113 protein-coding genes and 1 pseudogene (1 of these 114 cut by a window edge) are annotated in these 110,038 nt (G+C 72.4%); 55 read left to right on the top strand and 59 right to left on the bottom strand.

The window, feature by feature from the left end; genetic code table 11:
* On the top strand, positions 1 to 874 hold the 3' portion of the coding sequence (locus tag V6D49_RS00570) for a Gfo/Idh/MocA family protein (protein ID WP_340563576.1). 32 nt of this gene lie to the left of the window's left edge; only the last 874 of its 906 coding nucleotides appear in the window; its start codon lies off the left edge, out of view; the stop codon is at positions 872 to 874.
* Here the strand turns inward: V6D49_RS00570 and lnt are convergent.
* The 3 genes from lnt to V6D49_RS00555 all read right to left on the bottom strand — a co-directional run bounded on the left by lnt (position 846) and on the right by V6D49_RS00555 (position 4,208).
* Positions 846 to 2,378, bottom strand: coding sequence for an apolipoprotein N-acyltransferase (lnt, locus tag V6D49_RS00565; RefSeq protein ID WP_340556101.1), 1,533 nt, complete (start codon positions 2,376 to 2,378; stop codon positions 846 to 848). The genes V6D49_RS00570 and lnt overlap by 29 nt on opposite strands.
* Before the next feature lie 64 nt (positions 2,379 to 2,442).
* Positions 2,443 to 3,336: an undecaprenyl-diphosphate phosphatase gene (locus tag V6D49_RS00560; RefSeq protein WP_340556099.1), complete on the bottom strand. Its 894-nt coding sequence runs from the start codon at positions 3,334 to 3,336 to the stop codon at positions 2,443 to 2,445.
* Between the two features lie 110 nt (positions 3,337 to 3,446).
* Positions 3,447 to 4,208, bottom strand: coding sequence for a TVP38/TMEM64 family protein (locus V6D49_RS00555; RefSeq protein ID WP_340556097.1), 762 nt, complete (start codon positions 4,206 to 4,208; stop codon positions 3,447 to 3,449).
* 151 nt (positions 4,209 to 4,359) lie between these two features.
* Here V6D49_RS00555 and V6D49_RS00550 point away from each other — a divergent pair, with 151 nt between their 5' ends.
* A complete protein-coding gene (locus tag V6D49_RS00550; protein ID WP_340556094.1) occupies positions 4,360 to 5,202 on the top strand; it encodes a spermidine synthase in 843 nt (280 codons plus the stop codon).
* On the opposite strand, the gene V6D49_RS00545 is transcribed toward V6D49_RS00550, so the two are convergent.
* Both V6D49_RS00545 and V6D49_RS00540 read right to left on the bottom strand, forming a co-directional pair.
* Positions 5,142 to 6,482, bottom strand: coding sequence for an MFS transporter (locus V6D49_RS00545; RefSeq protein WP_340556092.1), 1,341 nt, complete (start codon positions 6,480 to 6,482; stop codon positions 5,142 to 5,144). The genes V6D49_RS00550 and V6D49_RS00545 overlap by 61 nt on opposite strands.
* 8 nt (positions 6,483 to 6,490) lie before the next feature.
* Positions 6,491 to 7,543: a hypothetical protein gene (locus V6D49_RS00540; RefSeq protein ID WP_340556091.1), complete on the bottom strand. Its 1,053-nt coding sequence runs from the start codon at positions 7,541 to 7,543 to the stop codon at positions 6,491 to 6,493.
* A gap of 130 nt (positions 7,544 to 7,673) precedes the next feature.
* On the opposite strand from V6D49_RS00540, the gene V6D49_RS00535 reads away from it, so the two are divergent.
* From V6D49_RS00535 to V6D49_RS00525, 3 genes are all read left to right on the top strand, one after another.
* On the top strand, positions 7,674 to 8,126 hold the full coding sequence (locus tag V6D49_RS00535) for a DUF4442 domain-containing protein (protein WP_340556089.1): 453 nt from the start codon (positions 7,674 to 7,676) through the stop codon (positions 8,124 to 8,126).
* Positions 8,127 to 8,204: 78 nt separating this feature from the next.
* Complete coding sequence (locus V6D49_RS00530) at positions 8,205 to 8,744, top strand: gamma carbonic anhydrase family protein (RefSeq protein ID WP_340556087.1); 540 nt, start codon at positions 8,205 to 8,207, stop codon at positions 8,742 to 8,744.
* A gap of 1 nt (position 8,745) precedes the next feature.
* The gene (locus tag V6D49_RS00525) at positions 8,746 to 9,516 is read left to right on the top strand and encodes an acyltransferase (RefSeq protein ID WP_340556085.1); all 771 of its coding nucleotides are present in this window, start codon (positions 8,746 to 8,748) and stop codon (positions 9,514 to 9,516) included.
* 144 nt (positions 9,517 to 9,660) lie between these two features.
* Here V6D49_RS00525 and V6D49_RS00520 read toward each other — a convergent pair whose 3' ends face one another.
* Entirely contained in the window at positions 9,661 to 10,527 is an 867-nt protein-coding gene (locus tag V6D49_RS00520) for an EamA family transporter (protein ID WP_340556083.1), read from the bottom strand.
* A gap of 108 nt (positions 10,528 to 10,635) precedes the next feature.
* Here V6D49_RS00520 and V6D49_RS00515 point away from each other — a divergent pair, with 108 nt between their 5' ends.
* Positions 10,636 to 11,208, top strand: coding sequence for a helix-turn-helix domain-containing protein (locus V6D49_RS00515; RefSeq protein WP_340556081.1), 573 nt, complete (start codon positions 10,636 to 10,638; stop codon positions 11,206 to 11,208).
* Between the two features lie 24 nt (positions 11,209 to 11,232).
* Here the strand turns inward: V6D49_RS00515 and V6D49_RS00510 are convergent, their stop codons facing one another.
* Entirely contained in the window at positions 11,233 to 11,649 is a 417-nt protein-coding gene (locus tag V6D49_RS00510; protein ID WP_340556080.1) for a CoA-binding protein, read from the bottom strand.
* 68 nt (positions 11,650 to 11,717) lie between these two features.
* Between V6D49_RS00510 and V6D49_RS00505 the strand changes: the two genes are divergently transcribed.
* From V6D49_RS00505 to V6D49_RS00495, 3 genes are all read left to right on the top strand, one after another.
* Positions 11,718 to 12,341: a YigZ family protein gene (locus V6D49_RS00505; RefSeq protein ID WP_340556079.1), complete on the top strand. Its 624-nt coding sequence runs from the start codon at positions 11,718 to 11,720 to the stop codon at positions 12,339 to 12,341.
* Between the two features lie 112 nt (positions 12,342 to 12,453).
* Positions 12,454 to 13,626 (top strand): exonuclease SbcCD subunit D, encoded by a 1,173-nt coding sequence (locus V6D49_RS00500; protein WP_340556077.1) that lies wholly within the window; start codon positions 12,454 to 12,456, stop codon positions 13,624 to 13,626.
* The gene (locus V6D49_RS00495; protein WP_340556075.1) at positions 13,623 to 16,649 is read left to right on the top strand and encodes an SMC family ATPase; all 3,027 of its coding nucleotides are present in this window, start codon (positions 13,623 to 13,625) and stop codon (positions 16,647 to 16,649) included. Before V6D49_RS00500 ends, V6D49_RS00495 begins: the two co-directional genes overlap by 4 nt.
* 44 nt (positions 16,650 to 16,693) lie before the next feature.
* On the opposite strand, the gene V6D49_RS00490 is transcribed toward V6D49_RS00495, so the two are convergent.
* Together V6D49_RS00490 and V6D49_RS00485 are read right to left on the bottom strand one after the other, a co-directional pair.
* Complete coding sequence (locus V6D49_RS00490; RefSeq protein WP_340556073.1) at positions 16,694 to 18,388, bottom strand: DUF885 domain-containing protein; 1,695 nt, start codon at positions 18,386 to 18,388, stop codon at positions 16,694 to 16,696.
* Between the two features lie 78 nt (positions 18,389 to 18,466).
* Complete coding sequence (locus V6D49_RS00485; RefSeq protein ID WP_340556072.1) at positions 18,467 to 18,964, bottom strand: Lrp/AsnC family transcriptional regulator; 498 nt, start codon at positions 18,962 to 18,964, stop codon at positions 18,467 to 18,469.
* Between the two features lie 59 nt (positions 18,965 to 19,023).
* On the opposite strand from V6D49_RS00485, the gene V6D49_RS00480 reads away from it, so the two are divergent.
* Complete coding sequence (locus V6D49_RS00480; protein WP_340556070.1) at positions 19,024 to 20,238, top strand: trans-sulfuration enzyme family protein; 1,215 nt, start codon at positions 19,024 to 19,026, stop codon at positions 20,236 to 20,238.
* On the opposite strand, the gene V6D49_RS00475 is transcribed toward V6D49_RS00480, so the two are convergent.
* Positions 20,186 to 21,436 (bottom strand): GNAT family N-acetyltransferase, encoded by a 1,251-nt coding sequence (locus V6D49_RS00475; RefSeq protein ID WP_340556068.1) that lies wholly within the window; start codon positions 21,434 to 21,436, stop codon positions 20,186 to 20,188. The two genes, V6D49_RS00480 and V6D49_RS00475, sit on opposite strands and share 53 nt — an antisense overlap.
* Positions 21,437 to 22,155: 719 nt before the next feature.
* Here V6D49_RS00475 and V6D49_RS00470 point away from each other — a divergent pair.
* A complete protein-coding gene (locus tag V6D49_RS00470) occupies positions 22,156 to 22,395 on the top strand; it encodes a chaplin (protein WP_340556066.1) in 240 nt (79 codons plus the stop codon).
* Between the two features lie 74 nt (positions 22,396 to 22,469).
* Here V6D49_RS00470 and V6D49_RS00465 read toward each other — a convergent pair whose 3' ends face one another.
* The gene (locus V6D49_RS00465; RefSeq protein WP_340556065.1) at positions 22,470 to 23,219 is read right to left on the bottom strand and encodes an SDR family oxidoreductase; all 750 of its coding nucleotides are present in this window, start codon (positions 23,217 to 23,219) and stop codon (positions 22,470 to 22,472) included.
* A 242-nt stretch (positions 23,220 to 23,461) separates the two neighbouring features.
* On the opposite strand from V6D49_RS00465, the gene V6D49_RS00460 reads away from it, so the two are divergent.
* Positions 23,462 to 24,193 (top strand): GntR family transcriptional regulator, encoded by a 732-nt coding sequence (locus V6D49_RS00460; RefSeq protein ID WP_340556064.1) that lies wholly within the window; start codon positions 23,462 to 23,464, stop codon positions 24,191 to 24,193.
* A gap of 67 nt (positions 24,194 to 24,260) precedes the next feature.
* On the opposite strand, the gene V6D49_RS00455 is transcribed toward V6D49_RS00460, so the two are convergent.
* The 9 genes from V6D49_RS00455 to bioB all read right to left on the bottom strand — a co-directional run bounded on the left by V6D49_RS00455 (position 24,261) and on the right by bioB (position 34,088).
* Positions 24,261 to 25,409, bottom strand: coding sequence for an ROK family protein (locus tag V6D49_RS00455; protein WP_340556062.1), 1,149 nt, complete (start codon positions 25,407 to 25,409; stop codon positions 24,261 to 24,263).
* A 95-nt stretch (positions 25,410 to 25,504) separates the two neighbouring features.
* Positions 25,505 to 25,795: a hypothetical protein gene (locus tag V6D49_RS00450; protein WP_340556060.1), complete on the bottom strand. Its 291-nt coding sequence runs from the start codon at positions 25,793 to 25,795 to the stop codon at positions 25,505 to 25,507.
* A 52-nt stretch (positions 25,796 to 25,847) separates the two neighbouring features.
* Positions 25,848 to 27,278, bottom strand: coding sequence for an adenylosuccinate lyase (gene purB / locus V6D49_RS00445; RefSeq protein WP_340556059.1), 1,431 nt, complete (start codon positions 27,276 to 27,278; stop codon positions 25,848 to 25,850).
* Between the two features lie 11 nt (positions 27,279 to 27,289).
* Positions 27,290 to 28,072, bottom strand: a complete 783-nt coding sequence (locus V6D49_RS00440; protein WP_340556057.1) for an SGNH/GDSL hydrolase family protein — start codon at positions 28,070 to 28,072, stop codon at positions 27,290 to 27,292.
* 83 nt (positions 28,073 to 28,155) lie between these two features.
* Complete coding sequence (locus V6D49_RS00435; protein ID WP_340556055.1) at positions 28,156 to 29,175, bottom strand: hemolysin family protein; 1,020 nt, start codon at positions 29,173 to 29,175, stop codon at positions 28,156 to 28,158.
* Complete coding sequence (locus V6D49_RS00430; protein WP_340556053.1) at positions 29,172 to 30,527, bottom strand: hemolysin family protein; 1,356 nt, start codon at positions 30,525 to 30,527, stop codon at positions 29,172 to 29,174. Before V6D49_RS00430 ends, V6D49_RS00435 begins: the two co-directional genes overlap by 4 nt.
* Positions 30,528 to 30,851: 324 nt before the next feature.
* Entirely contained in the window at positions 30,852 to 31,562 is a 711-nt protein-coding gene (bioD, locus tag V6D49_RS00425) for a dethiobiotin synthase (RefSeq protein WP_340556051.1), read from the bottom strand.
* Positions 31,559 to 32,872, bottom strand: a complete 1,314-nt coding sequence (locus tag V6D49_RS00420; protein ID WP_340556050.1) for an adenosylmethionine--8-amino-7-oxononanoate transaminase — start codon at positions 32,870 to 32,872, stop codon at positions 31,559 to 31,561. The genes bioD and V6D49_RS00420 overlap by 4 nt, the downstream gene beginning before the upstream one ends.
* Positions 32,865 to 34,088, bottom strand: coding sequence for a biotin synthase BioB (bioB, locus tag V6D49_RS00415; RefSeq protein WP_340556048.1), 1,224 nt, complete (start codon positions 34,086 to 34,088; stop codon positions 32,865 to 32,867). The genes V6D49_RS00420 and bioB overlap by 8 nt, the downstream gene beginning before the upstream one ends.
* 146 nt (positions 34,089 to 34,234) lie before the next feature.
* Here bioB and V6D49_RS00410 point away from each other — a divergent pair, with 146 nt between their 5' ends.
* On the top strand, positions 34,235 to 35,380 hold the full coding sequence (locus tag V6D49_RS00410) for an 8-amino-7-oxononanoate synthase (RefSeq protein WP_340556046.1): 1,146 nt from the start codon (positions 34,235 to 34,237) through the stop codon (positions 35,378 to 35,380).
* On the opposite strand, the gene V6D49_RS00405 is transcribed toward V6D49_RS00410, so the two are convergent.
* Both V6D49_RS00405 and V6D49_RS00400 read right to left on the bottom strand, forming a co-directional pair.
* Positions 35,368 to 35,868 carry a DUF6328 family protein gene (locus V6D49_RS00405; RefSeq protein ID WP_340563573.1) on the bottom strand — a complete coding sequence of 167 codons (501 nt, stop codon included), beginning with the start codon at positions 35,866 to 35,868 and terminating at the stop codon, positions 35,368 to 35,370. The genes V6D49_RS00410 and V6D49_RS00405 overlap by 13 nt on opposite strands.
* 142 nt (positions 35,869 to 36,010) lie before the next feature.
* Positions 36,011 to 37,030, bottom strand: coding sequence for an ABC transporter permease (locus V6D49_RS00400; RefSeq protein WP_340556044.1), 1,020 nt, complete (start codon positions 37,028 to 37,030; stop codon positions 36,011 to 36,013).
* Positions 37,031 to 37,131: 101 nt separating this feature from the next.
* On the opposite strand from V6D49_RS00400, the gene V6D49_RS00395 reads away from it, so the two are divergent.
* Positions 37,132 to 37,734, top strand: a complete 603-nt coding sequence (locus V6D49_RS00395; RefSeq protein WP_340556041.1) for a TetR/AcrR family transcriptional regulator — start codon at positions 37,132 to 37,134, stop codon at positions 37,732 to 37,734.
* A 51-nt stretch (positions 37,735 to 37,785) separates the two neighbouring features.
* Here V6D49_RS00395 and V6D49_RS00390 read toward each other — a convergent pair whose 3' ends face one another.
* The 4 genes from V6D49_RS00390 to V6D49_RS00375 form a co-directional block, all read right to left on the bottom strand.
* Complete coding sequence (locus tag V6D49_RS00390) at positions 37,786 to 37,977, bottom strand: hypothetical protein (protein WP_340556040.1); 192 nt, start codon at positions 37,975 to 37,977, stop codon at positions 37,786 to 37,788.
* A gap of 162 nt (positions 37,978 to 38,139) precedes the next feature.
* Complete coding sequence (locus V6D49_RS00385; RefSeq protein ID WP_340556038.1) at positions 38,140 to 39,102, bottom strand: cytochrome c oxidase assembly protein; 963 nt, start codon at positions 39,100 to 39,102, stop codon at positions 38,140 to 38,142.
* 99 nt (positions 39,103 to 39,201) lie between these two features.
* Positions 39,202 to 39,930 (bottom strand): type 1 glutamine amidotransferase, encoded by a 729-nt coding sequence (locus V6D49_RS00380; RefSeq protein ID WP_340556036.1) that lies wholly within the window; start codon positions 39,928 to 39,930, stop codon positions 39,202 to 39,204.
* 26 nt (positions 39,931 to 39,956) lie between these two features.
* Positions 39,957 to 41,198 (bottom strand): MurT ligase domain-containing protein, encoded by a 1,242-nt coding sequence (locus V6D49_RS00375; protein WP_340556034.1) that lies wholly within the window; start codon positions 41,196 to 41,198, stop codon positions 39,957 to 39,959.
* 108 nt (positions 41,199 to 41,306) lie between these two features.
* On the opposite strand from V6D49_RS00375, the gene def reads away from it, so the two are divergent.
* Positions 41,307 to 41,876 (top strand): peptide deformylase, encoded by a 570-nt coding sequence (gene def / locus V6D49_RS00370; protein WP_340556033.1) that lies wholly within the window; start codon positions 41,307 to 41,309, stop codon positions 41,874 to 41,876.
* 22 nt (positions 41,877 to 41,898) lie between these two features.
* On the opposite strand, the gene V6D49_RS00365 is transcribed toward def, so the two are convergent.
* Positions 41,899 to 42,546, bottom strand: a complete 648-nt coding sequence (locus V6D49_RS00365) for a TetR family transcriptional regulator (RefSeq protein ID WP_340556031.1) — start codon at positions 42,544 to 42,546, stop codon at positions 41,899 to 41,901.
* A gap of 146 nt (positions 42,547 to 42,692) precedes the next feature.
* Here V6D49_RS00365 and V6D49_RS00360 point away from each other — a divergent pair, with 146 nt between their 5' ends.
* The gene (locus tag V6D49_RS00360; RefSeq protein WP_340556029.1) at positions 42,693 to 43,919 is read left to right on the top strand and encodes an acyl-CoA dehydrogenase family protein; all 1,227 of its coding nucleotides are present in this window, start codon (positions 42,693 to 42,695) and stop codon (positions 43,917 to 43,919) included.
* 151 nt (positions 43,920 to 44,070) lie between these two features.
* Positions 44,071 to 44,658: a TIGR03086 family metal-binding protein gene (locus V6D49_RS00355; RefSeq protein ID WP_340556027.1), complete on the top strand. Its 588-nt coding sequence runs from the start codon at positions 44,071 to 44,073 to the stop codon at positions 44,656 to 44,658.
* A gap of 55 nt (positions 44,659 to 44,713) precedes the next feature.
* Here V6D49_RS00355 and V6D49_RS00350 read toward each other — a convergent pair whose 3' ends face one another.
* The 5 genes from V6D49_RS00350 to V6D49_RS00330 form a co-directional block, all read right to left on the bottom strand.
* A complete protein-coding gene (locus V6D49_RS00350) occupies positions 44,714 to 46,135 on the bottom strand; it encodes a cation:dicarboxylate symporter family transporter (protein WP_340556025.1) in 1,422 nt (473 codons plus the stop codon).
* Between the two features lie 189 nt (positions 46,136 to 46,324).
* Complete coding sequence (locus V6D49_RS00345; RefSeq protein ID WP_340556023.1) at positions 46,325 to 46,585, bottom strand: DUF4235 domain-containing protein; 261 nt, start codon at positions 46,583 to 46,585, stop codon at positions 46,325 to 46,327.
* Between the two features lie 5 nt (positions 46,586 to 46,590).
* Entirely contained in the window at positions 46,591 to 46,884 is a 294-nt protein-coding gene (locus V6D49_RS00340) for a DUF3618 domain-containing protein (protein WP_340556021.1), read from the bottom strand.
* Positions 46,881 to 47,300 carry a phage holin family protein gene (locus V6D49_RS00335; RefSeq protein ID WP_340556020.1) on the bottom strand — a complete coding sequence of 140 codons (420 nt, stop codon included), beginning with the start codon at positions 47,298 to 47,300 and terminating at the stop codon, positions 46,881 to 46,883. Before V6D49_RS00335 ends, V6D49_RS00340 begins: the two co-directional genes overlap by 4 nt.
* Positions 47,301 to 47,405: 105 nt before the next feature.
* Positions 47,406 to 48,326, bottom strand: a complete 921-nt coding sequence (locus V6D49_RS00330; protein WP_340556018.1) for a Rieske 2Fe-2S domain-containing protein — start codon at positions 48,324 to 48,326, stop codon at positions 47,406 to 47,408.
* Between the two features lie 125 nt (positions 48,327 to 48,451).
* Here V6D49_RS00330 and V6D49_RS00325 point away from each other — a divergent pair, with 125 nt between their 5' ends.
* From V6D49_RS00325 to V6D49_RS00305, 5 genes are read left to right on the top strand one after another with little or no spacing between them, the layout of a single operon-like run.
* Positions 48,452 to 49,072: a DUF4178 domain-containing protein gene (locus V6D49_RS00325; RefSeq protein WP_340556017.1), complete on the top strand. Its 621-nt coding sequence runs from the start codon at positions 48,452 to 48,454 to the stop codon at positions 49,070 to 49,072.
* The gene (locus tag V6D49_RS00320; protein ID WP_340556015.1) at positions 49,069 to 49,563 is read left to right on the top strand and encodes a DUF2617 family protein; all 495 of its coding nucleotides are present in this window, start codon (positions 49,069 to 49,071) and stop codon (positions 49,561 to 49,563) included. The genes V6D49_RS00325 and V6D49_RS00320 overlap by 4 nt, the downstream gene beginning before the upstream one ends.
* Positions 49,560 to 49,967 (top strand): DUF4247 domain-containing protein, encoded by a 408-nt coding sequence (locus V6D49_RS00315; protein ID WP_340556013.1) that lies wholly within the window; start codon positions 49,560 to 49,562, stop codon positions 49,965 to 49,967. The genes V6D49_RS00320 and V6D49_RS00315 overlap by 4 nt, the downstream gene beginning before the upstream one ends.
* Positions 49,968 to 50,013: 46 nt before the next feature.
* Positions 50,014 to 50,451 carry a DUF350 domain-containing protein gene (locus V6D49_RS00310; RefSeq protein WP_340556011.1) on the top strand — a complete coding sequence of 146 codons (438 nt, stop codon included), beginning with the start codon at positions 50,014 to 50,016 and terminating at the stop codon, positions 50,449 to 50,451.
* A gap of 7 nt (positions 50,452 to 50,458) precedes the next feature.
* A complete protein-coding gene (locus V6D49_RS00305; RefSeq protein WP_340556010.1) occupies positions 50,459 to 52,024 on the top strand; it encodes a polyamine aminopropyltransferase in 1,566 nt (521 codons plus the stop codon).
* Between the two features lie 41 nt (positions 52,025 to 52,065).
* Here V6D49_RS00305 and V6D49_RS00300 read toward each other — a convergent pair whose 3' ends face one another.
* Positions 52,066 to 53,466 (bottom strand): NADP-dependent succinic semialdehyde dehydrogenase, encoded by a 1,401-nt coding sequence (locus V6D49_RS00300; RefSeq protein ID WP_340556008.1) that lies wholly within the window; start codon positions 53,464 to 53,466, stop codon positions 52,066 to 52,068.
* Positions 53,467 to 53,783: 317 nt separating this feature from the next.
* Between V6D49_RS00300 and V6D49_RS00295 the strand changes: the two genes are divergently transcribed.
* Together V6D49_RS00295 and V6D49_RS00290 are read left to right on the top strand one after the other, a co-directional pair.
* A complete protein-coding gene (locus V6D49_RS00295) occupies positions 53,784 to 54,626 on the top strand; it encodes an endonuclease I family protein (protein WP_340556007.1) in 843 nt (280 codons plus the stop codon).
* A 206-nt stretch (positions 54,627 to 54,832) separates the two neighbouring features.
* A complete protein-coding gene (locus V6D49_RS00290) occupies positions 54,833 to 55,831 on the top strand; it encodes an iron-containing redox enzyme family protein (RefSeq protein WP_340556005.1) in 999 nt (332 codons plus the stop codon).
* Between the two features lie 13 nt (positions 55,832 to 55,844).
* Here V6D49_RS00290 and V6D49_RS00285 read toward each other — a convergent pair whose 3' ends face one another.
* On the bottom strand, positions 55,845 to 56,045 hold the full coding sequence (locus V6D49_RS00285; protein WP_445330444.1) for a CDGSH iron-sulfur domain-containing protein: 201 nt from the start codon (positions 56,043 to 56,045) through the stop codon (positions 55,845 to 55,847).
* A 46-nt stretch (positions 56,046 to 56,091) separates the two neighbouring features.
* A complete protein-coding gene (locus V6D49_RS00280) occupies positions 56,092 to 56,748 on the bottom strand; it encodes a HemK2/MTQ2 family protein methyltransferase (RefSeq protein ID WP_340556001.1) in 657 nt (218 codons plus the stop codon).
* A gap of 168 nt (positions 56,749 to 56,916) precedes the next feature.
* On the opposite strand from V6D49_RS00280, the gene V6D49_RS00275 reads away from it, so the two are divergent.
* The 3 genes from V6D49_RS00275 (at position 56,917) to V6D49_RS00265 (ending at position 59,365) form a co-directional block, all read left to right on the top strand.
* Positions 56,917 to 57,618 carry a FadR/GntR family transcriptional regulator gene (locus tag V6D49_RS00275; RefSeq protein WP_340555999.1) on the top strand — a complete coding sequence of 234 codons (702 nt, stop codon included), beginning with the start codon at positions 56,917 to 56,919 and terminating at the stop codon, positions 57,616 to 57,618.
* 239 nt (positions 57,619 to 57,857) lie between these two features.
* On the top strand, positions 57,858 to 58,466 hold the full coding sequence (locus V6D49_RS00270; protein WP_340555997.1) for a TetR/AcrR family transcriptional regulator: 609 nt from the start codon (positions 57,858 to 57,860) through the stop codon (positions 58,464 to 58,466).
* On the top strand, positions 58,463 to 59,365 hold the full coding sequence (locus tag V6D49_RS00265; protein WP_340555996.1) for an alpha/beta fold hydrolase: 903 nt from the start codon (positions 58,463 to 58,465) through the stop codon (positions 59,363 to 59,365). Before V6D49_RS00270 ends, V6D49_RS00265 begins: the two co-directional genes overlap by 4 nt.
* 40 nt (positions 59,366 to 59,405) lie before the next feature.
* On the opposite strand, the gene V6D49_RS00260 is transcribed toward V6D49_RS00265, so the two are convergent.
* Both V6D49_RS00260 and V6D49_RS00255 read right to left on the bottom strand, forming a co-directional pair.
* Positions 59,406 to 60,839: a GntP family permease gene (locus tag V6D49_RS00260; protein ID WP_340555995.1), complete on the bottom strand. Its 1,434-nt coding sequence runs from the start codon at positions 60,837 to 60,839 to the stop codon at positions 59,406 to 59,408.
* A 76-nt stretch (positions 60,840 to 60,915) separates the two neighbouring features.
* The gene (locus V6D49_RS00255) at positions 60,916 to 61,443 is read right to left on the bottom strand and encodes an NUDIX hydrolase (protein WP_340555994.1); all 528 of its coding nucleotides are present in this window, start codon (positions 61,441 to 61,443) and stop codon (positions 60,916 to 60,918) included.
* Positions 61,444 to 61,577: 134 nt separating this feature from the next.
* Between V6D49_RS00255 and V6D49_RS00250 the strand changes: the two genes are divergently transcribed.
* The gene (locus tag V6D49_RS00250; RefSeq protein WP_340555993.1) at positions 61,578 to 62,087 is read left to right on the top strand and encodes an SRPBCC family protein; all 510 of its coding nucleotides are present in this window, start codon (positions 61,578 to 61,580) and stop codon (positions 62,085 to 62,087) included.
* Here the strand turns inward: V6D49_RS00250 and V6D49_RS00245 are convergent.
* Both V6D49_RS00245 and V6D49_RS00240 read right to left on the bottom strand, forming a co-directional pair.
* A complete protein-coding gene (locus V6D49_RS00245; RefSeq protein WP_340555992.1) occupies positions 62,015 to 63,445 on the bottom strand; it encodes an NB-ARC domain-containing protein in 1,431 nt (476 codons plus the stop codon). The two genes, V6D49_RS00250 and V6D49_RS00245, sit on opposite strands and share 73 nt — an antisense overlap.
* An 18-nt stretch (positions 63,446 to 63,463) precedes the next feature.
* Positions 63,464 to 64,270 (bottom strand): AfsR/SARP family transcriptional regulator, encoded by an 807-nt coding sequence (locus V6D49_RS00240; RefSeq protein ID WP_340555991.1) that lies wholly within the window; start codon positions 64,268 to 64,270, stop codon positions 63,464 to 63,466.
* A 226-nt stretch (positions 64,271 to 64,496) separates the two neighbouring features.
* On the opposite strand from V6D49_RS00240, the gene V6D49_RS00235 reads away from it, so the two are divergent.
* Positions 64,497 to 65,558 carry a DUF3533 domain-containing protein gene (locus V6D49_RS00235; protein ID WP_340555989.1) on the top strand — a complete coding sequence of 354 codons (1,062 nt, stop codon included), beginning with the start codon at positions 64,497 to 64,499 and terminating at the stop codon, positions 65,556 to 65,558.
* A gap of 96 nt (positions 65,559 to 65,654) precedes the next feature.
* Here V6D49_RS00235 and V6D49_RS00230 read toward each other — a convergent pair whose 3' ends face one another.
* Both V6D49_RS00230 and V6D49_RS00225 read right to left on the bottom strand, forming a co-directional pair.
* Positions 65,655 to 66,215 carry a GNAT family N-acetyltransferase gene (locus V6D49_RS00230; RefSeq protein WP_340555987.1) on the bottom strand — a complete coding sequence of 187 codons (561 nt, stop codon included), beginning with the start codon at positions 66,213 to 66,215 and terminating at the stop codon, positions 65,655 to 65,657.
* Positions 66,216 to 66,369: 154 nt separating this feature from the next.
* Complete coding sequence (locus V6D49_RS00225; protein ID WP_340555985.1) at positions 66,370 to 66,720, bottom strand: MerR family transcriptional regulator; 351 nt, start codon at positions 66,718 to 66,720, stop codon at positions 66,370 to 66,372.
* Between the two features lie 133 nt (positions 66,721 to 66,853).
* Between V6D49_RS00225 and V6D49_RS00220 the strand changes: the two genes are divergently transcribed.
* The 4 genes from V6D49_RS00220 (at position 66,854) to V6D49_RS00205 (ending at position 70,232) form a co-directional block, all read left to right on the top strand.
* On the top strand, positions 66,854 to 67,657 hold the full coding sequence (locus V6D49_RS00220; protein WP_340555984.1) for an aminotransferase class IV family protein: 804 nt from the start codon (positions 66,854 to 66,856) through the stop codon (positions 67,655 to 67,657).
* A gap of 81 nt (positions 67,658 to 67,738) precedes the next feature.
* Positions 67,739 to 68,923, top strand: coding sequence for a GDSL-type esterase/lipase family protein (locus V6D49_RS00215; protein ID WP_340555983.1), 1,185 nt, complete (start codon positions 67,739 to 67,741; stop codon positions 68,921 to 68,923).
* A gap of 143 nt (positions 68,924 to 69,066) precedes the next feature.
* Complete coding sequence (locus tag V6D49_RS00210) at positions 69,067 to 69,540, top strand: carboxymuconolactone decarboxylase family protein (protein WP_340555981.1); 474 nt, start codon at positions 69,067 to 69,069, stop codon at positions 69,538 to 69,540.
* 203 nt (positions 69,541 to 69,743) lie between these two features.
* A complete protein-coding gene (locus tag V6D49_RS00205; RefSeq protein ID WP_340555979.1) occupies positions 69,744 to 70,232 on the top strand; it encodes a nitroreductase/quinone reductase family protein in 489 nt (162 codons plus the stop codon).
* Between the two features lie 288 nt (positions 70,233 to 70,520).
* Here V6D49_RS00205 and V6D49_RS00200 read toward each other — a convergent pair whose 3' ends face one another.
* Both V6D49_RS00200 and V6D49_RS00195 read right to left on the bottom strand, forming a co-directional pair.
* Positions 70,521 to 70,931 carry a VOC family protein gene (locus tag V6D49_RS00200; RefSeq protein ID WP_340555977.1) on the bottom strand — a complete coding sequence of 137 codons (411 nt, stop codon included), beginning with the start codon at positions 70,929 to 70,931 and terminating at the stop codon, positions 70,521 to 70,523.
* 76 nt (positions 70,932 to 71,007) lie between these two features.
* Positions 71,008 to 71,757 (bottom strand): hypothetical protein, encoded by a 750-nt coding sequence (locus V6D49_RS00195; RefSeq protein ID WP_340555975.1) that lies wholly within the window; start codon positions 71,755 to 71,757, stop codon positions 71,008 to 71,010.
* Positions 71,758 to 72,034: 277 nt separating this feature from the next.
* On the opposite strand from V6D49_RS00195, the gene V6D49_RS00190 reads away from it, so the two are divergent.
* From V6D49_RS00190 to V6D49_RS00175, 4 genes and pseudogenes are all read left to right on the top strand, one after another.
* Positions 72,035 to 72,787, top strand: a complete 753-nt coding sequence (locus tag V6D49_RS00190) for a DUF899 family protein (RefSeq protein ID WP_445330443.1) — start codon at positions 72,035 to 72,037, stop codon at positions 72,785 to 72,787.
* A gap of 388 nt (positions 72,788 to 73,175) precedes the next feature.
* Entirely contained in the window at positions 73,176 to 73,721 is a 546-nt protein-coding gene (locus V6D49_RS00185; protein ID WP_340555971.1) for a methyltransferase domain-containing protein, read from the top strand.
* 138 nt (positions 73,722 to 73,859) lie between these two features.
* Positions 73,860 to 74,300 (top strand): VOC family protein, encoded by a 441-nt coding sequence (locus V6D49_RS00180; protein ID WP_340555969.1) that lies wholly within the window; start codon positions 73,860 to 73,862, stop codon positions 74,298 to 74,300.
* 187 nt (positions 74,301 to 74,487) lie between these two features.
* Positions 74,488 to 74,625: pseudogene (locus V6D49_RS00175) on the top strand (SAM-dependent methyltransferase); the annotation flags it as partial.
* A 204-nt stretch (positions 74,626 to 74,829) separates the two neighbouring features.
* Here V6D49_RS00175 and ptsP read toward each other — a convergent pair.
* From ptsP to V6D49_RS00150, 5 genes are all read right to left on the bottom strand, one after another.
* Complete coding sequence (gene ptsP, locus V6D49_RS00170) at positions 74,830 to 76,524, bottom strand: phosphoenolpyruvate--protein phosphotransferase (protein ID WP_340555967.1); 1,695 nt, start codon at positions 76,522 to 76,524, stop codon at positions 74,830 to 74,832.
* Positions 76,521 to 76,799 carry an HPr family phosphocarrier protein gene (locus V6D49_RS00165; protein WP_340555965.1) on the bottom strand — a complete coding sequence of 93 codons (279 nt, stop codon included), beginning with the start codon at positions 76,797 to 76,799 and terminating at the stop codon, positions 76,521 to 76,523. Before V6D49_RS00165 ends, ptsP begins: the two co-directional genes overlap by 4 nt.
* A gap of 231 nt (positions 76,800 to 77,030) precedes the next feature.
* On the bottom strand, positions 77,031 to 79,028 hold the full coding sequence (locus V6D49_RS00160) for a PTS fructose transporter subunit IIABC (RefSeq protein WP_340555963.1): 1,998 nt from the start codon (positions 79,026 to 79,028) through the stop codon (positions 77,031 to 77,033).
* A gap of 145 nt (positions 79,029 to 79,173) precedes the next feature.
* A complete protein-coding gene (pfkB, locus tag V6D49_RS00155) occupies positions 79,174 to 80,121 on the bottom strand; it encodes a 1-phosphofructokinase (RefSeq protein WP_340555961.1) in 948 nt (315 codons plus the stop codon).
* On the bottom strand, positions 80,118 to 80,879 hold the full coding sequence (locus V6D49_RS00150) for a DeoR/GlpR family DNA-binding transcription regulator (RefSeq protein ID WP_340555959.1): 762 nt from the start codon (positions 80,877 to 80,879) through the stop codon (positions 80,118 to 80,120). The genes pfkB and V6D49_RS00150 overlap by 4 nt, the downstream gene beginning before the upstream one ends.
* A 385-nt stretch (positions 80,880 to 81,264) precedes the next feature.
* On the opposite strand from V6D49_RS00150, the gene V6D49_RS00145 reads away from it, so the two are divergent.
* Positions 81,265 to 81,795, top strand: coding sequence for an HAD domain-containing protein (locus tag V6D49_RS00145; RefSeq protein WP_340555958.1), 531 nt, complete (start codon positions 81,265 to 81,267; stop codon positions 81,793 to 81,795).
* 122 nt (positions 81,796 to 81,917) lie between these two features.
* On the opposite strand, the gene V6D49_RS00140 is transcribed toward V6D49_RS00145, so the two are convergent.
* Positions 81,918 to 82,211: a hypothetical protein gene (locus V6D49_RS00140; protein WP_340555956.1), complete on the bottom strand. Its 294-nt coding sequence runs from the start codon at positions 82,209 to 82,211 to the stop codon at positions 81,918 to 81,920.
* A complete protein-coding gene (locus tag V6D49_RS00135) occupies positions 82,151 to 83,098 on the bottom strand; it encodes a hypothetical protein (protein ID WP_340555955.1) in 948 nt (315 codons plus the stop codon). Before V6D49_RS00135 ends, V6D49_RS00140 begins: the two co-directional genes overlap by 61 nt.
* 209 nt (positions 83,099 to 83,307) lie before the next feature.
* On the opposite strand from V6D49_RS00135, the gene V6D49_RS00130 reads away from it, so the two are divergent.
* Positions 83,308 to 83,574 (top strand): hypothetical protein, encoded by a 267-nt coding sequence (locus tag V6D49_RS00130; RefSeq protein ID WP_340555953.1) that lies wholly within the window; start codon positions 83,308 to 83,310, stop codon positions 83,572 to 83,574.
* A gap of 49 nt (positions 83,575 to 83,623) precedes the next feature.
* Entirely contained in the window at positions 83,624 to 83,815 is a 192-nt protein-coding gene (locus tag V6D49_RS00125) for a hypothetical protein (RefSeq protein WP_340555951.1), read from the top strand.
* Positions 83,816 to 83,922: 107 nt separating this feature from the next.
* Here the strand turns inward: V6D49_RS00125 and V6D49_RS00120 are convergent, their stop codons facing one another.
* A complete protein-coding gene (locus V6D49_RS00120) occupies positions 83,923 to 84,732 on the bottom strand; it encodes a transposase family protein (protein ID WP_340555950.1) in 810 nt (269 codons plus the stop codon).
* A 190-nt stretch (positions 84,733 to 84,922) separates the two neighbouring features.
* Positions 84,923 to 86,530 carry an IS1182 family transposase gene (locus V6D49_RS00115; RefSeq protein WP_340555948.1) on the bottom strand — a complete coding sequence of 536 codons (1,608 nt, stop codon included), beginning with the start codon at positions 86,528 to 86,530 and terminating at the stop codon, positions 84,923 to 84,925.
* A gap of 196 nt (positions 86,531 to 86,726) precedes the next feature.
* Between V6D49_RS00115 and V6D49_RS00110 the strand changes: the two genes are divergently transcribed.
* A complete protein-coding gene (locus V6D49_RS00110; RefSeq protein ID WP_340555947.1) occupies positions 86,727 to 87,797 on the top strand; it encodes a hypothetical protein in 1,071 nt (356 codons plus the stop codon).
* Between the two features lie 165 nt (positions 87,798 to 87,962).
* Here the strand turns inward: V6D49_RS00110 and V6D49_RS00105 are convergent, their stop codons facing one another.
* From V6D49_RS00105 to V6D49_RS00095, 3 genes are read right to left on the bottom strand one after another with little or no spacing between them, the layout of a single operon-like run.
* The gene (locus V6D49_RS00105; RefSeq protein WP_340555946.1) at positions 87,963 to 88,538 is read right to left on the bottom strand and encodes a transcriptional regulator; all 576 of its coding nucleotides are present in this window, start codon (positions 88,536 to 88,538) and stop codon (positions 87,963 to 87,965) included.
* Positions 88,538 to 89,935: a helix-turn-helix domain-containing protein gene (locus V6D49_RS00100; protein WP_340555945.1), complete on the bottom strand. Its 1,398-nt coding sequence runs from the start codon at positions 89,933 to 89,935 to the stop codon at positions 88,538 to 88,540. The genes V6D49_RS00105 and V6D49_RS00100 overlap by 1 nt, the downstream gene beginning before the upstream one ends.
* Before the next feature lie 20 nt (positions 89,936 to 89,955).
* Positions 89,956 to 91,044 carry an IS630 family transposase gene (locus V6D49_RS00095; RefSeq protein ID WP_340555944.1) on the bottom strand — a complete coding sequence of 363 codons (1,089 nt, stop codon included), beginning with the start codon at positions 91,042 to 91,044 and terminating at the stop codon, positions 89,956 to 89,958.
* 182 nt (positions 91,045 to 91,226) lie between these two features.
* Between V6D49_RS00095 and V6D49_RS00090 the strand changes: the two genes are divergently transcribed.
* From V6D49_RS00090 to V6D49_RS00065, 6 genes are all read left to right on the top strand, one after another.
* Positions 91,227 to 91,667: a hypothetical protein gene (locus V6D49_RS00090; RefSeq protein WP_340555942.1), complete on the top strand. Its 441-nt coding sequence runs from the start codon at positions 91,227 to 91,229 to the stop codon at positions 91,665 to 91,667.
* Positions 91,668 to 91,905: 238 nt separating this feature from the next.
* Positions 91,906 to 92,346: a VOC family protein gene (locus V6D49_RS00085; RefSeq protein WP_340555941.1), complete on the top strand. Its 441-nt coding sequence runs from the start codon at positions 91,906 to 91,908 to the stop codon at positions 92,344 to 92,346.
* Positions 92,347 to 92,481: 135 nt separating this feature from the next.
* The gene (locus V6D49_RS00080) at positions 92,482 to 93,207 is read left to right on the top strand and encodes a class I SAM-dependent methyltransferase (protein WP_340555940.1); all 726 of its coding nucleotides are present in this window, start codon (positions 92,482 to 92,484) and stop codon (positions 93,205 to 93,207) included.
* A 186-nt stretch (positions 93,208 to 93,393) separates the two neighbouring features.
* Positions 93,394 to 93,870, top strand: a complete 477-nt coding sequence (locus tag V6D49_RS00075; RefSeq protein ID WP_340555937.1) for a DUF4265 domain-containing protein — start codon at positions 93,394 to 93,396, stop codon at positions 93,868 to 93,870.
* Positions 93,871 to 94,043: 173 nt separating this feature from the next.
* Complete coding sequence (locus V6D49_RS00070; protein WP_340555936.1) at positions 94,044 to 94,211, top strand: hypothetical protein; 168 nt, start codon at positions 94,044 to 94,046, stop codon at positions 94,209 to 94,211.
* A gap of 50 nt (positions 94,212 to 94,261) precedes the next feature.
* Entirely contained in the window at positions 94,262 to 95,515 is a 1,254-nt protein-coding gene (locus tag V6D49_RS00065; RefSeq protein ID WP_340555935.1) for an asparagine synthase-related protein, read from the top strand.
* A 30-nt stretch (positions 95,516 to 95,545) separates the two neighbouring features.
* On the opposite strand, the gene V6D49_RS00060 is transcribed toward V6D49_RS00065, so the two are convergent.
* Positions 95,546 to 96,436: a GNAT family N-acetyltransferase gene (locus V6D49_RS00060; RefSeq protein WP_340555934.1), complete on the bottom strand. Its 891-nt coding sequence runs from the start codon at positions 96,434 to 96,436 to the stop codon at positions 95,546 to 95,548.
* A 364-nt stretch (positions 96,437 to 96,800) separates the two neighbouring features.
* Here V6D49_RS00060 and V6D49_RS00055 point away from each other — a divergent pair, with 364 nt between their 5' ends.
* The 7 genes from V6D49_RS00055 to V6D49_RS00025 all read left to right on the top strand — a co-directional run bounded on the left by V6D49_RS00055 (position 96,801) and on the right by V6D49_RS00025 (position 106,565).
* Entirely contained in the window at positions 96,801 to 97,349 is a 549-nt protein-coding gene (locus V6D49_RS00055) for a DUF4262 domain-containing protein (protein WP_340555932.1), read from the top strand.
* A 614-nt stretch (positions 97,350 to 97,963) separates the two neighbouring features.
* Positions 97,964 to 99,214: an HAD family hydrolase gene (locus V6D49_RS00050; protein WP_340555930.1), complete on the top strand. Its 1,251-nt coding sequence runs from the start codon at positions 97,964 to 97,966 to the stop codon at positions 99,212 to 99,214.
* Positions 99,215 to 99,387: 173 nt separating this feature from the next.
* Positions 99,388 to 100,353: a DNA-processing protein DprA gene (locus V6D49_RS00045; protein ID WP_340555928.1), complete on the top strand. Its 966-nt coding sequence runs from the start codon at positions 99,388 to 99,390 to the stop codon at positions 100,351 to 100,353.
* A gap of 176 nt (positions 100,354 to 100,529) precedes the next feature.
* Complete coding sequence (locus V6D49_RS00040; protein WP_340555927.1) at positions 100,530 to 101,093, top strand: ComF family protein; 564 nt, start codon at positions 100,530 to 100,532, stop codon at positions 101,091 to 101,093.
* Positions 101,094 to 101,972: 879 nt separating this feature from the next.
* Positions 101,973 to 104,282 (top strand): DUF7380 domain-containing protein, encoded by a 2,310-nt coding sequence (locus V6D49_RS00035; protein ID WP_340555924.1) that lies wholly within the window; start codon positions 101,973 to 101,975, stop codon positions 104,280 to 104,282.
* Complete coding sequence (locus tag V6D49_RS00030; protein WP_340555923.1) at positions 104,275 to 104,979, top strand: DUF6308 family protein; 705 nt, start codon at positions 104,275 to 104,277, stop codon at positions 104,977 to 104,979. Before V6D49_RS00035 ends, V6D49_RS00030 begins: the two co-directional genes overlap by 8 nt.
* Before the next feature lie 341 nt (positions 104,980 to 105,320).
* Positions 105,321 to 106,565 carry an AbiJ-related protein gene (locus tag V6D49_RS00025; RefSeq protein WP_340555921.1) on the top strand — a complete coding sequence of 415 codons (1,245 nt, stop codon included), beginning with the start codon at positions 105,321 to 105,323 and terminating at the stop codon, positions 106,563 to 106,565.
* A gap of 289 nt (positions 106,566 to 106,854) precedes the next feature.
* Here V6D49_RS00025 and V6D49_RS00020 read toward each other — a convergent pair whose 3' ends face one another.
* Positions 106,855 to 107,121 (bottom strand): helicase associated domain-containing protein, encoded by a 267-nt coding sequence (locus tag V6D49_RS00020; protein ID WP_340563569.1) that lies wholly within the window; start codon positions 107,119 to 107,121, stop codon positions 106,855 to 106,857.
* On the opposite strand from V6D49_RS00020, the gene V6D49_RS00015 reads away from it, so the two are divergent.
* Positions 107,008 to 107,355, top strand: coding sequence for a hypothetical protein (locus tag V6D49_RS00015; protein WP_340564346.1), 348 nt, complete (start codon positions 107,008 to 107,010; stop codon positions 107,353 to 107,355). The two genes, V6D49_RS00020 and V6D49_RS00015, sit on opposite strands and share 114 nt — an antisense overlap.
* A 217-nt stretch (positions 107,356 to 107,572) precedes the next feature.
* On the opposite strand, the gene V6D49_RS00010 is transcribed toward V6D49_RS00015, so the two are convergent.
* Both V6D49_RS00010 and V6D49_RS00005 read right to left on the bottom strand, forming a co-directional pair.
* Entirely contained in the window at positions 107,573 to 107,878 is a 306-nt protein-coding gene (locus tag V6D49_RS00010; protein WP_340555919.1) for a helicase associated domain-containing protein, read from the bottom strand.
* Positions 107,879 to 108,265: 387 nt separating this feature from the next.
* Entirely contained in the window at positions 108,266 to 109,477 is a 1,212-nt protein-coding gene (locus tag V6D49_RS00005) for a DEAD/DEAH box helicase family protein (protein WP_340555917.1), read from the bottom strand.
* Between the last annotated feature and the right edge of the window lie 561 nt (positions 109,478 to 110,038).

Below are 110,038 nucleotides of genomic sequence, written 5' to 3'. Positions count from 1 at the left end.
CGCGCAGAAGGCCTACCTTCCCGTCATCGCCGCCCAGCCCGGGCTGGAACCGCACCTGCACACCCGGACCGCCGCCACCCTGCACCGCCTCGGCGAGACCCACCGGGTCCCCGAAGCCCACCGGCACGAGACGTTCGACGGGCTGCTCGCGGCCGGGCTGGACGCGGCGTTCGTCCACGCCCCGACCGCCGTCCACCCCGAGCTGGTCGGCAGGCTGCTCGCAGCGGACGTCCCCACCTACGTCGACAAGCCGCTGGCCTACGACCTCGCCGCGTCCGAGCACCTCGTGGACCTCGCGGAACAGCGCGGAGTCAGTCTCGCGGTCGGCTTCAACCGGCGCTTCGCCCCGGCCTACGCCCAGTGCCGCGAGCACCCGCGCGACCTGATCCTGATGCAGAAGAACCGGGTGGGCCTGCCCGAGGAACCCCGCTCCCTGGTCTACGATGACTTCATCCACGTCGTCGACACCCTGCGCTTCCTCGCCCCCGCCCCCCACGACCGGGTCGACGTCCGCGCCCGGGTCCGGGACGGGCTGCTGCACCACGTCGTCCTCCAGCTCTCCGGCGACACCTTCACCGCCGTGGGCATCATGAACCGGCTTTCCGGATCGGCGGAGGAGGTCCTGGAGGTGTCCGGCCAGGACACCAAGCGTGAGGTCCGCAACCTCGCCGAGGTCATCGACCACAAGGGCCAGCCCAGCGTCCGCCGCCGTGGTGACTGGGTACCGGTGGCCCGGCAGCGGGGCATCGAGCAGGCCGTCCTCTCCTTCCTCGACGCGGTACGGGGCGGCGTGACGCTCAGCGCCGCGGACGCCCTGCTCACCCACGAGCTGTGCGAGCGGATCATCACGGCCGTCCGGCAGCACGCCGACTGACCAGGACGACGGCGGCCGCACCGACCACGCCGAGCGACCCGAGCGCCACCCAGTCGCCCGCCCGGACGGAGAAGGTGCGGCCGGTCGCCAGCGGCACCGCGTACACGTGCGTCGCGCTGCGGTCCGACTCCAGCCGCGGTCCGACGCGTGCCCCGTCCGGGCCGTGGACCGCGGTGATGCCGGTCAGAGTCGCGTGCACCATCGGGCGCCCCGTCTCGGCCGCCCGCAGCGCGGCCAGCGACGCGTGCTGCCGGGGGGCCCAGGTCCCCTGGAAGCTGCTGGTGGCCGACTGCCCCACCAGTACCTGCGCACCCTCCCGCACCAGGTGCCGGCTCATGTCGGGGAAGGCCGTCTCGAAGCAGATCAGCGGGCCGACGCGGACGCCGCCCGCGCTCATCACCACCGGTTCCGTCCCGCGTACCCGGTCCACGTCGGCCGCACGTCCCACCTCGGTGGCCCAGCCCAGCACCGAACGCAGCGGAACGTACTCCCCGAACGGGACCAGCCGCATCTTGTCGTACCGGTCGCCGGACAGCCCTCCGGTGTCCACGAGCACGGAGCTCTTGACGATTCCCGGACCGTCCACCCGGCGGGCGTCCACGTTGACCAGGAGCGGTGCGTCGACGTCGGCGGAGACGGCGGCCAGCCGGTCCGTGAGGTCGTCGCGGGCCGACAGGTCGAAGCCCACGCTGCTCTCCGCCCACACCACGAGGTCCACGTCCCGGCCGGCCAGCGTCCGCGTCAGTTCCACCCCCCGGTCGAAGCGCGGACCCGGCTCGGAGAGTTCACCGGGCTGCACGACGGCCACCCGCACCGCACCGGTGGTCCGGGGTGGCTCCACCGCGAGCCACGCGCCGGCGATCACCAGCGCGCAGCATCCCAGCGCGGCGGCCGCGGTGCCCCGGACCGGACGCGGGGCGGTCCGGGCGAGCAGCGCGGCGATCCCGACGTTGACGGCCACGATCAGCCAACCGACCAGCCACACTCCGCCCAGCGACGCCAGCCGCAGCCCCGGCTCCCACGACCACTGGCTCGCTCCCAGCAGCCCCCACGGGCCGCCCGCGTACTCCCAGGAGCGGATCAGCTCCACCACGAGCCACGCCGACGGCAGCACCACGACGGCCGCCCCCGTCCGGCGGCGCCCGTCCGGGCCCGCGCCGCCCGCAGCAGAGCCCTCCACCCCGGTGCGGTCGGCGAGGAGCCGGTGGGCCAGCGCGCCCCAGGGCGCCCACAGCGCACCCAGCAGCGCCGCGAGGGGCAGGAGGAAGACGTGCAGATGGGGGGCCAGCCAGTGGTGCGTCGCCAGAACGAAGCCGGTGCCGCCGAGCCAGCCGAACCACGCGGCCCGCCGCCCGTCGGGCGCGGCCCGCAGGAGCAGCAGCCACGGGACGAGCGCGGCGAAGGCCAGCCACCACAGCGCGGGAGCCGGGAAGGCCAGCGCCGGCAGCGCGCCCGCGACCAGGGCCGCAGGGCTCCACCACCGTCGTGCGGGTGCACGTCGCATACCGTGCCTCCTACCGCGGCGGCCGGGGACCACTTCCAGTGTGCCCCGCCGGCCGCTCCCGCGATCAGTGGCTCGGGCCCCCGGCGTACGGATCCAGCACACCGACCCAGATGAGGACGAGCAGGACCGTGCCCAGCGCCACCCGGTAGATCACGAAGGGCAGGAAGCTACGGGTGGAGATGAACCGCATGAACCAGGCGATGACCGCGTAGCCGACCAGACCGCTGACGACGGTCGCCAGGATTGTGGGCCCCCAGGAGACGTGACCGCCCTCGGCACCGATCGCCGTCAGTTCCAGCGCGCCGGAGGCGAGTACCGCCGGTATGGCCAGGAGGAACGAGTACCGGGCCGCGGCCGCCCGGTTGTAGCCGAGGAAGAGGCCGCCCGTGATCGTCGAGCCCGACCGGGACATGCCGGGGATGAGGGCGAGGGCCTGACAGAAGCCGTACAGTATGCCGTCGCGCACCGTCAGGTGCTCCAGGTCCTTGAGCGGCTTCACGGCCCGGTGACGGCCACCGCCCCGCTCCGCCCGCTCGGCCGCCCGGGTCGCCATCCGGTCGGCGATGCCGAGCACGATCCCCAGGACGATCAGGCTGAACGCGATGAGCTGGAGGTTCCGGAACGGCCCCTCGATGTAGTCCTTGAGCGTCAGCCCCAGCACGCCGATCGGCAGACTGCCGACGATGACCAGCCAGCCGATGCGCGCGTCCAGGTCGCGCCGGGCCTCCTTGTCCACCACGGACCGCGACCACGCCCGCACGATGCGCACGATGTCCTTGCGGAAGTACACCAGCACGGCCACCTCGGTGCCGATCTGGGCGACCGCGGTGAACGCCGCGCCCGGGTCCGGCCAGCCGGCCGCGACGGCGGTCAGGCGCAGATGGGCGCTGGAGGAAATCGGCAGGAATTCCGTGAGCCCCTGGACGACCCCGAGGATGAATGATTCGAACCAGGTCATGTCGGGATGCGCTCGTCCTTGTACTCGAGGATGGATACGGGGGCGGATCTGTTCGTGGCGGAGGAGGGGACCGGGGGTGTGACCGGTCCGATGCTAGGTCGGGGCACGGCTCAGACGGCGGCACCCACCGGTTCGTACCCGCGTTCGTCCGGTCGTCCCCGGCGGAACCGGGTGAGGACGACGGCGGCGATCCCCATGACCCCCAGGAAGGCGGAGGCGGCCAGGAACTCCGGCGAGGTGGGGTCCGCGGCGCGGCTGCCCACCAGCGCGTAGGCGACGGTGCTGGGCAGGGCGCCCACGGCGGTGCCGGCCAGGATCGCCGTCCAGCTCATGCGGGAGACGGACGCCGCGTAGTTCGAGGCGGCGAAGGGCACCCCGGGCAGGAGCCGAAGGACCAGCACCGCGCGGAAGCCGTACCGGCTCAGCAGCCGGTCGCCCGCCGCCAGTCGGCGGCCCCGCAGCAGCGGGCGCAGGGCGTCCTGGCCCAGGAGCCGGCCCAGCCCGAACGCGAGTCCCGCTCCGAGGACCGTCCCCGCCAGCGCGGCGGCCGTGCCCGTCGCCGCGCCGAAGAGCACCCCGGCGGCCACGGTCAGCACCGGCCGGGGCACGAAGACCGCCGAGCCGACGCCGTGGAGCGCCACGAAGGCGGGCACGGCCAGCGCCGTCGGCAGGTGACCGGCCCACCCCGGCTCGGTGAGCAGTCGCGGGTCGAACAGGGTGGTGGCGGCGTAGAGGCCGGCGGCCAGGAGGACCGTGAGCAGGCCCAGCCGCAGCAGGCGGCCCCGGCCCGGCCGGGGGCCGTCCCGGACGACCGGCTCCGCACGCTCGGCGAGCGGCGGAGGGGGCGGGACGGAGGAAGTGGGCGCGGGCACCGGAGGAGGTTAACCGACGAAGGTGAAGCGCCGGCGGCGCAGCGGTGACGTGGGCACCAACGGCAGCCGTGTGCGAAGGCGCCGCCCCGCCTGAGACCCCGCCTCCGCGCCCCGCCTCCGGACGGCGCGGCCACCCCCGCACAATGGAGCGGTGAACGAGCCCCTCCCCGTCGTCCGGACCGTCGATCACGGCACCGCACGCCTCCTGCCCGACGTCGACCGGTCGCGGGCCTGGCTGCTCACCGTCGACGACGCCCCCCAGTCCTACGTCGACCTCGACGACACCGCGCACCTGGAGTTCGCGTACACGCGGCGCATCGCCCACGTGATCGACGCGGCCGGGCCGGCCGGGCCGCTGGACGTCCTCCACCTCGGGGGCGGTGGACTCACCCTGCCCCGCTACACCGCCTCCGCACGGCCCGGTTCGCGGCAGACGGTCGTGGAGGCGGACGAGGCCCTGCTCGCCCTCGTGCTGGAGCACCTCCCGCTGCCGCCCGGGAGCGGGACGCGGACGCGCGCGGCCGACGCCCGGCGGGCCCTGGAGGCGGCCCCGGCGGATTCCTACGACCTGATCGTCGCCGACGTCTTCGGCGGCTCGCGGATCCCCGCCCACCTGACGACCCGGGGTTGCGCCGAGGCGGCGGCGCGGGCCCTGCGCCCGCACGGTCTGCACGTGGTCAACATCGCCGACGGCGCGCCCTTCCCCTTCCTGCGCGCCCAGGCGGCGACGCTCGCCGCCGTCTTCGGCCAGGTGTGTCTGATGGCGGAGCCCGGAGTGCTACGGGGGCGCCGGTTCGGGAACGTCGTCCTGGTGGCCTCGGCCGCCGCGCTGCCGCTGGACGCGCTGAGCCGCGCGTGCGCGGGCGACCCGTTCCCGGCCCGCGTCGAGCACGGTGCGGCGCTGCGGCGGTTGGTGGGGGACGTTCGGCCGGTTCAGGACGCGGACGCCCTCCCGTCGCCGCCACCGCCACCGGGCTCCTTCAGCATCGGCTGAGCCGGGCCCGGGGTCGCCGGGGCCGGGGCCACCGAGAGGGTGGGGGCCGGTGCGCGCAGCCGCAGTCCCCGCACCTCGGGGACGCATAGGACGGCCGCCGTCAGCAGCACGACCACCGCTGAGACGCCCCACAGCGCGGTGTCCATCCCGACGGCCCCGGCGACGGGCCCCGCCAGCGCGGTGGCCACCGGAACCAGGGCGAGCGAGCCGAGCCAGTCGTAGGCCGCCACCCGGGAGAACTTCTCCTCGGGCACCTCCTGGTGCAGTGCCAGCATCCACGTGACGGAGAAGACCTCCACCGCCAGACCGCTGACGAACATCACCGCGCTCAGCGTCGGCGCGGTCACCGGCACGGCCAGCGCGGCGGACGGCAGGGCGAGCGGAAAGACGCACAGCGCCCCGGCGAGCAGCAGCCTGTGCGGCTTCCAGCGGGTCATCAGCACCGCGCCCAGCACCGTGCCCGCGCCGAACGCGGCGAGCGCCACGCCCCATGGGCCGGCACCGCCGAGACGGGCCTCGGCGATGAGCGGTCCGTACACGGCCTCGGCCGCGGCGATCATCGCGTTGACGACGGCGAACTGCAGCACGATCGCCCACAGCCAGCGCCGCCCGGTCACCTCGCGCCAGCCCTCGCGCAGGTCGTGCAGCAGGCCACCGGAGGGCGCACGCCGGGCCATGCCGCTGACGTCCAGGAACGCGCGCAGGGCACCGGCGACGGCGAAGGCCGCGGCGTCGACGGCGAGCACCCAGCCCGGCCCGACGGCGGCCACCAGGGCCCCGCCCAGCGCCGCACCCCCGATGGCCGCGCCGTTCATACCGATCCGGAAGACGGCGAAGGCCCGGCCGGCCTGCTCGCCCGTCACTGACGCGAGCACCATGCCCTCGGCCGCCGGGGCGAAGAACGCCTGCCCGGTGCCGCCGAGCGCGGCGAGTACGGCCATGTGCCAGATCCGTGCCTCGCCGCTGAGGACGAGGACGGCGAAGAGGGCCTGGGAGAGGCAGTTGAGGGTGTTCGCGGCGACCATGACCCGGTGGCGGGGGAGCCGGTCGGCCACCGCGCCGCCGATGAGGACGAAGACGACCAGCGGCACCGTGCGGGCGGCCGCCACGAGTCCCACGTCGGTCCCGGACCCGCCCGCCTGGAGCACCGCGAACGCGGCGGCGATGAGAGCCCCGGAGCCGCCGAGACCGGTGATCACGGCGGCTGCCGTGAGCAGCGTGTAGTTGCGGCCCGCCCAGGCGGGTTGTCGTCGGTGCCCCGGCCCCCGGGGCCGGGGCACCGACGAGGTCACTCCTGCTCGCCGTAGGGACGCAGGCTCGCGGTCATCTTGTCGATGGTCTCCTCGGGCACCTCGTCCTCCACACCGGTGTCGGTGATCAGGATCCACAGGCGCAGCTCACGGGAGGCGTCGAGCCACGAGACGGCGACGGCCTTTCCGTCGGCCTCGCACTTGTTGCCCTTCTTCACGCCGCTGACGGTGGCGGTGGCGATGTGGCCCTCGATGCCGTGCTCGCTCTTGAACGGCTTGGACTCGGTCCAGTCGAGCTTGTCCCGGTCCTCGCCGTGCCGGTAGTAGACGAAGTTCTGGGCGGCCGAGAGCGCGGCCTCGCTGGTGTTCTTCGCGCCCTGCGCGCCCTTGGTGCCCACGGCCGAGCGGGAGTAGGTGCCGCCGTCGGAGTCCTTGCACCACCCGTCCTTGTAGTAGGCCGGGGCGCTCATGGCCACCTCGGGGACGGGGAAGAGCGCGCCGTCCTCCTGCTCCTTCTCGCCCCAGCCGATGATGGTGGTCTTGCTGCCCAGCTCCCAGTCCTCCGGGACGTCGAAGGCGCTGTGGTGCTTGGGGTTGATGACGACCTGCCAGCCGGGCACCACCGGCTCGGGGTCCGGCTCGTCCTCACCGCTGCCGCGCGGACTGTCCGGGTCGCGCCGCGCGCCCTCCTCCTCGTCGTCGGCCTCCTCGGGCTCGTCGGAGGTCTCCTGCGAGGGGGTCGCGGTCGCGGAGGGTGTGTCACCGCCCTTCGCCGAGGCGTCCGGCTCCTCGTCCCCGCCCAGCAGCACGACACCCGCGACGACGGCGCCGGCGACGACGGCGAGGGACACCGCGATCGCGATCACGGTGTTCGCGCGCTTCTTCTTCCCGGGGTCCCCGGGCGGCGGGCCGCCGGGGACCCCGGGCGGGCTCCACTGTCCCTGACCCTGCCCCGCAGGCTGCTGGTAGGGATTCGGCTGCTGATAGCCGGGCTGCTGGTACGGGTTGGGTTGCTGATAACCCGGCTGCTGGTACGGGTTGGGTTCCTGCGGGTTCTGGCCGCCCCCGGGCTGCTGCTGTCCTGGCCACATGACGTGAACTCTACGAGTGGGCAGGGCCGCTCTCCAGGCCAGCCCCCGTTTTGATGCGGGCCCGGGACATCCGCAGCCGTTTCACGACGACCCGTACCCGGCGAAGCTACTCGCTGGTAATGTCTGGCCCATGTCTGAGAACCTGCCGTCGATCGGCGAGCTGATGGCGGCCTCCGTGCCGATGGTCCGCACCCTCAACCTGGAGTTCACCGAGGCCACGGCGGAGCGCGTGGTCGTCGGGCTGCCCGACCGGAGCGAGTACCACAACCACGTCGGCGGTCCGCACGCCGGCGCGATGTTCACGCTCGCCGAGTCCGCGAGCGGCGCCATCGTCATGGCCGCCTTCATGGACCAGCTCTCCCGCGCCGTGCCGTTGCCCGTCCGCTGCGAGACCACCTACAAGAAGCTGGCCAAGGGGCCGCTCACCGCGACCGCGAAGCTCGGCCGTCCGGTCGCCGACGTCGTCGCCGAACTGGACGCCGGACAGCGCCCGGAGTTCCCCGTGCACGTCGACATCACCCGGGAGGACGGCGCCGTCACCGGCGACATGACGATCGTGTGGACCCTGCGCCCCAACGACTGAGGCGCCCGGCCCGGCCCCCCGCGCGTCACATACGGTGCACGCAGGCGCGGCACGGAAGCGACGAGCGAGGAGTGGGCGATGACAGGAGCGTTGATCGCGGGTGTGGGCGGCAAACCGCCGAAGGTGGACCCCGGGGCCTACACGGCGCCGACGTCGGTCGTCGTCGGTGACGTCACGGTGGGCGCCGGGGCGAGCGTCTGGTACGGCGCCGTGCTGCGGGGTGACATGGGGTCGATCACCCTCGGCCCGGACAGCAACGTGCAGGACAACTGCACCGTGCACGTCGACCCGGGCTTCGACGTCACCGTCGGCGCGCGCGTGTCCGTCGGCCACAACGCGGTCCTGCACGGGTGCGCGGTCGAGGACGACGTCCTGGTCGGTATGGGTGCGACCGTGCTCAACGGCGCGGTGATCGGGGCCGGTTCGCTCGTCGCCGCGCAGGCCCTGGTGCCGCAGGGAATGCGGGTGCCGCCCCGTTCCCTGGTGGCGGGCGTCCCGGCCAGGGTGCGGCGCGAGCTGACGGACGAGGAGCTGGAGCACATCCGGCTCAACGCGGCCGCCTACCGCGACCTGGCGGAGCGGCACCGCGCCGCGGTCGGCACGGGGGAAGTGGGCTGACGTGCCGCGAGCCGTTCCCGCGCCCCTGCGCCGGGCGCTGACCCGTACGGCCTCCCGTGCGGTGCACCGTGCCTGGAGCTGGGCCCAGGAGGCCGGGGCCGTCACGCGCGAGCGGCCGGGCCCGCACGCGTTCCGGCGCATCGGCACGGGAACCCGGCTCGCGTTCCCGCAGGGCACGGTCTTCGGCGCGCCGTGGATCGAGCTCGGCGACCACTGCGTCGTGGGTGCCGAGGTGACGCTCACCGCCGGGATGATGCCCGGACTCGACCTCGGTCCCGATCCGGTGCTGACCCTCGGGGACGGCGTCGTCCTGGGCCGGGGGAGTCACGTCATCGCGCACAGTCGGGTGACGATCGGCACCGACGTGTTCTTCGGCCCCTACTGCTACGTGACCTCCACCAACCACTCCTACGACGACCCGCACGAGCCGGTCGGGAAGCAGTGGCCGCGCGCGGCGCCGGTGGAGATCGGGTCCGGCAGCTGGCTGGGCCACGGCGCCGTCGTGCTGCCCGGCGCCAGACTGGGCCGCAACGTCGTCGTGGCCGCCGCCTCGGTCGTGCGCGGCGACGTCCCGGACCACGCGGTCGTCGCCGGGGCACCGGCCCGGGTCGTCCGGCGCTGGGACGCCGACGGGGGCTGGCAGCCACCGCTGCGGACCCCGGCGCCCGTGCCCGTGCCCGAAGGAGTCACCTCCGAGCAGTTGCTGGCCCTCGCCGAGGGCGACGCCCTGGTGCCCGAGCCGGGCACGCTGGAGGAGCGCCCGGAGCGCTGACCGTGTCGAGGAGGTGCGCAGGCCCGATGGACATGCGGACGATGCGGATCGTGCTGACCGTGATCCTCGCCCTGCACGCGGTCGGGTTGCTGCTCCTGGCCCTGCGGCACCTGTGACGCCTCCCGCGCCTCCCGCCGTCGCCCGTCAGCCGGTGGCCAGCAGGAGCGTGCCCATGACGGCGAGGCCCACGCCGGCCGTCTGCACCGGGCGGAGCCGTTCGCTCAGCCAGCCGCGGGCGGCGAGCGCGGTGATGACCGGGTACAGCGAGGCGAGGACGGCCGCGATGGTGACGGGTCCGCTCTGCGCGGCGACCATGTACGTCCCGTTGGCCGCCACGTCGGCCAGGCCCACCAGTGCCAGTGCCGGCAGGGAGGCCCACAGCCCGGCCCGGCCGTCCGGCGGCAGCGCGGGGCGGCCCCGGCGCGTCTGCCGCAGCAGCGCCGCGCCGCCGACCGCGACGTTGCACAGCCGCTGGACGAACAGGGCGAGGAAGAGTCCGGTCATGGTGACGGAGGCGTGCTCGATGAGGGCCATCACCGCACCGATGCCGAGCGCGGCGAAGACGGTGAGGAGCAGCGTCCGGCGTGCCACCGGCGTGCCGCCGGTCCCCGGTCCGCAGGCCAGGACCACGCCGGTCACCGCCACGAGGATGCCGGCGGTCTGGGCGGCTCCCGGCCGTTCACCCAGGGCGAGGCCGACGCCCACGGGCACGGACACCGCGCCCAGGGCCGCGAGGGGGGAGACGACGCCCATGGGGCCCAGGGCCAGTGCCCGGTAGAACGCGAGAAGGCCGATCGGGCCGACGACACCGGCCGCGACGGCGAACCACAACTGGGAGCCGATCTCCTGCCAGCCGCTCGTGGCCACGACGATCGCCCCGAGCGCCACCGCCGCGAGGGACTGGGAGACCACGACGACGGTCAGCGCGGGCACGCGCCGCGTCAGCAGGCCGCCGCCGAAGTCGGCCAGCCCCCACATCAGGCTGGTCACCAGGGCGAACGCCACGGTCATCGCGCACCTCGCAGTACAGTGTGATGGACGTCGGAGTCCAGCACACAGTAGTGCAGTACATGCAACTGTTCAATTCAGAATAATGAACTCTCGGGAGGGGTTCCGCACGTGACCGACCTAGACCATCTCACCCAGTCGCTCGCCCGCAACCTCAAGCGCCTCCGGACCGAGCGGGGGTTCACCCTCGACGCGCTCGCCGCCCGCGCCGGCATCAGCCGGGGCATGCTCATCCAGATCGAGCAGGCCCGCACCAACCCCAGCGTCGGTACGGTCGTGAAGGTCGGCGACGCCCTCGGCGTGAGCATCACCACCCTCCTCGACTACGACCAGGCGCCGCAGGTGCGTCTCGTCCCCGCCGAACAGGCCGTGCGGCTGTGGTCGACGCCGGCGGGCAGCCACAGCACCCTCCTGGCCGGCGCCGAAGCGCCCGGTCCGCTGGAGCTGTGGAGCTGGGTGCTCATGCCGGGGGAGGGCAGCACCTCCGACCCGCATCCGGCCGGGACGACCGAACTGGTGCACGTCCGCACCGGCGTGCTCACCCTCACCGTCGACGGCACGGATCACGAGGTGCCCCCAGGCACCTCCGCCTCGTTCGAGTCCCACGTGCCGCACGGCTTCCGCAACGCCGGTGAGACGCCCGTCGAGATGACGATGGCCGTCTCCGTCCCCGCCCCGCGCTGACGCCGCCCGGGGCGCGGAGCCGGTTCACAGCCGGGGGATCTCGATGGCCGGGCACCGGTCCATGACCATCTCCACACCGGCGGCCCGGGTGCGCTCGTAGGCCGCCGGGTCGAGGACGCCCAGCTGGAACCACACCCCGCGCGCCCCGATCGCGACCGCGTCGTCCGCCACCGCTCCGGCCAGCGCGGAGTTCACGAAGACGTCCACGACGTCCACGGGGAAGGGGATGTCGGCCAGCGAGGCGTACCCGCGCTCCCCGTGCACCGTATCGGCCTTCGGGTGCACCGGCACGATCCGCTTGCCGTACCGCTGGAGCACCTCGGCGACCCCGTACGCGGCGCGGCCGGCGTTCTGCGAGAGCCCGACCACCGCCCAGGTGTCGCCCAGTTCGGTCAGCATACGGCGCACGGCACGGTCGGCCTCAGAAGGTTCCACGTTCATGACGGCGGCAACGGCGTCCGCCCCCGGCGCATTCCCGGCCCGGGGGAAGGGGCACGTAGGGTGGCCGCATGCAGGACCAGTACCTCACCGTCGCGGCCCCCGGCGTGCACGAGACGGAGGTCAACCGTTCCCGGTTCCTGTGCGCACTCGCCCCCGCCGCCACCGAGACCGAGGCGCAGGCGTTCGTCGCGGCGGTCCGCGCGGAGCACCCCACCGCCTCCCACCACTGCTGGGCCTACGTGCTCGGAGCGGACGGCGCGGCACAGCGGTCCAGCGACGACGGAGAGCCCGGCGGCACGGCGGGCGTACCGATGCTCCAGATGCTGCTCCGCCGGGAGGTCCGCTGCACGGTCGCCGTCGTCTCGCGCTGGTTCGGTGGCACCAAACTCGGTGCCGGCGGCCTCATCCGCGCCTACGGCGGCGCGGTCGGCGCGGCGCTCGACGCCGTCGGCACCGTGACGCGCAACCGGTTCCGCCTGGCCACCCTCACGGTGGGACACGACCGCGCGGGCCGACTGGAGAACGACCTGCGGGCCACCGGCCACCGCGTCCGGGACGTCCACTACGGCACGCGCGTCACCTTCGAGGTCGGGCTGCCCGCGGCGGACGTCGACGCCTTCAGCGCCTGGCTGGCCGACGCCACGGCCGGCACGGCCCGGCTGGACCTGCACGGAGACAGCTACGACACCTGACCCGGCGGCGTAGCCGGCCGGCTGACCGGCGCCGGGACGGTCGCCGTCCCCGGACTCCCGGAGACCCCGCCGGGCGCCGCGCTGTCAGAGCGGGGGCTTAGGGTCGGTGGCCATGCGACTGCTGCACACCTCCGACTGGCATCTGGGCCGCGGCCTGCACCGCGTCGGGCTCCTGGAGGCCCAGGCGGCCTTCGTCGAGCACCTGGTGACCACCGTGCGCGAGCAGCACGTCGACGCCGTCCTCGTCGCCGGTGACGTCTACGACCGCGCGGTGCCGCCGCTCGGCGCGGTGGCCCTCTTCGACGAGGCGCTCAACCGACTGGCCGCCCTCGGGGTGCCCACCGTGATGATCTCCGGCAACCACGACTCGGCGCGTCGGCTGGGCGTCGGCGCCGGGCTGCTCGCCCGCGCCGGGGTCCACCTGCGGACCGACGTCGCCGGCTGCGCCACCCCCGTCGTGCTGGACGACGCCCACGGCCCGGTGGCGTTCTACGGCCTGCCCTACCTCGAACCGGCGCTCGTGCGCGGGAGCCTGGGCGCCGAGCGCACGACCCACGCCGCCGTGCTGGACGCCGCCATGGTCAGGGTCCGTGCCGACCTCGCCGCCCGTCCCGAGGGCACCCGCTCCGTCGTGCTCGCCCACGCCTTCGTGACCGGCGGTCAGGCCTGCGACAGCGAACGGGACATCACGGTCGGGGGAGTGGCGTCCGTGCCCGCCGCCGTCTTCGAGGGCGTCGACTACGTGGCACTCGGCCACCTGCACGGCTGTCAGACCCTCACCCCCCGGCTGCGTTACTCCGGTTCCCCCCTCGCCTACTCCTTCTCCGAGGCCGACCACCGCAAGTCGATGTGGCTGATCGACCTCGACGGCGCGGGCGACGTGAGCGCCGAACGTCTCGACTGCCCCGTGCCCCGGCCGCTCGCCCGGCTGCGGGGCCACCTCGCGGACCTGCTGGCCGACGAGAGCCTGGACCGGCACACCGGTTCCTGGGTGGAGGCCACCCTCACCGACCCCGTGCGCCCCGCCGAGCCGATGGCCCGCCTGGCCGAGCGCTTCCCGCACGTCCTCAGCCTCGTGTTCGACCCGCAGGACACCGCCGAGGGGCCGGTCCGCAGCTACGCCCAGCGCCTGCGGGGCCGCAGCGACCGGGAGATCGCCGAGGACTTCGTCGCCCACGTCCGCGCCGGGCGCTGCCCCTCCGCCGAGGAGCGGGTGGTGCTGCGCGAAGCGTTCGACAGCGTCCGCGTCACCGACGCCCAGACCGAGAAGGACCTGATCCGTTGAGGCTGCACCGGCTGACCGTCACCGCCTTCGGACCCTTCGCCGGCACCCACCACGTCGACTTCGACGCGCTGTCCGGCGCCGGACTCTTCCTCCTGCACGGAGCCACCGGCGCCGGCAAGACCTCGGTTCTCGACGCCGTCTGCTACGCGCTCTACGGCGGAGTCCCCGGTGCCCGGCAGACGCAGGGCCACGGCGGGCTGCGCAGCAGCCACGCCCCGGCCGGTACGCCCACCGAGGTCACGCTGGAGTTCACGGTGGGGGAACGCCGGCTGCGCACGTCCCGCCGCCCCGAACACCGCCGCCGCAAGCACCGGGGCGAGGGGTTCACCACCGACAAGGCCCTCTCCCTCCTGCACGAGCACGACGCGGCGACCGGCCGGTGGCGCGCGCTCAGCCGCTCCCACCAGGAGATCGGCAAGGAGATCGTCGAGTTGCTCGGCATGAGCCGCGAGCAGTTCTGCCAGGTCGTGCTGCTGCCCCAGGGCGACTTCGCCCACTTCCTGCGCGCCAGGGCCGACGAGCGCGGGGCGCTGCTCGGCCGGCTCTTCGACACCGGCCGCTTCCGCGCCGTCGAGGCGCACCTCGCGGAGCGGCGGGCCACCGCCCAGCAGCGCCTGCGGGAAGCCGACGCGACGCTGCTGGCCCTCGCCCACCGCATGGCGCAGGTGGCCGAGGGGAACGGCGCCGACGAACCGCTCCCCGCCATGTCTCCGGGGGACGAAGGTCTCGCGGAGACCGTGCTCGCCTGGGCGGCCCTCGCCCGCAGCTCCGCGCGCGAGCGCCTCACCGGCACCGCGCTGGCTCTCCGGACGGCCGAGCGCCACCACCACGCGACCCACGAGCGCCTGGCCGCCGCGGAGGAGCTGGCACGCCTCCAGGAACGCCACCGGCAGGCCCGTGGCCGGGCCGAGGCACTGGCCCGGCAGGCGCCCGAGCGCGACGCCGTGCGACACCGGCTCGAACGCGCCCGCAGTGCCGAGTCCGTCCTGCCCGCGCTCGCCGCCCGCCGCGCCGCCGAGGCCGAGCACCGCCGTGCGGCGCGGGCCGAGCGGGAAGCCCGCACCCGGCTGCCGGAACAGCTCGGCCAGGCCACGGCCGAGCACCTCACCGCGACCGAACGCCGCACCCGTCAGCAGCTCGGGGCCCTGGACGCGGCCCGCCGGGCGGAGGCCCGCGCCGAGGCGCTCGGCCGCGAGCTGAGCGGCCTGGACCGGGACGCCGTCCACGACGAGGCGGTGGCCCGGGAGGCCGAGGACTGGCTGGCGGCCTGGCCCGCCCGGCACGCCGCCCACCAGCGGCGCGTCGACGACGCCCAGGCGGCGGCCACCCGCGCCGAACAGCTCGGCGCCCGGCTCGACCCCGCTCGCCGACGCCTGGACGCGGCCCGTACCCGGGAGCGGCTGGCGGGCGAGCTCACCGAGGCCACCGAGCGGGCACGGCGCGCGGCGGACGACTCGGCCGACGCCCGGCAGCGGTGGCTCGACCTCCGCGAGCGCCGGCTCGCGGGCATCGCCGCCGAACTGGCCGCCGCCCTGCGGCCCGGAGCCCCCTGCGCCGTCTGCGGCTCCGCGGAGCACCCCGCGCCCGCCGGGCCCACCGCCGACCACGTGGACGCGGCCGCCGAGGACGCGGCACTGGCGGCCCACCAGGGCGCCGAGGCCGCACGGGAGAAGGCCGCACGGGCCCGGCAGGCCGTCGAGGAAGCCCTCCGCCACGCGCGTGAGGAGTCCGGCGAGGACACGGTGGAGCACTGCGCCGCGCTCCTGGCCGGCCTGGAGGCCGACATCGGCACCGCCCGCCGCGAGGCCGCCGAGGCGCACACCCTGCGCGAACGACTCGCCCAGGCCGAGCGCGAGCACGAGCGCCGGCTCACCGAACGCCACGAGGCCGCCCGGCGCACCGCGGCCCGCACCTCCCGCCGTGAAGCCCTCCAGCACGAACTGCGCACGCAACGGGACGAGGTGCGGCAGGCACGCGGCGACGCCCCGAGCGTCGCCGACCGCGCCGCCCGCCTGGAGGGGCTCGCCGCAGCGCTCGCCGAGGCCGCCGAGGCCGCCCGCCGGGCCGAGGCCGCCGCACGTCACCTGAAGCAGGCCGACGCCGCGCTGGACGACGCCGCCTGGCGGGCCGGCTTCCCCGCGCCGCAGGCCGCGGCGGACGCCGTGCTGGAGGCGGAGGCCGCCCGCGCCCTGCAACGCAGGCTGGACGACTGGCAGACGGAGGAGGCCACCTGCGCCGCCGAACTGGCCGACCCGGCGCTCGGGGCCGCCGCGGAGGAGCCCCCCGCCGAGGTGGCCATAACCCGCCGGGCCGCCGAGGCCGCCGTCGACCGGCGCCGGGCCGCGGACGCCGCCGCCTCGGCCGCCCGCTCCCGGGTGACCGACCTCGACCGGCTCTCCGCACGGGCCGCCGAGGCCGTGCGGGCGCTCGGACCGCGCCGGGCCGAGCACGAACGCGTCACCCGCCTCGCGGGTCTGGCCGCCGGCACCTCCGCCGAGAACGAACGGCGGATGCGTCTGGAGACCTACGTCCTCGCGGCGCGGCTCGAACAGGTCGCCGCGGCCGCCAGCTCCCGGCTGCACCGCATGTCGTCCGGCCGGTACACGCTGCTGCACTCCGACGACCGCGCCGGGCGCGGCGCGCGCTCCGGGCTGGGACTGCACGTCGTCGACGCGTGGACCGGACAGGAACGGGACACGGCCAGCCTCTCCGGTGGTGAGACCTTCTTCGCCTCCCTGGCGCTGGCGCTGGGCCTCGCCGACGTCGTCGGCGACGAGGCGGGTGGCACCCGGCTGGACACGCTCTTCATCGACGAGGGCTTCGGCAGCCTCGACGAACAGACGCTGGACGAGGTGCTGGAGGTGCTGGACTCACTGCGCGAACGCGACCGCTGCGTGGGCATCGTCAGCCACGTGGCGGACCTGCGGACGCGCGTCCCCGCCCAGCTGGAGGTCGTCAAGCGCCGCTCGGGTTCGGTCCTGCGGCACCGCACGGACGGCGCCGGGCCACCGGTCGGCGGCTGACCGCAGGCCCCAGGGAGTACCCACGCACCGGGAGGGCCACCGGCTCACAGCCGGGCCAGCTCCACCGCCAGGTCGTCCAGCCCCAGGGAGCCCTGGCTCAGCGCGGCCATGTGCCAGGCCTTCGCGTCGAAGGCCGCTCCCGCACGGGCGCGCGCCGCGTCCCGGCCCGCCAGCCACACCCGCTCGCCGAGCTTGTAGCCGATCGCCTGCCCGGGCAGCCCGAGGTACCGCACCAGCTCGCTCTCGACCGACTCCTCGTGCTGCCCGGTGTGCCGGGCGAAGAACTCCTGCGCCGACGCCGGGGTCCAGACCTCGCCGGGCCGGAACGGGGAGTCGTCGGGAATGCGCATCTCCAGGTGCATGCCGATGTCGATGATCACCCGGATCGCCCGCATCATCTGGGCGTCGAGGTAGCCCAGCCGGCGCTCCGGGTCCGCCAGGAAGCCCAGTTCGTCCATGAGCCGCTCCGCGTACAGCGCCCACCCCTCCGCGTTCGCGCTCACCATGCCCACCGTCGTCTGGTAGCGGGAGAGGTGCTCGGCCCGGTGCACCCACTGCGCCAGTTGCAGGTGGTGTCCCGGTACTCCTTCGTGGTACCAGGTGCTGACGAGGTCGAACACGGGGAAGCGGTCGTGCCCCAGGGTCGGCAGCCAGGTGCGCCCGGGGCGGGTGAAGTCCAGCGAGGGCGACGTGTAGTAGGGCGCCGCGGCCCCGCCGGGAGGGGCGATCATGGACTCCACGCGCCGGACGGGCCCGGCCAGTTCGAAGTGTGTGCCGTCCAGGGCGTCGATGGCCTCGTCCATGAGGTCCTGCAGCCACCTGCGGGTCGTCTCGACGCCCTCGATCACCTGCCCGTGGGTCCGCAGGTGCCGCATGACCGCCCACGGGTCGGACGCGTCCGGGACGATCCGGACGGCCTCCTTGCGCATCTCCGCGTGCAGGCGGTGGAACTCCGACCAGCCGTAGGCGTAGGCCTCTTCCAGATCCAGGTCGGTCCCGTTCCAGTAGCGTGCCCAGCGGGCGTACCGCTCCCGTCCGACGATGTCGGGCGCGCCGACCACCGCGGGCCCGTAGTCCTCCCTGAGCCAGCCGCGCAGCTCCTCCAGCGCACCGGTGGCGGCCCGGGCCGCCGCGTCGAGCTCACCGCTCAGGGACTGCGGCCCCCTGGCCGCGAACGCCCCGAACCACCCACCGGAACCGGCCGTGCCGACCCACTCGGCCAGCTGGCCGACGACGGTGGTGACCTGACGCGGGCCGCCGGGCAGCCCGGCCGCCAGCCCGGCCGCCAAGGACTCCCGGTACCCCGCCAGGGCTGTGGGCACGGCCCGCAGCCGCTGGGCGACCGCGGCCCAGTCCTCCTCGTCCTCGGTCGGCATGATGGTGAAGGCCATGCGGGTCAGCTGCAACGGTGAGCTGAGGTTGCCGACGGCCCGCAGCGGCTCGCCCGCGTCCCGTACGGCCAGCTCGGCCGTGAGCCGTTCCCGGAGCAGTCGGGCACACCGCCGTTCCGCCGGGTCGGCGGCGTCCGGCAGGTCCGCGGCGTCGGCCAGCGAGGCGAGCGTCGCGCGCTGGAGGTCGGCGACGGCCCGCCCGCCGTCGGGGGAGAAGTCCGGGAGCCGCCCGGCGACCTCACGCACCCCCAGGTCCGTGCCGGCCACGGGGTCGAGCTGAACAAGGGCGTCGACGTAGGCGTCAGCGATCTGACGGGGGAGTGGGGCGGTACGCGTGGTCTCGGACATGCGACCCATCCTCGTACGGAACGATCCACGCCGTCACCAGGTTCACGAGCCAATCCGGCGCCCGTGTCCGGGGAACGATCAGTCCGCCGAACCGGGCCCGGGCTCCTGCGGCGGGAGCAGCGGCCCGCAGGACCAGTGCTGGAAGATCAGCCGCGTCTCGACCCGTGCCACCTCCTTGCGTGAGGTGAACTCGTCGAGCACGAGCCGCTGGAGGTCGGCCGTGCCGGTGACGGCCACGTGCACCAGGTAGTCGTCGGGCCCGGTCAGGTGGAACAGCGAACGGGACTCGGGCAGGGCACGGACGCGGTCCACGAAGGGGCCGATGAGGTCCCTGCGGTGGGGACGGACCTGCACCAGCAGGAGCGCCTCGACCGAGCGGCCGAGCTTCGCCGGGTCCAGACGCAGTTCGTGGCCCAGGATCAGCCCGCTGCGTCGCAGCCGCGTCACCCGGTCCAGACAGGTCGACGGGGCGAGTCCCACGGCGGCGGCGAGATCGCGGTACGTCGTCCGGGCATCGTTCTGAAGGAGCCGCAGAATCTCCAGATCGACCGGATCTAGTCGCACGGATTCGGTCATCGGCCGAACGTAGCACGGCACCTTTCCGCTACGGGCCGGTAGCTGTTCAGCATGCACGCATGGACACGACACCTTCCGCGTCGGGCACCCCCGACGCCCGGGCCCCGTACCGCACCACGGGGGCCCTGGCCACGCACGCCGTGCACGCCGGGCGCGAAGACCTCGCCGCCCTCGGCCTGCACGCCGCTCCGCTGGACCTGTCCACGACCTACCCCAGCTCCGACAGCCGGTCCGAGGGCCTGCGGCTGGACGAGTTCGCGGCCACGGGGGCACAGCTGGAGGGCCCGCCCGTGTACGCCCGGCTGGACAACCCCACCGTCGGCCGTTTCGAGCAGGCACTCGCCCGGCTGGAGGGCACCGAGTCGGCCGTCGCCTTCGCCAGTGGCATGGCCGCCCTCACGGCGGTCCTGCTCGCCCGTTCGGCCGCCGGGCTGCGCCACGTCGTCGCCGTCCGGCCGTTGTACGGCTGCAGCGACCACCTGCTGAGCGGCGGGCTGCTGGGCACCGAGGTCACCTGGACCGATCCGGAGGGCATCGCCGACGCCGTCCGCCCCGACACCGCGCTGGTCATGGTGGAGACACCGGCCAACCCCACGCTGGCCGAGGTGGACCTCGACGCGGTCGCACGCGCCTGCGGCCAGGTGCCGCTGCTCGTCGACAACACCTTCGCCACCCCCGTGCTCCAGCGCCCCCTGGAGCACGGGGCCCGGTTCGTGCTGCACAGCGCGACGAAGTACCTGGGAGGTCACGGGGACGTCCTCGGCGGCGTGGTCGCCTGCGACGAGGAGTTCGCCCGTGACCTGCGCCGCATCCGCTTCGCCACCGGCGGGGTGCTGCACCCGCTGGCGGGCTATCTGCTGCTGCGCGGGCTGTCCACCCTGCCCGTGCGGGTGAAGGAGCAGTCCGCGACGGCCGCGGAACTGGCCCGCCGCCTGGCCGCCGACCCCCGGGTCACCGCCGTCCACTACCCCCGGCTCGGTGGCGCGATGGTGGCCTTCGAGGTGCGCGACGATCCGCACGAGGTGATCTCCGGCGTACGTCTCATCACTCCGGCCGTCAGCCTCGGCAGTGTCGACACGCTCATCCAGCACCCCGGGTCGATCAGCCACCGCATCGTGGCAGCCGGGGACCGGGAGGCCGGTGGGATCAGCGAGAAGCTGCTGCGCATGTCCGTGGGCCTGGAGGACGTCGAGGACCTGTGGCAGGACCTCGACCTCGCGCTCAGCGGCCTTCGGCCCCGGCCGGAGCCGCGACGGGAGACAGCGGTGCGCTGATCACCATGGTGCCCTCCTCGATCTGGTAGTCGAGCGGCAGGCCGAGGCCGCGCATGGTCGCGACCATGCCGGTGTTGGCCGACCGCGTCACGGCGTAGACGCTCTCGTACCCGGCCTCGACCGCCATCCGCACCAGCCGGCCGAGCAGTTCGCCGCCGATCCCGCGGTGCTGCCAGTCGTCCTCGACGAGGAGGGCCACCTCGGCCTCGTCGCCGTCCCACAGCAGGTGCCCGAGGGCCACGAGCCGCCCGGACGCCGTCTCCACCGCGAGGGTCCGCCCGAAACGGGGTGACAGCAGGTGGGCCAGGTAGCGGTCGGCGTCACGCACCGGGCCGTGGTAGCGCAGCCGCAGCGTGTCCTCCGAGCAGCGCTCGTGCATCGCCACCGCTGCCTCCACATCGCCCGTGTCGGCCCGCCGGACGGTGATGGGGTTGCCCTCGGGGAGGGTCAGGAGGTCGCGGCGGCGCGGCACCCGCTGCCCGAGCTGCGCGTCCAGCTCCACCAGGGCCCGGGCTCGCGCGAACTCGGTCGGGGTGAACGGGAGCTGCGGTCGCTCCACCACGATGGCACCGCCCGACGGGTCGGGCAGCCGCAGCACCGTCTCCTCTAGGACCCCCTCCGGGGGGACCGGATCGCTCATCGGCTTCCCGCTCAGGGAGACGGCGGGGACCGAACGGATGGTGCAGCGGCCGAGCATCGCGCGCAGGGCCAGGGGGAGTTCGGCGGTGTCCAGCGCCGTGCGGGTGGCCACGGCCAGCACCCTGGTGGGCACGTCGACGAGTTCGTGGGTGTCCGCCCGCTCCAGCCAGGTGTCCCGCCCGCCGCCCGCCACCGCGAGGGCGACGAGGCGGTTCTTCTCCAGCGCCTCCGGGGCACGGAGCATGAACTCGTCCACGGTCGCCGATTCGCCCAACGGGTGTGTCTGCAGCGCCAGGATGTCGACCTCGGCCTCGGCGAGCGCGGCGCACAGGGCCGCGAGGGCCCCGGGGCGCTCGGGAACCGTCGTCCGCATCCGCCACAGCACCGGCGGGTGCGCGCTCGGGTGCGCGCCTCCCTCCGGCGCGGCGGCGGTGCCCGTATCCGGGGCCGCGCCGGGTGACCGTTCGGCCTGCCTTCGGCGCCGAGGCCACCACCCGGCGCGCCGGTGGTGCCCGCGCGGGGTGGCCGGGGCGGTGGGGACGTTCGACGCTTCAGACATGCGGTCATCCTCGGGCACGGGTGTTGCCTCGTCACGAACGCTCTGTGACCGGCGGGTTAAGGATGGTTCTGTCGGTTTGGCAGCCATTTCAGTCATTTCAGCCGTTCCGGTGTGGAGGCTCCGGGTGGCCGGTCGAGCCACCCGCGCGGGCCGGCGGTCCTGCCGCCTCGGCGTCTTCGTCAAACGCCCGGCGGCTCTCGTGGGTTCCCTCCGTGTCCGGCGTGGTCGGCCGTCCCGCTCCGCGGTCGAGCCGGGCCGCACGTGCGGGTGCACGCCCTGCGAACATCCGGCTCGTTGCCGAATCGTAATCCGCTCGAGGTGTGGAGGGAACAGCATCATCAGCCATGCCGTGGCCGATGATGACGCACTGTCAGTGATCGTGTACGCGCGCAGCTCGGCGCGTGCCCGGGTCGGCGCGTAGGTGTCGGGTCCGTGCGTGGCCGCAGTGCTGGTCGGCCGCGCGTCGCGGCGGCCCGGGGCCGCCGGGAGAATCACTCCCCGGGCCCATCGGCGGGTGCCCCTCAGGGGGCACGTGTGACCGCCGATCGGCGCAATCCGCCACGCTCACGGGCTCCCTGCGATATGCCGATTGCTCATTTCGAGTGAATATGCGGGCTGCTGCCTGTCCGGAACCGGACGGGGCACGAAGCAGACGTGACTCTCGGCAGTGGGCCGACGGCTCACTGCCACCTGCCTCCCCCTACCGAAGGAGAACTCTCATGCGACGCATGGCGAAGACCGCGGCACTGCTCGCGGCGGCCACCGCCGTCATCCTCACCGGCGCGGGCACCGCCTCCGCCGACGCCGGCGCCGAGGGTGCCGCCGTCGGCTCCCCGGGCGTCCTGTCCGGCAACGTCGTCCAGATCCCGGTGCACGTGCCGATCAACGTCTGCGGCAACAGCGTCGGCGTCATCGCCGCCCTCAACGGGGCGGCCGGCAATGTGTGCGTCAACGACTGAGTCGCACCGCGACCGCCGCGCCGGGGCTTCCCGTCACCGTCGGGGAGCCCCGGCGTCGCGCCCGGCCCCGTCCCTCACAGGCCGCCGGCGACCCGCAGTACGGCTCCCGTGGTGTAGGACGCCTCCGGTGACAGGAGCCACGCGACCGCTCCGGCGACCTCCTCGGGCTCCCCGGGCCGGCGCATGGGCACCCGCTCGGGATGTCGCCACGGCCGCCCGGCGTCGCCCATGGCCGCGTGGATGTCGGTCGTGATCATCCCCGGCTGCACCGCGTTGACGCGCACCCCCTCCTCGGCCAGTTCCTTCGACAGCCCCACCGTCAGGGCGTCGAGCGCGGCCTTGCTCGCCGCGTAGTGCACGTACTCGCCCGGTCCGCCCAGCGTCGCGGCCGCCGAGGAGACGTTGACGACGGCGCCGCCCCGGCCGCCGTGCCGCCGCGACATCGCCAGGGCCGCACGTCGGGCGCAGTACAGGGCGCCGAGCACGTTGACGTCGATGACGCGGCGCATGTCGGCGGTGGAGGTCTCGGTGAGGCGCCCCAGCGGTCCGGTGACGCCGGCGTTGTTGACCAGCCCCGTCACGGGCCCCAACTCCCGGGTCACCGTGCCGAACAGGACGTCGACCTGCGTCTCGTCGCTGGTGTCCACCCGCACCGCGACGGCCCGGGCGCCGGCCTCCCGGACCGCGGCCACCGTCCGCTCGGCTGCCTCGCGGTCCCGCACGTAGCCGACGCCGACATGGTGTCCGTCGGCGGCCAGCCTCCGCGCCACCGCCGCCCCGATCCCCCGGCTGCTCCCCGTGACCACGGTGACCCGCTGCGCCATGACGGCCCTTTCCCGGCCCGAGACGGGCCTCTTCCCGGGCCCGTGGGGCCCCTCCCGGCCCGAGGACCGTGCCACTCCTGACCGGCGACGCTATCCCACCCCGGCTCTCGGGCGGCGCGGAGGGCCGGGATTGGTCTTGACCAAGGCGGGGGGCGCCCGTAGTGTCACCAGGCATACGCAACAAGCTTTAATAAACAACCGCGTGAAAATCCCACGGGGACACGGCGATTGCGGAGGCCAGGGTGGGGACCACACAGGTGGACACGGTGCCGGAGCCGAAGTACTGGCACCTCAAGACAGTGCTGTCCGAAGCCCTCGACACCGAGTTCGCCGTGGGCCAGGTGCTGCCCAACGAGCGGGACCTGGCGGCCCGCTACGGAGTCGCCAGGGCGACGCTCCGGCAGGCCCTCGAACAGCTTGAGCTGGAAGGGCGGCTGCAGCGCCGGCGCGGTGTGGGCACTACCGTCGCGCCACCGCGCATGGGGGTGGACGTCGCCACCGATCCCGGTGGCTGGCCGGGTACCACCGAGGACGCCTGGCGGATCGAGGACTGCTCCTTCGCGGCACCGCCCACCGCCGTCGCCCGGCTGCTGACCGGGCATCCATCGGGACCGTGCCATGTGCTGCGACGCGTCCGCAGCGAACGCGGACAGCACGTGGCGACCGAGGTCCTCCACGTGCCGGCCGGTGTCACCGGAGAAGTGGCGGGTTCCGGCGCGGCCCGAGGCGGCGCCGTGCTGAGGGCCCTGCACCGTCTGGAACTCGACGGGCAGGACCGCTCGGTCGAGCTCGGTTCCGCGCGGGCGGACGACGCGCGCCGACTGGACCGGTTGCCCGGCTCCCCGGTGCTGGTCGTCACCACCCGCTACGTGGCCGGGGGGACGACGGTGGCCGTGGCGGTCGCCACGTACCGGGCCGACACCTGCCGACTCACCTTCGGCGACCTGCTGGGCGCCGACCTGCTGGCCGGCTGACCGCGCGTCACCCCGGGCGCGCGCCACGACCCTGCGGCCCGCGCGACCGGAAGGGCCGGGTGCGGCGTCACGCCGAAGCGGCCTCCACGGAGAACAACTGCTCCTCCACGTGGTTCAGCGCCACCCGCAACGCCCCGGTGGCCACCGCCGCCTCTCCGAGGACGGACAGCTCCACGCGCGGCGGGCGCAGGCAGTAGCGCTCCAGCTCCTTGCGCAGCGGCACCAGGACGCCGTCGAGTCCCGCCGCCCAACCGCCGATCACCACCAGCTCCGGGTCGAGGGCCAGTACGAGTGCCGCCACGTCGTGCACGAGCCGCCTGATGTACCGCTCCACGGCGAGCCGGGCCTGCTCGTCGCCGCTGCCCGCCGCGCGGAAGACCCGGGCCACGGCCGCCTCGTCCAGCGGATGAAGCGGCTCGCCGGTCGTCGACAACAGCCGTTCGGGGGAGGCCTCGCGGCCGAGGAGGTGCAGGGCGCCGATCTCCCCGGCCGCCCCTCCGAACCCCCGGTGCAGCCGCCCCCCGATCAGCGAACCGGCACCCGGACTGAGCCCGGCCAGCACCATGACCACGTCCTCGCAGCCCCGCGCGGCACCCTGCCAACGCTCGGCGAGCACCGCCGCGTTGGCGTCGTTCTCCACGATCACCGGGCAGCGGAAGGACCTCCGGAGCCGCTCGCCCAGCGGCAGTCCGGTCCACCCCGGCAGCGCCGTGCACAGCCGCAGGCTGCCGTCCCCGCTGACGATGCCCGGCGTCCCCACCCCGACGCAGCGCAGGGTGGAGCGGGCCACCTCGCTGCGGCGCAGCAGGTCGGAGACGGCGGCCCGGACACGTTCCAGCCGTTCACCGGCGGACGCCTCCTCGGTGGCGGTCCGCTCCGCCGTACCCACCGGACGTCCGGTCAGGTCGGACAGCACGGCCGAGACGCGGTGCGGCCCGATCTCGATGCCCAGCAGGTGGCCGGCCTCCGCGCGGAAGCGGAAGCGCCGGGCCGGCCTGCCCTGCCGCCGGGTGGCCGACACGCCGGCCGCCTCGGTGACCAGGCCGGCGCCGACGAGGCCGTCGACGACCCCCTCGACCGTGGGTCGGGACAGGCCCGTCGCGCCGACCAGGTCGGTCAGGGTCGGTGACTCCTGCGCACCCCGCAGGGCCCGCAGCACGACAGCGGAGTTGATCCTGCGCAGCAGGGACGGATCCCCACCGGTGAGCCTCCCCACAGTCCGCCTCCCAGCGCCGAGTCCGTGGCCCGGATGCTATCCGTTGCCGCAGCTCACGGCGACCGGGATCGGCGTGGGACCGTCCCGGCCGGCGGTCAGGGACGACGGACGAGCCGCCCGGCCACGAGATGGCCGAGGAAGAGGTAGACCACGGCGGCCAGGCCGTATCCGCAGACGACACGGGCCCATTCCGCGTCGAAGGTGAACAGGTCGTGGGACCAGCCCGCGAGCCACTGGGCCGCGTTCTGCACGAAATTGACCAGGTCGTTGGCCCGGTTGGCCTCGAGCAGGTACATCAGGATCCACAGGCCCAGCACAAAGGCGAAGAGATCTGCGACCAGTGCGATGATGCGTGCGGCGCTCAGGTACGTTCGTCGTGTGGACATGACAGCCTGCTTGCCACTCGCGGACGGCTGAAACCCGCCGGTTCCCCGGCGCTCAGAGAATGGCGCCCGGCGTGTAGGCAGCGGCCTCCGGGTGGGCCCGGGTGACCTCCTCGACGCGCGCGACGACGGCCGCGACCTGCTCGCCGGCCGCACCCGTGAACGCCAGCCGGTCCGCCATCAGCTCCGTGAGGCCCGCCCGGTCCAGCGGAATGCGCGCGTCGTCCGCGAGCCGGTCCAGCAGCTCGTTGCGCTCCCCGCCGGCTCGCAGCGCCAGAGCCGACGCCACGGCGTGCTCCTTGATCGCCTCGTGCGCCGTCTCCCGGCCCACCCCGGCCCGCACGGCCGCCATGAGCACCTTGGTCGTGGCCAGGAAGGGCAGGTACCGGTCCAGCTCCCGCGCGACGACGGCCGGAAAGGCGCCGAACTCGTCGAGCACGGTCAGGAACGTCTCCAGCATCCCGTCGAAGGCGAAGAAGGCGTCCGGCAGCGCGATCCGCCGCACGACCGAGCAGGACACGTCACCCTCGTTCCACTGGTCACCGGCCAGCTCAGCGGCCATCGACGCGTAGCCGCGCAGGACGACCGCCAGGCCGTTCACGCGCTCGCACGAGCGCGTGTTCATCTTGTGCGGCATCGCGGAGGAGCCGACCTGGCCCTCCTTGAAGCCCTCCGTCACCAGTTCCTGGCCCGCCATCAGCCGGATCGTCTTCGCCAGCGAGGACGGTGCCGAGGCGAGCTGGACCAGTGCGCTGACGACGTCGTGGTCCAGGGAACGGGGATAGACCTGCCCCACCGAGGTGAGGCTGCGCGCGAAGCCGAGGTGGGCCGCGACGCGCTCCTCCAGTTCGGACAGCTTCGCCGCGTCGCCGCCCAGCAGGTCCAGCATGTCCTGCGACGTACCGACGGGCCCCTTGACACCGCGCAGCGGGTAGCGGCCGAGCAGGTCCTCCAGTCGGGCGAAGGCGACGAGCAGTTCGTCGGCCGCCGACGCGAACCGCTTGCCGAGCGTGGTGGCCTGCGCCGCCACGTTGTGCGAACGCCCGGTCATGACCAGCGCCGCGTGCTGACCGGCGAGCGCGCCCAGCCGGGCCAGGAGCGCCACCGTGCGGTCGCGGACCAGCTCCAGCGACAACCGGATCTGGAGCTGCTCGACGTTCTCCGTGAGGTCGCGCGAGGTCATGCCCTTGTGCACCTGCTCGTGACCGGCCAGCGCGTTGAACTCCTCGATCCGCGCCTTCACGTCGTGCCGGGTCACCTGCTCGCGGCGGGCGATCGAGGCGAGGTCGACGTCCTCGAGGACCCGCTCGTAGTCCGCCGGCGCGCCGTCCGGGACGTCGATGCCCAGATCCTTCTGGGCCCGCAGCACGGCCAGCCACAGGCGGCGCTCCAAGGTCACCTTGTACTCCGGGGACCACAGGACGGCCAGCTCTGCGGAGGCGTAGCGGCCTGCGAGGACGTTCGGGATGCGCGGCTTGTCAGTCACGCTGCCGGATTCTACGGGGTGTCCTCGCAGGCCAACGGTGCCAGGTCGGGGCGCTTGGGCAGGAGACCGTCGCCGGAGGAGCGGCCGGTCAGCCGCCGCCCGATCCAGGGCGCGAGGTGCCGGCGCGCGAAGGTGAGGTCGGCCCGCCGCCGCACGAGCCATCCCGGTGGCGCCGCGTTCGGCAGGGGTGCGTCCCAGTCGTCCTCGGCCGGGTGGCCCAGCCGCTGCCAGACGGCCTCCGCCACCCGGTGGTGGCCCTCCGCCGTCAGATGCAGCCGGTCGTCCGCCCACAGCCGCGGATCGCTGAGCGTCCGCGCCCCGTACAGATCGACGACGAGTGCGCCGTGCCGGGAGCCGAGCTGGTCGACGAAGGCGAAGAGCTCCTCCATCCGGGTCCGGTAGCGCTCCAGCACGGGCCCCTGCCGCCCCGGGCTGCGCATGAGAACCAGGTGCTTGCAGGCGGGCGCGAGCCGCTCGACGGACTCCTCCAGCAGCCCGCACACCCGTCCCATGTCGCAGGACGGCCGCAGCACGTCGTTGAGCCCGCCCACCAGCGTGATGAGGTCGGCCTGCATCGCGGCGGCGAGCGGCACCTGGTCCGTGGCGATCTGCCCGATCAGCTTGCCCCGCACGGCGAGGTTGGCGTACCTGAACCCGTCGGTGCGCGCGGCCAGCCGGTCGGCGAGGCGGTCCGCCCAGCCCCGGTAGACGCCCCCGGGGCCGAGGTCCGACATGCCCTCGGTGAAGGAGTCGCCCAGGGCGACGAAGCTGCTGATCTGCGGTGCGGTCTCCATGGCGGCGCCATCGTACCCAGCGCCCGGCCCCCCTTCTGCGCGCGCCCGCCGGGCGCGGTGGCCTGGCGCGCGGATCCGGCCCCTCACCCCGCCACGTCACGCCCCATGAGCTCCCGCAGGACGTCCTCCAGCGTGATCAGTCCGACCGCCCGGCCGTCCTCGCCGATCACCGCCGCGAGGTGGGTGCCGCCGCCGCGCAGCGCACCCAGCACGTCGTCCAGCGGTGTGCCGGCCCGCACCCGGGCGATGGGCCGCAGGGCGGAGGGCGGGAAGGCGGCGTCGGGGGACGGGGCGTCCAGGGCGTCCTTCACGTGCAGGTAGCCCAGCGCCCGCCCGGAGTCGTCCACGACGGGGAAGCGTGAGTAGCCCGACGCGGCGCTCAGCCGCTCCAGTTCCTCGGCGGTGACCCCGCTCGGCGCGGTCACGACCCGGGCTTCGGGACGCACCACCTCGGCGACCGGACGGCGGCCGAGCTCCAGAGCGTCCCGCAGCCGTGCCGTCGCCCGGTCGCCCAGCAGTCCGGCCTCGCCCGAGTCGGCCACGATACGGGCGAGCTCGTCGTCGGAGAACGTCGACTCCACCTCGTTGCGCGGCTCCACGCGCAGGAGCTTCAGCAGCGTGTTGGCGAACGCGTTGATGGTGAACACCACCGGACGCAGGGCCCGCGTCAGCGCGGCCAGCGGCGGGCCCAGCACCAGCGCGGTGCGGACCGGCTCCGCCAGGGCGATGTTCTTCGGCACCATCTCGCCGAACAGCATGTGCACGTAGGTCGCCAGGGTCAGCGCGACGACGAACGAGATGGTGTGGGTCAGCGCTCCGGACAGTCCGGCGGCCTCGAAGGCCGGTTCGAGCAGGTGCTCGATCGCGGGCTCGGCGACGATGCCCAGGACCAGCGTCGTGAGCGTGATGCCCAGCTGGGCGGTGGCCATGAGCTGCGAGAGGTGTTCCAGCCCCCACAACACACTCCTGCTCCTACGGTCGCCCTCCTGGGCGCGTGGCTCGATCTGGCTGCGCCGGATGGAGATGAGGCTGAACTCGCCGCCGACGAAGAAGGCGTTGAGCAGGATCATGAGCGCTCCGACCAGGAGCTGCAGCAGCGTCATCCGCCGGCCTCCTCCGCCTCCGCGCGGCCGGGGCGGCGCGTCGTCATCCCGGCGGGGGCGTGCAGCCGGACGCGGGCGGCCCGCCGTCCCGTCGCGTCCGCCACCTCGATCCACCAGCCCGCCACCTCCACGCCGTCGTCCTCGGCCGGGATACGGCCCAGCTCCGTCGCGACGAGCCCGGCCAGCGTCTCGTAGGGCCCTTCGGGCAGGCGCAGCCCGATCTCCTCCACCTGGTCGGTGCGCGTCGCCCCGTCGGCGTCGTAGACGAGACGCCCCTCCGGGTCGGTCCCGGCCGCGGCCAGCTCCGGGGCGGCCAGCGGGTCGTGCTCGTCGCGCACCTCGCCGACGACCTCCTCCAGGATGTCCTCCAGCGTCAGGACGCCGGCCGTGCCGCCGTACTCGTCGATGACCACGGCGATGCTGCGCCGCTCCGATAGCTGGTCGAGCAGCTGGTCGGCGGGCAGCGTCTCGGGCACGAGCAGCGGTGCGGTGAGCAGCCCGTCCAGGTGCCGCTCCGTCCGCTCGGCGGGCGGCACGGCGAGGACGTCCTTGATGTGGACGACCCCCACGACGGTGTCGAGGTTCTCGCGGTAGACGGGGAAGCGGGACAGGCCGGTGGCGCGTGTGGCGGTGGCCACGTCGAGCGCCGTGGCGCGGACGTCCAGCGCGTGGACCCGCACGCGCGGCGTCATCACGTTCTCGGCGGTCAGGTCGGCGAGCCGCAGGGTGCGGACGAACAACTCCGCCGTGTCCGCCTCCAGCACTCCTTCCTTGGCCGAGTGCCGGGCCAGCGCGACCAGCTCCTGCGAGGACCGCGCCGAGGCCAGCTCCTCCGTCGGCTGCAGCCCCACCAGCCGCAGCGTCCGGTTCGCGGTGCTGTTCAGATGACGGATGAAGGGGCGGAAGGCGGCGGAGAACAGCCGCTGGAGGGGACCGACACGGCGGGCCATCGCCAGGGGCGCGGAGATCGCCCAGTTCTTCGGGACCAGTTCGCCCACGACCATCAGGACCACCGTCGACACGGCCGTGCCCAGTACCAGCGCCGTCGAGGAAGCGGCCCGCTCCGGAAGTCCCGCCGCCTCCACGGGCCCGGTGAGCAGGGCCGCGATCGACGGCTCGGCGAGCATGCCGATGAGCAGACTGGTCAGCGTGATGCCCAGCTGCGCGCCGGAGAGCTGGAAGGTCAGGGAGCGGACGGCCGCCAGCGCACCCGCCGCACCGGGCTCCCGCGCGGCGGCGGACCGTTCCAGCAGACCGCGTTCCACCGTGGTGAGGGAGAACTCGGCAGCGACGAAGACGCCGCAGGCCAGCGTCAGCAGAAAGGCCGCACCCAGAAGCAGGAGCTCGGTCATCGAGGCCTCCACGACCCCGGAACACCACGGGAGGGGCACCGTGCGCGGCCCGCTGGACCGGAAGGTTCGCCCATGGCCGGCGCTGCCCCCTTTCTCACCGTCGCGGGCAGGTTCTCCCAGCGTACGCAAGCTGTGCCGAACGGCATCCCGGGCCGTGGCGGAGGCGTCGCGGCCCGGAACGGCGTCCGCTCACAGGCGCTTGACCCCGCGGCTCCACCGCTGCTCGCGGGTGTGGCCGGCGGCGATCCAGGCCCCGTGGGCGGACGCGTCGCGGCCCCGGCCCACCGCACGCCGGTGAGGACGCCGCGCGGGGCCGCCCACGGCTCAGGGCCGCGCGTGCGGCGGCGCGAACCCCGTGCCGCCGAGCCCGGGCGCCAGCCAGCCGGGCGCGGCCGCCCGGAACCGTTCCGCGTCCAGGCCCCCCGCGCCGTGCGGTACCAGGCCCAGCAGGGGGGCGCCCGCCGACTCCGGCAGGTCCGTCAGGTTGCACAGCGCCGCCAGGTCCGGCTCGGCCGGCCAGGAGCCGACCACGACGCCGGGGAGGCACAGCCCCCGCGCGCGCAGGGCCTCGGCCGTCAGGGCCGTGGCGTTCAGTGTGCCCAGCCCGGCCGGGGCGACCGGCAGCACCGGGGCGTCCAGCAGGCGGGCCGCGTCCGCGAGCGTCCCACCCTCCTCGTCGAATCGCACGAGCAGGCCCCCGGCGCCCTCGACGAGCACCAGGTCGTGGTCGGCGGCCAGCTTCTCCGCCGCCTCGGCGACGTCCGCCGGGCGCACACCGGGCCGACCGCTCCGGCGCGCCGCCGTCTGCGGGGCCAGCGGTTCGGGGTAGCGGGCCAGCTCCAGGCCGGTCACCGACTCCCCGGCGAGCCGCCGCACCTCGGCGACGTCGCCGGGCTCCCCGGCCGCCACGCCGGTCTGGGCCGGCTTCAGCACCGCGACGCTCCGGCCGGCCGCGACCGCGCAGGCGGCCAAGGCGGCCACCGTCACCGTCTTGCCGATCTCGGTGCCCGTACCGGACACGAACAGGATGCTCATGTGCGGACCCCCGCCCGCGCCGCCGCGCACACGGCCGCACCGATGCGGGCGACGTCCTCGTCACCGGTGACGTAGGGCGGCATCGTGTAGACCATGTCGCGGAACGGCCGCAGCCAGACGCCGTGCCCGACCGCGGCCCGCGTCGCCGCCGCCACGTCCACCTCCCGGTCCAGCTGCACGACGCCGATCGCGCCCAGGACGCGCACGTCCCGCACGCCGGGCGCACCCTGGGCCGCCGCGAGTCCCTCCCGCAGCCCGGCACCGATGCGCTTCACCTCGCCGGCCCAGTCCTGGGAGAGCAGCAGGCCGATCGAGGCGTCGGCCACGGCGGCGGCCAGCGGGTTGGCCATGAAGGTCGGGCCGTGTGCCAGGACCGGCACCTCGCCCTCGGAGATGCCGCGCGCCACCTCGGTGGAGCACAGCGTCGCCGCCATCGTCAGGTAGCCGCCGGTCAGAGCCTTGCCGACACACAGCACGTCGGGGCTGATCCCGGCGTGCTCGGACGCGAAGAAGGTCCCCGTCCGGCCGAAGCCGGTGGCGATCTCGTCGAGGATCAGCAGCACGCCGTGCTCGTCGCACGCCTCGCGCAGCACGCGCAGGTACGCGGGGGAGTGGAAGCGCATCCCGCCCGCGCCCTGCACCACGGGTTCGACGATGACGGCCGCCAGCTCGTCCGCGTGCTCGGCCACCAGCGCACGCAGCCGCCCGGCGTACTCCGGGTCCGGGGCGGCGTCGAAACCGGGCGGCGGTGCCGGGGCGAAGACCTGCCGGGGCAGCACTCCCGACCACAGGTGGTGCATGCCGCCGTCCGGATCGCACACCGACATCGGCGTCCAGGTGTCCCCGTGGTAGCCGCCGCGCCAGGTCAGCAGCCGCTGCTTGGCGGGCCGCCCCACCGAGCGCCAGTACTGCAGGCACATCTTGACGGCCACCTCGACCGACACCGAGCCGGAGTCGGCCAGGAAGACATGCTCCAGCCCCTCCGGCGTGACGTCGACGAGCCGCTTCGCCAGCCGGACGGCGGGCTCGTGGGTGAGCCCGCCGAACATCACGTGACTGACCCGGTCCAACTGCCCACGGGCGGCCTCGTTGAGCACCGGGTGGTTGTATCCGTGGACGGCCGACCACCACGACGACATGCCGTCCACCAGCTCGCGGTGCCCGGCTACCGGCTCGGCCAGCCGCAGCCGCACCCCGGCCGCGGACTCGACGGCCAGCGGCGCCTCCCGGCCGGGCATCGGACCGTACGGGTGCCACACGTGCTGCCGGTCCAGTGCCAGCAGCCGGTCGGGGGTGAGCGGCTCAGGCATTGGGCGGCAGGTCGGTCCCGGCGCCCCGGCGCCGCACCGCCACCAGGTCGGTGCGCGCGTCACCGGCGACCGCCGCGGGAGTGGCCTCCGCCGCCACCGCGACCGCCTCGTCACCGGCCGCGGCGGCCCGCGCCGGCGGCTCCTCGGACGCCGGGTCGCCGCAGGGCGCGCACCCGCCGCCGGACCCGCAGCCGCCGGCCGCGAGCGCGTCGGCGCGGTGCTCGGGCAGCGTCGTGGTGCCGCTCCCCTCCACCTCGAAGCCCGCGTCCGCGATCATGTCGAGGTCGGCCTGGCCCGCCTGGCCCTCGCTGGTCAGGTAGTCGCCCAGGAAGATGGAGTTCGCCAGGTGGAGGGCGAGCGGCTGGAGCGACCGCAGGTGCACCTCACGTCCGGCGGCCAGCCGCACCTCGACGTCCGGGCACACGAACCGCACCATGGCCAGGATGCGCAGTACCCGCTGCGGCGTGAGGTGCCACTCCTTGGCCAGCGGCGTCCCCTCGAAGGGGATCAGGAAGTTCACCGGGACCGAGTCGGGGTCCAGCTCCCGCAGCGAGAAGACGACGTCCACCAGGTCGGCGTCGGTCTCGCCCATGCCCGCGATCAGCCCGGAACAGGCCGACAGGCCCGCGGCCTGCGCCTGCTGCACCGTGGAGACGCGGTCGGCGTACGTGTGGGTCGTGGTGATGTCCGCGTAGGTGGCCTCGGAGGTGTTGAGGTTGTGGTTGTAGGCGTCCGCGCCCGCCTCCCGCAGCCGGTCGGCCTGACCGTCGGAGAGCAGGCCCAGGCAGGCGCACACCTCCACGCCCTCGTGCTGCTCCTTGATGGCCGCGATCGTCTCCGACACCCGGTCCACGTCGCGGTCGGTGGGGCCGCGCCCACTGGCCACCAGGCACACCCGCTTGGCGCCCCCGGCGAGCCCCGCCCGCGCGGCGGCGGCGGCCTGGTCGGGCTTGAGCCAGGTGTACTTGAGGATCTCGGCCTTCGACCCGAGCCGCTGCGAGCAGTACGAGCAGTCCTCCGGGCACAGCCCCGACTTCAGGTTCACCAGATAGTTGAGCTTCACCCGCCGCCCGAACCAGTGGCGGCGGACCTTGCCCGCCGCGGCCACCACATCGAGCAGTTCGTCGTCTGAGGTCGCCAGCACGGCGAGCGCTTCCTCGCGCGTCGGCAGCTCGCGCCGCAGCCCCTTGTCCACCAGCGTGTTCAGCAGGTCCATGGCGCGCATCCTCGCTCACCGACAAGCCCCGGGCCAAGGCGGGATGACACAACAGCGGCCGATCGGGGTGTGTGGATTGCCACACGGTGCACCGGGCCCCGTCCGGTTAGGTTCGGGTGAACCGACGAACCGAGGAGCGCCCGACCATGGCTGAAGACCCTTTCGGCTGGCTCGACGTGGCACACGAGCGGCGCGGGAAGGCCGGTCTCGTCCGGCGGCTGCGCCCCCGCGCCGCCGACGACGCGCTGCTGGATCTGGCCGGGAACGACTATCTGGGACTCGCCCGGGACCCCCGCGTCACCACGGCCGCGGGCGAGGCGGCCCGCCGGTGGGGCGCGGGGGCCACGGGCTCCCGGCTCGTGACCGGATCGACCGGCCTGCACGCCGAGCTCGAGGCCGAACTGGCCGCCTTCTGCGGGTTCGAGTCCGCCCTCGTCCTGTCCTCGGGGTACGCGGCGAACCTCGCGGCCGTCACCGCCCTCGCGCCCCGGGAGGGGCGCGTCGTGTCCGACGCGGACAACCACGCCTCCCTCATCGACGGATGCCGGCTCGCCCGCGCCGAGACGGTCGTCGTCCCGCACGCCGACCCCGGTGCGACGGCGAAGGCGCTCGCCGGACACACGGGGCCGGCCCTGGCCGTCACGGACGCGGTGTTCTCCGTGGACGGCGACGCCGCCCCGCTCGGGGAGCTGCACCGCGCGTGCCGGGAGGCGGGCGCGGCGCTCCTCGTCGACGACGCGCACGGGCTCGGCGTCCTCGGCCGGGGAGGTCGGGGCACGCTCGACGCGGCGGGGCTCGCGGGCCGCGAGGACGTGGTCGCGACGGTCACCCTGTCGAAGTCGCTCGGGAGCCAGGGGGGAGCGGTCCTGGCCTCCGCACGGGTCGTCGAGCATCTGGTCAACACCGCGCGCACCTTCATCTTCGACACCGGGCTCGCACCCGCCGCCGCCGGCGCGGCGCTGGCGGCGCTGCGCGTCCTGCGGGCGGAGCCGGAGCGCGCCGAGCGGGTACGCCGCACCGCCCTCGCCCTGCATCGGGGCCTGACGTCGGCCGGTCTGGCGGCCGCCCGCCCGGACGCGGCGGTCGTCTCGGTCCGGGCACCCTCCCCGCAGGCCGCGCTGCGCTGGGCCGCGGACTGCCGGGCAGCCGGGCTGGCCGTCGGCTGCTTCCGCCCGCCCTCGGTGCCCGACGGCGTCTCCCGGCTCCGGCTCACCGCACGCGCCGACCTCACCGACGCCCAGGTGACCCGGGCGCTGCGCACGATCGTCTCGCTTGCCCCTCAGGGCGCCTGAGCGTCCTGCCGGGTGCGCGCGTGGGCTCGGCGCACCTGCCAGGGGAGCACGGCCCACAGTGCGACGCACGCCGTGAACGTCGCCGCACCGGCGACGATCCCGACGCCCCGCCCCAGCACGAAGTCGACGACGAGCAGGACGGCGCCGGTGAGGGACAGTCCGAGCACGGCGAGCCCTGCGGTCGCCAGCCGCGCGGAGACCTCCACGACCCGCCGTTTCGCCCCCCGGCGGAACAGCACCCGGTGCACGACGGCAGGCGTGGTGAACAGCAGGGCGCTCAGGGCGCTCAGCAGCAGCGTGGTGACGTACGTGCCGCGCTGGACGTCGTCGAGCTCCGGGAAGCGCGGGGTGAAGGCCAGGGTGAGCAGGAAGGCGAACAGGATCTGCACGCCGGTCTGGATCACGCGCAGCTCCTGCAGCAGTTCCGCGAAGTTGCGGTCGTCGCGCTCCAGCGGCGTCTCGTTGCGAGCCGGACGGTACGCCTCCATGCTCACCGAATGACCGTTGTGCGCCGCTTTACTCCTCCTGCTCCACCGGACGGCACCGGACGGCGCCACGGCCCGGCACCACGGCCTGTTTGAGGTCGCCGGTGCGGGGCCACGCTGCCGTCCCCGGGGTGCCACCCCGGCGTCACCGGGCCCCGGCGGCTGCCCGGTGGTGCCGCCGCCCGCCCAGCACCACGGCCGTGAGGCCGAGCAGGGCCCACGCGGACAGCACGAGGGTGGGAGCGGCGGCGGCGCTCCCGAAGTACGAGACCGACCGCAGCAGCGCACCGGAGGCACCCGGCGGGAGCAGCTGGCCGATCCACGCGACCGCTGAGGGCAGCAGCTCGGGCGCGGAGGTGACCCCGGAGAAGGGGTTGCCGAGCAGGACGAGGACGAAGGCAGCGAGGCCCAGGCCCCGGGGGCCCAGCACGGCGGCGGTGCCCGCCGCGGCGGCCGCGACGGCCAGGACCGTGAGCCCCAGCACCCCGGCCTCGGCCCACCAGTTCCCGGTCAGCACGCCGAGCCAGCTGTGCTGGACGGCGGCGGCCGTGAGCCCGACGAGGGCGGCGGCCGCCGCCAGTGCCCCGGCGGCGCGGCCCCCGGCGAGACCGAGCAGGGTGACGAGCGCGGCGGCGGCCACGCCGGCCAGGGCGAGCGGAAGGGCGCCCGCCGCGAAGGCCGCACCGCGCGGGTCCGTGTCCGGCAGGGGCACGACGTCCGTGGTCCGCACCGCGGTTCCCGGCGGCGCCTGCGCGGCGACCGTCCGCTCCAGCAGCTGCGCGACGGCGGGGCTCGCGGCCGAGGCGGTCAGGAGTTCCGTCCCGCGCGGGGACGCGATCAGGGCTCCGTAGACCTCGCGGTCCTCGACTGCGGCCCGCGCCGCGTCGGCGTCCTGGTAGCGGTGCACGTCGAAGGAGTCCTCGGCGGGGCCGGTGGTGAGCCGCTCCGCGACGGGAGCACCCGCCGGGGCGACGAGTCCGACCGGCAGGTCGCGGGGGGCCGTCCGGGCGGCCGGCCAGGCGAAGGCCCACAGGGCCAGCGCGGCGATCAAAGGGGCGGCGAGAAGGACGGCGACCAGGCGGCGCCGCGCGTCGCCCGGCCCCTTGCTGTCGTGGGCCGCCGCTTCGGTGGCCGCTGGGGGAGGAGTGGTGCGCGTCGTGGACATCGGCGGGCCTCCAAAAAGAAGGATCGTTCGTTTTGGTGCACCCAGCCTCGCGCCCGACTTTGCCTCTTGTCAAGAAGGAACGTTCGTTTTAGCGTGACTCCATGGCACGCGTCTCCCAGGAACACCTCACCGCCCGCCGGCGTCAGATTCTCGACGGCGCCCGCCGCTGCTTCACGCGCAACGGCTTCCACGCCACGTCCATGCAGGACGTCCTCCAGGAGACCGGCCTGTCCGCAGGCGCCGTCTACCGCTACTTCCGCAGCAAGGACGACCTCATCGCGGCCATCGCCTCGGAGGTGTTCGACGAGGTGGGCTCGGCGTTCGCCGACGCCGCCCGCTCCGAGGAGCCTCCGCTGCCCGACGTGCTGCTCCCCGCCGTCCTGTGCCGCGTCCTGGCCGGACCGTCGCAGGCCACCCCCGCGCTGGCCCTCCAGGTCTGGGCCGAGACGCTGCGCAACGAGGAGCTGGCGGCCCGGATGCGCGAGGGCTACGCGCGGGTGCTGGAGTCGTGGGTGCGCATCGTGCGCGGCTACCAGGAGCGGGGCCTCATGCGCGCGGACGTGCCCCCCGAGGACACGGCCCGCGTCCTCATCGGCGCGGCGCAGGGCTTTCTGGTCCAGCAGGCCCTCTTCGGCCCGCTGGACCCGCACCTGCTGCGCACCGGGCTGCGCGGTGTGATGGGCATGGAACCGCCCGCGCCCTGAGCCTCTTTCGGGGAGAGCGGCGTCCGCCCCGGTGCACGGCCCCGCACGCCGTCAGCGCGGATGCGGTGGCGGGCGCCCCTGGCGCGTGCCGCCCGTCGCCGTCAGGAGCCCCAGGGTCACCAGCCCGAGGACGATCCAGGCGAACCACACCCACCCGCTGCCGCCCAGCCCCACGGTGTACGCCGTGGCCAGCACCAGCGCACCGAGCGTCGTTCCCGCCATGACCTTCGTCGCGGTTGGCATCGCGCACCTCCTTGGCGGGCCGGCGGAGCCCGGAACCGAACACCCGGGCGCCTGCGGCGGCCCCGCCGCGTCCCGTCCCTCCATGGTCCCGTCGTGTGCGGGCGGGCGCACCCGGGCGGGGAGGAGCCCGTGCCCGGCCCCAGGGGCCGGCGCCTTGGGGGCTCAGCTCCGACCGGCGGTGCTCCGTGCCTGGAGCGAGGAGAGGTAGGCGTTGTACGCGGCCAGTTCCGCGTCCCCGTCCCGTTCGGCCGCCCGGTCCAGACGCCGTGCCTGGCGCTGCTCGGAGACGTACCACTGGTAGACGAGGGCGAGCAGCACCAGGACGGACGGGATCTCGCTGAACGCCCAGGCGATGCCGCCGGCCGCGTTCTGGTCGCCGAGTGCCGTCACCCCGAGCGAGGCCGGCGGATCGGCGTACGTCCCCACCATCGGTTCGCTGCCCATCATCAGGGCGATGCCGAAGAAGGCGTGGAACGGCATACCGGCGAAGAGCTCCAGCATGCGCATGATGTACCCCGGCCGGTGCGGTCCCGGGTCCACGCCCATGATCGGCCAGAAGAAGACCAGACCGACGGCCAGGAAGTGGACCATCATCCCCAGGTGCCCCGGCCGCGAGCTCATCAGCGCGTCGAACAGCGGAGTGAAGTACAGCCCGTACAGGCTGGCGATGAACAGCGGGATCGTGAACGCGGGGTGCGAGATCACCCGCACGTAGCGGCTGTGCAGGAGCCGGACGAGCAGTTCGCGCGGCCCGGTCCGGCCCCGGCCCGCCGCCGGCAGGGCCCGCAGCGCCAGCGTGACCGGCGCCCCGAGCAGCAGCAGGATCGGGGACAGCATGCTGATGACCATGTGCTGCACCATGTGCACGCTGAACAGCACCATGCCGTACTCGTTGAGCGCCGTGCACATCATCAGCGCGATCGTCAGCACGCCCGTGGTGAACGCGACGATCCGGCCGACCGGCCAGGCGTCACCGCGTCGCCGGAGCCGCACGACACCCCAGCCGTACAGCAGCAGTGCCACGACGCAGCCGGTCAGGAAGAAGGGCTCACCGGTGAACGCCAGTCCCCGCCCCAGCGTGAACGGCGCCAGGTCCATCGACACGCCGTGTTCGCCGTGATCCATCCGCAACGCTCCTGATTCGTACCGATCGCCCGCACCAGAGTAGAACCGCCCCCGGACGCGGCTGCGTCCGGGGGCGGCCGGGACCGGGGGAGCCGCGCCTCAGGCCGGCTGGGTCGCCGCCGCGATGCGCTCGGCGCGCAGCGCCTCGTACCAGCGGTCGTCGACCGGCGGCAGCGCGTTGACGTCCAGCGCCAGCTTGAGCAGCAGGTCGGCGATCAGCGGATTGCGGGCCAGCACGGGACCGTGCATGTAGGTACCGAAGACCGTGTCGTTCCAGGCGCCCTCGGTGCCGTCCCCGGTGCCGTTGCCGTTCCCGAAACGGACGCGGGCCAGCGGCCGGGCGGTCGGCCCGAGGTGGGTGATGCCCTGGTGGTTCTCGAAGCCGGTGAGCTGCGGCAGGCGCAGGTGCTCGTCCATGTCGGCCAGGACGTCGCCCACGCAGCGCACCCCCGTGCCGCGCACCGAGGTGACGTCCAGCAGGCCGAGCCCGGGCTGCCGCTCGCCCTGGTCGTTGACGAACTCGTGGCCGAGGATCTGGTAGCCGGCGCAGACGGAGAAGACGATCGCGCCGTTGTCCACGGCCCGCTGGAGGCCGCCGTCGCGCACCAGGCGCTCCGCCGCGAGGCGCTGCGGACGGTCCTCGCCGCCTCCGATCAGGTAGACGTCGCCCGAGGTGGGCACCGGCTGGTCGGAGCGGACGTCGATGCGGTCGACGTTCAGGCCCCGCTGGTGGGCCCGCCGCCCCACGACGAGGACGTTCCCCTGGTCCCCGTAGGTGCTCAGCAGGTCCGGGTACACCCACACGACGCGCAGGCTGCTGTCACTCATGCTCGAACTCCTCAACGGCGCCACGGTCAGTTGCCCACAGCGCGGCGCAGGTCCTGGAAGGCTGTGTAGTTGGCGATGGCCTCGATCCGGCCGGGCGGGCAGCGCCGCACGGCCTCCTCCGCGCTCTGGCACACCTGGAAGTCGACCCCGGCGACCTCCAGCCGCACCGCCAGGTCCAGCCTGCGGTCGCCGATGACGCAGATCGGGTGACCGGCCAGCCGTCCGTAGTCGACGTCCCACAGCCAGGAGGTGTCGGTGCCGTCGGCGCCTCGGGCGTTGACGGACAGGATCACCGGCGCGGGCGGCGGGTCGATGAGGGAGAACGTCTCCAGCCAGCCGGCGGGGTTCTTCGCCAGCAGCAGCCGTACCTCGCGGCCCTGGTAGGACACGACGTCGTAGCGGCCGGCCACGGCGGTCACCGCGAACATCCGCTCCAGGGCCGTCTGCGGCGGCACGCCGAACGCGGCGGCCACGGCGGCCGACGTCGTGGCGTTGGCGCGGTTGGCCCGGCCCGGGAGCTGCAGACGGATCGGCCAGGCGGACCCGTGCGGGTCCAGCACGTGGTCGCCGGAGAGCGCCCAGCTCGGCGTCGGCCGGCGGAATCCGCACTCGCCGCAGGCCCACTCGTCCCCGGGCCGCTGGAGGACACCGCCGCAGGAGGGGCACGACCACGCGTCGTCCTTCCACTCCTGCCCGGCGGCCACCCACACCACGTTGGCCGAGGAGGACGCCGCCCACACCACCAGCGGGTCGTCGGCGTTCGCCACGATCAGGGCCTTCGTCCCGGCCAGGCCCTCGCGCCAGCGCTCGGCCAGCATCCGCGTCTCGGCCGCACGGTCGAGCTGGTCGCGGGAGAGGTTGAGCAGGGCGATGGCCTTCGGCGTCACGTCCCGGGCGACGGTCGAGAGGTACTTCTCGTCCACCTCGATGACGCCGTAGCGGGCCCGGGAACCGCCCGCCAGCGCGGAGGTGATACCGGCCGGCATGTTCGCGCCGAGCGCGTTGGACACGACGTCGTCCGGCTCGGACCGGAGCGCCTCGGCGATGAGCCGCGTCGTGGTCGTCTTGCCGTTGGTCGCGGAGACGAGGACGACGTCCAGGTGCCCGGCCAGCCGCGCCAGCAGGTCGGGGTCGAGTTTCAGCGCCACCCGGCCGCCGATGACTGATCCGCTGCCGCGGCCCGCCGCCCGCGACACCGCCGCAGCGGCCCTGCCCGCGCTCACCGCCAGTTTGGCGCGCGGTGACAGCGGCTCCGAGTTGCCCGACATCGTCGTTGATCCTCCTTGCGCTTCGGTCACACTGCACCCTATCGAGATCCGGCCGCTTCGCCCTCACCGCACCGCTGGCGACCGCGGCGGCGCCGTAGGCTGACGCCCATGCAACGCCGCGCCATCCCCGGCAGTTCCGGACGCGTCCGTCCCGTCACCCTCTTCGGCTCTCCGGTCCTGCACCGCCCGTGCGAGGAGGTCACGGCGTTCGACCGACCGCTGGCGGGCCTGGTCGAGGACCTGTTCGCCTCCATGTACGCCGCCCGGGGCGTGGGGCTGGCGGCCAACCAGATCGGCACGCCGCTGCGCGTCTTCGTCTACGACTGCCCCGACGACGAGGACCGGCGGCACGTGGGGCACGTCGTGAACCCGCGCCTGGTGCGGGCGGAGGGCGTCACGGTGCGCGGTCCGGAGGGATGCCTGTCGCTGCCGGGCCTGGAGGCACGGACGGCGCGCGCCGACCGCGTCCTGGTCACGGGGCGGCGCGTCGACGGGAGCCCCGTGCGCGTGGTCGGTTCCGGGTTCTTCGCCCGCTGCCTCCAGCACGAGTGCGACCACCTGGACGGAACCGTCTACCCGGACCGGCTCGCCGGGCTGCGCCGGCGCCGGCTGCTGCGGGCCGTCCGCCGTACCGACTGGGGCCGTGACGTGCCCGCCGCCGCGCGGGTCGCGGGCTGAGGCGGACCCGGCGCCACGGGGTTCAGAAGACCCGGCCGCCGGCCCGGTCACCGGCCGCGGCGAGCCGGCCCCACAGCAGATCGGCCAGATGCTGCACCAGCTGGGCCCGGGAACACGGCCGGTCGGCCAGCCACCAGTCACCGGCGGCGTGCATCATGCCGACGATGCCGTGACCCCACACCCGGGCCAGCTCGGCCGCGTCGGGGCCCAGGTCGACCCGCTCGGCGATCACCTCGGCGAGCTCCTCGCCGAGGCGCCGCAGGAGCGGTGCGGTCTGCTGCCCCGCGGCGAACCCCTCCTCGCCGCGCGGGCCGCCGTCGGCGGGGTGCATGAGGAAGCGGTAGACCTGGGGCCGGGCCTCGATGGCGGCCAGATAGGTGTCCAGGGTCGCCTCGACGCGCTCCCGCCGCCCGGCCGGGGCGTCGAGTGCGGCGCGCAGCGAGTCCAGCAGGGCGTCGGTGTGGCGGACGGCGAGGGCGCGGTACAGGCCGCCCTTGTCCCCGAAGTGGCGGTAGAGGATCGGCTTGGTGATGCCGGCCTCGGCGGCGATGGCGTTCATGGACGCCTCCGGCCCTTCCCGCATCACGACGCGGTTGGCCGCCTCCAGCAGCTCCTCGCGTCTGCGTTCGGTGGCGGTGCCCCGCCGTTCCCCGTGGTCCGTGCTCTCCATGGCGTCACTCCCCGCCCGTGCCCTGCGCTGCCCGCGCAACGTAACACCCCGCCGGGTGGGGAACGCGGCGGCTGAGGGAGGTTGACAGACCTTACCGACGAGTAACAGACTGAGTTACTGAAAGTAACACTCGCTGGAGGCCCGCCATGACGGAGTTCGCGCTCGACCTCAACGACGACCAGAAGGCAGTGAAGGAGTGGATCCACGGCTTCGCCGCCGACGTCATGCGCCCGGCCGCGGCCGAGTGGGACGCACGCGAGGAGACGCCCTGGCCGATCATCCAGGAGGCGGCCAAGATCGGACTCTACTCGCTCGACTTCTACGCCCAGCAGTTCTTCGACCCCACCGGCCTCGGCATACCCATGACCATGGAGGAGCTGTTCTGGGGGGACGCCGGCATCGGCCTGTCCATCGTCGGTACCGGCCTGGCCGCCGTGGGCGTCATGGCCAACGGCACCGAGGAGCAGATCGGCACCTGGATCCCGCAGATGTACGGGGACGCCGACGACGTCAAGGTCGCCGGCTTCTGCTCGTCCGAGCCCGACGCGGGCTCGGACGTCGCCTCCATGCGCACCCGCGCCGTGTACGACGAGGCCAAGGACGAGTGGGTCCTCAACGGCACCAAGACCTGGGTGACCAACGGCGGCATCGCGAACGTGCACGTCGTCGTCGCCGTCGTCGACCCGGAGCTGGGCTCCAAGGGGCACGCGTCCTTCATCGTCCCGCCCCACACCCCCGGCCTCTCCCAGGGGCAGAAGTTCCTCAAGCACGGCATCCGGGCCTCGCACACCGCCGAGGTGGTGCTCGACGACGTCCGCGTGCCCGGCGGCTGCCTGCTGGGCGGCAAGGAGAAGCTGGACGAGCGGCTGGCCCGTGCCAGGGAACGCGCGGCGAGCGGCGGTGAGCGGGTGAAGAACGCCGCGATGGCGACCTTCGAGGCCTCCCGTCCGGCCGTGGGCGCCATGGCCGTCGGTACCGCGCGCGCGGCCTACGAGGTGGCCTTGGACTACGCCAGGACGCGGGAGCAGTTCGGCCGCCCGATCATCGACAACCAGGGCGTCGCCTTCCAGCTGGCCGACATGCGCACCCAGATCGACGCCGCTCGCCTCCTGGTGTGGCGCGCCTCGTGGATGGCCACGACCGGCAAGTCCTTCGAGGCCGCCGAGGGATCGATGTCCAAGCTGTACGCCAGTGAGGTGGCCAAGTCGGTGACGGCCCAGGCCATCCAGATCCTCGGCGGCAACGGCTACACCCGCGAGTACCCCGTCGAGCGGATGCACCGCGACGCCGCCATCTACACCATCTTCGAGGGCACCAGCGAGATCCAGCGGCTGGTGATCTCCCGGACGGTCTCCGGCATGCCGATCCGCTGACCCCACGGCACGCCCACGGGCCGTGGCACCCGACGCCCCCGGCCCCGCCCGCGCGCAAGCGTCCGGGCGGGGCCGGAGGCGTCGCGATGAGTTCCGGCCGCGCGAACCGTCGGTACGGGGTGAACAGCAGTCACGAGCCCAGGAGCCTTCAATGCCCCGCATGACCGACCTCGGACCGGCCGCCTCCAGCGTGGAGACGCTGCTGCCCGCTGTCGACGACACCCGGCTCGGCGCCCCCACGCCCTGCCGCGACTACGCGGTCTCCGCGCTCCTCCAGCACCTGGTGGAGCTGACGGAAGCCTTTCGCGACGCCGCCGACAAGCGCTTCACCCCCCTCACCGACTCCGGCCCGGACCCGCTGGCGACGCCGCTCGCCGCCGACTGGCGCGTCCGGCTGCCGCGGCAGCTGCGGGACCTGGCGGCGGCGTTCCGCCACCCCGCGGCGTGGGAGGGCCGAACCCGGGCCGGTGGCGTGGAGCTGACGGGTGAGGAGGCCGGATACGTGGCACTGGGCGAGCTGGTTCTGCACGGCTGGGACCTGGCGGTGGCCACCGGACAGCCCTACCCGGCCGACCCGGACGCCGTGGCGGCCTCGGTCGGCCTGCTGGAGTCGTTCGGTCCCGGAACCGAGGGCGGCCCCTTCGGCCCGCCCGTACCCGTGCCGGACGGTGCCTCTCCGCTGGAGCGTGCCGTCGCCCTCAGCGGTCGCGACCCCCACTGGGCCCCGGCGGACCGCTGAGCCGCGCGGCGGGGGAGCGGGTGCTCCGGGCCGTGCCGGAGCACCCACTCGGTCCTCACACGCCCGCGGGCGCCCGGGCCGGCCCGTCGTCCTGAGCGGGGAGGTCCTTCCCCGTTTCGGCCGGGGGCCGCGTCCCGTGTCCGTCGTCCATCAGCGTCCGCTCGTCGAACGGCACCCGCCCCGCCAGGACCTCGGCGGCCCGCTCCTTGTCGATCTCCTTCGTCCACGTGCCGACCAGGACCGTCGCCACCGCGTTCCCGGCGAAGTTCGTCAGCGCCCGTGCCTCGCTCATGAAGCGGTCGATCCCGACGATCAGCCCGACGCCGTCGACGAGTTCGGGCCGGTGGGACTGGAGACCACCCGCCAGCGTGGCCAGACCGGCCCCGGTCACCCCGGCCGCGCCCTTCGAGGCGACGACCATGAAGACGAGCAGCGAGACCTGCTGGCCGACGGACAGGGGCTCGCCCATCGCCTCGGCGATGAACAGCGACGCCATGGTGAGGTAGATCGCCGTGCCGTCCAGGTTGAACGAGTACCCCGTCGGCACCGTGATCCCCACGACCGGCTTGCTGACGCCCAGGTGCTCCATCTTCGCGATCAGCCTCGGAAGGGCGGACTCCGAGGAGGAGGTGGAGAGGATCAGCAGGAACTCCCGCCCCAGGTACTTCAGCAGCGAGAAGATGCCGACACCGGCGACGATCCGCAGCAGCGCGCCCAGGACCCCGAAGACGAACAGCACGCAGGTCGCGTAGAACCCGATCATGATGACGGCCAGTGAGGTGAGCGCGTCCACCCCCGTCTCGCCGACGACGGCCGCGATGGCGCCGAACGCGCCGACCGGCGCCAGCCACATGATCATCGCCAGCACCCGGAACACCAGCCGCTGGAGATGGCCGATGCCCCGCAGTACCGGCTCCCCGGCCGCGCCCATGGCCTGCAGGGCGAAACCCACGAGCAGGGCCACCAGCAGGGCCTGGAGCACCTCCCCGCCGGTCAGCGCGGAGACCAGGGTGGTCGGAATGACGCCCAGCAGGAACTCCGTGGTCGACTCCGCCGCTCCGCCGGCCTGCTCGGCGCCGGCGCCTCGCGTCTCCGCCGTGAGCCGGAGCCCGGAACCGGGGTCGAGCAGGTTGCCGACCAGCAGGCCGATGGCCAGGGCGACGGTCGACATGGCGAGGAAGTAGCCGAGCGCCAGGCCGCCCACCGCTCCGACCTTGGCGGCCTTGCGGACGGACCCGATGCCCAGCACGATCGTGCAGAAGATCACCGGGGAGATCATCATCTTGATCAGGTCCACGAAACCGGACCCGAGGGGCTTCAGGGTGACGGCCACGCCCGGTGCCGCGAGCCCCAGGGCGATGCCCACGACCACCGCGGCGATGACCGCGATGTAGAGGTAGTGCGTGCGGTCGCGGCGTCGTCGTGGAGCCCGGCCCTTCTCCTGCTTCGGTGCTGGCGGCGAGGTCTGCCCAGCCACGCTGTTCTCCCTTCCCCGGGGGCGGCACGTGCGGCTCACGGCCGGAATGTCCGGCCACTCTCCACCGGGGTGTGACAGCGGTCACCCTTGCGTTCATTTCGTTCACGAAGGCCCCGGAGCCGAACCGCACACGGCGGCGGCCGGCACCCCCCCGTGCCGTCCGCCGCCGTCCGCCTCACACCGCAGGACTCAGGGCGCCCGCCTGCTCCGCACCCGCCGGGCGCCCAGCACCCCGCCGCGCTGCAGGACGGCCTTGACGACCGCGAAGATCGCGCCGTGCACGGCGGCCGCCATCAGCACCTCGCGCCAGCTCCGCTCGATGTCCGTGGCGTCGGGGGTGTCCTCCTGGTGGGCGACGACCTTCCACACCCGTTTGAAGATCGCGCCGGCCACGACGCCGCCCACCAGGCCGACCGACAGAGTGCCGGCCTTGTTCAGGATCGCGGACATCCCGTTCACCCCCACCCGTGTCGCTTGCGCAGCACAAGGGCCGTCGCGACCAGCACGGTCACCACCGCACCCGCGGCGACCAGCGGCACACGGTTGCGCCGGCCACCGGCGCGCGCCGTCCGCGCCACGTGGTGGGCCTGCTCGCGCGCGTCGGCCGCCCTGCGCCGGGCCTGGGCCTTCACGTCCGCCTTGGCCGCCAGCGCGGCGACCGTGTCACCGAGCTCGGCGCGGGTGTCCTTGACCTGCTCGCGCAGGACCTGCGGATCCCTGGAGGTCTCCGCCTCGAAGTCACGGCTCATCGGTGGGCCCTCCCCTTGATCTCGGCGATGTCGGCCTTCACACTGCCGATCGCCTGCTGGGGCGCGGCCGGTGTGGCGCTGCGCAGTTCCTTCTTGCCCACGAGAGCCAGGATCCCGGTGATGACCAGCAGCACACCACCGATGATCAACGCCGACGCCCACACCGGGAGGACCAGCGCGAGCGCCGCGATGGCACCCGCGATCAGCGCCTGCACGGCCAGGAAGCCCGTCAGGGCCGCGCCGCCGAACATGCCGCCGCCGATGCCCGCGTGTTTGCCCTTCTGCGCCAGCTCCGCCTGGGCCAGCCGCATCTCGCGGCGCACCAGCTCCGAGAGCTGGGCCGACGCCCGCTCGACCAGCTCGCCCACCGAGGCCTCGTGCGCGTCGGCCGGCCGGCGGCGCACAGATCCGATCATGCCGTCCACCTCGCTTTCTGCTTGGGGGGCACCGAGTTACCCGTGCGGTGCCCGCTTACGCCCGCCGCAGCGCGAACGGCCGCGGCGGGGTCACCCGTTCGGACGTCAGTCGCGCAGCCTGAGCCGCACCGAACCGTCGAGCACGCGGGTCTCGAACGCCGGCTGCGCGGCGGTGGCCGGGCCGTGCACGTTCCACCCGTCGGAGAGCCGGAACACACTCCCGTGCCAGGGGCACTTCAGGCAGCCGTCCGTCAGATGGCCCTGGGACAGCGGGCCGCCCAGGTGACTGCACTGCTCGACCAGCGCGTACACGCGGTCGTCGGCCCGGCGGACCACCACCACGGGCACACCGTCGACACCGCGCCGGACGGGCTCGTCCACCGGGAAGTCCGCCAGCGGCCCGACGTCGTGCCACCGCGAACCGATCCGCGCCGCGAGCCCCTCGGCGTGGTTGGCGCCGACGGCCTGTCGGTAGGCCAGGTGACCGCCCAGCGCCCCTCCCGCCGAGACCAGGGCCAGTCCGGCGAAGCCCAGCGCCCGTCCGAGTCCGTGCCGTCCGGCGATCCGGGCGGCCAACGAACCGGAGTACAGCCAGATCGCGCCCGCGGTGGACGCCGCGTGCACGAGCCCCACGCGCTGCTGACCCGGCCGGAGCTCGGCCCAGTCCACCCACCCGGCCACGGCGGCCGGGACGGCACCCGTCAGGCCGAGGCCCACCAGGGCTCCGGCACCGCGCCGCTCACCCGGGAGCAGGTCCAGGGCCGCCGCGGACATCCAGGCACCGACCGGAAGCTGGACGAGCATCGGGTGCACCGGATGACCGAGCCACCTGCCGTGCAGGACGTCCCGGGCCCGTCCGAGCGGAACCCCCTTCACCCAGGAACGCAGCCGCGCGGCGGTACTGTCGAGGGCGGACGCGCGTTCGACCTTGTCCACGGCGGTCATCACCCGGCCCGGGCCGTCCCGCGAAGGCATCGCGTCCAGCACCCTCCGGGCGGCACCATCAGGTCCGTACTTGATCGACATGGGGCGCCGGGTTCCCCCGGCCCGATCGGGCAAACAGCCGGTGCGCACGGACCACCCGGCGGGCGCCCCCACGCTCTGTGACATACTCGGCCGCGCTCGTCGCACTGCCGAGGTCGGGGGTTTGGGTGAAGTTGCTGCTGGCGGTGCTCGCCGCCGCACTCGTGGTCGCCGTGATCGTGGTGATGGTGCGCAGACTCCGCGCCGCCGACCGTACCGCCCCGGCACCCGCGCCACGGGATCCGTTCGCCCCCGAGGACAGCACCGCAGGTGACCCGCGCGCCCTCAAGGCCGGCGACATGGTCGAGTACCTGGGCGAACGCCTCTTCGTACGCGGTTCGTTGCGGCTGTCCGAGGGCGGTTACAGCTGGTCCGAGCACTTCCTCGACCCCATGGAGGACAACGGGGAAGGACGGCGCTGGCTCTCCGTGGAGGAGGACCCCACTCTCGAGGTCGTGCTGTGGAGCGCGCACCCCGGCGGCGAGCTCACCCCCAGTCGTCCCACCCTCACGGTCGAGGGCGTCACCTACCACCGCACCGAGCACGGCACGGCGTCCTACCGCTCCGAGGGCACCACCGGCCTGGGCGCCACAGGACGCATGGAGTACGCCGACTACGACGGCCCGGGCGGCCGGAGCCTCGCCTTCGAACGGTTCTTCGGGGATCAGGGGCGCGGGAGCTGGGAGGCCTCGCTCGGCGAGCGCGTGCCCGAGGGCACGCTGACGATCTACCCCGGCAGCGGAACGTGAGCGGCATAGCCCTGGCCGCCCCCTATCTGGACACGGACGCCGACCAGCTCTCCTTCGCCCTGGACCTCCCGCCGTACGAGGCCCTCGCGGTCTCGGACGTGACGGTCGGCCCACTCACCGTTCAGCTGCGCCTGCTTGGCGCCTCCCACCAGGTCTTCGCCGGGCCCGTCCGGGAGACCGTCGCCTGCCTGCCCGGCCTGGTGGGCGGTCTGCCCGAGCAGATGAACTGGAGTTTCGAGGACTGGAACTACCGGTTCACGGCCCGCGTCCTTGATCACCGGCAGGACGACTTCACCCGCGAGGTCGCCCGGCTGCGCGACCGGCACTCCGATCACCCGGCGGCGCTGTGCGGCGTCTTCCCCGGTTCAGAGGACGCCGTCACGGCCCTGACCGTCCGGCCCTGGGGCGCCGGCCTGTGCTGGAGGACCTGGCACACCTACCCGCAGAGCCGCCGGATCGTGGCGACGCACACCTGGCTGGAGGCCCGATGAAGCCCGCTCGACCCGTCGCCTGCGCAGCGCTCGCCGCCGCGCTGCTGCTGACCGGATGCTCCGGCGACAACGACGCCCGTGAGGTCCCGCGCGGCTGGATCGCCAAGGAGTACGGCCGCGACGGCCTGGACTACGTCGACCCCGGCGACGGGCCCTCGAAGGTCGCCGGGGAGATCGACGACCACCGTTCCGCCGTCTCCCGCACCACCAGCGGGGGCCGCGTCTTCCTGCGGTACCGGGACGACATCGTCGCGGTGAGCCCCCACCTCGGCGGCAGCCGGATCGAGATCGACGACTACCGCGACGGCTACAACCGCTGGCACAGCCACGTCGGGCACGTCTGGCCGGCGCCCGGGAGCAGCGGCAACGGCTTCCGCGGTGGCGGCCCCGGCTCCGGCAAATGACCCAGCCCATCCCTCTTACGCAGACGTCCCCCTGAAAGGCACCACCGTGGCAGAGATCTTCGAGTCGGCAGGACAGGCCCTGCTGTACGGCCTGGTCGGCTTCGCCGTCATGGCCTGCGGCTTCATCGCCCTCGACCTGGTGACCCCGGGCAAGCTGGTGCACGTGGTGTGGACCGAGCGCAACCGCGGGGCGGCCGTGCTCCTCGCCGGCCAGACCCTCGCCATCGGCCTGGTCATCGCCGACGCCATCGCCGCCAGCGAGTCCGAACGGGGGCTCGCGGACGGGCTGCTCAGCACGTTGCTGTACGGACTCGTCGGCGTCCTCGTCATGACCCTGGTCTCCGTCGTCGTCAGTCTCATGACACCGGGCAGGATGGGGCACGCCGTGCTCGACGACAACGGGGACCGTCCGCACCCGGCGGCCTGGGTCCAGTCGGCGATGTACATCGGCACGGCCTTCATGGTCGGCGCGGCGCTGGCCTGACCGGCGCGTGAGCACCACCCGAAGCCCGGCCGCCCCCTCCCGGCTGCCGCGGTTCCTCCTGTTGCTCGCGGTCTTCCTCTGCGCCGCCTGCGGGCTGGTCTACGAACTGGCACTGACCGCCCTCGGCAGCTACCTCATCGGCAACTCGGTGATGCAGACGTCGGTGGTGCTGTCCGTCATGGTCTTCGCCATGGGGATCGGCTCCCTGGCGGCCAAGCCCCTACGCCGCCGGGCGGTGGGGGCGTTCGCGCTGGTCGAAGGGCTGCTCGCCCTGGTGGGCGGGCTCTCGGTGCTCGTCCTGTACGCCGCCTTCGCCTGGCTGCGGGTCTACACCCCGGCGATGATCGTCATCGCCTTCGTCGTCGGCGTCCTCATCGGCGCCGAGATCCCCTTGCTCATGACGATGCTCCAGCGCATCCGACGACAGGAGGCCGGCGGCGCCGTGGCCGACATGTTCGCCGTCGACTACATCGGGGCGCTCGTCGGCGGCCTGTGCTTCCCGCTGCTCCTCCTGCCCACGTTCGGCCAGCTCAAGGGCGCCCTCGTGGTCGGCGTGGTCAACGCGGTGGCGGGCGTCATCGTCGTGTTGTGGATCTTCCGCAGGGAGATGCGACGCGTGGTCCGTACCGCGCTGCTCACCGGAGTGGCGGGCGTCCTCGCCGTGCTGACCGGGGCCTACGTGCTGGCGGACGACATCGAGATCTCCGCCCGGCAGCGGCTCTACCGTGACCCGATCATCCACTCCGAGACGACGCCGTACCAGGACATCGTCGTCACCCGCTCCTCGGCCTTCACCGGCGAGCGGGACCTGCGCCTGTTCCTCAACGGGGATCTCCAGTTCTCCTCCGTCGACGAGTACCGGTATCACGAGGCCCTCGTCCACCCGGGCCTGTCGGGGGAGCGGTCCTCGGTGCTCGTCCTGGGCGGCGGGGACGGGCTGGCACTGCGCGAGATCCTGCGCTACGACGACGTCGAGGAGGTCACCCTCGTCGACCTGGACCCGGCGATGACCCGGCTGGCCGGTTCCTTCGCCCCCTTGCGCGGACTCAACGAGGGCGCGATGGACGATCCCCGCGTCACCGTGGTGAACACCGACGCCTTCACCTGGCTGCGGGACGTCGGCCGACGCTACGACGCCGTCCTCATCGACTTCCCCGACCCGGACACCGCGGCGCTGGCCAAGCTGTACTCGGTGGAGTTCTACCACCTCCTGCGCGGCGCGCTGGCCCCCGGGAGCTCGGTCGTGGTCCAGGGCGGCTCGCCGTTCTTCGCGCCCAAGAGCTACTGGTCCGTCGTGGCCACGCTCCGCACCGCGGGCTACGCCACCACCGAGTACCAGGTCGACGTCCCCAGCTTCGGGAACTGGGGGTTCGTCCTGGCCGCGCCCGGCGGCGGGGAACCCCCCGAAGCCCGGCTCGCCGAGGACCCGCCGCCGCTGAGATTCCTCGACGAGGCCGTGCTGGAGGCCGCCACCGTCTTTCCGGTGGACCGTCGGCCGCAGGACGTGCGGGCCAGCACGCTCATGGACCCGGTGATCCTGGAGTACAGCCGGCACGAGTGGCAGGCGTACTGACCCACCCCTCCGCGTGGGCGCCCAGGGTGGCGGTGCCCCGCTCAGGAGGCGGCGTCCCCGAACCACACCGTCGTGACGTTGCAGAACTCGCGGATGCCGTGGCCGGCCAGTTCACGCCCGTACCCGGAGCGCTTGGTCCCGCCGAACGGCATCCCGGGGTGCGAGGCGGTCATGCCGTTGAGGTACACGCCGCCGGCCTGGAGGTCGTCCACCAGCCGCTCCTGCTCGGCGGTGTCCCGCGTCCAGGCGTTGGAACTCAGCCCGAACGGCGTGTCGTTGGCGAGGGCCACCGCCTCGTCGAGATCGGCCGCCCGGTAGAGCGTGGCCACCGGCCCGAACGCCTCCTCGTGGTGGATGCGCATGTCGGGGGTGATGCCGGCGAGGACCGTGGGCGCGTAGTACCAGCCCCGGTCGAGACGCTCGGGCCGCCGGCCGCCGCACAGCACCCGCGCCCCCTTGGCGGTGGCATCGGCCACGAGTTCTTCGACGTCCGCCCGCCCCTGCTCGCTGGAGAGCGGCCCCACGTCCGTCCCCTCGGCCATCGGGTCACCCACCGTCAGGGCGGCCATGTGCTCGGCGAAACGCTCGGCGAACGCGTCGTAGACGTCGGTGTGCACGATGAACCGCTTGGCCGCGATGCAGGACTGCCCGGCGTTCTGCACCCGCGCCGTGACCGCCGTGCCGACGGCGCCGTCCAGGTCCGCCGAGGGCAGCACGATGAAGGGGTCGCTGCCGCCGAGCTCCAACACCGTCTTCATGATCTCGTCCCCGGCGACGGAGGCCACCGCCCGGCCCGCCGGCTCGCTGCCCGTCAGCGTCGCCGCCGCGACCCGTGGATCGCGCAGGACGTCCTCGATCTTCCCGGAACCCACCAGCAGCGTCTGGAAGCAGCCGGGCGGGTACCCGGCGCGGCGGAAGAGGTCCTCCAGGTACAGCGCGGTCTGCGGGACGTTCGACGCGTGCTTCAGCAGTCCCACGTTCCCGGCCATGAGCGCCGGCGCCGCGAACCGCACCACCTGCCACAGCGGGAAGTTCCACGGCATGACCGCGAGGACGACGCCGAGCGGGCGGTAGCGCACGAACGCCCGGGAGCCGCCGGAGTCGCGGACGTCCTCGGGCCTCGGCTCCTCGTCCGCGAGCTCCTCCTCGGCGTGCTCCGCGTACCAGCGCATCGCCTTGACGCACTTGGCCGCCTCGGCCCGCGCGGCGGGCAGCGGCTTGCCCATCTCGGTGGTGACGGTGCGCGCCACCTCCTCCTGGTCCGCCTCCAGCAGGTCGGCCGCCCGTCGCAGCAGCTCCGAGCGCTCCGGGAAGCCGGTGCGCCGATGGTGCGCGAAGGCCTCGGCCGCCCGCGCGATGCGCTCCTCGACCTCGGGGCCGGTCAGCGCGTCGAACGTCTTCAGCGTCTCTCCGGTGGCCGGATTCACCGTGGCGATGCCCATGCTCGCTGCCTCCTCGTCGCGGGGACGCGGCCGGGGCCCTCCCGGCCGGCCCCACCCGCGTACCCACTCTGGGCCGCCCGGACCGTCCTCGCGCGCGGATGATCCGCCCGCCGCCGGGGGCGGCCGGGCCCGCACCGGGTGGGCCACGCGCCGGGTGGGACCGGGCGGCCTCCGGATGGGCACCCAACCGCCACGGAACGTTCACGCTCCGGAACCGGACACCGTGTCACTCTCAAATGACCGGTTCACGTCAATCCGCTGGTCCGGGGCGTCACTCCGACCCGTGCGCGGCGGACCTTTCGGAAGGGGACTCAGCCATGCCCGTCCTCCACACGGCGCGCCGGCGGTGGGGTGCCGCGCTGCTCGCCGGTGCCGCGCTCGCCGCCGTGACCCTGGGCGCCCCGGCCACCGCCACTCCGTCCCCCACCGGTACGACCGGCGCGGACGCCATCGTCGCGGAACACGACGCCTACTACGACGCCTACTACGAGGACGCGTACGGCAAGAGCGGCGAGCAGCTCAAGGCCGCCCTGCACTCCATCGTCAGCGACCAGACCACCCTGTCGTACTCCCAGGTGTGGGACGCGCTGCGGAACACCGACGAGCACCCGGACGACGCCTCCAGCGTGGTCCTCCTCTACTCGGGCTACTCCAAGAGCAAGTACGACAACGGCGGCGACGTCGACGACTGGAACCGCGAGCACGTCTGGGCCAAGTCCCACGGCGACTTCGGCACCTCCCGGGGGCCCGGTACCGACCTGCACCACCTGCGCCCCACGGACGTGACCGTCAACAGCGCACGCGGGAACAAGGACTTCGACCACGGCGGCAGCCCGGTCCACCAGGCCCCGGAGAGCCGCACCGACAGCGACTCCTTCGAACCGCGCGACGCGGTCAAGGGGGACGTCGCCCGCATGATCTTCTACATGGCCGTGCGCTACGAAGGCGGCGACTCGCACGCCGACCTCGAACTCAACGACCAGGTCGGCAATGGTTCCGCCCCGTACATGGGCCGGCTGTCGGTCCTCAAGCAGTGGCACGAGCAGGACCCGCCCGACGCCTTCGAAACGCGCCGCAACGACATCATCCACGACACCTACCAGGGCAACCGCAACCCCTTCATCGACCACCCCGAGTGGGCGGACAGCATCTGGCCGTAACGATTCGCCAGGCCCCCGCGGTCCCCGGCCGACCTCACCTCCCCGCCGGCCGGGGGCAGCGAGGTCCGCCGGGGAGGCGTGTCCCGGTGCGGTCGCCGTGCGGACGCGTGAGGTCCCCGCCGAAGGGGCACCCGCTCACCCGGACCCGCACGAACACCGTGGGCCGTCCCCGACGCCGGACCGCCGTCCCCGGAGGAGCCGAGACCATGACGCCCGCACCTCTCCCGGCGCCGCGCGGCGCGTTGAGCGAGGCGGTCCTCACCGCCCTGCGCGACGAACCGCCCGCCCCGCTCCCCGCCGGACCGCCGCCCGGCCTCGCACCCTACGGCGAGGATCTGCACCTGACCCTCTACGCCTGCTACGAACTGCACTACCACGGCCTCACGGGCGTCTCGGACGCCTGGGAGTGGAACGCGGAGCTGCTGCGTCTGCGCGCCACGCTGGAGGACCGCTTCCTCGCCGCGCTGCGTCGTGACGTCCCGGCGGGGGGCTCCGTCGACGACGCCCTGGCGGGCCTGCTGGTGCAGCCCGCGGACGGCGACGGCGTCGCCGGCTACCTGGAGCGGGAGGGCCGGTGGTGGCAGATGTGCGAATACCTCACCCATCGCTCCGTGTACCACCTCAAGGAAGCCGATCCGCACGCCTGGGTCATCCCCCGGCTGGACGGCCAGGCCAAAGCGAGCCTGGTGGCGGTGGAGTTCGACGAGTTCGGCGCCGGCCACGGTCCCGACGTCCACGCCGAGCTCTTCGCCGACGCCCTGCGCGGTGCCGGGCTGGACGCCGGATACCTCAGCCACCTCGACCGCGTGCCCGCCCCGGCGCTCGCCGTCGTGAACCTCATGTCCCTGTACGGCCTGCACCGTTCGCTGCGCGGCTGCCTCGTCGGCCACTTCGCCGCCGCGGAGATCTCCACCGCGCCCAGCGCCCGGAAGCTGGCCTCCGCCCTCGCCCGGATGGACGCCGACCCGGCCTGCGTGCGGTTCTTCACCGAGCACATCGAGGCCGACGCGGTCCACGAACAGGTCATGCGCCGCGACGTGCTCGGCGACCTCCTCGCCCGTTCCCCCGGCCTCGCCGACGACGTCGTCTTCGGCATCCGCAGCACCTCACTCGTCGAGGAGCACCTCGCCACCCACCTGCGGACGTCCTGGGACCGCGGTGAGACCTCCCTGCGGCGCGCCTTCCAGGAGGTGCCCGCGGCCTGAGCGGCTCCCGCCGCTACCGCGCGTCCTCGGGCCCGGCCCGGCGCCCCGGGCGGGTGCGTCGGCGGTGACTCGTGTCGCACAGCGGGTACCGGCGGCTGCGACGGCAGGTGCACACGGCGACCATGAACCGCTCCGAGCGCACCGTGCGGCCGTCCGGCAGGGTCAGCTCCACCGGCCCCTCCACGAGGAGCGGCCCCTCCGGATCGATCAACACGCGACGACGGGGCCGGGCACCGCCCGCGCCCGGCCCGGCGCTCTCCTCAGACCCGGTCACCGCGGATCACCACCAGTTCCTCCTCGCGCTGAGCCGGGGCGATGAGACCCTCGGCCTCCAGCCACCGGGCCCGGCACCGCATCTCGGGCCCGAACGGCACGGTGCACCGCGCCGCGACCGAGGGCCTGAGCCCCTGGTCCCGCAGTCGTCCCAACGTCACCTCCGTGCCGCACAGCCCGGAGTGCACCATGAGGAACGCCCCGCCGTCCGCCAGCAGGGGCGGCACCCGTGCGCACAGGCGATCGATCACCGTCCGCCCGTCAGGGCCGCCGTTCCAGCGCCGTCCGGCCGCTCCCGGGCGACGGCCGGGGACGGCGGGGGAGGGGACGTAGGGCGGGTTCGCCAGGACCACGTCGAACCACGAACCGGGCACGGCGTCGGTGAGATCCCCGCGACGCACCGTCATGGGAGCACGCCGCAGCCCGGCGTTGCAGCGGGCCGCGGTGACCGCGCGCCGGCCACTGTCGACCGCGACCACGTCGGCGGCCCCCAGCCGGGAGGCCGCCAGGGCCAGCACGCCCGTGCCGGTGCACAGGTCCAGGACACGGGCGCCGGGGGCGAGCGCCGACGCGCGCAGGGCGTGCCGCAGCAGCCACGTGTCGGACTGCGGTGCGTAGACCCCGGGGGGCCGGATGAGCAGCATGCCGCGTGAGTACCTCGAACCGGTGCCACCGTAACCCGCCGCGCCGCGCTTCCCGGCCCCACGGCCCGCCACCACTCCGTCCCGGCCCGGACGTGCCCTGGCCGAGGGCCCGGCCGGGGACGTGAGCGGTGTACGCCCGGCGTCGACCGGCACCGTAATCTGAGGGACATGGACGATCAGCGGCAAGGGCTGCACGCGCGGGTGCTCGCCGCGCTCGGTCCGGCCATCACCGGAGGGGATCACCCGCCAGGAAGCGTGCTGCGCACCGACGAGCTCGAACGGCGTTTCGACGTCTCCCGAACCGTGATGCGCGAGGCCATACGCGTGCTGGAGTCCATGAACCTCGTCCGCTCGCGGCGCCGCGTCGGCGTCACGGTGCTGCCCGCCGAGGAGTGGGACGTCTTCGACCCCCAGGTCATCACCTGGCGCCTGCAGGGCGCCGACCGCCCGCGCCAGCTGCGCTCCCTCACGATGCTGCGCTCCGCCGTCGAGCCGGCCGCCGCCCGGCTCGCGGCGGACCTGGCCACCCCGAGCGAGTGCGCCGAGCTGACCGAGCACGCCCTCGGCATGGTCGCCACCTCCCGGGGCCAGCAGCTCGACGGCTACCTCGTCCACGACGTCGCCTTCCACCGCGTCGTGCTGCGGGCCTCCCGCAACGAGATGTTCGCCCGCCTCGGCGACGTCGTCGCCGCCGTCCTGACCGGACGCACCGAGCACCACGTCATGTTCTCCGACCCGGACCCGCACGCCGTCACCCTGCACGTGCAGGTCGCCGAGGCCGTCCGCACCCGTGACGCGGCACGGGCGGAGGAGCTGACCCGCCAGATCACCCTCGGGGCCATGGCCGAGCTCGACGTCCTCGCCCCCTGAGGGCCGCCCACGGTCGGGGGCGCCCGGCCGGAACGCGTCGCCGCGCGGATGCCCACGGCCGTGCGGTGCGGACGACGCCCGGGCTCTCCGTTCGCTGACGCACGGTGACCTGGCACGTCGATCGACGGAGCACCCCTGAGCGATATACGATACGGGACGTGTCGTATAGTAATGATGGTTCCGCAGGGCCTCGCGGTCGTCCGCGGGACGCCGAACTCGAGCGTCGAATCACCTCGACGGTGCTCGGGATCCTCGCCGAGGACGGGTACGAGGGGGTGTCGTTCGAGGCGGTGGCCCGGCGCTGCCGGACGTCGAAGGCCACCCTGTACCGGCGGTGGGCGTCGAAGCGCGACATGGTGATCGCCGCGGTGAAGGCGGGCCCGGCCCGCCAGGCGTCGGCTCCGTCGCCTCGCGGGGCCACCCTTCGCGAGGACCTGTTGATCCTGTCCCGGCGGTTGGAACGCACGATGGCCGCAGCCGACAGCGGTACGGCGCTCATGCTGCTCCAGGCCGGGCTGGAGGATCCCGAGCTGTGCGAGGCCATCGAGGAGTCCGTGGGCCCGACGGGCGCGCGCCTGCCGCCCTCGGTTCTGGACGCCGCGGTCGCGCGGGGCGAACTCCCGTCAGGCGCCAGCCCGTTCGCGTTCGAGGAGGTCGTCGGCGCGGCCCTGCTGCTCCGGCGTGTCAACGGCCTGGCCGTCGATGACGCCTACCTGGCCGCGCTCGTGGACACCGTGATCATCCCCGCCCTCACCGCCTCCGCCGGCAGCACGACCGACCTGCCCGCCGGGATCTTCTCCGGCCGTCCACAAGCCCGTTCCACCCACCACACCCGGGAGAACCCGTGACCACGCCCTTGACCATCGACGACTTCACCTACCGCACGATCACCGGCAGCGGCGGCGTGGACCTGAACGTCGCCGTCGGCGGCCACGGCCCGGCGATCGTCCTGCTGCACGGCTTCCCGCAGACCCACTACATGTGGCGTCGGGTCGCCCGGAGACTCGCGAACGACCACACCGTGATCGTCCCGGACCTGCGGGGCTACGGCGCCAGCGGCAAGCCGCCCGCCGAGGACCCCGACACCTACTCCAAGCGCACGATGGCCAACGACATCGTCGCGATCACCCACGAGCTCGGCCACGAGCACTTCGGCCTCGTCGGACACGACCGTGGCGCGCTGGTGGCCGTCCGCGCCGGACTCGACCACGCCGACGCGGTGGACTACCTCGGCATCCTCGACGTGCTGCCGACCCTCGACACCTGGGCCGTCCTGCAGGGCGTGGGCGCCAAGGTGGCCTGGCACCTGTACCTGATGGCGCAGCCCGCCGGCCTGCCCGAGAAGATGATCGCCGCCGTAGCGCCCGAGTTCTTCGGTTCCTTCCTCGACGCCTGGGACCCCGCCGGGACCACCTTCACCCCCGAGGAGCGCGCCCACTACGTCGACAGCTCGATCGCCGCCATCGACTCGATCGTGGCGGACTACCGCGCCACGGCCGGCATCGACCTCGACATGGATCTCGCCGACCGCGACCGCGGCGCGCGGCTCACGATGCCCGTCGGCGTCATCTCCCAGGACTGGGGCTCCCAGCTCGGTTTCGACGCGTCCGCGCTCTGGCGCGCCTGGGCGCCGGATCTCACCTACCGGGCCACCACCAGTGGCCACTTCATGGCCGAGGAGAACCCCGACGAGATCGCCACGTTCATCACCGAACTCGCGGGCCGCGTCCCTGCCGCACAGCACTGACCCACACCGGCACGGCGTCATCGAAGGGCCCGGTCAAGGGTTAGAGGACCGCCCACAGGCCCGCGGCGATGGTGAAGGCCGAGAGGCCGAGCGTCGTCTCCATCACCGTCCAGGTCTTGAGCGTCGTCTTCTCGTCCATCCCGAAGAACCGGCTCACCAGCCAGAAGCCCGAGTCGTTGACGTGGGACAGGACCGTCGCCCCGGCGGCGATCGCGACGACGAGCAGGGCGGTCCGCGCATCGCTCAGGTCGGCCTCGGCGACCGCGCCCGCGATGAGGCCGCCCGTCGTCGTGAGGGCCACCGTCGCCGACCCCTGCGCCACCCTGAGCAGCGTCGCGATGACGAACGCCTGGAGGATCAGCGAGATGCCCAGCCCCGACAGGGAGGAGCTGAGCGCGTCGCCGATGCCGCTCAGCCTGAGCACGCCGCCGAACATCCCGCCCGCGCCGGTGATCAGAATGATCGAGCAGACCGGCCCCAGTGCCTCGTCCAGGATGGTGCGGACGTGGGCCATCGAGGTGCGCGGCCGGCCCAGGACGAGGATCGCGACCAGCACGGTGATCATCAGGGCCACCGGAGTCGCCCCGAGCAGGCCCATGAACGCGGCCGCCCCGGCGTCCGCGTCGAGTACCCCGGCGGTGCCCAGGGTGTTGAGCACGGTGTCGAAGGAGATCAGGACGAGCGGGATCAGCAGCAGGGCCGCCACCACGCCGAACCGCGGCGGCGTCCGGCCGAGTCGCACGGACCCGCCGTCCTTCTGTTCCGCCTCCTGCTCCGCGCCGGTGAGCCCGCGCTCGTCGCGCACCTCGCCGAAGACGACGTCGGAGACCGGCACGTACACCCGGCGCCCGAGGAACCGCGACACCAGGTAGACACCCACGTACCACGCGGCCACCCCGATCGGAGCGCCGATCAGCAGCGTGACGCCGATGTCCCCGCCGAGCTGTTCGGTGGCCGCGACGGGCCCGGGGTGCGGCGGCACCATCGCGTGCATCGCCGCGAAGGCGCCGGCCGCCGGGAGGGCGTACAGCAGCAGGGAGCCGCCGAAGCGGCGGGCCACCGTCAGGATGATGGGCAGGAACACCACGAGCCCGGCGTCGAAGAAGATGGGGAACCCGAAGCACAGCGCCGCCACCCCCAGGGCGAACGGCGCCCGGCTCTCCCCGAACCGGCCGATCAGGGTGTCGGCGAGGACCTGGGCCCCGCCGGTCACCTCCAGCAGCCGGCCGAGCATCACGCCGAAGGCGACGAGCAGCGCGACGGATCCGATGGTGGCCGCGAAGCCGGACATCAGCACGTCGGGAACGTCCGCCAGGGGGAAGCCCACGGCGATCGCCGTGACGACGCTGACCCCGACGAGCGCCACGAACGCGTGGAGCCTCACCTTCATGATCAGGAACAGCAGCAGGGCGACCGCTCCCGCTGCGATCAGCAGCAGGACCGCCGTCCCGTAGGCGGGCTCGATTGCTTCCATGAGAACTCTCCCTGTCGAGGACCGGAACGGAAGCTACTCGACAGGTACTACCTATTCAAGATGTCGAAATGAAAAGTCATACAAAAGAGCAGGGGTCCTCCGGCGGTGCCGTGACGCCGCCCCGCGTCCCGTTCGGGACATAGCCCAGATCCACCCCCCGGCACCCGCCCGACCGCTCCACGTCCGCCAGCAGCTCGGGAAGCTGCGGCGGCCACAGCGCCTCCCGCGCCTCCGCCAGCGCGCCCGGCGACCACCACCGCCACCCGAGGATGCCGTCCTCGGCGTGCGCGGCCGCCACCCCCTCCGCCGGCTCCCGCCGCACGCCGCGCCCGAGGAAGATGTGCTCGTGCTGCCGGACCGGCACACCCGAACGCGTGTAGTCGTGCTCCCACGTGCACAGCAGCGGCCCCGCCTCGACATCCGCCCAGCCCGTCTCCTCACGCAGCTCCCGCCCGGCCCCCTCACGCGGCGTCTCGCCCGGATCGAGCCCGCCGCCCGGCAGCGCCCAATGGACACCGACCTCCTCGTTGTCGTAGCGGAACATGAAGACCGCACCGTCCGCATCCCGTACGGCGACGCGTGCCGCCCGCCTCGGAGTTCGCATGCCGTCAGCCTAGGCGCCGCGTCCGCGCGGGCGCCCGCCGCAGACGTGAGCCGTGTCCTTGCCGGGTGCGGGCCCGGCGCGAGAGGGTGCGTCGCCAGGCACCGCACCGCAACACCGCCGTCGAGGAGCGCCCCGTGGCCCGCAGCTTCACCGTCTCCGAGAGCGTCGTCGTCCACGCCGACGCCCGCGCCGTCTACGACCACGTCAGCGACCCCACCCTCATGGGCCGCTGGAGCCCTGAGAACACCGGCGCCACCCTGCGCCCCGGCACCGAGGCCGTCGCCGTCGGCACCGTCTTCGACGGCCACAACAAGCGCGGCCCGTTCCGCTGGACGACCCGCTGCACGGTGACCGCGGCGGAACCGGGGGAGTGCTTCGCCTTCCGGGTGACCGCCATCGGGCTGCGCCGCCCCGTCCTGCGCGCGGCGATCGCCACCTGGCAGTACCGTCTGGAGCCCGTGGCCGAGGGAACCAAGGTCACCGAGACCTGGACCGACGACCGCAGGTCCTGGCCCGACGCCCTCGCGGCCCTCTTCGACCGGGCGGCCACCGGAGGCAGGACCTTCGACGCCTACCACGTGCGCAACATCCGCACCACGCTCGCCCGGTTGAAGTCCGCCGTCGAGACCTCCACGGCGACCTGACCGCCGTCGAGGCCCCTGCTCCGGGTCAGCCCGGCATGAGCAGGGCCGTCTCGGACGGTGCGATGTCCAGACGCAGCACGTCCGCCCCGTCCCGTCGGAAGAGCGCGATCTCGCCCTGCGCCAGCGACGCGGCCAGCCGTCCGGCCGCCGCCCCCAGCACCGGGACGACCGCCTCGGCGTACGCCGCGTCCAGGACGAGGACGACGTCCGCCTGCTCTTAGTGCCCCGACCGGGCCGGCGCCCGCCGTGTGACGTGCACGACCGTGGTCCACGCGCCGCCGCCCCTGGCCGTGGCCGGAGCCCGTCGCAGGTCGGTCACCAGGCCTTGCGGCCCGGCACCGGTGCCGGGTGGCGTGCCACCGGGCCACCCCCTGCAGCGCCTCCCGCCGATGGGAGGCGGACAGCGACGCCGCCTCACTCACCGCGGCCGCGCGCACCAGGTCGTGCAGCGCGTAGGTCCCCGGGCGCGGACTGGACGCGATCTGGGCGTCCGTCAGACGCTCCAACGCGTCCCGTACCTCGGCCGGCGTGCGGGAACTGAGGGCCGCGGTGGCCGGCACGCTGTACGTGGTGATGGCCGTCGTGCCCAGCAAGGGGAACAGCCGTGCCGCTCGCCGGTCGGCCTCGTCCCCCGCCGCGAGCTGCTCGATGCTCAGCAGCAGGCTGGCCCGGGCGTCCAGGTCGCTCGTGACCAGCTCCTCCAGCCGTCCGCGTTCGTCACGCAGCACCTCGGACCAGTCGGCCGGGCTCCACCGGGGCCGGGACGCCAGGCGCGTCGCGATCATGCGCAGCGCCAACGGCAGCCGGCCGCACAGCCCGGCGAGATCCTCCCAGTCCCGCTGCTCATCGGGTGCGGCGGGGCGGCCGGACACCGCCTTGATGAGAGCGACCGCGTCCGGCGTGCTCAGCGTCTCCAGGTGGAAGTGCCGGGCCTGTGCGACGCCGGTCAGGACCGTGCGGCTCGTCACCACCGCCGCGCTGCCGGGGCCCGTCGGCAGCAGTGGGGCGACCTGCGCCGAATCCTTGGCGTTGTCCAGGACGAGCAGGGTCCGCCGTCCCGACAGCCGCGCGTGATAGTGCCGCAGAGCGGCGCCCGGCTCCCCGGGCACCTGCTCGGTGCCCGTGCCGAGCGCCGTGAGCAGTACCAGTGTCGCCTCCTCCGTCGTCAGCGGAGCGCGGTGCGGATCGGCGCCCCGCAGATCCACGTAGAACAGGCCGTCGGGGAAGTGGTCCTCGACGTCGTGGGCGGCGCGGACGGCGAGCGCGGACTTGCCCACGCCCCCCGGCCCGTCGATCAGACACACCGCCGGTGCGCTGAGCGTGCCCGTCAGCAGCTCCCGCAGCCGGGCCAGTTCCATCCCCCGTCCGACGAAGGCCTAGGTGCCCGGGGGAAACGGTGCGGACGGCCCGCCCGCAGTCACCCGCCCGGCGGCGGACGCCGGGAGCGCGAGCGCCGGGTCGTCGCGGAGAATGGCCTGCTCCAGCGCACGCGTCTCGGCTCCCGGCTCGATGGCGAGCTCGGCGACCAGCTCGGCCCTGGCCTCCTGGTACACCGTCAGCGCCTCAGCCGTGCGGCCGCAGCGGTGCAGGGCGAGCATGAGCAGCCGGGTCAGCCGCTCACGCAACCGGTGCCGGCGAGCCACCGAGCTCAGCTCGTCCACCAGCCTCTCGTGCCGGCCCAGAGCGAGTCCCAGCTCGTAGAACTCCTCCGCCGCACTCAGGTGGAGCTCCTCCAGCCGGGGCTGCTGCACGGTGCGCAACGGTACGTCGGGCAGGTCGGCGAGCGGGATGCCACGCCACAGTGACAGGGACTCGCCCAACAGGGCCGCGGCCTCGGCGTGGGCCGCCGGCGCGACCTCCCGGGCCCGCAGGACCAGGGAGCGAAACCGCCCCAGATCGGTGTCCTCCGGCTCCGCCGACAGCACGTACCCCCCGGGCACCGTCCCGATCGGGTCACCCGGCAGGACCTTGCGCAGCCGCATCACGTACGTACGCAACGTCGTGCGGACATCGGCGGGCAGCTGCTCCCCCCACAGCTGGTCGGCGAGTTCCTCGGCGGGCACGGGACGTCCCGCCCGAAGGGCCAGCGCGGCCAGCAGCGCACGCAGCATGGGAGCGGTCACCGGTCTGCGGTGCCCGTGGTCGTCCACCGCGTCCACCGGCCCCAGCACACGGAATTCCACTGCGTCCCCCACCATCGGTCACCGGTTGCGCCTTCTGCCTGATCAGCGCCCGTTCCACCCTTCCACCGAGACGTTCCGACCCTACGCAACGGTTGCGGCGCTGACACCACGTCACCCCTCCCGCCCGACGACGAGGCAACGGCCGCGCCCACCACGCCGTGCTCGCCCCTCATCCGATCGGCCCTGAGTACATGCGGCCATGGCCGTCCCTGCGGAGGCTGGGGACATGGCACGCATCCACGGCACGCACGCCCGCGAGCGCGGCGGCTTCGTCGGCGGGCTGACGGGCGCGGTGACCCCACGCGCGGCCCTGCTCGTGCTCGGCGTCCTCGCGCTCCAGCTCGCCTTCATCGCCTCCTACGTCGGAGCCTTCCACCACCCGGACCCCGACCGCGTGCCGGTCGCGGTCGCCGCTCCCGACGCGATGCGGTCGGCCCTGGTGGAGGAGTTGGAGGCACTGCCCGGCGAGCCCCTCGACGTCACGGTCGCCACCGCCGACGGCCAGGAGGCCCGCGACGCCGTCGAGGACCGCAGCGTTGCCGGTGCCGTCGTCACCGGGCCGCAGGGCGACCGGTACGCCCTCCTCGTCGCCGGCGGGTCCGGCGCCGCCCTGGTGGACGCCGTCGAGGGCACGTTCCGGCAGGTGGCGCGGCAACAGGACCGCCCGCTCACCGTGGAGGACGTGGCTCCCGCCGACGAGGGCGACGCCCGGGGCCTGACGTCCTTCTACCTCGTCGTCGGCTGGTGCGTCGGCGGCTACCTGTGCGCGGCCATTTTCGCCATGAGCTACGGAGCACGCCCCTCGAACCTCGCTCGGGCCGCCGTGCGCCTGACCGCCCTCGCCCTGTACGCGGTGGCCGCCGGACTCGGCGGGGCCGTCATCGTCGGCCCCGTGCTGGACGCCCTGCCGGGCGGACTGCTGCCCCTGGCCGCCCTCGGCGCCCTCATCGTCTTCGCCGTCGGCGCGACCACGCTGGCCCTCCAGGGACTCTTCGGTGTGCTCGGTATCGGGCTGGCCATCCTCCTGGTGGTGGTCCTGGGCAACCCCAGCGCGGGCGGCGCCTTCCCCGCCCCGCTGCTGCCGCCGTTCTGGCGGGAGATCGGGCCCTTCCTCCCACCCGGCGCGGGAACGTGGACCGCCCGCTCCATCGCCTACTTCGACGGCGCCGCCGTGACCGGCCCGCTGGTGACCCTCGCGGTCTGGGCGGTCGCGGGCACCGCCCTGACGCTGCTCGCGGCGGCCCTGCGCCGACCGGGGACGGTGCGCGTCGCCGCGGCGGACCGCTGAAGCACCGCAGCCGCCCCGCCGGGCCCCTGGACGCCCCAGCGGTGCGGACGGTGACCTCGGTGGGGTGCGGGCCGAAAGGCGGGCAGGTCTCGGGCACTAACATCCGGCCGTCGGGTGCCACTCACGGCGGAGCAGGCCGAAGACCCAGGAGTCGGAGACATCGCCGTTGACGACGCAGTCCTCGCGGAGAGTGCCTTCGCGGACGAAGCCGAGCTTCTCCAGGACCCGGGCGGACGCCGGGTTGCGGGTGTCGGTCTCGGCCTGGACGCGGTTCAGGTCCAGGGTGTCGAACGCCCACCGCAGGACGGCGTGCGCGGTCTCCGTGGCGTAACCGTGGCCCCACGCGGCGGCGTCGAAGACGTAGCCCAGGGACGCGCTGCGGAAGTCCGGGTTCCAGCCGGTCAGGCCGCACCAGCCGATGAACGCGCCGTCAAGGACGCGGTCGACGGCCACCCGCGCTCCCGTGCCCTCCTCCTCGATCGTCCGGCAGGTCGCGATGAAGCGCCGGGCGCGGGCCGGTTCGACCCACGGCGGGCCGTCCCAGTAACGCAGCACACGGGCGCTGCTGTGCAGCGCGTAGAGCGGCGCCGCGTCGGCATCGGTGAACGGCCGCAGTCGCAGGCGGGCCGTGTGCAGCTCGGGGGTGGGCACGGTCATGCGGAGCATCCTGCCGCCTCACGCCCGCCCCCGACCATCCGTTATCCGAGCCGTCGCGGGCCAGTACGTCCCCGGAGACGCCGGCGAACGGCGGTCGTACGGGCGCACTCGGGACGCCGCCCGGCGACCCCGCCCGCGCGCCGCCGGGCGCCGCTCACGCCGGGTCCTGCGCCAGCAGGTCGGCCAGGTTGCCCCGCTGGTGCCGCAGGCCCTCGATCCGCTCGTCCAACGTCTCCAACTCGCCCCGCAGGACGTCCCTCAGCTCCTCGCACCACCGCAGCACGGGCTCCTCACCCCGGGCACACGCGAGCACCGAACCGATCACCTCGGTGGACAGCCCGGCACCCAGCAGAGCCCGCACCTGCCGGACCGTGACGACGGCGTCCTCCGCGTAATGGCGGTAGCCGTTGGGGCCCCGCCGGGCCGCGAGCAGCCCCTGGCTCTCGTAGTACCGCAGCAGCCGCGCACTGACCCCCGTACGCCGCGCCAACTCCCCGATCAGCATGTCTCCCCCCCCCCCGTCCGCGTTTGACCTTCTCACCGATGTCAGGCCCTAGCGTCACTCCTGCGCGGAGGGCGCGGCCCGGTCCGCCCCCGCCGCCCCATCATCCCCCGACCGCATCCCGCAGGAGTGCCCCATGGCCGCTTATCTCGTCCAGCGCGACACCCGCCCGGCCACCGGTGGGGACCTGGCACCGCTGGCCTTCGCGGGCTACGCCCACTTCACCGCCCTGCAGGCCCGCGAGGGGCTGGTCCGGGGGCTCGACCTGCACCTGGCGCGTCTGCGGTCGGCCTCGCTGCGTCTCTTCGGTCAGGCCCTGCCCGACGCCCGGGTGCGCTCCGCGCTGCGCACCGCCCTGGACGCCGGGCCCGCCGACGTCTCGCTGACGGCGACGCTGTACTCGACGGCCGGTGAGTTCACCGTGCCGGAGCCGGACGCCGAGCTCTCGATCCTCGTCCGCACCGGCCCGCCCGCCGAGGGCCCCGCCGGTCCGCTGAAGCTGACCGCGGTGCCGCACGAACGGCACCTGCCCACCGTCAAACACGTCGGGGAGGTCGCCAAGACGTACTACCTGCGGCAGGCCGCCGCCCGGGGACGGGACGACGCCGCGTTCGTGGACCGTCAAGGACGCCTCAGCGAGGCGACGATCTGGAACCTGGCCTTCTGGGACGGCACCTCCGTGGTGTGGCCCCGTGCCGAGAAGCTCGACGGCACCACCATGGGCATCGTGCGCCGCCAACTGGACCGGATGGACGTCCCCCAGCGGGTCCGGGACGTGACCCTCCGCGACCTGGCCGCGCTCTCCGGCGCCGTCGTGATGAACTCATGGACCCCCGGTGTGACCGTGCGGGAGATCGGCTCCGTACCGTTGCCCGAGGCACCCGACTTCCTCGGGCTGCTCCACCGCGCCTACCGCGCGGAACCGGCCACCGCGCCCTGATCCCGACCGCGACCCGGCCGGGAAGCCGGGCGCCGCGCCGACCCGAGGACGTCGCACAACTCCCACCCGAGGAACAGTCCCTTGCACACCGAGAACCCGTGGATCGACACACCCCTCACCGCGGAGCTGGTCCGCGGCGCCCTCGAACTGGAACGGACGGAACACGGTCTCCTACCGCACCGACTCCCGGCGCGGGCCCGCGTCCAGCACAACGACGGACAACTCGCCATAGCCGAATCCCAGCCCTCCGGCGTACGGCTGGCCTTCCGCACCCGAGCCACCGCCGTGGAACTGGACACCCTCCCCACCAAGCGCGTCTACGCCGGCACCCCACCGCGCCCCGACGGCGTCTACGACCTCCTCGTCGACGGCCGCCTCACGCAGCAGGACACCGTTCCCGGCGGCAACGTCATGACCATCGACATGGCCACCGGAGCAGCCTCGACAGCGCCCGGCTCGCCCGGCACCCTCCGCTTCACCGGCCTGCCGGGCAGCGTCAAGGACATCGAGATCTGGCTGCCCCACAACGAGACCACCGAACTCGTCGCCCTGCGCACCGACGCACCCGTCGAGCCCGCCCCCACGGCGGACCGCCCGGTCTGGCTCCACCACGGCAGCTCGATCAGCCACGGTTCCGACGCGGCGAGCCCCAGCGCCACCTGGCCCGCCCTCGCCGCCCGGCTCGGCGGGGTCGAACTGATCAATCTGGGTCTGAGCGGCAGCGCGCTGCTCGACCCGTTCACCGCCCGCACGCTGCGCGACACACCGGCGGACGTGATCAGCGTCAAGATCGGCATCAACCTCGTCAACACCGATGTGATGCGGCTGCGCGCCTTCACCTCGGCCGTGCACGGCTTCCTCGACACCGTCCGGGACGGCCACCCCAGCGCTCCGCTGCTGGTCGTCTCTCCGATCCTGTGCCCCATCCACGAGGACACGCCCGGCCCCACCGCCTTCGACCTCGACGCGCTCGCCACCGGCGCTCTGCGGTTCCGGGCCACCGGAGAGCCGGCTGAGCGGGCCGCCGGCAAACTCACCCTCAACGTCGTCCGTGAGGAACTGAGCCGTCTGGTGGGGCAGCGAGCGGCGGACGACCCTCACCTGCACTACCTCGACGGCCGCGACCTCTACGGCGAGCCGGACGTCGCCGAGCTGCCGCTGCCGGACGACCTCCACCCGGACGCCGCCACCCACCGCCTGATCGGTGAACGCTTCGCGGCCCGGGCCTTCACGCCCACCGGACCCTTCCCTCCCGCGCGTCGCTGACACGAAGCCCTCCCCGCGCCGCCGACGGGCCCGCACCGTCCGGCCCGAGAAGGAGACGCACCTCACACAGTGGCCCTGTCACAGCGAGCCGTGCCGCGCGGTCATGTGTGCGTACCCGTCGTCGTCGGCAAGGAAGAAGAATCGTGGACGCTCGCTTGAACCTCCTCGGCAACCCGTTCGCAGACACGTTCCTGAAGCACCTCAACGCGGCGGGCAGGGCGGTCACGGAGTCCGCCCTGCCCGCCGCGACACAGGAACTGGTGAAGATCCGCGCCAGCCAGATCAACGGCTGCGGTTTCTGCACCGACATGCACACCAAGGAAGCGGCACACGCCGGTGAGAACGTGACGCGTCTCCACCTCGTCGCGGCGTGGCGGGAGGCCACGGTGTTCACCGAGGCGGAGCGCGCCGCCCTGGAACTGACGGAGCAGGGCACCCGGATCGCCGACGCCGCCGGCGGGGTCACCGACGAGGCCTGGGCGAACGCCGCGCAGCACTACGACGAGTCCCAACTGGGTGCGCTCGTCGCCCTCATCTCCCTCATCAACGCCTACAACCGGCTGAACGTCATCATCCGGCAGCCCGCCGGTGACTACCGGCCCGGTCAGTTCGCCTGACCCACAAGGGCGCTGGTGCGGGGGCCGCCATCCTTGCCCCCGCACCGGCCCCTCCCATGAGGCCGCCGACGTCGCCGCGTCCGGGCGCCCCCTGCCCGGAGCACGTCACCACCCGCCCCGCACCTCTCGTCGAGCCACCGGACGCCGACGGTTGCGGCTAGGGTCTCGCTCATGTGCACGTCATGCGTCGGGTGGATGTGACCATGCCGGTCGAGCGCCGGAACAAGGAACCGCGGCTTCCGCCCCGTGGCATCGTCCGGCTCTTCTGGGCCCTCCACCGGGGCGTCTACCGGGCATCTCGTGGCCGGATCGGGCTCTGGCGCCCACGGGCGCGCGGCTGGGGCACCCTGCGCCTGACCACCACCGGACGACGCACCAGACAACAGCGCAGCGTGGTCATCGGCTACATCGAGGACGGCCCGAACCTCGTGTCACTGGCGATGAACGGCTGGGGCGAGGGCGAGCCCGCGTGGTGGCTCAACCTTCGATCGACCCCCGAGGCGACAGCCGATCTCGCTGACGGACGGTGTCAGGTCCGTGCCCGCGCTGCGGCGGGGGAGGAGCGCGCACGGCTGTGGGACCGCTGGCGCCAGATCAACACGGAGCTCGACGCCTACGCGGCCCTGCGGTCGTCCGAGACCGCGGTGGTGGTCCTGGAACCCCGCCCCGCCGCCCCCGGGAAAGACGGCTGACCGCGCCGCGCGCCGCTCAAGGAGGTATCCCGTGAGCGCTGCTCCCTCTCGGCGAGTCGCTCTCCTCGGAGGAGGCTTCTCCACGCACGACGACGGCCTGCTCTGCCGGCCGGATGGGCGCTGGAGGACGGTGTGGGCGTTCTCCTTGAAGACGGCCGCCTCAAGGAGGCGGTCACCCGTACTCTCGGAGCCCGCGCCCCCCGGGTGTTCCGGAACGGCGGGGACCGCGCCGAGGAACGGCCGCTGACCTGCCGCCCGCTCGTCCGGTGACGACCTCGTGCGGCCGGGTCAGCGCACCTCCTGGATGCGGACGAGATTGCCTGCGGGGTCTCGGAACGCGCAGTCACGGATGCCGTAGGGCTGCTCCGTCGGTTCCTGGACGACTTCGGCGTCGCTGGCTCGCACCTTCGCGAAAGTGTCGTCCAGATCGCGGGCCGCGAGCAGGATCCAGCCGTAGGTTCCCTTGGCCATCATCTCGGAAATGGTCCGCCGCTCGGCGTCGGTGATCCCGGGATCGACCGCCGGGGGTGCCAGGAGGATGGAGGTGCTGGGCTGACCGACCGGACCCACCGTGATCCAGCGCATGGTGCCCTGGCCGACGTCGTTGCGCACCTCGAAGCCGAGGACGTCGCGGTAGAAGGCCAGGGACGCTTCGGCATCGGTATGCGGGAGGAAACTGGTGTGAATGGTGATGTCCATGGCGTTCAAGGGTAGACGGCGCCTGAACACTCCGCCCCCCGTCCCTGACGCGAGTTCGCTCGCACCGACTTGGGCATCAGGCCAGCCGGTAGAGGGTCGGTTGGGCGGAGATGTTGCTGGCGGTGAAGTTGGCCAGGACAAAGCGCCGGAAGGATGGGCGGAAGGCCATGTGGGGGACGAATTCCCGCAGGCGGTCCCATCGGCAGTGGTTGATGATGCCGAAGTCGCGCCGTTCGCCCTCCATCGGTGCCATAACGCGTGAATTGTCCAGGTTCGCATTGGCGTGCCACCAGCCGGCCGTGTAATCCCAGACCGGGATGAGTTCCGCGTCATCTTCGGCGTAGAAGTAGTTGAAGAGAAACACCCCGCGGTCGTGGGGCACGACCTCCCCCATGGAGCGAGCGTTGAGAGCGGCGACGGTGAAGACCCGCCGGGCGGACTCGTCTACAGATCTGACGAGCCGCTGATACACCGGGTTCTCGCGCACATGACGAGCTGTGGCCGGGGTCTCCGCCTCGATGAGCACCACGAGGTCGAAGCGGGCCCGTTCGGCGCCGCTCGCCGCCGCCTTCCGCATGAGCCGGTGGTTGATTCCGAAAGCCAGATGAGCGAACCCTTCAAAAACGGTAGCCCGCAGGACGCTCTCGTGCTCCTCAAGCTCGGCGGCGAGATGCTTCACATCGCTGATGATTCCCTTTTTCGCTCTACTGCCGGGCAGAAACATGGGACGGCGATCCATTTCTGCGGCAAGCAGCAGATTACCGGTCGGAGCCGGTGCTACTTCAGGAGCTTGGCCGACTTGAGGATGATTGTTGACCGTTTTCATGCTCGCCGGGTTCCCGAGAGCACGGCGTTGACACACCAACGAACACCCACGGCTACGTGCGAAGATCCGTCCTCCTCGCATGCCGCCAGTATGTGGCCTCCCAACAGAATGAAGGACACACACGGAGGTCACCGGTATGGGGACAGGGCGGTAGTGCGGCTGTCGAACCGAATGAGCGAGCCGTCGAAGGGCCACCGCGTGGCGCTCGGGAGCGGGTCACCGCTTGGTGGCCATCCTGGTTCCACGTGACCTCCTGGCCGCCTTACGGCCATAGTGAATGGAGACGCTCGTGAACGACCGAACACCGAGTCCGGCGCTCCCGCCTGTGGTGGACAGGAGGACCTACCAGGAGGCTCGGGAAGCGTTGCTCCCACGGGAGAAGGCGCACACCCGTGAAGGAGACGCGATCGCTGCGGCGCTGCGGCGCCTGCCGATGGTGGAGGTCGACGCCACCATCGAGGTCGTCGGCCCTGACGGGCCGATCACGATCCTCGACGTCTTCGAAGGCCGCAAGCAGCTCATCGCCTACTACCACGCCTGGTGGCCCGGACGACGCGCCGCCGAGCAGTGCGAAGGTTGCACGTTCTTCAACAGCCAGGTTCGCGAACTCTCCTACATCCACTCCCGAGACGCCACGTACGCCACGCTCTGCAAGGGCCCCTACGAACACAGCGTCCGCTACCGGAACTTCCTGGGCCTCGACATGCCGTGGTATTCGGTGGAGAAGACGGCACCGCGGCTCCTGGAAGGCCGGGACTGGCAGCGTCACCACCTCGTCTGCTACGTCCGTGACGGGAACCGGGTGTTCGAGACGTACTACACCGGCGGCCGAGGCGTCGAAGTCATGGCGCCCACCCACGGACTGTTGGACATGACCGTCTACGGACGCCAGGAGGCCTGGGAGGACTCCCCCGACGGCTGGCCGCAACCGTGGTACTCCGAGGAGAACCCCGAGGAATGGCGTACGAACGGGCGCCCCATCGCGCAGTGGTCCGGCATCGAAGCCGGGAGATCCGACGAGCTGACCTGATGCCCCGGGCGGGATGGCGTTGCTCGGTTCCAGCAACCTCCGGCACGGCTTCCCTGACGTGGCCCCAACCAGCAATCCGTGGCCGTTCCACGTACTCGCAGGCCGGTCGCACTTCCTGACGCCACCGGGGTCCCTCGGTGAAGGCGTGTTTGACTGCCCTGTATGTCATCTCCTCTTGGTGTGTCCCGTCCTGATCAGGCTTCCTACATGCTGCGGGCCGCCGCTGGCGATGCCGGCCGTGTGTACAAGCGGCAGTTGCTGGATCTGTTGGGTTGTCAGGCGGGGGACGTCGTCATGGATGTGGGATGTGGCCCGGGCACAGACCTACCGGCAATGGCGGAACGTGTCGGGGACAGGGGTGTTGTGATCGGCGTCGACCGACCCGGCCATGCTCGCCCGGGCCCGCGCACGCACGAGCGATCTGCCCACGGTGGAGATCCGTGGCGGGGATGTGCACGACCTCCCCGTCGACCCGGGCACGGTGGATCGGGCCAAGATCGACCGAGTCCTCATGCACGTCGCTGACCCTGCCGAGGCTCTTGATCAGCTTCACCGTGCGACGCGATCGGGAGCGCGAATCGGTCTTGCCGAACCCGACTGGGACACCCTGATCGTTGACGCTGAGGATCTTGAGACGAGTCGGGCCTTCACCCGATACACCACTGCCGAAGTGGTCCGCCATGCGACCATCGGACGGAGTCTTGCGCGTTTCGCCGAACAGGCAGGCTTCCGCGTGGAGGCTGTGCTCGCCACGACACCGGTGTTCCGTGACTTCCACGAGGCGGACCACACGCTGGGCCTGGGCCGCAACATGCAACAAGCCGTCAACGAGGGCCGCGTCGACCGAGACCGTGGTCGTCGCTGGTTCGCCAGCCTCTCCCAAGGGCCGTTCTACGCGTCGTTCACCCTGGTGAGCGTGGTCTGCTCCCGCTGATTCAGCCGGCCGGTCACGTGCGAGCGGGTGGAGGCCGTTGGCGCGGATCGGTGAGGGACCATGTCGAGAACGTGGCACCGGCTTCGTCTCAAGAGCACCAGCGGCCAACCTGCCAACGGCAGGGAGAGAAGGAGAGTCGTGACGATTCTGCGCATGGACAACGTAGGCATCGTGGTCGAGGACATGGACGCCGCCATCGCCTTCTTCGTCGAACTCGGTATGGAGCTGGAGGGCCGGGCGGAGGTCGAGGGCCTCTTCGCCGATCGGTGCACCGGGCTCGACGGTGTTCGCTGTGCCGTCGCGATGGTCCGGACCCCGGACGGTCACAGCCGGATCGAGCTGGCGAAGTACCGCAGCCCCGCAGCGATCAGTGCTGGGCCACGCAACCGGCCGCACAACGTCCTGGGCACGCACCGCGTCATGTTCGCCGTGGACGACATCGAGGACACGGTCGCCCGGCTGCGTCTCCACGGCGCAGAACTTGTCGGTGAGCTGGCGCAGTACGAGGACAGCTACCGGCTCTGCTACGTCCGCGGCCCCGAGGGCATCATCGTCGGACTGGCGGAGCAGCTCAGCTGAGACCGGTTCTCAGTGGTGAAGCGGACGAGTCGCTTGGGGCAGCAGAGGGCGGCGACGGCGAGGTGAGGCGCGAGCGGCACCCTGAGGAGAAACGCAGTAGCTGCCCATGCTCGGATGTGCGTAGGTTCGGCCGCATGGCTGACGAGTGCTTCCGGCATCCACGGCTCGCCGCGCTCTATGACCTGCGTCGGACTCGACCCTGCGCTTCCGCGACCGCGAAGAGATCCAGAGAGACCTGGCTGTCCACGGATACGTGCTGCAGGGCGTTCGGGACGCGCCCGACCGGCCAGGCAAGGAACGCGTCTTCCTCGCACGACGCCACTGACCCCGGCTGCCCCTGCGCAGCGCCGCTGTTCCGATCCCCGGGGGAGTCCCGCCACGCCCCCAGCCATCAACACGCCGGAAGTCGGCCGACCACAGCGGTCCGCGCCCCGCCGAGCAGGCGCAGGCCCACCCCGTGTAGACCGTCCAGACGTCGCCGGTGGTTCGGGACGGCGCGAACACCCGGGGAGTGCGGCGTACCCGACGCTCACGGGGTCAGGCCCGCACCCTTCGCGACAGCCTCGCGGGCCGCTGCCGCGTCCGGGGCGGCGAGTGCCAGGCCGGCGAGCCGGCGGCAGTCGTCCAGAGCGTGCGACGCCAGAGACGCCCGGACGTCGCCGAGGCAGCCCGGCGCGGCCGACAGGCTGGTGACGCCCAGGCCGACGAGGACCAGGGCGAGCAGCGGATCCGCAGCGGCCTCGCCGCACACTCCGACCGGCCTGCCCTGTTCGGCTCCCGCACCCGCGGCCGTCCGCACGAGTTCGAGGAGAGCCGGCTGCCACGGGTCGAGAAGGTCGGCCAGGGCACCCAGCGTGCGGTCGGCTGCGAACGCGTACTGGGCAAGGTCGTTGGTCCCGACACTGAGGAAGTCGCACCGCCGCGCGAGCTCCCCGGCCCGCAGTGCGGCGGCGGGCACCTCCACCATGGCACCTGCGGTCCGCAGCCCGTGGGCCTTCGCCCGTTCGACGAATCCGGCTGCCTCGGCGGGCACCGAGACCATCGGCGCCATGACCCACACGTCGGCGTCAGAGCCCCGCGCGGCCGAGGCGATCGCGGCCAGCTGCGTCTCCAGCAGCTGCGGGTCCCGGCGCGCCGAGCGCAGGCCGCGCACACCGAGCGCGGGATTCTGCTCGTCGGCCGCGGTGACGAACGGGAGCGGCTTGTCGGCCCCGGCGTCCAGGGTGCGTACGACGACCCGGCGGCCCGGGAAGGCGGCGAACACCTGGCGGTAGGCGGCCGTCTGCTCCTCGCCCGTGGGCGCCTCCTCACGGTCGAGGTAGAGGAACTCCGTACGGAACAGCCCGACGCCCTCGCTGTCGGCCGCCGCCGCGGCGGGCAGTTCGTGCAGGGCGCCGAGGTTGGCCAACAGCTTGACCGGATGGCCGTCGGCCGTCCGTCCGGGGCCGACGGCCTGCGCCGAGAGCCGACGTCGACGTTCGTCGCGTGCGGCGGCCGCCGCGACGGTGTCGGGAGCGGGGTGGACAAGGACCGTGCCGGCGGTGCCGTCGACGAGAACCGGCGTGCCGTCCGTGAGCGCGGCTGCGCCGGTGCAGCCGACGACGGCGGGCAGACCGAGGACCTTGGCGAGGATCGCGGTGTGGCTCGTGGGCCCACCGCGCTCGGTGACCAGGGCGAGGACCTGGGCCGGGTCGAGTAGCGCGGTGTCCGCAGGCGCGAGGTCGTCCGCGACGAGGACGTACGGCCGCCCCGGGTCGGGCAGGCCGGGCATCGGGAGACCGAGGACACGCGCCACCGCGCGGTCACGCAGGTCGTCGAGGTCGGCGACGCGCTCGGCGAAGTAGCCGCCCGCAGCCGTGAGGGACGCGCGGAACACGCGGAAGGCCCTGTCCAGGGCGTGGGCCGCGTCGGCCCCGCCGAGCACGAGCTCGGAGACCTGGTCGGCGAGGGTCGGGTCGGCGGCCATCATGGCTTGGGCGGACAGGACCGCGGCCGCTTCACCGCCGGCGGACGCCGCTCGTTCCTCCAGGTCGGCGGCGACCCGTGCCAGCGCCCCGCGCGCCGCCTCGGCCTGCGCGGGGGCGTCGGCCGGTGCCACGGTGCGCTGCGGCGGGAGTGCGGCCGGGGGCGCCATGCGGGCGACGGGCCCGGAGGCGCTGCCGCCCCCGGTGCCGATGCCGTGCAGCACGGAAGTGGTCGTGGTGGTCGTCGTGCCGGTCGTCACCGCTGCTCCTGGGCGTCGAGGTCGGCGGCGGCCAGCGTGGCCAGCTCCTCGAGAGCGGCCTCCGCGCCGTCGCCCTCCGCGGACAGCACCAGCGGATCGCCGTGCTTGGCGCCGAGAGCGAGCACGGACAGCAGACTCCGGGCGTCGACCGGCGTCCCTCCGTCCCGGGCCACGGTCACCCTGACCGGCTGGCGGGTCGCTGCCTGGACGAAGAGGGCGGCGGGCCGTGCGTGCAGCCCGGAACGGGAACCGATGACGACAGTGCGCTGGGGCATGGGATGACACTCCTACGGGATGGGGGCGGGCGGGACGCGAGCCGGGTCCGCCGTGGCAACGGTGGCGGGCCCGCGGGGAGATCGATTTTTCGGCGTGGGCGGTGGCTGAGGCCGGAGGGGGTGTTCGCCGCGAGCGGCGAGCGCACCGGGCGGGCGGCAGGTGGCCCCCGTCCGCTGGGCCTGCCACGCGCGGCCGGCGCAGGGGTGCTCAGTGGCGCGGCCTCGGTCCGGTCATGCGGCGGCCGGGGCCTTGGTGTCTGCGGGCGTCGCGGCGGTGGCCGCGGTGGTGGGCCCGGACGCCGTCTCCGGCCTGCGGCGGCTCTTGAGCAGCACCACGAGGACGGCGGTGACCGCTGTCCCGGCCGTGACGGCCAGGAGGAAGAGCAGGGGTTGCCCGATCAGCGGGACGACGAAGACCCCGCCGTGCGGAGCGCGCAGCGTGGTGCCGAACGCCATCGTCAGGGCACCGGTGACGGCTCCGCCGGCCATCGCGGACGGGATCACACGCAGGGGGTCCGCCGCTGCGAACGGGATCGCTCCCTCGCTGATGAAAGAGGCGCCGAGGACCCAGGCCGCCTTGCCGTTGTTGCGTTCCGTCTTCGTGAACAGTTTTCCGCGCACACTCGTTGCCAGGGCCATGCCCAGCGGCGGGACCATGCCCGCCGCCATGACGGCGGCCATGACCTTGAGGCTGCCGTCGGTGGGGTCGGCGATGCCGCCGACGGCGAACGCGTAGGCCACCTTGTTCACCGGGCCGCCGAGGTCGAAGCACATCATGAGTCCGAGCAGCACTCCGAGCAGGACGGCATTGGTGCCGGACAGGCCGCTCAGCCAGTCGGTCATCGCCTTCTGCAGGGAGGCGATGGGCTTGCCGACGACAACGAACATGAGGAATCCGACAACGGCCGACGAGATCAGCGGGATGACGACCACAGGCATGACGCCGCGCAGCACGGGGGGCACGTGGACGTGGTGAATGGCCTTCACCACGGCGCCCGCGATGAGGCCGGCGGCCAGTCCGCCGAGAAAGCCGGCCTCGATGGTGACCGCGAGCGCTCCGCCGACGAATCCCGGTACGAGGCCGGGCCGGTCGGCCATGCCGTAGGCGATGTATCCGGCGAGTACGGGAACCAGGAAGCCGAACGCGGCGCCGCCGATCTGGAACATCAGCGCGGCCCAACTCGCCGCCTCCGTCCACACGAAGGACTCGGCGACGGATGGGGCGCTGTTGATCTCGTAGCCGCCGATCGCGAAGGCGAGGGCGATGAGCAGACCGCCCGCGGCGACGAACGGCACCATGTAACTGACGCCGGTCATGAGCCACGTGCGCAGCCGGGTCCCGAAGTGGTCCTCGGCGGCGCCGATGTCCATGGGCGCGGGCCCTGCCGCCGTGGCGGTGGTCTCGCCGCGTTCGGCCCTGACCCGTACGTCTGCGATGAGTTCGGCGGGCCGGTTGATCGCAGCCTTGACCCCGACGTCGACGGTGGGCTTGCCGGCGAACCGTTCCTTTTCCCTGACCTCGACATCATGGGCGAGGATCACGCCGTCGGCTGCCGCGATCACACCGGGGTCGAGGCGCTTGAAGCCGGCCGACCCCTGTGTCTCGACGACGAGTTCGACTCCCGCTGCCTCGCCGGCCTGCTGGAGCGACTCGGCGGCCATGTAGGTGTGGGCGATCCCGGTGGGGCAGGAGGTGACGGCCACGATACGGAAGAGCGCGGCCGGGGGAGCAGGGGTGCCCGCCGGTGCGTCGCCGGCCGCCGGGTCCTCCGTGGGCGTGGCCGGAGCCTCGTCCCCACGGACCAGGGCCGCGACCGCTGCGGGGTCGCGTTCCGCGCGGAGTGCGGTGGTGAACTCGGGGTCCATGAGCCGCCGGGCGAGTGACGACAGGATCGCCAGGTGGGCGTCGTCCGCACCGGCCGGCGCGGCTATCAGGAAGATCAGGTCGGCCGGCCCGTCCGGGGCGCTGAAGTCGATGCCGTTGGCGCTGCGGCCGAAGGCGAGGGTCGGGGCGGTGACGTGCGCGCTGCGACAGTGGGGAATGCCGATGCCGCCGTCGAGTCCGGTGGGCATCTGGGCTTCGCGTGCCGCAACGTCGGCGAGAAAGCCGTCGATGTCGGTGACGCGCCCGGCGGCCACCATCCGCTCGGCGAGTGACCGCACGGCGGCTTGCTTGGTCTCGGCGGACAGGTCGACATCGACCAGTCCTGCGGTGATCAACTCACTCATCACGCGGCTCCTTGCTCGCGAACCGCCGCGGGGCGGTGGTGGGACATGGTGGGTCGGCATCCGTCCGGCGGGCCCTGCCGGGAGCCGATGCGGTGGTTGCGCGCTCCGGTGCCAGGGGGACGGTGGGCTCGGCCCGGACGGACGGTCATGGCGCCGGCTCCCCGAGGGGCCGGTCCAGCGGGACGGACCGGGTGACCGTCACCGCCCCCGGATCCAGGCGGGCCGGTGACGGCATCACGCTCCCGGGCAGCTGAACGGCGGCGGTTCCGTGGGCCACGGCGGTGGCCAGCGCGGCGGGGCCGCTGCCGCCTGCGGCGAGAAAGCCCGCCAGGGAGGCGTCTCCGGCGCCGACGTTACTGCGGACGGCCTCGGCGGGCGCGTGGCCGAACCAGGTACCGGACTCGTCGACGAGCAGCTGGCCGTTGGCGCCCAGACTGGCCAGGACCGACCGGGCTCCCCGTTCGCGCAGTTCCTCCGCCGCCTTGACGGCGTCGCCGACGGCGGCGAGGGGGCGTCCGACGGCTTCGGCGAGCTCCTGCGCGTTGGGTTTGACCACGTCGGGCCGTTCCCGTAGTGCGGCCGTCAGGGCTTCGCCCGAGGTGTCGAGGGCGACCCGGGCGCCGGCCCGGTGGAGCCGTGCCACCAGTGCGGCGTACCACTCGGGGCGCAGACCGCGCGGCAGGCTGCCGCAGCAGGCGATCCAGTCCGCGTCGACGGAGCGGGCCCGTACCGCCTCCAGCAGCGCCTCGGCCTCCGCCGCCGCGAGGTCGGGGCCGGGCGCGTTCACCTTGGTGAGGGTGCCGTCGGGTTCGACGAGCGTGATGTTGACGCGGGTGGAGCCGGCCACGGGCACACCGGCGGCCTCGATGCCGTGTTCCCCGAGCAGCCGGTCGAGCAGCGCGCCCTCGGGGCCGCCGAGGGGCACGACGGCCACGGTGCGATGGCCGCCGGCGGCGAGGGCACGGGAGACGTTGACGCCCTTGCCGCCGGGGTCGACGCGATCCCCGGCAGCGCGCAGCACGGCGCCGCGCTTCAGGGACGGCAGTTCGTAAGTGCGGTCCAGGCTCGGGTTCGGGGTGATGGTGAGGATCATGCTCGGACGACCTCCGTGCCGTGCGCCTCGATGGCGCGGGCGTCGTCGGGCGCGAGACCCATGTCGGTGATCAACAGATCCACGTCCGCGAGGTCGCCGAAACGGGCGAAGTGCTGCTGCCCGAACTTGGCGGAATCGGCCAGCAGGACGACCCTTCGGGCGGCGCCGATGACAGCCCGCTTGACCGCCGCCTCCGCCAGGTCGGGAGTGGTCAGGCCGCCGTCGGGGGCGAATCCGTTGGTGGCGAGGAAGACGACGTCGGCCTTGATCTCCGCGTACGCCCGAAGCGCCCAGGCGTCGACGGCGGCACGGGTACGGTGGCGCACCCGGCCTCCGACGAGGTGCAGGGCGATGCCCGGGTGGTCGGCGAGCCGGGCGGCGACGGGCAGGGCATGGGTCACGACCGTCAGCGCGGAATCCACCGGCAGGGCCGCGGCCAGCCGGGCGGCCGTGGTGCCGGCGTCCAGGATGACACTGCCGTCGGCGGGAAGCTCGGCAAGCGCGGCGAGCGCGATGCGCTCCTTCTCGTCGGCGGCGACCGCGTCGCGTTCCGCGAGGTCCGGCTCGAAGTCGAGGTGGCCGACCGGGATGGCGCCGCCGTGCACACGCCGCACCAGGCCCGCGCGGTCGAGAGCCTTGAGGTCGCGCCGCACGGTTTCCGCGGTGACCTGGAACTCCTCCGCGAGGGAGAGCACGTCGACCCGACCGCTGTCGCGGGCCAGGCGCATGATCTCCTGCTGACGCTCCGCTGCGAACATGTGGTTTTACATCCGTTTCCATGACCGAGTCTGTGGTTTTCTCGGATGCTACGCAGGTGACGCGGAGAAGTAAACAGATCCGGGCAGAAAAGCAGACAGAAACAGGCGCCGCCCCCGAGCCTGGGGATACGGTCCGGCAGCGACGACCTCGCCAGCCCCCGCAACAGGCCGCCAGCAGGCCGAGCGCCACCCCTCCCTAGGGCTGACGCCGGTTAAGCAGTACACCGCCCCCCTGAACAACCCATTCCCGGCCCCTGGCACGTCGGGACAACCCTCCGGCTCGGCGCGAACGACCCCGAGGTGCGCTCGCGCTACCCGCCGACCCCGCTGTCGGCCGGAGCCGCGCGTGCACGCGCTCTGAGCTGCACCGGGCTATCGTGCCGTCGTGTCAAGTACGACGGAGTGTCCCCTCCTCTTCCTTGACGTCGACGGTCCGCTGATCCCGTTCGGGTCGTCGTCCGGGCGCCTCCAGGACACGGCCACCGTGGCCTCGGCGTGTGGCGATCAAGGAAACCCCTCGCTGAGGCGACTCGATCCTGAGATCGGCTCTCGCCTCACTGCCCTGGAATGTCATCTCGTATGGGCTACGACCTGGATGGAGGAGGCGAACGAGGTCATCGCTCCGCGCCTCGGACTGTCGCGGCTGCCCGTGGTGGAGTGCCCGGCGTCCTCCGCCGACGAGGGCCCGCGCGGCTTGCACTGGAAGACCCGCCACCTCGTCGAGTGGGCCAGCGGTCGACCCTTCATATGGGTCGACGACGAGATCAGCGCCATGGACCGCCTATGGGTAGACACCAGTCACAGCGGTCCGTCATTGCTCCACCGCGTCGACCCGGCCAAGGGCCTGATGGACACCGACCTCGCCGCGCTCGCCGACTGGCTACGTCTCGTCATCCCGAGACGAGCACCGCGATAGCAGGGCCGCAGGCGGCTCCCTCAACCACTCGGCCGAGCTCCCGGTGTCGGCCCGCGCCCTTCGGGTCCTCCGGGGAGGAGGCCCCTTCGTGCGCGGGCCGGCCGTGGTGCTCAACGTCAAGCTCAGCGGCCGGTTACGGACACCGGGACCGCAGCCAGACGGGCGCAGATATTGGCCCGCGCTCCAGGAGGTCCGGGCACCTGCCTGCGGACCTCGGCCAGGACCTGGCCCAGGTCGAGGTAGACCCGCGGGTCCTCGGTGGTGCGGTGCCAGCAGCGGTGCGCCCGGTCCACCGCATCCCGTACGGCCGGGTCCTCCGGCGAGCTGCCCATCGCCAGCCGGGCTTCGGCCGCGTTCAGCCAGCCGCGCGTGGCCTCGCTCCACCTTCCGGCCAGCCGGGCCAGGTCGGCTCGCACCTCCAGCCAGTGGACCGCCTGTTCGCTGCGGGCGCCGTGGGCTGTGAGCGGGCCCGCTCCCGTTGGACGGCCATGGCCATCGCCGTGCTGTGCCGCCCGGCCTGCACCTCGGTGTAGATCGGGCCGTGTTCACCGCCCTCCGGCACCCTCCCGGCGTCGGGCGCGGGCGCGGGTGCGGCCGGTGGTGTGCTCGGCATCGGAGGAACTTGCGGCCGCGGCGGCATCCGGACAGTCACCGCAGGGTGCGGCACCGCCTCGCCGGTGTCCGTCCCGCTCGCAGGCGGCTGGGACGAAGCCGGGCCCAGCACCCGTACTCCTGCCCGTCCCACCAGCCCGGCACGCGCCACGGCCAGGCCGTGCGCGGCCGGCACCGGGCCGCCGCGCTCGCGCAGCACGGCGGCCAGCGCCACGCTGTACCCGCCCACCACCGCGGCCCGGCGCGGCCCGCACACCACCCCCATCACGGCGGCGCCCTCCACCGCCAGCAGCCAGTCGTCCTTCTCCAGCACCCCCGCGACGTCCTCACCCACCGCCAGGTCCACCACCACCGTCGTCGAGCCGGCGGGCCGGGGCCACAACTCTCTGTTCAGCCAGGCCCAGGGCAGCCCCTCGTACCGAACCGAACCCGCCCCCAGGGCAAGGTAGGGCTCCCCGCACCACCGGTCCAGCGCCACCCGCCCCATCACCTCCACCAGCAGCCGCCCGCCATGCCCGGCCGCCGCCCGCAGCGCCGCCCGCGCCTGCTCAGGTTCCAGCGGCGCGGTCACCTGAGCCACCGGCCCTTCGCCGCCCGCGCCCAGCAGCAAGGCCGCAGGAAGCCCCGCCAGCGCCGCCGCACCACCGTGCGACCCTTCCCCCGCGACCAGCAGCGCGTAGCCCTCCGTCATCGCTCACCTCGCCCCTTTGGCCCGTGATGTCCGTGGTGACCAACGGCGGCCAGGGGCGGCAAGGCACGAGTTCCGCGAAGCGACATCGGGTGACGCTCTCCAGCTACGGTGGCGGCGGGGCCGGCGCCCCAGTGTTGACCCGTTCGGGAGCGGCCCCCGGCGCGCCCCCGCTACCGTGGAGGCACGACCACCCACACGGGAGGCCCACCATGCCGGACACCCCCACCATGACGACCCACGTCGACGGCCGTGAGGTCCGCGTGCCCGCGACCATCGCGGCCGTGCGCGCCCAGCTCGGTGACGACGAGCGCGCCCAGTTCGACCGGGAGGTCGAGACGACGCCCGTTCTCCAGCTCCCGGCCCTGGTCATCGGGTGGGCGCTCCCGGCCGAGGCGCACGACGCCGACACGGAGTTGATGGACCGCATCGCCCGGGGCGAGACCGGCGGCGTGCACCCCGGCACGCAGTTGGCGTGAGCCGCTACCGCGTCCAGTACGGCGACGACGCCACGCCTCCCTCCAGGCGATGCCCGCCGCCCAGCGCGCCGCCTACCAGCGGGCCATCGAGGCGCTGGCGGCTGCCCCCTACGGCCACGGCTCCACCGCCGCCTCGGGCGGGGACCGCGACCGCCGTCAGGTCGCCATCGCAGGCACCGTGACCGTCTATCTCGTCAGCAGCGGCGTCCTGGTCGTCACCGTCGTGCGCATCGTCCACTGACCGGACTATCCAAAGATCGAGACCTCCCATATTTGGGAGGCCCCGATCTTGAGTCGAAGCACAGGAGTTGTCACCTGCGGATCCGAGTGACGTTTTCTCAGCGTTGATCATTTCCAGATCTTGTTGAGGACGAGGGCGGCGCGGGCGATGTCGCCGATTCGGCTGGGGCTGATGGTGACGTGTTGCAGGGTGCGCCAGCGTTGCTTGAGTTCGGCTGCGGCGCGTTCGCCGGGGGCTCGGACGCCTGTGATCAGGCTGTTCGTGGTGCGCGTGTCGGCGTCCAGGGCCTGTTCGGACCGGCCCTTCGGGCGCCGGACCGGGACGAGGACGCTGATTCCGGAGCCGAGGTAGCCCTTGTCGGCGAGCGTGGGCAGGCCGTCGGCTGCCGCCTTGTACAGCGCGGGCAGAGCGTGGATGCGGGCGGCGGTGATGTCGGGGGTGGACCCTGGCTCGGCGTCGGAGACCCACAGCGGGGTGCCGTCGGGTGCTGCGAGGAACTGGACGTTCCCGCCGAACGCCTTGTTCTTCTGGCTGAACCAGAGGTCGTTGCCGTTGTCCCGGACGCCGGTGAGGCGGTCCGTTTCGATGAGCGTGCCGTCGAGGATCACATGGGTCATGCCGTCGTGCTGACTGTGTTCCAGGACCTCGTGGAGGTCCGGGGCCTGGTCGGCGAGGACGTCGATGCCCTCGTGCAGGTAGCGGTAGCCGGTGGCCTGGGAGACCCCGGCGTCGCGGGCCAGGCAGTGCACGCAGCCGCGCTCGCGGAACCAGCGCAGCACCAGCACGGCCTGGCGGAACGGGCCGAGCGCGCGGCTGCCACGCGGAGTGCCAAGTCGCCGTCGGCGCGCGGCCAGCAGACGGGACAGGTACGCCACGACATGGCGTGGGACGTCGAGCGTGGCAACATAGGTGACCAACGTGAAGCCTCTGGTGTTGCGGACATGATCTTGTGGTGAGACCTGTCCTACCAGGGGCTTTACGTCTGCCTGCGGCCGGGCCCAGCCCGACCGGCCTGCTCACGCACGGGGGATTCATACCCCTTCGCGGAGATCATTTCGCTGAGAAAACGTCAGTGAGCGACTCTGTCGGGGATCTTGTGCGGGCGGCTCATTTGCCTTGTCGCCACCAGCACTCCCAGGTCAGGCCGCGTGCGTCGAGGTACTGCTGAAAGCTCGTGGGGCCTCGGGGGCGGTGGGGGTGTCGGGTAGTGCGTGAGGCGAGGCGTTCAATGTTGATGGCGATGCCGGTCAGGACGTGCTGCACGTGTGTCTTGCGGTGGCCGTGGTAGCGGCTGCGGCGGGCCCGGTGTCCGTTGATGAACTCGCAGATGGTGCCTTCGACTCCGGACCGGGTGGCGTAGAGCCTTCTCCACTGGGAGTCTTGCTGGTCCGCGCGGTTCTGGGCTTGCAGTTCGTGCAGGTGGCGGGGGAGGAAGTTCACGGTGCGGGCGGCGGTGCCACGGGTGCAGGCGGGCCGGTCGGGGCACGAGTCGCACTGGTGTGGGTGGAACCGGGCCACGGTGTAGGGCGCCATGGCTGGTGGCTCGAGCCAGATGTGGCTGGTCTCGCCGTTGGGGCAGGTGACCTTGCGCTGGTCGAAGTCGATGGTGAAGTCGTCGCGGTTGAAGCCGGCCTGTCCCTTGTTCTGCCAGGCCCCGCTGGCCTTGACCGGGCCGACGAGTTCGACCTGGTGGTCGTGTAGGGAGCGGTGCAGCAGCGAGACGGAGAGGTAGCCGCCGTCGAGCAGGTGTTGCCGGGGCAGTAGCCGGCGGTCACTCAGTCGGGTGTGGATGCCGGGGAGGGCCTCGGTGTCCCGGGTCGGCCTGGTGGTGGCGATGTCCGTGATCAGGTTGGCCTGTGCATCGTCGGTCCCGCAGGTCTCGGTGACGTGGACCAGGTAGCCGCTCCAGCGGGTGTTGCCCCGGATGGCCCGGCGGGTCTCGCGGTCGTAGGGCGTGACGATCCGCATGGCGCCTTTGGGCTGTCCGTCCTTCTCGGTGCGCGGGCGTATCCCGCCACGGGCGTCGAGGAGGAAGTTCTGCACGACGATCTGTCGCAGCGTTTCCGCGCGAGGACCGCGCCGGTGCGGCGGTAGGCGCTCGAGGAGCCTCCGGGCGTCGGCTCCCGCCTGCTTGAGCCGGGTGGCAGGGTGACTGGGCTGGCTGGGGAGCCGGACCGGACGCCCGTAGCGGGTGGCCCACTCCGCATCCACCAGACCGTCGAGGATGTCAGGTGCCCGTTGGGTGGCTTCTTCCAGGGCCGCGCGTACTGCTTCGAGGACCAGCTCCAGACGGGACAGGTCCCGCGCGGCGGCCAGGACCTGGGTGGAGTCGGTGCGCTGCCTCCCGCGCTCAGTGACCATGCCGGCCTCCCGCATCCGCTCCAACGACAGGGAAAGGAGCTGGTCCGCGCGGTCGTCCTCGCACAGACGATCACGGAAGTCCGTCAGCACACTGTGGTGGAACCCGGGGTCATCCAGCTCCAGGGCCAGGGCGTACGTGAAGTCGATACGACACCGGACCGCCTCGGCCGCCTGCCGGTCGGAGAGGTTGAGCAGGAACTGCAGGACACAGACCGTGGCGAGCTGGGCCGGGGAGAGTCCGGGGCGGCCGTCGCGCGGGTACCAGGAGGCGAAGTCCCTGTCGTTCCAGAGTCCGTCGAGGTGATCACGTACCCACATCGCCGTGGTGCCACTGGGGTTGCTGGCCCGCGCCATCTGGGCTGTGAGCTCGGGAACTACCGCACCGGACCGGGGACGAACGGACACTGATCACCTCAGGAGGACGGAACTGCGCAGGACCGTCTGAAGTGTTCCAAGCGCAACCAACCCTCGTCCCGAGAACTCCAAGATCCCCGACAGAGTCGCTCACTGACGCGGTCACGTGTCAGTGAAGCCTTGCAGAATGTGCCCAATGAGCTATGACCACCGGCCCAGTGACGTGCCCCCGCCCCAGGCCGCCTCCGACCTGGCGGCCGCCCCTGCCGCGAAGACCCCGAAGAACGGCACCCGGGCGAGCGCACCGCGCCGCGCGGAGCCGGTGTACGTCGACTTTCCCCCGGTGGAGAACGGCCTCGACTACCTGCGCAGTGTGGTCGACCATCTCACCTCCGTCGACCCGCCGGACCCGCGGGACCTGAAGTACGCCGTGCTGCATCTCCAGGCCGCTGCCGAAGTCCTGCTCAAGTCTCGTCTGGTGCAGGAGCACTGGAGCCTGGTCTTCAAGGATCCCGGCACCGCCACCCGGAAGAAGTTTGAGGCTGGCGACTTTGATAGCTGCACTACCAAGGCTGCCGTCGACCGGCTGCGCAACGTCGCCGGCGTGGACATCAAAGACAAGGGCGCCGATGCTCTGGTGGCGCTGGCCAAGTCCCGTAACTCCCTGCAGCACTACGGCCTGACCGCCCCGGCCCCCGCCGTGGAAGCCCGCGCGGCCGAAGCCCTCGACTTCCTCATGGACTTCATCCACGCGGAACTGCCTGTGCAGCCCGGGTACCCCCTCGACAAGGTCGAACAAGAGTTGGCATACGTCCGCGCGCGGCTCAGCACCATCCAGTCCTTTCTCAAGCGGCGCCACGACCAACTCCGTTCCGAGCTGGAGAAGGTCCGCCAGGTCACCGCGCAGTGCGTGCTGTGCGCCCAGTGGGCCGTGGTCCTCGGCTCCGGCAGCGGGCCGCTGTCGTGCCGGTTCTGTCACCACGCCTGGCCTGACGCCGAGCTCGCGGCCGTAGACAGCGGCCTAGCGCAGGCCGAATGGGGTGTCGAAGTCGTTCAGTGCCCCGAGTGTTGCGAGACCGCGGTCCTGGTCGACCTTGCCACCGTAGCCTCAGCCCCGGGCCACCGGCACTCGGTGTGCTTCGCCTGCGGCGTCGGCTTCGACACTCTGAAGACGTGCGAGAGCTGTGAGCAGCACTACTCCCCCGGACTGTACGAGGACCTTGGGCTGTGTCAGGACTGCCTGGACGCCCGCATAGCGCGCTTCTGACCACTCCACGCTGCGGCCAGTTCGTCGAAGGGGGAGTTGTGTCGAGCTGGAGCGTAGGGGGCATAGCGTCCGCCTTACAGCAGCTACGGTGACGACGCCCCTGCCTTGGTGACAACTATCGTGCTTCGGCTCATTTCTGGATGGGCCCCGGGGAGGCCAGTAGGTTCAGGCGTTCCAGCCGATGGAGGAGACGAAGGCATACGAGTCGTACTCACTGCCAAGATCCTGGATGACCTCGTCCCACACCGCGTCCAGCGTCTCGGCGTCGTCGTTGAGCCAGGCGTCGACTGCTACGTCCCAGTGGCGGGGCCGCACGGTCAGCCGCCGGACCGACAGGTCGCGGCGGTGGCGGGGCTCGACACGGGTCTGGTCGACGGGGTCGATCTCGATGCGGGTTCCGCCGCGTGAGGTGAGGCGGCGTTTGAGGTCGGCGGCGACGTTGTGGCGCCGCAGGTCCCAGTAGGCGGCGTCCAGTCTCTGCTGGTTGGCGCGGTTGGGCAGGCGTTCCTCGGCCAGCCACGCGAACAGCGTCCGGGGCGTGACGCTGATCCCGGCGCGCTCTATGGCGGCGTAGCCGGCGGGGGATGCGGTGAGGTAGCGCAGGCGGGCGGCGATGCCGCGTTCGGTGTCGGCGGGGGAGGTGATGCCGGTGACCATCCGCTCGATCCCGGCCCCGAGGGCGTCGGCGCCGGGGATGCCGTGGGCGTTGTAGTGGCCGAGGTTCATCCACCGCCCGGCCATCAACGCCCCCCGCCGACAGCGGTGACGGTGTAGGTGACGGGCTGCCCGTCGCGGTCGGTCTTCACCTTCATCTCCGCCAGCCCCCGCCCCTCGGCCCAGGTCTGCCGCCAGTCTCCGGCGAGGTGGAGTTCGTCGGTGCCCAGCGCGGACAAGACGGTCAGCCCGGCCTGGTGGGCCTTGTGCGCGCGGGACCACAGGTTGGCGAAGGCTTGGGAGCGGATGAGGTGCATCCAGTCGGGGCGGGCGATCTCGCGGTTGTGGGAGGACTCGCCCAGGGTGGAGACGAACTTGGAGTACATCGCCTTCACATACGTGTTCGTCACGTCGTCCCCGGTGGCGAGGGCGTCGGCGCGGGCGGCGGCGAGGACCTGGCGCAGGCTGTCGAGGAAGGTCTCGGTCGCGTTCGAGGTCCAGGACTCGTGGATGACCGGCGCCTCCACCAGCCGGTGCTTCGGACCGGCAAGGCGCAGCAGGAGCCGCAGGGTCGGCTCGGTCACCCACACCGGCCCCGCCTCCTCCCGATCTCCCAACGGCGACGGCAGATCCGCATGCTCCCAGACGGGCGGCGTGATCAGATGCACCCCGGCCCGCTTACGGTCATGCTCCCCACCCACACTGTGGGTGAGCTTCCCGATCGGCAGCCACGTCTTCAACGCCGACAAATACGCCGCGTTCACATCCAGCGCCGTCACCGCCACCTCACCATCCGGATGACGCCGAAACCCCGGATGCCGCCACGACGGCCGCGCCTCCCAGATCAGATCCGGATCCGACTTCGACGGCTTACGCAAGATGTCCGGCAGCGCCGGATAGGCGGTGTGCTCATACCGCGCCTGCGCCCGCGTCCGCGCAAACAACCCCATCACATCCGGGATGGCCCGCTTCACCAGCGCACCGGCCGCCGCGTCCGCATCACCACCGGCCCGCGTCAGCTCTTGGTCCACGGCTGCCGCGATCTTCTCCCGCAGCTCCGCGTGGACCTGCTCGGTGGAGCTGGTGCGGCGCCGGTTCTGGTGCCGGGCGTGCCCGGCCCGCGCCTGACGCGCCGCCGGGCTCTCCGTAGCCGGCGCCTGTGGGGCTGGCGCCTGTGGGGCGCTGGCGGGCTGCGGCTGCACGGCTGTGTGCGGCTCCTGTGTCGGGGCCGGGGCGGGGTGGATCTGCGCGAGCCCCTCCAGGAGCCGCAGGTACTTCCCCCGCGACGGCGAGGACGGCATCCCGCCCGCCTCCCAGTTCGCCACCGTCTGCCGCCCCACCCCCACGGCCTTCGCCACCTGCTCAAGCGACAGCCCCGCCGCCTTCCGCAACCGCACCCGCTCCGCCGGGTCGTCGAACGCTGCCGCCAGCTTCGCCTCCGCCAGAAGGGCCGCGACGCCGTCTCCCTCAAGCTCACTGGTCATGGCATGATGATAGACGAAATCTAGTGTCCTGAGTCGTTAGTTCGTGTGCAGTATGCGGCGAGGGTTTCGAGGATCTCGTCTGCGGTCTTGGTCCAGATGAACGGCTTGGGGTTCTTGTTCCACTCGTTGATCCAGCCGCGGATGTCCCGCTCGAGTTCGATCACGCTGCGGTGGGTCGAGCGGCGGAGTTTGCGGGAGGTCAGCTCGGCGAACCAGCGCTCGACGAGGTTGAGCCAGGAGGCGGAGGTGGGGGTGAAGTGCAGGTGGAAGCGGGGGTGTCGCAGCAGCCACTTCTTGACCGCTTCGGTCTTGTGGGTGGCGTAGTTGTCCAGGACCAGGTGGAGTTCGAGGTGCTTGGGCACGGCGGCGTCGATGGTCTTCAGGAAGCGGAGGAACTCCTGGGCGCGGTGGCGTCGGTAGTGCTGGGCTATGACCGAGCCGGAGACGATGTCCAGGGCGGCGAACAGGCTGGTGGTGCCGTGCCGGACGTAGTCGTGCGTCATCCTCGCCGGGACCGTCGGCGCCAGGGGCAGCACGGGCTGGGTGCGGTCCAGAGCCTGGATCTGCGACTTCTCGTCCACCGCCAGGACCAGGGCGTTCTCCGGGGGCGAGAGGTAGATGCCGACCACGTCGCGGACCTTGGTGACGAACTGCGGGTCGGTCGAGAGCTTCCACGTCTCAACGATGTGCGGCTTGAGGCCGAACGCCCGCCAGATCCGCGAGACGGCCGACTGCGACATGCCCTCGACCTGGGCCATCGACCGCGTCGACCAGTGCGAATCACCCGACGGCGGCGCCTGGCCAAGGGTCCTGGCGACCATGGCCTCGACCTGCTCGTCGGAGATTTTTCGGGGCGCCCCCGAACGCGGAAGGTCCACCAGACCCTCCAACCGGTCCGCGACGAACCTCGAGCGCCACTTCCGCACCGTCTCCCGCGAGATCCCCAGGTCATCCGCGACCTGCGCGTTCGGTCGACCCTCGGCACACGCCAGGACGATCCTCGACCGCAGCACCAGAGCCTGCGAGGCCGTCCGTTTGCGCAACCAGCCCCGCAGGACACGGCGTTCGTGATCAGACAGCTCCAGCAGCAACGGCTTCGGACCAGGCATCGCCCCACCCTACAACCGCAACCGAACAAACGACTCAGGACACTAGCTTTCTGATTGACATTTGCCAGCGTTGAAGAGGCAATGGCTTGGCTGATGTGTGCCCACCGACCGGCAGGCTGTTGGGGCGTGCTCCAGGTCATGATCCTGTGCCACTGAAGTTGACCGGTTTGTGCCATCGAACCTTGACCGCGCTCGTCAGCGCTTCATCGAGCGGTGTCAGACCCTTGCTGGATGATCTGGCCATGCTGATTGCGACCAACGAACGCGGCCATGTGCTGAAACGCCCGTCCACGCCCGCTACGGGGGCGATGCTGGCCAACCTGCAGCGGGGGAACGCTTACATGATCCTGGAGCGTGTGGATGAGGAGCGGCCCGGCAGTTGGTACATCCAGGTCCTGCTGTGCGAGAACAACACCTACCAGCTTGAGTACCGGGACGGTGTGGCCGAGTTCCATTACCAGACGCAGACGATGTCCCAGGAGAAGGTCCTTGGGGCGCTGCTCGGCTGGGCCGGCGCGAAGCTCGGCTGGGGGGACGGCTTCATGTGGAACAACCTCGCTGAGGAGTTCGGGCGTGGCGACCGTGACGGTCCAAAGTCGCTGACGGGTACGGAATCGGGCTGAGCAAGGCGGTCGAGGTTCAACGGCACGAACCGAGCAGTGGTCAAACTTCAGTGGGCATCGGTCAAAGACCAGTCGCACAGGAGACAGCCGCCGAACGGTGAGCGTGCGCCGACGAAACGTTCGAGGTGCCGATACCTCGGATTGGTGACGGAGGATGTCGAGAACGTGCCGCCGGCTACGTCCCAAGCAGACACCAGCGGTCACCGCCCCCGGTGGCAGTGGAAGAAGGGAAGCCAGCATGGCGATCCAGCGGATGGACAGCGTCGGCATCGTGGTCGAAGACATGGACGCCGCCATCGCGTTCTTCGTGGAACTCGGTATGGAGCTGGAGGGCCGGGCTGAGGTCGAGGGCCGTTTCGCCGACCAGTGCACCGGGCTCGACGGTGTTCGCTGCGACATCGCGATGCTCCACACCCCGGACGGTCACAGCAGGCTCGAGCTGGCGAAGTACCGCAGCCCCGCAGCGATCAGCGCTGGGCCACGCAACCAGCCGCACAACGTCGTGGGCACGCACCGCGTCATGTTCGCCGTGGACGACATCGAGGACACTGTCGCCCGCCTGGGAACTCACGGCGCCGAACTTGTCGGCGAGCTGGCGCGGTACGAGGACAGCTACCGGCTCTGCTACGTCCGTGGCCCCGAGGGCATCATCGTCGGACTGGCCGAGCAACTCAGCTGAGACCGCGTCCCCAGCGGTGAACCGGACGAATGGCCTGGAGTAGCAGACGGCGGCTACAGCAAGGGGGAGGGTCGCGCGTCACTCGCCGGTGTAACCCGGTAGCTCTCGTTCTCGGGCCCGCATAGGTTCGGCCGCATGGCTGACGAGTGCTTCCGGCATCCACGGCTTGCCGCGATCCATGACCGGCTCGACCCCGACCGCAGCGACCTCGACGCCTACCTCCAGATGGCGGAAGAGCTCCGGGCACGCCGAGTGCTGGACATCGGTTGCGGGACCGGCGTATTCCCCCTCCTCCTGGCCGCCCGCGGGATCCAGGTCACCGGCATCGACCCCGCCCAAGCCTCCATCGACGTCGCTCGTGCCAAACCGGGCAGCGAACGCGTGCGCTGGATCTGCGGTGACGCGACAGCCCTCCCGCCACTGCAGGTCGACCTCGCGACGATGACGGCGAACGTCGCCCAGGAAATCGTTGACCCGGACACCTGGCACAGGACACTGCGAGGAGCCTACGAAGCGCTCAGGCCCGGAGGCCATCTGGCTTTCGAGACCCGTGATCCGGCCAGGCGCGCCTGGCAAGAGTGGACCCGCGAGCACTCCTACCACGTGGCGGAGATCCCGGGCGTCGGCTCCGTCGAGAGCTGGGTCGACCTGATCCAGGTGAGCCTTCCCCTGGTGACCTTCCGCTGGACCTACGTCTTCGCGGCGGACGGACAGGTCATGACCTCAAACTCCACACTGCGTTTTCGAGACCGAGCAGAGATTGAGAGGGACCTCGCCGCCCACGGCTACGAGGTGGAAGACGTGCGCGGTGCCCCTGACCGGCCAGGCAAAGAGTTCGTCTTCCTCGCACGACGCTCCTGACCCAGCGATCCACGCCACTCATGCTTCGATGGCACACGCGCAAAGTGCGATGGCACAGGACATGTTCATCGCACGTTGGCCATTGCCACGGGAGATCGTTCACCGGCCGCTTCGACGGTGAAGGCTGATCGCTCGGCTTCACCCGGTGCGAGAGGCCGGCGGGGCGGTCTGCGCATGATGGCCGCCATGGTGAACGAGGTCGAGAAGATCAAGGTGTGGTTCCGCTTCGTCCCCCGCGAGGGCTGGTTCCCGCAGGACACGGAGGGTCTGTGGGCGACGAGACTCAGCCCCGCCACTGCCCGAGTGCAAAATGTCCCGTTCCTTCAGGACGGCGTGGCCGAGGGCGACGTGGTGCGATTCGAGAGTAGAGCGGACGGGTCGCACTGGGCCGTCGGGCGGGTCAGCGCCTCCGGCAACTGCACGATCCGCGTGGTGCCCATCCCTTCAGGCCCCCTGGGGCGCAGCGCTCAGGCAGTGCACCAGCGCCTTGCAACGTTCCGCCTCGGCGGGGAAGTCTTCAGTGACGACTTCCCCATGGTGGCCTTCACCGCACCCGCGGGCGCGGACTTCACAGGGATCAAGGCACTCCTGAACCGGGGACAAGAAGAGGGCTGGTGGCACTACGAAGTCGGTTCCGGCACCGACCAGTGGTGGCACGCCTGACGCAGCCAGGCGCTGGAGCTCATGCGACCGGTCTTCGGTGACACACGCTTCAGGTTCGATGACACGGGACAGCCGGTGCGCGTTGTGTGGTGCGGGGTGGGCGGCTGGTTTGCTGCGGTGGTCGCCCGAAACCCTCCTGGTGCGTCCTGTGCCGTGCGGTGAGACTGGCGGCTTTGATCACGAGTAGCTGGGGGTGGGTGTTCGTGTCGACGAAGTCGGTGCCCGGGGACGGGCAGCACGGCAAGGGCAGCAAGGGCGTCGTGGGCGGGGAGCCGCAGCGCGGCGCAGTGGAGCTCGCGCGGGATGTGGTGCGGGGTGTGCGGGCGTTGCGGCGCCGGTGATTCCCCAGTTCGAGAACGGGGCCGGTCTGCGGTCAGCGGACCCGCTGGCCGTGGCCGGCCCCGCGCCGGTGGTGGATGTGGAGGCGCTGGCGCTGTTGCTGGCACCGCCGGCGATGCTGGGGGAGTTCGTGCCCCGCTCTCCGTGGAAGGGCCTGCGCCGCCTCCCCGCGCAGGTGCCCGAGCCCCGGACCGGCCCGCTGCCGCAGGCCTTCGCCCGCAGCGTCGAAGAGCTGACGGCAGGCGCCGACGTGCTGGGTGTGCTGGTCTCCGGCGGCCTGGACTCCCTGGCCGTCCTCGTACACACGCTGCGCGCCGCCCGTGGGCGGCGGGTGGTGGCGCTCACCACCGACCTCACCGATGACACCGGCACGAGCGCCGCGGCGGTGGTACGCCGACTGCTCGCCGCGATGAACTTGGACGCGGAGCTGCACGTCCTCGATCCGGCCCGGGACGGCTGTGAGCCGGTGTGGACGCCAGCCGGGCCCCGCCTGGACGCCCTGCCCCGGATCAACGCTGCCGCCGCCGCGCGTGCCGCCGAAGCCGGATGCCACGTCCTGTTGTCCGGCGACGGCGCGGACGAGTTGCTGGGCGTTCCGCGCTACGCCACCGGGGCGGTCGCCGCCCAGCGAGGCTGGCGGGCAGCCGTCCGCTACGCGGCCGACATCGCCTCCTCCGGACCTGGCCTGCCTGGGGAGGTGGCCGCCGCTGCCTCGGCCGTGCTGCCTGCCGGGGCGCGGGCGCGCACGTATTGGGCGGCGAACTGGCCCGCCTGGTGTGACCCCGCCGCACCAGCCGTGCTCGCGGAGCCCTACCGGTCGGCGGCCACCGCCTGGGCCCGGACGTGGGTGGAGGAGCAGATCGCCCAGCACGCCGCGCTCCGCCGGTCGTGGGCGCAGGCCGACGCCATGGACGCGCTCTTCCCCCGCGAGGCGATCCCGCCCGCCGACACCGTGCCCGAGGCATCCCCGTTCCTGCGCCCCACCCTCCTGGTCGCCGCCCTCGCCCTCCCGCTGGGCCAGCGCTACCACCCAGCCCTGCCCACGCCCTACCTGCGCTGCAAGGCCCAGGTGGTGCGGCTGCTGCCACGGTCCGCGCTGCCGGTGCTGCCCCGCCGCAAGCAGTACTTCAAGGCCGCGCTCGCCCACGCGTCCGTCACCGGCCGAAATGCGCCCCGTTGCGTCGCGGCCGGGCTGCTCGATCCCGCGGCGCTGGCCGTGGAGACCGATCCGGCGGTGCTGCTGGTCGTCGCCGCGCTCGAGCGGTGGCTGACCGGCGCCGAACACGCCCTGGCGACGCGCCCCTGACCCGTGACCGGACCGCGCGTCCGAGCAGCACTACTCCACTGGGGGGCAGGGCTGGCGGGTGAAGGAGAACAGCCGGTCCACCTCACGGAAGCCGGCCCGGTCGTAGAGGGCGTTGGCCGCGGTGCGGTCCCGCTCCGGATCGCCGGGAGCGTTGTCGTCGACGTAGAGGATCACCTCATCGGCCCCCAGCCCGGTCAGCAGATCCAGCGAGGTACCCAGCAGGCCCATTCCGAGCCCGCGCCCGCGCGCGGTGGGGGTGACGCTGATCCACCACAGCACCCCGATCCCCGCCTCGGGCCGGCCGATGGTGGCCTGCGCCAGCACCTCGCCTCCTTCGCGAATCTCCACCTGCTTGCCGGGCAGTTCCTCGCAGTCCCTCACGTGCACCTGCGCGGCGCGCGGCAGATCGGCGGCTGGCAACGGTCGGTGCATGTAGCGCCACAGATCCCGACCGGCGAACCCCGCCTCCTCCAGCGCCGCCTGGGTCGCCGCACGGTGACGCACCGGCAGACCCTCCAAGCCCGCGGTCAAAGCGGAGGCGAACTCGAAGGCGAACACCGTCCGCGACCCCAACCGGCCCAGCACATGGGCCACGAGGGCTTGCGCGACGCCGTGGTCCTCACAGCAGTGCAGCCACAGGATCAGCCCCGCCCCGTCCGATGCCCTCGTGGCGTAGGAGACGACACCCAGCACCTGCCCGGCCGCGTCCTGCGCCAGGTCCGTGACCGGCGGATCCAGCTCCGCCCACCAGCCGGCATCCACCGCAGACCTGCCCGCCAGCGCCTCGGTCAGCATGCCAGACGTGCCGACAGGCTGACCGACCAACCGATCAGCGGCGATCAAGCTGAGCACCGCCTCCCGGTCCGCCGCATCGTCATACGGCCGCACCGACACCCGCCTCGCGGCCGCCGCGATCCCCACGCCAGCGCCTCCTTCACGTCCCATACCGCCCAGCCTGCCCTCGGCCAGCTGAAGATGCCAGCACCTCCAGGCCAACCCCCTCCGAGGCCTGCCGAAGGTGTCCTTGCCGACCGCCACCGTTTACCGGCAGCTGAGCGACCACCATGTCGGGGCCCCGGCGATGGTCAGCTGGCTTTCTCGAGTAGTAGCGACGTCGCTTGTCGATGGATTTGGGAGGCGTCCTGTTCCCCGGATGGGTGATGTCGATGAGTTTGGGTTCTGGCACAGATCTTGGGGAGCCGTCGCGGAGGGTGATCGCGCTATTGATTGAGAGAGCCCAGATCCCGGTTGCTCGGCCTGAAGGCTCACCTCATACCCTCCGCTCATGACTGATGATCCGTTCCAGTGCCGGTGTGTCCTCTGCCATGACTACGGCGACCGGGACGAAGCGGACAGCATGGATCTGACGGTCATCGAGCACACGCAGCGGCACGGATGGCACGTCGTGATGGTTCCCGAAGACGAGATCGGTCCTGGATTCGCCTACACGGTCGGCCTCGCGCACACCTACGGCGGACCTGAACTCGCCATGTTCGGGACCGATGTCCACGCCATGCACCGCATGCTCAACACGCTCGGAGAGAAGACCGCAGCGGGCGAAGTGGTGGCGGACGGCCAGAGCCATCCTGATGTTGTCCACGGGTATCGAGTCGCCTTCAGGCAGGTCGATCGCAGCTGGTACAGGACCTTCTTCGGACAGGCCATTGCCTTCTACCGACGGCCTCCCCTCCCTGTGCTGCAAGTCGCGTGGCCTGATGCCGAGGGCCGTTTCCACTGGGATGAGCAGGCTGGCGAGAGGCATCGCGACTCACAGCCTCAGTTGTGGTTCCCTTCGCGTGACCATCCTGTCGGGATCTGGACGGCCGATCTCTGATCTCAAGGGGCGAGCCGGCACCCGGACAATGCGCTACTGAGGCAAGCCAGCCAGCAGTGCGGCGGCGCCGCCCCGACCGACCGCTGTGCGTTCGGCGAGGCCAGCTCCCGAGCCTGAGCGGTGCCCAGCTCTTGGAAACTACGGTTTCCAAATCGTTCGATAATCCATGGACCAATTCGAATAGTCGCTCCGTGGTGGGCCCAGTCGACGAGCTCCCGCATGCGGATGTCGCCCGGTGCAATCCGGCGTCCGCTCAGGCGGTGGGCGCAATGTAGCCATCCCCGCGCCCGCCCACCCCGCCTCGAATCCACGCACCTCGTCTCTGGCTTCTCAGGCCATCCCAGTTGCATCAAGCCGAACGGCGAGGGGACCATGGCCCTGGTAGACGGCCCCGCCGACTGCCTCGCTCTGCGAGATCGCGTACTTCCAGCTCACCTGGACTGACCTGCGGGAGCCGTCGATGAGGCCCCTGGACCAGCTCACCGGTCCCGGTGTTCACCCCGACCCCGACCCCGGAGCCGGGGAAATCCGGGAACCGCAGGTGCGTGGCCAGAGCCGCTGAGATCATGGCAAGAAGGTCAGTTCGTGATCACGGCAGAGCAGTGGGGGCGGCGATGGACGAGACGAGCACGGTGCGCGCGGTCGCGATCGATTACAAGGCGGTCCTGCGCTCGCCCGGGCGCGCCCACGACGGGATCGTCGACTTCCTGCAGTGGCTCGACGAATGCGACATCTCCTTCGTGCTGCTCACGACCGACTCCCTCGACGCCGAAGCCGCCATGAGGGCCGCTGGCCTGCCCGCGCCCGCCCTCCACCTCTGCCGTGACGACATCCCCGGCCAGCCGGCCCGCGGCGGCGCAGCCTGGCTGCTGACGGTCGCCTACCGCCTCAAGCTGCGCGCAAATCAGCTCGTCATCGTGGGGACCTCCGAGCTGGACTGGCGTACCGGCATCAACGCCGGCGTCGTCCACATCTTCGCCCGCTGGGCCAACCACGTGCGGATTGCGAAGGGCATGATCACCCTGTCCGCCGACGAGCCGTCCGACGTCGGTGAGCTCCTGGAGCACTTTCTCCTGGGCGAGCCCCGCTGGGCCTTCAGTCACGACGACCCCGCCCGCTCCTTGAAGATCCGCTCGCTCCTGCCTCCCAGCGTGCGCTTCCCCCATGCCCCCGGCCGGACTTTCGAGCTACAGGACGTCTTCACCCGCGGCCGCACGATCACCGTCGGCACCCAGGACGCCCGCGACATCCTGATGCTGCGCCTGCTCTCCTCCGCCTACCTCGACGGCACCCTGCCCCACCGCAGCCTCTTCTGCGTCTACCCCAGCAGCTCCCCGGGCCAGGTGAGCCAACAGCTCGCCGGCTTCCTCACCAAGGCGAAGGCGATGGTCGGCTCCTACTACCGCGAGGACCTCCTCGAGCGCACCGGCCAGGCCCCGGACACCAGCCTGGAGCGGTGGAGGAGGAGCCGCGGTGAGGCGAGCCCGGCGGACATCTCGATCGGAGCCCAGGCCCGCACCGTCCGCATCAACCCCAAGTACCGGGGCAAGCTCAAGGGCAAGACGGTGATCGTCTTCGACGACTTCACCACCGAGGGCAAGTCCATCGAGTGGGCCCGCACCCTCCTGACCAGCGCCAACGTGGCACAGGTCATCGCACTGACCATCGGCAAGTACGGCGCCTCCCGCCACACTGCCTACCACCTGCGCCCCGGCACGACCATCGACCCCTACCAGGTCAGCTACCACCTGGCAGCCACGAACTTTGTAACGACGCCCGTCACCGGAGCCGCAGGCCCGGGCCCCGACGACGCCCTTAAGGCCACGATGTCCCACTACATCGCCGCTCGGCAGAGCGCCGACTGACTGCGCGCCCTCCGGCGTACCGAGCAGTTCTTCGCCCAGGCAAGCTGAAGCGGCGATCGATCTAGCCGTGCCCTTCCCTCCCGTACGCGGACCGCGTACGCCATGATGGGAAGTGGCCCGAGACACCGATTCATCCTTCGAACATCCCGGGGCCACGAGTAGAAGGACACCCGATGGACCTCAGTATCACCGCTGACCAGCACGACCTGCTGACCCTGTGCGCGCTGCGCACCGGCGGCACCACCTTGGACTGGAACCTGATCGCGCGCGGTGCCCAGAGCCCTGAGGGTCTGGCCGCGCTCATGGACGGACAGGTACGCGAGGACTCGCGTGCCGCAACCAAGAACCGCCCCCTGCTGCAGCAGGCCCTGACCGCCGGACTCGACGATGCGCGTGCCCGCGTCGACGACGAGCTCACCGCCGCCAGCAAGACTGGTGCGCGCCTGGTCACCGTCCTGGACAAGGACTACCCGGCGAACCTGCGCGTGATCGGCAACCTGCCACCGTTCCTCTTCTACCGCGGCGAACTCGACCAGCGCGACGCCCGCTCCATCGCCGTCGTCGGCACCCGCCAGGCATCCGAGGACGGGCGGCGCAGGGCGGCCCGGATGGCTCGTGAGCTCGTCGAGCATGACGTCGTGATCGTCAGCGGACTGGCCAAGGGCATCGACGCCGCCGCCCACCAGGCCACACTCACTGCGGGCGGCCGGACCTTCGCCGTCATGGGCACTGGCATCGCCGCTCCGATCTACCCGGCTGAGAACCACCCCCTCGCGAAGGCGATCCTCAGTGCTGGGGGAGCGCTGCTGAGCCAGTTCTGGCCCACCAGCCCCCCGGCGAAGTACACCTTCCCCCGCCGCAACGTCGTCACCTCCGGCACCACCCTGGGCAGCGTCGTCATCGAGGCCTCCAGCACCTCAGGCGCCAAGATGCAGGCCCGCCTGGCCGCCGAGCACGGCAAGTTCGTCTTCCTGATCCGCTCACTCGCCGATACCCAACCCTGGGCCCAGAAGATGCTGGCCGAGAACAAGGCGATCCTCGTCACCGCCTCCAGCGACATCACCGACCGCCTCGGCCAGGCCGGGGACATCCAGGCAGCCAGCCAGCAGCGCCAGCAGCTCGCCCTGGCCGGCCTGTGACGGCAGGTCTCCCGGATCCCGCAGGCTTCCCCGACTGCCCGGTATGCGCCTACCGCATCACCGGCACCGCCCGGCTGTGCTCCGACTGCGCTGGCCGCACCTTCCAGCCCGTCGCCGAGCCCCACTGCCGAGTCTGCTCCCAGGCCCTCGCGCCCAGCAGGCAGTGCGGCAACCGGGTGTGCGCGCTGCCGGAAGCCGAGCGGGGGTTCTCCCGCGTCGACGCAGTGGCCATGCACTCCGGAGCCCTACGCGACAAGATCCACGAGCTGAAGTACGAGGGGAGAGCCGGGTGGGCGATGATCTTCGGCCGGCTCCTTGTCGGCTGGATGGAAAGCCACCCCGAGGCGATGCGGGGCATCGACCACATCGTCGGCAACCCCACCCACACCGGCCGACAGCCGATCCGACACATCGAAGCGATCATGGACGCCGCCTACACGGAGGACGTAAGACGAGCCTTCCCTCTCAGCCCGCCAGGCGGCCACCGGCTGGTGAAGCATGTCGAGACGGCACGGTCCGCGAACCGCACCCTGGACGAGAAACGCGCGGTCGCGGCGGCGCATGCCGCCGCGCTGACCTGGACTGGAGCCACCGGCGATATCAAGGGGGCAACCGTCCTCCTCGTCGACGACGTATTCACCAGCGGCTCGCAGCTCCAGCACGTTGCGCGGCGTCTCCGGGCGACGGGTGCTGCCGACGTTCGGGGACTCGTTCTCGCCAGAGCCCCCTGGAGCGGATGACCTCACCGTCGAGAGCGGGCCTGTCGGTTCGGCGCGCTGTTGCGGTGAAAGGGAGCGGGGCGGCGAGGTCTGCCGGGGCGGTCGACCCTAAGCGGAAGGGTCGAGGCGTCGGCCCTCGGTGCCGGTGGTGAGAGCCGCCAGCGGGTGAGCTGCTCGACGTGGCGACGCCCCCGTTGCGTAGTCGGCTGATGGCTCGCCGCAGCGATATGGACCGTCTACCGGGCCGAGGCCGCGCCGCTTCGCCTCAAGGCACCCAAGCTCGCCTTCTGCGTGCCCTGGTCGCTGCTCGACCTCCACGGGGTCCCACCACCGATCCCCCAGAACCCCCGCTGACCATCCGGTGCACCCGCCCGGGCACCGAAGCAGCACCTCTTGAGATACCTCTCCGGCGCCACCGTACAAACTGATGCAACGTCTCCTGAGACTGCCACCGCCCCTTGAGTCCCCGGCGAGTGCGTCGTCCACCACCCACGATTGGTCCCGCTCCTGCGGAGCCCTGCTCGGACCGCCGACACTGCGGTGGCCGCGCCCCCGGGCGCCCTCGGCACACCCAGACTGCCTTCTCGGCGTTCCGATCGGTGCTGCGGCGAGGCTGCCCACGGTGATCGGCGACAGATGTGCCTCCCAGACGCTGCAACAGCTTCCCGGGCCGCGGACAAGTCCGCAGGACAGGCCATGCCCGAGCAGAAGGGCACCAGCTGGTACTCCTGCTACGTGGCTGACGCGGGTAAGCCTGCGGCAGAGGCGGGCCGGCTCACCTCCGTATCGGGTGAGCCATGCTGTCGGTCCAGAAGAGGTCCCCCAGCTTCGCAATCCACTCGTTCCTGGCCAGGACGGTCGCCTAGAGTTCGACCGCTGCACCTGGAGTCAGGAGTCGAGATGGATGCTCAGCCAGCCGTTCTCAGCGCGGTGAACAGCGCAGTCGACTCCTGGAAACCTCTGCGCAAGGTCGGGCGGGCCCTGCGCGCTGGCTACTTGAACACGAACCCGGGCGAGGAGGAGCACGAGCACTTCGCGGCCCTGTGGGCGGCCATGGAGTTCCGGCTGCAGGACGGCACCTGGGAAATCGTCCTGGGACCGTTCCGCAGCACCGACGACAACGGTGACCTGGTGCCGAGGACCGTGAAAGAGATGGCGCCCGCGGTCTTCGAGGTCTGGGCCGCCTACGCCCCCGAGACGACCAACCCCCTGGTCCGGGCCCGGCTTCACCACCTGCTCTGGGCGGCCCGGCATGGGTCACGGCCCATCGAGCACCTCCGCTCCGCGGTGCACAGCTACCGGACTGGTGTCCGTAGGCTGCTGACGAAGGCGGAGGACCACCAGGAGGCACCCGCCGACTCGCCTGAGCCGGGCGGGACGGCATCCTTCGAAGGTGGGCTGGCCCGGCTTCGTGCAGCGGACGTCCTGGTGCTCGCTTACGACTTGGCGGCCGCTACGCGGCAGCCGGAGCGTATCGACATCGTTGGCGAGATGATCGCCCTCGGCCATGCGGCGCTCACCTGGACTCCTCCGTCGCCGGGCGTGCTCGGTCTCATGACCGCCCCGCTCATAGTGAGCACGCACGGCAAGTCAGCCGTGCGTCCCCTGCTCGAACGCGCTGTCGACGAGTACTGCGGAGAGGGCCAGTTCCACTACCGGGTGGAGTTTCTCGAAGAACTCCGCTGCGTGGTGGGCCCCGAAGAGCACCGCAACGTGGACGAACGGATTCACCGCACCCGAATGGAACTGGCCGACGGCAGTACGGGACTCCGGAAGCTCCTCGCCCTGGAACATGCTGCTCGCCATGCTCGCGACAGAGGGCTGACCGACGCCCTTGACGAGGTGCTCCGAACGCAGCAGAAGATCGGTCCGGACGAAATATCCATGGACACCATCCGCACTCCGGTCCCCCTGCCGCCGGGCTACCTGGAGGCCGCGAGCGCGGCCATCGACACCGCTGACAGCATGGAGTACGCACTCCACTTCATCGCCACCACTCCTCCCACGATGAGTGATTCCGCGGCCGTGCCGTCCGGGCTGCTGTCCCTGCCTACGGTGTACATCAACGCCAACGGCCCCGTTGTGACGCGCACTGTCGGCAGCGACAGAACTGGAGGAGAGGGCTTCTTCTTTCGGCAGCACGTCTTCGCCCTTGAGGTGCACGGCCTGGTCGTCGAAGCCCAGCTAGACCGAGTCCGCGACCGGTTCCGCCCGACGGCGGAGGACCTCGTGCCGTTCTTCGCTGGCCCGGAGCATGCTCCGGAGACTCGGATGCGCGGTCTCGCCCGCGCCTTCGAGGCGTTCTGGGAGGGCGATGTTGACACGGCACTGGCCCTGGCGCTGCCGCGCCTCGAAGGCATGCTGCGTCGGCGACTTCAGGCAGTCGACGTCGCGGTGATCACGCCTGCAAAAGGGGAGACCATCGGACAGGTCCAGCAACTTGGCTCTCTCCTGGACAAGCTGGATGAGCTCGGCTTTCCCGAGCCGTGGCCCCTCGTCCTCCGGACGGTGCTGGGCAACGCTGAGGGGCAGATGAACCTCCGCAACAACGTCCTGCACGACCTGCTCGACACGCCTTCCCGGCACAAGGCGGCGCTCGTGCTCCAGATCGCCCTGGCTGTGCTCTTCCTCGGGGAGGAGCCACCTACCCGGACGGGAGCCACCGACAGCGGCACGCCGACGCCGTTGCCGTGGAACGCCGCCGCCGACGAGCACCTGCCGTTCCCCGTGCCCGACCCCCGGGCCCATCACTTCGTCACCCAGTACGCCGACATGCACGACATCGTCGCCCGCCTGACGCTGCCCCCCGGTATCCCGCAACCCGCGGCAACAGTGCTGCACACCTCCCGCGAGCTCCTGCGCCACTCATACTTCTGCTACGAGTTCTCCACCGTGGCCCTTCTGCACGCCCTGATCGCGGTGGAGATCGTCCTCCGGGCCAAGATCCCTGACTCCGGCACGAAGCCGCTCCATGCCCTCATCAAGCAAGGCAAGGAGAGTGACCTCCTGACCGAGCGGCAGGCAGAGTTCCTCCACGACGGGCGCAAGATACGCAACCGCATCGCCCACGGCCAGACGGCTCATTCCGTCATGCCTCCACGCTGGGGCGCCAGAATGCTCACTACGTCCTTCACCTTGATCAGCGAGGTCTGGGCGGCCCAGCCGACGGCACCGGTCACAACCGACACAGATGAAGGCACAGATGTCTGAGATGAAGGAGTCCCTCGCGGGGCCTGGTTCCTCCGGCGGGGAGCTGTCCGTGGTGGGGCAGCGCCTGCACGCGGTTCTGGACGCGGAGCGGGTGGTGGACGACCTGCGCCGCTACTTCGGGATCGGTCTGCCCCCGGGTTCTGGCGCGTTCACGGGGGGCCGGTTCGAGCACCTGGCGGGCGGGGGTGACCGTCGGCAGGTCGCGGACCGGTTCACCGCAGAGGACCTGGTGGCGGTGCAAACCCTCTCGGTGACCGTCCCCGCGCCCGTCGCCCTCGACCTGCTGGAAGGCCCGCTGGGCACCCAGCTGTCCAAACTGCTGCGAGAAATCCCATCAAACATTGATATGTCCGATGCCGATGCCGCAGTCGTCGCGGACGGCTCGCCAGCCTACCGGGCCTGGTGTTTGTTGGAGGGCCAGCGCAAGATGGGGTGGGTGACCGCCGGGAAGCTCTTAGCCCGTAAGCGGCCGCGGCTGCTGCCTGTCTACGATCGAGTCGTGCGCTGCGCGCTCGGCCACCCGCCGTCGTTCTGGACCGAGCTGCGCACCGCCCTGCGCGAGGACGAAGCGGCGTTGCACCACCGACTCCTTGGCATGCGGCAGATTGCGGGCCTGCCCGAGACGGTCAGCGCGCTACGGGTCGCCGATGTCGCGGTATGGATGGCCCACCCGGCCCCGGGCCACCGCTGCCCATGAGGACCCGCCGCAGGGGCGGTCAAATACTGACGCGACAGGGCTTGTTGGTCCTTGGGGTGCCAGCTGGCCTGGTGTGTTGTGGGTCTCGGCTCCCAGCCTTACGCGGACGTCGTCCGCGCCCGAGTCACCGCCGACCCCCGCGACCCTGTGCTCCTGGGCCTCGCAGCCCTCGACCGCGACGCCCCTCGCGCAGCAGGTGCTCGTGGATCGATTCGTGCGACATGCGCATCACGGTAGAGGCGCGGTGTGTGAGTGCACCGAACGTGACTGCCGGTGCAGGGTGAACGGGCAGGGTGGTTTCGTGTCCGGGGGCCGCTCATCATCAGGGGATGGGGGTACAGATGGACATGGCGCTGCCGCGGAGGCTGATCGACGGCGTGCTCCTCACGCTGTACACGCGCTACACCGCGAAGGAACTGCCAGCGCTGTGCAAGCGCCTCGGCCTCCCCGTGCCCAGCGAGGGCAACACCAAGCACGAGCGCCTGGCGGCCAGCCTCAACGCCTGCCCCGACGACCGTCTGCCAGAGGTCGCCGACGCGGTTCTTGCTCAGGAGAACCTGGACCAGCCCGAACGAATGGCGCTGCAGGATGCTCTGTGGCTCGGCCGCCCCCACGTGCAGGTCCCGAGCCGGACCAGACGCGAGCTGAGCAGAGACTTCGATCTAGCCGACCACCTCCGCTACCCGGACCGCTTCATGGCTCTGCTGAGCCGGCTATGGCACCTGGACAACGATCCACTTGGCGGATGGACCACCACGACCAACAGCCTGCGCAGCCAGATCGAACGCCACGTGATCCGGTTCCCGGACGACTGGACAACCGAGCACCTTTTCGAGCGGCTCGGTGCCTTCGAAGCCCCGCACCCCCGTTTCGGACACTTCCTCGAGGGCCTGGCATCCCCCGCAGTCCTGCCCCATGAGCCCGCCCAGCGCCGCTTCGTCGAGCTGGCTAACCGGCACCTGAGCCCCGTGGGCGCCCAGCTGATCCAGCACGCAGAGGCGGACGGCTACCCCCAGTTCCAGCTCGTCGAGCACGGCCGCGGAACCGCACGCCGACCCCGCAACCTCATCTTCGCCACCCTGGGCAAGCCCGACATCCGCTTCACCAGTGCCCTCGACAACGACATCGAGGTAGCCGAACGCGCCGACGAGGTGCTGGTCTACGACCGCCCCATCGGCAAAGAGGGACTGCTGTGGCGACACCTCCTGTCCTGGTGGCAGGAATCCCGGAATATCACTGATCACGAGCAGGCGGCGCGAGCCCTCTACCGCCGCATGGAGGCTTCACTGCCACCAAAGTCCCCAGGACAGAAGAACCTGTTCTGGCACTACCACCACGCCAACCGGCACCATTTGAACGACGTTCCCGCCCTGCTGCCGGAAATATGGCTGCACTGGGATCCCAAGACCCTCCGCGAACGCGGCATGCATGCCATGCAGAACCTGCGCATGGACTTCCTCATGCTGCTCCCCGGCACCCGGCGCGTGGTGCTGGAAGTCGACGGCATACAGCACTACACCCCCAACGAAGGGACCGAGCCCGACAGCCCGACACGTCGCCACCAGGCCAGCGACGCCGCGACCTGAAGCTCCGCGGCTACGAGGTGTTCCGATTCGGCCACGACGAACTCCGCGACCGCGACCGCGCCCATCCCCTGCTCGCCAGCTTCTTCGCCACGCTCCTTGACCGGACCCCCGCCGGTCCACCTCACGTGCCGCAGCCAGCCCAAGGCTGACCAGCGCTCCACTGCTCCGGTCAAGGCGCCGCCGGGCATCACTGAGGGAGAGGTTGGCTGAGCGCGCCCCGATGCCACCCGCCCGTGGATGACGAAGGCTCCAACGTGACTGGTGGACACGGTTTGGGCGGGGAGGGGATCTATCGCGCCCATTCGAATCCGAGTTCGGCGAGGGCTTGGCGTCGGGCGGCGGTCAGCCGGGCCCGTCTGGTCTTCTGGTTACTCGTCCATACCCCCAATCGAACAGCCACGGGGGCCTGGCTTCCCGGCTCCGCGCCGTCGTGCGTGGCTGAATGAAGAAGCTCTTCGTGCTGCCGTGGGACCTTCAGGTGGCCTTCGCGGGCGAGGTACTGCCGGGCGGCGGTGAGGCCGCGTTCGAAGGCGTCCAGCCCTTCCAGGCCGGGCACCACCGCCGGCCTCTCCCTGCCCTGCACACCACCTCCAGCCGTTGCGGGGGCCTGGACACCCAGCTTCTCCAGCAGTTCCTTCTGCCCCTCACCGAGCTGCGCCCACCCTGCCGAGGACGTCTGCCGCTGCAACCAGGTGCCGACGTCGATCCGCTGAACCGCGTCCCCGGGCGTACCTCGGACGCGCGGCCCACGCCGTCCTCGCCGTCCAGGAGGCGAGCCAGAGCGGCGTAGCGGCGTTGCCAGGAGACCGGCCATGCCGGATTCCAGTGCTCATCAATTTCCCGTAGCGCGGAATCCCTCGATTCCGTCACCACCATGGCACCTTTCCTCAAATTCTCCAGCAGTTGCCAGACCGCGAAACCATCGATCACCGCATCACGCGGCGCGGCCAACGTGCGAATTCCGCGTAATAGGCACGAGCCACGATCAGCCCGTCTGGAAACGGGCGTCAGCGACGTCCCAGACCATGCCCAACTCGTCCAGCAGCTTCCCACCGGTGGGGGCGCAGCCTCCCGTCGCTGAAGGCCCGCCGCTGCTCGCTGACCCACCTCCCAACCGGATAGCCCTGCTCGTGGGTGTCGGTGGCGATTGTGGCGTCGGTGGGTACGTGTGCGTTGCCGTGCCAGGCGACCCATTCCCGGAGGGCTTCGTAGCCGGTGAGCCAGACCTCGCTGTCGGGTTGGAGGACGCGGGTGCGTAGCCACCGTGCGATGACGGCCGGGTCACGGGGCTGGGTGAACCGCAGCAACGGCACCCCCACCCCCTCCCAGCCGTCCCACCCTGCTCCTGGCCGTGGTCCTCGTCGTCGTGCCCAACCTGCTGCTCCGGGTCGTCTTCGTCCTGGCCGTACTCGCCCCGCTGCGCCTGGCCCTCCTGCTGCTCCTGGTCGTGCTTGTCAGCCCGGCCGCCTGCCGTGTGGCCGGCCTTGGTGGGCTCGGGTGTCCGGGGTCGAGCTACCGCCGCCGCTGTGGGACTGCCGGAGGCGGTGCGGGTGGCCAGCATGAGCCGCTGGGGGATGCGAGCATCGTGGCTTTGGAGGCCCTGAAGCACTTGAATCAAGGGGCGGTACGCCCCGGAGGTCATCATCGCGTCGGGCTTCTCACCGGGCGCGAGGAAGACGGGCACGATGATGCGTGCGACCTTACCCTCGCCGGGTTCCTGGCGTAGGGCGCGGCCGAGGATCTGGACGATCTGGACGGGGAGGAGCGTGCGTCGGCGAGGACGACGCCGTCGACGCCGGCGCGGCCGCGGATGTCGACGCCTTCGGCGAGGACCTGGCAGGAGGCCAGGATCTGTACGTCGGCGATCCATCCGTCGTCGGTGATGCCGTCCGCGAACCGGGCCAGGACCTCCCGCCGGTACGTGGCGGGGTGTTCCCGGACAGCCACTCCGACCCGACCCGGGCCGGGTACCGCGCCGGATCACCGGCATACAGCTCGCCGGCCGTGCCGGGCAGGGAGCGGGCCATCGCCATCGCGGCCAGCGTCGTGGAGTGGAAGGTGAGCAGCGACCGCCCGCCGACGTCGTCCAGATGCGTGAGCAGCGCGGCCTGCAACGCGGCCAGACGCCGCCCCTGCACCTCCTCAGCGCCCGCCTCTGGGCCTGGCGCCTGGGGGTCGGTGATCTCCAGCACGTCGACCTCCCACCGCGCCAGCAAACCCCGCTCCACACTTTCCAACAGCTCCAGCTCGAACAGCACCGGCCCGTAGAGGCGTTCGTCGTCCATCGAGGCCACCAACCGGCCCTCACCACCGGACGCGGGCGGGGCCTCCCACAACCGCGGCGTCGCCGTCATGAACAACCGCCGCACCGCCGGCACCCGTGCGCCATCCAGCGCCGCCGCCCACGCCTTCCCCAGATCCCCCGACGTGCGGTGCGCCTCATCCGCCACCAGGAGGTCGAAGACCGGCAGAGAAGGCCCGGTGAAGCCCTCACCGCGCACCGCCCGCTCCAGCACCCCACGCCGGGCCCGCGCGGCGTCCTGCGGCCCGTCCACGTCTTCCTCGGCGTCGTCCTGGCGGGCGCTCTGCGGCACCAGGGAGGCGTACGTCGCCAGCACCACCACCGACCCCGCCTCACATGCCCAGCGAGCCAGCTCCGCCGCGTCGGTGGTGCAGCGCACCCCGAGCGCCTCCAGCAGCGGATCGTCCTCCAGCGAGCACACGGCAACCATGCGGCCCCGGTGCCCGGCACGCCGCCACGCCTCAGCCATCTGCGCCAGCAGGTCCAGCGTCGGCACGAGCACCCCGCACCGGCCGTGCGGCACGAGACGGTGCGCGGCAGCAGCGGCCGTGATGGTCTTCCCGGTTCCGGTCGCCATCACCACCGTCCCCCGCACATCTCCCGCACCCACGGTGGAAAGGCCGCGCAAGATCGCCTCTACGGCCTCTTTCTGATGCGGCCTCAGGATAAAAGACCCCACCGCATCAGTGTGTGTGTTCACCGGCTGATCTCCTCTGCGAGTCGGTCTGATGACGGAATTACGCCACCCCGGATGCGGCCACTCTTACTCTGAAGGGTGCTCCCAGGTTTTCCCAAGCTCTACCCGTGATGCATCACCCCACAGAGCGACACGACCACAGCCCAGAATCCCTCGCTCGCCCCCACCTGTCAAGCCGTCAGGAGGGGGCGCGCGCGTGCTCCTCCGAGTCCATCCCGCCCACCATTCCGGCACGCCGGATGCAACTCACCCCGCCCCCTCCCCACGTAGCTAGCCTGTCTGTACCTCACTCCAGTAGCAGCGGGAACACGCTGACGCAGCCTCGCCCCCCGAACGCTTAGGCGGTGAATTGCGGAGCAATTCACATGCAATTCGCGGAGCGAATTTCTGAGGGATTCCGAAGGAATCCATTCCCCGAATTGCGGAGCAATTGGAGACGTCGCGTAGCGACGTACAGTCGTTCCTGCGGGGAGG

The organism is Streptomyces sp. GSL17-111 (genome assembly GCF_037911585.1).
Taxonomy (GTDB): domain Bacteria; phylum Actinomycetota; class Actinomycetes; order Streptomycetales; family Streptomycetaceae; genus Streptomyces.
Note: the sequence above shows the minus strand (reverse complement) of the source record. Positions and strands in the feature narration are given on the sequence as shown.

What these genes read in the sequence shown, in the direction of transcription:
- V6D49_RS00470 (WP_340556066.1), top strand. Translation starts at nt 22,156, where the DNA reads ATGCGACGCATGGCGAAGACCGCGGCACTGCTCGCGGCGGCCACCGCC.
- V6D49_RS00015 (WP_340564346.1), top strand. Translation starts at nt 107,008, where the DNA reads ATGAAGAAGCTCTTCGTGCTGCCGTGGGACCTTCAGGTGGCCTTCGCG.
- V6D49_RS00395 (WP_340556041.1), top strand. Translation starts at nt 37,132, where the DNA reads ATGGCACGCGTCTCCCAGGAACACCTCACCGCCCGCCGGCGTCAGATT.
- V6D49_RS00345 (WP_340556023.1), bottom strand. Translation starts at nt 46,585, where the DNA reads ATGTCCGCGATCCTGAACAAGGCCGGCACTCTGTCGGTCGGCCTGGTG.
- V6D49_RS00135 (WP_340555955.1), bottom strand. Translation starts at nt 83,098, where the DNA reads ATGACGGAGGGCTACGCGCTGCTGGTCGCGGGGGAAGGGTCGCACGGT.
- V6D49_RS00085 (WP_340555941.1), top strand. Translation starts at nt 91,906, where the DNA reads ATGGCGATCCAGCGGATGGACAGCGTCGGCATCGTGGTCGAAGACATG.
- V6D49_RS00165 (WP_340555965.1), bottom strand. Translation starts at nt 76,799, where the DNA reads ATGCCCCAGCGCACTGTCGTCATCGGTTCCCGTTCCGGGCTGCACGCA.
- V6D49_RS00330 (WP_340556018.1), bottom strand. Translation starts at nt 48,326, where the DNA reads ATGTCGATCAAGTACGGACCTGATGGTGCCGCCCGGAGGGTGCTGGAC.
- V6D49_RS00105 (WP_340555946.1), bottom strand. Translation starts at nt 88,538, where the DNA reads ATGGCCGGGCGGTGGATGAACCTCGGCCACTACAACGCCCACGGCATC.
- V6D49_RS00440 (WP_340556057.1), bottom strand. Translation starts at nt 28,072, where the DNA reads ATGGAGACCGCACCGCAGATCAGCAGCTTCGTCGCCCTGGGCGACTCC.
- V6D49_RS00295 (WP_340556007.1), top strand. Translation starts at nt 53,784, where the DNA reads ATGCCCGTCCTCCACACGGCGCGCCGGCGGTGGGGTGCCGCGCTGCTC.
- V6D49_RS00275 (WP_340555999.1), top strand. Translation starts at nt 56,917, where the DNA reads ATGGACGATCAGCGGCAAGGGCTGCACGCGCGGGTGCTCGCCGCGCTC.
- V6D49_RS00375 (WP_340556034.1), bottom strand. Translation starts at nt 41,198, where the DNA reads ATGTCGGGCAACTCGGAGCCGCTGTCACCGCGCGCCAAACTGGCGGTG.
- V6D49_RS00490 (WP_340556073.1), bottom strand. Translation starts at nt 18,388, where the DNA reads ATGTCCGAGACCACGCGTACCGCCCCACTCCCCCGTCAGATCGCTGAC.
- lnt (WP_340556101.1), bottom strand. Translation starts at nt 2,378, where the DNA reads ATGCGACGTGCACCCGCACGACGGTGGTGGAGCCCTGCGGCCCTGGTC.
- V6D49_RS00405 (WP_340563573.1), bottom strand. Translation starts at nt 35,868, where the DNA reads ATGGAGGCGTACCGTCCGGCTCGCAACGAGACGCCGCTGGAGCGCGAC.
- V6D49_RS00230 (WP_340555987.1), bottom strand. Translation starts at nt 66,215, where the DNA reads ATGACCGTGCCCACCCCCGAGCTGCACACGGCCCGCCTGCGACTGCGG.
- V6D49_RS00430 (WP_340556053.1), bottom strand. Translation starts at nt 30,527, where the DNA reads ATGACCGAGCTCCTGCTTCTGGGTGCGGCCTTTCTGCTGACGCTGGCC.
- V6D49_RS00055 (WP_340555932.1), top strand. Translation starts at nt 96,801, where the DNA reads ATGACTGATGATCCGTTCCAGTGCCGGTGTGTCCTCTGCCATGACTAC.
- V6D49_RS00115 (WP_340555948.1), bottom strand. Translation starts at nt 86,530, where the DNA reads ATGGCGCGGGCCAGCAACCCCAGTGGCACCACGGCGATGTGGGTACGT.
- V6D49_RS00160 (WP_340555963.1), bottom strand. Translation starts at nt 79,028, where the DNA reads ATGAGTGAGTTGATCACCGCAGGACTGGTCGATGTCGACCTGTCCGCC.
- V6D49_RS00100 (WP_340555945.1), bottom strand. Translation starts at nt 89,935, where the DNA reads ATGACCAGTGAGCTTGAGGGAGACGGCGTCGCGGCCCTTCTGGCGGAG.
- V6D49_RS00035 (WP_340555924.1), top strand. Translation starts at nt 101,973, where the DNA reads ATGGATGCTCAGCCAGCCGTTCTCAGCGCGGTGAACAGCGCAGTCGAC.
- V6D49_RS00390 (WP_340556040.1), bottom strand. Translation starts at nt 37,977, where the DNA reads ATGCCAACCGCGACGAAGGTCATGGCGGGAACGACGCTCGGTGCGCTG.
- V6D49_RS00280 (WP_340556001.1), bottom strand. Translation starts at nt 56,748, where the DNA reads ATGCTGCTCATCCGGCCCCCCGGGGTCTACGCACCGCAGTCCGACACG.
- V6D49_RS00045 (WP_340555928.1), top strand. Translation starts at nt 99,388, where the DNA reads ATGGACCTCAGTATCACCGCTGACCAGCACGACCTGCTGACCCTGTGC.
- V6D49_RS00050 (WP_340555930.1), top strand. Translation starts at nt 97,964, where the DNA reads ATGGACGAGACGAGCACGGTGCGCGCGGTCGCGATCGATTACAAGGCG.
- V6D49_RS00235 (WP_340555989.1), top strand. Translation starts at nt 64,497, where the DNA reads ATGGCACGCATCCACGGCACGCACGCCCGCGAGCGCGGCGGCTTCGTC.
- V6D49_RS00205 (WP_340555979.1), top strand. Translation starts at nt 69,744, where the DNA reads ATGCCGGTCGAGCGCCGGAACAAGGAACCGCGGCTTCCGCCCCGTGGC.
- V6D49_RS00420 (WP_340556050.1), bottom strand. Translation starts at nt 32,872, where the DNA reads ATGCCTGAGCCGCTCACCCCCGACCGGCTGCTGGCACTGGACCGGCAG.
- V6D49_RS00380 (WP_340556036.1), bottom strand. Translation starts at nt 39,930, where the DNA reads ATGAGTGACAGCAGCCTGCGCGTCGTGTGGGTGTACCCGGACCTGCTG.
- V6D49_RS00500 (WP_340556077.1), top strand. Translation starts at nt 12,454, where the DNA reads ATGCGACTGCTGCACACCTCCGACTGGCATCTGGGCCGCGGCCTGCAC.
- V6D49_RS00260 (WP_340555995.1), bottom strand. Translation starts at nt 60,839, where the DNA reads ATGGAAGCAATCGAGCCCGCCTACGGGACGGCGGTCCTGCTGCTGATC.
- V6D49_RS00195 (WP_340555975.1), bottom strand. Translation starts at nt 71,757, where the DNA reads ATGAAAACGGTCAACAATCATCCTCAAGTCGGCCAAGCTCCTGAAGTA.
- V6D49_RS00185 (WP_340555971.1), top strand. Translation starts at nt 73,176, where the DNA reads ATGCTCGCCCGGGCCCGCGCACGCACGAGCGATCTGCCCACGGTGGAG.
- bioD (WP_340556051.1), bottom strand. Translation starts at nt 31,562, where the DNA reads ATGAGCATCCTGTTCGTGTCCGGTACGGGCACCGAGATCGGCAAGACG.
- V6D49_RS00535 (WP_340556089.1), top strand. Translation starts at nt 7,674, where the DNA reads ATGTCTGAGAACCTGCCGTCGATCGGCGAGCTGATGGCGGCCTCCGTG.
- V6D49_RS00365 (WP_340556031.1), bottom strand. Translation starts at nt 42,546, where the DNA reads ATGGAGAGCACGGACCACGGGGAACGGCGGGGCACCGCCACCGAACGC.
- V6D49_RS00520 (WP_340556083.1), bottom strand. Translation starts at nt 10,527, where the DNA reads ATGACCGTGGCGTTCGCCCTGGTGACCAGCCTGATGTGGGGGCTGGCC.
- pfkB (WP_340555961.1), bottom strand. Translation starts at nt 80,121, where the DNA reads ATGATCCTCACCATCACCCCGAACCCGAGCCTGGACCGCACTTACGAA.
- V6D49_RS00190 (WP_445330443.1), top strand. Translation starts at nt 72,035, where the DNA reads ATGGAGACGCTCGTGAACGACCGAACACCGAGTCCGGCGCTCCCGCCT.
- bioB (WP_340556048.1), bottom strand. Translation starts at nt 34,088, where the DNA reads ATGGACCTGCTGAACACGCTGGTGGACAAGGGGCTGCGGCGCGAGCTG.
- V6D49_RS00510 (WP_340556080.1), bottom strand. Translation starts at nt 11,649, where the DNA reads ATGAACGTGGAACCTTCTGAGGCCGACCGTGCCGTGCGCCGTATGCTG.
- V6D49_RS00075 (WP_340555937.1), top strand. Translation starts at nt 93,394, where the DNA reads ATGGTGAACGAGGTCGAGAAGATCAAGGTGTGGTTCCGCTTCGTCCCC.
- V6D49_RS00435 (WP_340556055.1), bottom strand. Translation starts at nt 29,175, where the DNA reads ATGACGCTGCTGCAGCTCCTGGTCGGAGCGCTCATGATCCTGCTCAAC.
- V6D49_RS00335 (WP_340556020.1), bottom strand. Translation starts at nt 47,300, where the DNA reads ATGATCGGATCTGTGCGCCGCCGGCCGGCCGACGCGCACGAGGCCTCG.
- V6D49_RS00480 (WP_340556070.1), top strand. Translation starts at nt 19,024, where the DNA reads ATGGACACGACACCTTCCGCGTCGGGCACCCCCGACGCCCGGGCCCCG.
- V6D49_RS00125 (WP_340555951.1), top strand. Translation starts at nt 83,624, where the DNA reads ATGCCCGCCGCCCAGCGCGCCGCCTACCAGCGGGCCATCGAGGCGCTG.
- def (WP_340556033.1), top strand. Translation starts at nt 41,307, where the DNA reads ATGCAACGCCGCGCCATCCCCGGCAGTTCCGGACGCGTCCGTCCCGTC.
- V6D49_RS00150 (WP_340555959.1), bottom strand. Translation starts at nt 80,879, where the DNA reads ATGTTCGCAGCGGAGCGTCAGCAGGAGATCATGCGCCTGGCCCGCGAC.
- V6D49_RS00560 (WP_340556099.1), bottom strand. Translation starts at nt 3,336, where the DNA reads ATGACCTGGTTCGAATCATTCATCCTCGGGGTCGTCCAGGGGCTCACG.
- V6D49_RS00030 (WP_340555923.1), top strand. Translation starts at nt 104,275, where the DNA reads ATGTCTGAGATGAAGGAGTCCCTCGCGGGGCCTGGTTCCTCCGGCGGG.
- V6D49_RS00360 (WP_340556029.1), top strand. Translation starts at nt 42,693, where the DNA reads ATGACGGAGTTCGCGCTCGACCTCAACGACGACCAGAAGGCAGTGAAG.
- V6D49_RS00355 (WP_340556027.1), top strand. Translation starts at nt 44,071, where the DNA reads ATGCCCCGCATGACCGACCTCGGACCGGCCGCCTCCAGCGTGGAGACG.
- V6D49_RS00315 (WP_340556013.1), top strand. Translation starts at nt 49,560, where the DNA reads ATGAAGCCCGCTCGACCCGTCGCCTGCGCAGCGCTCGCCGCCGCGCTG.
- V6D49_RS00340 (WP_340556021.1), bottom strand. Translation starts at nt 46,884, where the DNA reads ATGAGCCGTGACTTCGAGGCGGAGACCTCCAGGGATCCGCAGGTCCTG.
- V6D49_RS00410 (WP_340556046.1), top strand. Translation starts at nt 34,235, where the DNA reads ATGGCTGAAGACCCTTTCGGCTGGCTCGACGTGGCACACGAGCGGCGC.
- V6D49_RS00225 (WP_340555985.1), bottom strand. Translation starts at nt 66,720, where the DNA reads ATGCTGATCGGGGAGTTGGCGCGGCGTACGGGGGTCAGTGCGCGGCTG.
- V6D49_RS00540 (WP_340556091.1), bottom strand. Translation starts at nt 7,543, where the DNA reads ATGTGGCCAGGACAGCAGCAGCCCGGGGGCGGCCAGAACCCGCAGGAA.
- V6D49_RS00200 (WP_340555977.1), bottom strand. Translation starts at nt 70,931, where the DNA reads ATGGACATCACCATTCACACCAGTTTCCTCCCGCATACCGATGCCGAA.
- V6D49_RS00475 (WP_340556068.1), bottom strand. Translation starts at nt 21,436, where the DNA reads ATGTCTGAAGCGTCGAACGTCCCCACCGCCCCGGCCACCCCGCGCGGG.
- V6D49_RS00385 (WP_340556038.1), bottom strand. Translation starts at nt 39,102, where the DNA reads ATGGATCACGGCGAACACGGCGTGTCGATGGACCTGGCGCCGTTCACG.
- V6D49_RS00505 (WP_340556079.1), top strand. Translation starts at nt 11,718, where the DNA reads ATGCAGGACCAGTACCTCACCGTCGCGGCCCCCGGCGTGCACGAGACG.
- V6D49_RS00450 (WP_340556060.1), bottom strand. Translation starts at nt 25,795, where the DNA reads ATGTCCACACGACGAACGTACCTGAGCGCCGCACGCATCATCGCACTG.
- V6D49_RS00300 (WP_340556008.1), bottom strand. Translation starts at nt 53,466, where the DNA reads ATGGGCATCGCCACGGTGAATCCGGCCACCGGAGAGACGCTGAAGACG.
- V6D49_RS00255 (WP_340555994.1), bottom strand. Translation starts at nt 61,443, where the DNA reads ATGCGAACTCCGAGGCGGGCGGCACGCGTCGCCGTACGGGATGCGGAC.
- V6D49_RS00130 (WP_340555953.1), top strand. Translation starts at nt 83,308, where the DNA reads ATGCCGGACACCCCCACCATGACGACCCACGTCGACGGCCGTGAGGTC.
- V6D49_RS00110 (WP_340555947.1), top strand. Translation starts at nt 86,727, where the DNA reads ATGAGCTATGACCACCGGCCCAGTGACGTGCCCCCGCCCCAGGCCGCC.
- V6D49_RS00465 (WP_340556065.1), bottom strand. Translation starts at nt 23,219, where the DNA reads ATGGCGCAGCGGGTCACCGTGGTCACGGGGAGCAGCCGGGGGATCGGG.
- V6D49_RS00530 (WP_340556087.1), top strand. Translation starts at nt 8,205, where the DNA reads ATGACAGGAGCGTTGATCGCGGGTGTGGGCGGCAAACCGCCGAAGGTG.
- V6D49_RS00095 (WP_340555944.1), bottom strand. Translation starts at nt 91,044, where the DNA reads ATGCCTGGTCCGAAGCCGTTGCTGCTGGAGCTGTCTGATCACGAACGC.
- V6D49_RS00220 (WP_340555984.1), top strand. Translation starts at nt 66,854, where the DNA reads ATGGCCGCTTATCTCGTCCAGCGCGACACCCGCCCGGCCACCGGTGGG.
- V6D49_RS00485 (WP_340556072.1), bottom strand. Translation starts at nt 18,964, where the DNA reads ATGACCGAATCCGTGCGACTAGATCCGGTCGATCTGGAGATTCTGCGG.
- V6D49_RS00400 (WP_340556044.1), bottom strand. Translation starts at nt 37,030, where the DNA reads ATGTCCACGACGCGCACCACTCCTCCCCCAGCGGCCACCGAAGCGGCG.
- V6D49_RS00245 (WP_340555992.1), bottom strand. Translation starts at nt 63,445, where the DNA reads ATGGAACTGGCCCGGCTGCGGGAGCTGCTGACGGGCACGCTCAGCGCA.
- V6D49_RS00080 (WP_340555940.1), top strand. Translation starts at nt 92,482, where the DNA reads ATGGCTGACGAGTGCTTCCGGCATCCACGGCTTGCCGCGATCCATGAC.
- V6D49_RS00290 (WP_340556005.1), top strand. Translation starts at nt 54,833, where the DNA reads ATGACGCCCGCACCTCTCCCGGCGCCGCGCGGCGCGTTGAGCGAGGCG.
- V6D49_RS00025 (WP_340555921.1), top strand. Translation starts at nt 105,321, where the DNA reads ATGGACATGGCGCTGCCGCGGAGGCTGATCGACGGCGTGCTCCTCACG.